Consider the following 115,343-nt stretch of genomic DNA (forward strand, 5'->3'; position numbering starts at 1 on the left):
ACAAAAGCAGTGGTTGGAAAAGGACGTAAGTATACAAAGTCAACGCATACATGTGAATCGAATAATGAGCCAACAAGTATTTTAGGGTGCTGGGTAATTAACCACTCGTACGAAGCAAGAAAGAATGGAAAGCATGTGGAAATTGAAGGTTTCTATGATGTGAACACTTGGTATTCATTTGATGGTAATACAAAGACAGAAGTTGTAACAGAACGTGTGAACTACACTGATGAAGTAAGTATTGGGTATCGTGATAAAAACTTTTCTGGTGATGATTTAGAAATTATTGCTCGTGTCATTCAGCCACCAAATTGTTTAGAAGCTCTTGTATCACCAAATGGTAATAAAATTGTTGTAACTGTAGAACGTGAATTTGTAACAGAAGTAGTTGGCGAAACAAAAATTTGTGTAAGTGTAAATCCTGAAGGTTGTGTAGAATCAGACGAAGATTTCCAAATCGATGATGATGAGTTTGAAGAGTTAGATCCGAACTTTATTGTTGATGCAGAAGAAGAGTAATAGAAAGCTAGGGAGAAGTTCTTCCTAGCTTTTTACTTTACATAAGTAGTGCTTGAATGAACATGATTCCTTATGAAATGTGCTATAATGAAGAAAGACTCCTGAAATAGGAGATATGAGTGTCCGTGAAATGTGACATATATGAATATAGATTATTATGTAAGAATTATGGAGGAAAAGTATGACGCAATATACGCCTATGATACAGCAATATTTAAAGGTTAAGGCAGACTATCAAGATGCCTTTTTATTTTTCCGCTTAGGTGATTTTTATGAAATGTTCTTTGAAGATGCGGTTAAAGCAGCTCATGAACTTGAAATTACATTAACGAGCCGAGATGGTGGTAGTAGTGATCGTATACCGATGTGCGGTGTACCACATCATGCAGCTAAAAATTATATTGAACAACTTGTTGAAAAAGGATATAAAGTAGCTGTTTGTGAGCAAGTGGAAGATCCAAAAACAGCTAAAGGTGTAGTGCGCCGTGAAGTCGTACAACTAATTACGCCAGGAACGATGATGGAAGGGCGTACGATTGATGAGAAAGAAAATAACTTCTTAGCAGCATTAACACATTTTGAAGATGGATCATATGCTTTAGCTTGTAATGATTTAACGACTGGACAAAATACAGTAACGTTGTTAACAGGTTCAGTAGAAGATATTTTATTAGAAGTGTATGCAACTGGTTCAAAAGAAATTGTTGTAGATTCTACATTTTCAAAAGATGAATTAAATAAATTAACTGAAACATTAAAAATGACGATTTCGTATGAAGATGCAACAACTATTCCGGAAGGATTAGAACATCTTGTGAAAAATGTTTCACAAGCAAAGTTAATTAAAGCAATTGGACGCTTATTTAACTATGTAATAAGAACACAAAAACGTTCGTTAGATCACTTGCAACCAGTGGAAATTTATTATACGAACCAGTTTATGAAAATTGATGTGCATTCAAAGCGAAATTTAGAACTGACAGAAACACTTCGAACAAAAGAAAAAACAGGATCATTATTATGGCTATTAGATAAAACGAAAACAGCTATGGGTGGTCGTATGTTAAAACAGTGGATGGAACGTCCACTTATTCAAAAAGAAAAAGTTGAAGAGCGTTTAGAAATGGTTGAAACGTTTGTAAATGATTACTTCTTACGTGAAGATTTAAAGGAAAAGTTAAAAGAAGTATATGATTTAGAACGTTTAGCAGGGAAAGTTGCATTTGGTAATGTGAATGCACGGGACTTATTACAGTTAAGACGATCTTTACTTCAAGTACCAGCTATTTTAGAAGCGATTAGTCTGTTAGATAATGCGTATGCAGCAAGGTTAATTCAAGGTGCAGATCCATGTGAGAGCTTAACTGAATTACTAGGAAGAAGTATTCAAGAAAACCCACCGCTTTCTATTAAAGATGGAGATATTATTAAAGACGGTTATAATGACAAGCTTGATCAATATCGTTACGTTAGTAAAAACGGGAAAACGTGGATCGCTGAGCTTGAAAAACGAGAGCGCGATATTACAGGAGTTAAATCGTTAAAAATCGGGTACAACCGTATTTTTGGCTACTACATTGAAGTGACGAAGGCGAATCTTGGAGCATTACCAGAAGGTCGCTATGAGCGTAAACAAACGCTTGCTAATGCTGAACGTTTCATTACAGATGAACTGAAAGAAAAAGAAACATTAATCTTAGAAGCAGAAGAAAAAATTGTACAACTAGAATATGATTTATTTACAGCGCTGCGTGAAGAAGTAAAAGTATTTATTCCGAAATTACAGCATTTAGCGAAAGTAATTAGTGAATTAGATGTACTGCAAAGTTTTGCGACAGTTAGTGAAGAAGAACAGTTTGTAAAACCTGTACTAACAACGAAGCGTGAAATCTTTATTAAAGATGGTCGCCATCCTGTCGTTGAAAAAGTATTGAACGGGAAATTGTATGTACCGAATGATTGTATTATGCCAGAGAAAATGGATGTCTTTTTAATTACAGGACCGAACATGTCTGGTAAAAGTACGTATATGAGACAATTAGCACTTGTAACTGTTATGTCACAGATTGGTTGTTTCGTACCAGCGGCAGAAGCGGTATTACCTGTATTTGATCAAATCTTTACGAGAATTGGTGCAGCGGATGATTTAATTTCCGGTCAAAGTACATTTATGGTCGAAATGTTAGAAGCGAAAAATGCCATTGCAAACGCATCAGAAAGAAGTTTAATTTTATTCGATGAAATTGGACGCGGTACATCTACGTATGATGGTATGGCACTTGCACAAGCAATCATTGAGCATATTCATGACCAAATTGGTGCAAAAACATTATTCTCTACGCATTATCATGAATTGACGGTGCTAGAAGAAAGTTTAGATCAACTGAAGAATGTACATGTTTCAGCTATTGAAGAGAACGGAAAAGTAGTATTCCTTCATAAAATTCAAGATGGAGCGGCTGATAAAAGTTACGGAATTCACGTTGCACAACTTGCGGAGCTTCCAGATAGTTTAATTGCTCGTGCGAAAGAAGTGTTAGCGCAACTAGAAGGACAAGAAGAAATTGTTATTCCAAAGCGTGTAGAAGTGAAAGAGCAAGAGCAAGAAGTTATTCCAGAACCTGTAGTTGTAAAAGAAGCGCCAGTAGAAATACAAGAGACGAAAGTAGAGACTGAAGAAGAATCACAACTATCATTCTTTGGTGGAGAACAGTCTTCGAAAAAACAAGACAGGCCAGTTCTAGATGCAAAAGAAACGGCAGTACTTGCGCAAATTAAAAAAATTGATTTACTTGATATGACACCTTTAGAAGCGATGAATGAATTGTATCGCTTACAGAAAAAGTTAAAGAAAGGATGAGTAAGTAGATGGGGAAAATTCGCAAACTCGATGACCAACTCTCTAACTTAATTGCGGCAGGGGAAGTAGTAGAGCGCCCTGCCTCAGTCGTAAAAGAACTTGTGGAAAATTCTATCGATGCGAATAGTACATCTATTGAAATCCACTTAGAAGAAGCTGGTTTATCAAAAATTCGCATCATTGATAATGGGGATGGCATTGCAGAAGAAGATTGTATCGTCGCTTTTGAACGACATGCGACGAGCAAAATTAAAGATGAAAACGATCTGTTTCGCATTAGAACACTCGGTTTCCGTGGTGAGGCATTGCCGAGTATTGCCTCAGTTAGTGAATTAGAATTAATCACTAGCACAGGTGATGCACCTGGTACGCACCTTATGATTAAAGGTGGAGACATTATAAAGCAAGAGAAAACAGCGAGCCGAAAAGGAACAGATATTACAGTACAAAACTTATTCTTTAATACACCAGCGCGTCTTAAATATATGAAAACCATTCATACAGAGCTTGGGAATATTACAGATATCGTGTATCGTATTGCAATGTCACATCCAGAAGTATCATTAAAGTTGTTTCATAATGAAAAGAAATTGCTTCACACATCAGGAAATGGTGATGTAAGACAAGTACTTGCATCAATTTACAGTATTCAAGTTGCGAAGAAGCTTATTCCAATTGAAGCTGAATCTTTAGATTTCACAATTAAAGGTTATGTAACATTACCAGAAGTAACGAGAGCATCTCGAAATTATATGTCAACGATCGTAAATGGTCGCTATGTTCGAAATTTCGTATTAATGAAAGCCATTCAGCAAGGATACCATACATTACTGCCAGTCGGACGATATCCAATCGGCTTCTTATCGATTGAAATGGATCCAATGCTTGTTGACGTTAACGTACATCCAGCGAAATTAGAAGTTCGTTTTAGTAAAGAACAAGAATTGCTAAAGCTTATCGAAGAAACATTGCAAGCAGCATTTAAAAAAATACAGCTCATCCCAGATGCAGGTGTAGCAACGAAGAAAAAAGAAAAAGATGAAAGTGTGCAAGAACAATTCCAGTTTGAGCATGCGAAGCCAAAAGAGTCATCTATGCCAGACATCGTTTTACCGACGGGCATGGATGAAAAACAAGAAGAACCACTGGTTGTGAAACAGCCAGCACAACTGTGGCAACCACCGAAACAAGAATGGCAACCACCACAGTCGCTCGTAAGAGAAGAGCAAAGTTGGCAGCCATCCTCTAAGCCGATAATCGAAGAACCGATTCGAGAAGAAAAATTTTGGAATAATAACGAAGAGGACTTTGAATTAGAGGAATTGGAAGAAGAAGTTCGAGAAATAAAAGAGATTGAAATGAACGGTAATGATTTACCACCGCTTTATCCAATTGGACAAATGCATGGAACATATATTTTCGCCCAAAATGATAAAGGCTTATATATGATTGATCAACATGCCGCGCAGGAACGTATTAATTATGAATACTTCCGTGATAAAGTAGGAAGAGTAGCGCAAGAAGTACAAGAGCTACTTGTACCATACCGTATTGACTTATCTCTTACTGAATTTTTACGTGTCGAAGAGCAACTAGAAGAACTGAAAAAAGTTGGACTGTTCTTAGAGCAATTCGGTCATCAATCCTTTATCGTCCGTTCACATCCAACGTGGTTCCCAAAAGGACAAGAAACAGACATTATCGACGAAATGATGGAACAAGTCGTCAAACTAAAAAAAGTTGATATTAAAAAGTTACGTGAAGAAGCAGCCATCATGATGAGCTGTAAAGCATCGATTAAAGCAAATCAATATTTAACGAACGATCAAATATTTGCTTTACTGGAAGAACTACGTACAACAACAAACCCATACACATGCCCGCACGGAAGACCGATTCTTGTACATCATTCTACTTATGAGTTGGAGAAGATGTTTAAGAGGGTTATGTAGGATTAATTTATTTCATGTGAAACATTAAAAGACACCTTTATTTTAAGGTGTCTTTTTGAGTTTTACATGAAGATTAATACCATATTATATTGTCTTTTTTCTTTTCCACCATGTCTACTATATAAGCTGCCAATTCCCGAATACCATATTCTATTTTATCTTTATTTACTTGGGAGATACTTATCCGGAGTACCTTTTGTTTGTTTCCTTCTAAATACATTCTAGATGCATTATCTACATAAATATGTTTTTCTTTTAAAGAATGAATCAACTGGTCAACGTTTATATGTGAAGGTAAGAAAATAGTAAGATACAAACCACCTTTTGGCTTAGTAAATTTTATATAGCTGGGTAAATAAGTTGAACAAGCATTTAATAAGATATTCATTTTATTAATGTACAATTTTTTTACATTGTCTATATGATAATGAAACATTCCACTTTTTAGATATATTTCTAAAGCGCCTTGTGATAGTGTTGATGTATTGAAATCAGCAATAAATTTATATTGTACAAATTGATCAACCATCGCTTCAGGGAGTATAACTGTTGCGATACGTAATCCTGGTACAAATACTTTTGAAAAACTTTTAACATAAATGACCCTTCCGTTAGGTTCGTATGCAAATAATGGATCTGCCTTGGAATCTACATCAAATTCTGCCAAATAATCATCTTCTACAATGTAAACATCATATTTTTCTGCAAGAGCAACAATTTTTTTCTTGTCTTCATTTGTATAATGATGGCCAAGTGGATTATGAAATCTTGGCATAGTATAAAAGAATTTAATATCTTCATCACGGAATAAAGCCTCTAGTTTACCAAAATCAATACCCTCCATTGTTAAATCAATTCCAAGTATTTCATTTTGATTTAGCAGTAAAGTATTTATCATACCATAATAGGTAGGTTGCTCAATTAATACTTTTTTCTTTCCGTTTAAGAATGGCATTATCGATAGTATATTTAACGCTTGTTGTGATCCAGAAGTAATAACAAGTCGCTCAGGTTTTGTAAATACTTGTGAATTTTGTAAGTAATTTACTAACTCTTTTCTTAATGAGAATAACCCCTGCGGCTCACTATAAGCAAAGATTTGTGTTTTATACTGCTCAATTGCTTTATTAATACAAAGTTGGAAATCTTCATACGGCATGGTTCGTTCATCTGGACCTACAGATAAAAAATCAATATTTTCATTTTCATCAGGTATTAAGTGTGTATTTACTACGTAATACCCACTTTTAGGTTTGGAATAAACAATATGTTGTTTTTCTAATTCTAATAATGCTTTTACCACCGTGTTTTTACTACATTGAAATTGATCAGCCAGTGTTCGGATAGAAGGTAATTTATCTCCTGCTTTAAATTGCTTATCCTCTATTTGTTGTTTTAACCATACTAAAATGCCTCTATATTTTGAAATCATATAAATTCTCCTTGCAATTTGTACCATGATAGATATGAAATTCTACTGTATAGAAAAGTTCAATAACAATTACAATCATACTTAATTAGCGTAAACAGTTTAATAATGATTATGAAGTACATTTATGTATTTGTGAAGGGGGAATTGAACAGACATTAAAATAATATGTTGCTACTTTTAAAATATCAAACCATTTAAATTAATCATTATTCTTCGTGTCAATTATTCTATATTGTAACGTTATACATTTCCTTTGCAATCTGTACCATGACAGATGTGAAATTCTATTATATAGAAAATGTTCAATTTCAATTACAATCATATTAAATTAGTTTATTCATTTTTAACTATGGCTAGAAGGTTACATTTATGTACCTTTAAAGGGAGGATAGAATGAAAAATAATGTAAGAAAAGGAATGCTCCTAGGATTTATTGGTGTCATTTGTTTTAGTCTAACACTACCTGCAACAAGAACCGCCGTACCTTACTTTGGTGCTACAATTGTTGGGTTAAGTAGAGCTGTTATAGCGGCAATAATTATTGGGGTTATTTTTATTAAAAAACAAGAAAAATTACCAACTAAAAACCAATTAAAGAGCCTATGGATTGTAGCTATTGGTGCTGTATTAGCCTTTCCGTTATTATCAACCTTTGCTATGAAATCGTTACCCGTATCACATGGAGCCATTGAAGTGGCGTTACTACCACTGGCAACAGCTGGATTTGCAATGTGGCGCGGAGGTGAGAGGCTTTCTAAGCGCTATTGGATTTCGAGTAGTATTAGTACGATAACAGTTATTCTTTATGCCTTTTACTTAGGCTTAGGCCAATTACAAATGGGTGATATAGCATTAATTGCAGCTGTACTAATCCTAGGATTAAGCTATGCAGAAGGTGGAAAACTTTCGAAGGAGCTTGGAAGTTGGAAAGTAATCGCATGGGCGAATTTAATTGGTGCCCCATTCTTTATAATTCCCGTTGAACTAAGCATGTCCAGTGATATGCTCCAAGCACCTATAGAAGCTTGGATTAGTTTATTCTACTTAGCCATCATAAGTCAATTTTTAGCTTATATTGCTTGGTACGGCGGTATGTCTTTAGGGGGCATTGCAAAAGTTGGCCAGTTACAATATTTACAGCCATTTTTAATGATTGGTTTTTCTGTTTTATTCTTAGATGAATCTATTACATGGTTAACAATTGTCTTAGCGTTTATTGTTGTCATGTGTGTAATTATTGGTAAAAGTGATCCTTTAGTTAAGACGGAAGTACAATATGAAAAGCATATACTTCATAAATAAGGTAACAATCTTTTTAAAAGCTAGTTAATAATTTCAGTGAGAAGCATCATCAAAAATTCAATTATTGAAAATGAAATTTAAATAAATTAAATATTGAATATTCACTATGTTATTAATACAGGAGTTAAATGAAAAGAAAATTGAAATTTACGGAGGATTAACAAGTAATGAGTGATGAACAACTTACAAATTTATTTAAGGCATTATCAAATACAACTCGATTGAGGATAGTACAATTACTGAAAGATCCAGAAAAAAACTTTCCTCCTCAATTTCCTAATCAAAGAGGAGGAGACTTTCAAGGAGGAGTTTGTGCAGGGGATATACAAAATAAAATAGGTTTAGTTCAATCAACGACCTCTCGTAATTTGTCATTGCTGCAAAGGTGTGGCCTCATAGAGAATAAAATTGTGGGCAAGTGGTCTTATTATCGCAGAAATGAAAAAGTAATTAAACAGTTAGATTGTTTTATTCGTAAAATCCTGTAGTACAAGAAAAAAATGTTTAAGGAAGTGAAAGCATCATGAAATCAGCATTAAATAACATACTCATCTCCTTAATTCTTGCATTAGGGGGGATAATTTTTCTTCTATTTAATTTAAAAGGAAACCAAGATTGGGTCTTAAGTTGGATAGGAGTATTACTGGCATATCTATCTTTGGCCATTTTAATAGATTTATATAATAAAAAGGTATATTACACAATGTTTCCTAAAATATTAAAAAGAACTTTGTTTATTTCCTTTAATGCTGCAGTATTAGTAATTATAGTAGGTATAACATACCAAATACTAGGTAAATGGAATCTTACTATAATGATGTTTTATTGGCTACTAATTTTGTTATTACATATAATTACAATAGTAACATTAGTAACTCTAATATTTGTAAATCTTAATGAGCAAAAATACAACTGGTTATATAAATTTATTATACTTTTAAACATTTGTCTTACTTTAGGACCAGTATTATATCCAGTGGTTTTAATTATTATTGGAAATGGTATAAACAGTAGTGCAGGGAATTAATCTTTGCCGAAATAGATTATTAAAATGATTAGCAGAAAAGAGTTTTGTTAAAGAACTCTATTATCTAATAGGGTGGTAAAAACTAAATAACATAAAGTGAATAATAGGATAGAAAGAAGAATTAAGGAATGAAAATTAAGCTTAAGAAAAAACGAATTATAAGTGTATTCCTGGCTATTATATTAGTAGCAATAGGTTATTACATGTTTCAATCTATTACGAATCCTAAGCAGGTAAATGCAGAAGAGATAAACAGTGTCCAATCAGTGAGCAGTCTACCTAAAAATGAATTGAGAAAATCGATACCTAATCGTTTTGATGGTAAAGAAAGAAAAGTTGTATACTTAACTTTTGATGATGGACCAGGAAAATATACAGCTAATCTATTAGATGTATTAAAGAGAAATAATGTGAAAGCAACATTTTTTTTAATTGGTAACAATGTGAAAAGGTTCCCGGATTTAGTGAAACGAGAGCATGTAGAGAACCATTATGTGGGCATGCATAGTATGACACATGATTTTAAAAAGTTATACACCAATCAGGAATATGTTAAGGAAATGAAAGAGGATCAATCTTTAATTAGAAATGTTATTGGAAACACACCGAAATTAACACGTCCACCATATGGATCAATGCCCGGCTTAAATGAATCACTTCGAAATGAAGTGGTTGGAAATAATTTGAAAGTCTGGGATTGGACAATTGATTCTTTAGACTGGAAATACAATAAATTACCAGTTGATGTAGCAGCCGCAAAAATTGTTCAAAATGTATTAGCAGGTGCAACATCTTCAAAGGAAGTGGTTTTAATGCATGATATTCATCCACAATCTATTGCTGCAGTTCCAGAGATTATAAGAGGATTAAAAGAAAAAGGTTATGAATTTGAAGCTTATGATGAAAATAATCATTTTTCGGTAAATTTCTGGCATGATAAGCGCATATAGGAAAGATTATGTATTGGTTGAGTGAAGAATAGTGTGAAATAAATAACTAGGTATAGATTTGTAATATTAAAAGAGCGTGTTTAGTGAATGAAAACACGCTCTTTTTGCAGTTTATTTCTAAATCAAGGTGGCTTCAATGTATCTATGTATAAAAAAGCGCCGTATATCAGCACTTTTTAAAGGTACGTAAATTGTATAATAAAGATTTCTACATTATGAAACACATAACTATGCATGGCCAAATATTGATTCTTATTTGGCTAATTGTTATAAGGATCAATATGATTATTTATTTTTATTATTATTAATTTTTTCCGTATATAGCACCTGTTCTTTATAGTGCTTCTTAATTGGGAAGTTATGTGTGCCTGAGCCGTTTTTGTATGTTTTATTGATGGGGTTCTTTAGAGGAACTGTTGTAGTTTCAGTAAATTCATATGGGTAATTTATTTTAGATTTATCTTCAAACATGAAAATGCCTCCTTCTTAGGATTTCCTGAATTCTTTACTATAACATGATATGCATATAGATTTTTTTGGGACTAGTTATTTATATAGGTTAATGGAATTTAATTACGAAACTACTGAAATATTTCAAAGGAAAATAATTTGAGAAATATATGATAAAGATTTCTTTTATTTGTTAGGGAAGAGAATTTTGCATATATATTCGTTATAAATTGTTTTTATAATATGATTTATATAGGTTTTTCTTGATAATATAATGCAGGAGATTATAGTGTTATTAGGTTATTAGGAACATTTAATGCTGTTTCATAACTGAAAGGAAATTGAAAAAAAACTGAAATTTTTCTCATAAAAATTCAATCTAACTTGAAAAATGAAAGGAAAATGAAATTTTCCAAAAGATATTCTTTGTTAAGATAAAAAGCATACATACAAAAAGTATTGACATATCTTAAAAATGTATTTTCAAGATATAGTGGGGGAAAAGATGAGAGTAGAAAAACAATTAATAAAAAAGATGTATTATGAAACATTCCTAATGGAGAATGAAACAAAACAACCTCTTGACGTACTTGGAGAAGTTTATGTAAACGAAGAAAAAAATGAGATTTCGGATGGATCTTACATTCGTTTTGCACAAGGTGAATTTTACTATCGTCATCAAGATTTTGAAGCAGCTATTTTTAAATGGGAGAAGGTTCGTAATGAATTAGAACCATGGGCACAAAAAAATATTGCGGATGCTTATTTCGAACTGAATCAATTATCAGTTGCTGAAAATGTTTATACTTCCATTACTACTGATAATAAAATATTGATGACTGAAATTGGACTGCAATTACTTTCTCTTTATATCGAGCAAAATAATTTTGACTCAGCTTTCGCTGTTATTAAAGAAGCAGTTACTTTAAATCCCGATTATCCGAATGTCACAAAAATTGCCCGTTCCTTTTATGAGGAACAACAAGATTTTGATAGTGCAGTAGAGCTTGCTGTGAATGAGTTAATTCGAACAGAATCTTATCCATGGTTTGAGGTGTTAAAAGGATATATCGATAAAGGATTTACTAAACATATTTCACCAGATTATTTTTATGATGCATTAGTTACATTAAATAATATAGATCAAGTACAATTTACACAAATGGTTTCATCACTTTGGAACAGTTACAGAAATGAACAAAATTACTTATTGTGGCTTAACACAATAAATGAATTTTTCTTACATATTGAAATACATTCGTCCGATATATGGGACAAAATTTCTTCTCTTTACGAAGAAACATACTTTGTATTAATTCAAGGGAAATATATGCTTAGACAATTACACGATATCATTCCAAATCTTTTAACAAATTGGTTAAAAGTAGTTAATCCGTCTTATGCTGTATTTCCATCAGCAGCTGTATTGGCATGGGATGAGAGTTTTCCTTCCCAAATAGATTCAGCAAATATAAAACATGCGGAAAACCTGCTGTCATATTCTATTAATCATGTGAATGGTTTAGAGTACAGTTTACATCTTTTTGAATCTATTACACAGTGGGCACAAAAGCACAATATAGAAATAGGTCACCGATTTAGATGGTTAGTTGACGAACTCGCAGATTTAAGAACAAATCGTATTTTAGTAACGGGAACTTCAGGGAACGGAAAAACTACATTTATCAACTCTATATTAGGAGAAAATATATTAGAAAAATCAATTTCAAATGTAGTAGTTTTAAAAAATGATGCTCATACAGAAATTAACGCCATAACAGACGCTGCAATTACAACAACGGAAGATATCTCTGATTACCATAATATGATGTCTCAGCACCATCAAACATATAGAGATAGAGCATGTGTTGAATTTAAATTACCATGCAGATTTTTAAGTGAAAATAAACTTACATTTGTAGTTACACCTGGCTTTAATAGGAATAACGACACTAGGGATGAGGTATTTGAATATCTGAATTCTGTGGATGAATTATTATTTGTATTGAATGCGGATTCACCTTTTACTGATAAAGAGCGTGATATTCTATTAAGCATTCAAGAACATACACCAAATTTACAAGTGCATTTCTTATTAAATAAAATCGATAACATTTATAGTGAAGCAGAAGTGAAAAGAGTATTACATGATACAGCAGCGAGAATAAACACATATTTCCCGCATGCGAGGATTTTCCCTTACTCTTCGTTATATACAAGTAGTCAACAATTGAATGAATTAACAGAGTTTGTTCACTTTAACTTTAAACATAAAAATATCGATGCAGAACGTACTGAAAAGCTATTGTTTTTCATTCGAAAAACAATTACATATCTTTTGGATAAACGCGTTGAGAAAGAAAATAATCTAGTGGATACTATGAATTGGAATGAAGATATGCTAGTGAAACTAAACGGTAGCATTAATAACCTTACTGCATTTGAGAGGGAAAAAATTCATTTCATTACACAATCATATCGTACAATGAAAACTGAAATTGCGAATGATCTTACTGAAAATATTCCGAAGATATTACAGGGTTGTTCAGATTTAATGAGTGAAGAAAGCGATTTCGGTCATATGGATATGGAACTAAATAAAGCAATGAATGAAAGAGTGCATAAATATTTAGAACAAACTGTATTACCTAATCTTGCTCTTTCTATGCAAAATTGGATTGCAACTTCTAATAATGAGCTCCTTCAAAGTCAATCGTACTTAGAAGAACTTAGTGAAGGACTTAATTCTTTATTTGGAGAAAATCGAATACAGTTAGAATGTGATTTTAAAGTGCTAGATGACTGGCGTAGAGATACTGACAGAATGACGACTAGAATACAAATGGATGAAGTAAATATTTTACGTCGATTTACGCCAGCACAATTTTTACTGAAAAGTGCCGGTAAATTATTTGGAGTTCTTCCTAAAAACAAAGCTATGCTATATAACAAATACAAACAGTATGTAGAAAATGAAGATTATACCGAGGTAACGGATTCTATTATGAAGAAATTTTTCTTGCAATTTGAGCTATTTGAAAACACACAAGAGCGAGATATTCATATATTCTTTAGGAATCCATTTAACTCCTTGAAACAAGCTGTAGAAAATACACAATTAGAAATACAAGAAAAACAAGAGATGTTACATAAAATGAAATCAAATCCTGAAGTTTATCATGATTCTATCATGCTCTTTGAATTGAGATTACGTCAATGTGAGGTGATTTTAAATACAGGTGATGATTATACTTATACAGATGTAACTTTAGAAACAAGTGTAGAATAAAAGTAAAATATATAAGATTTTTTATTTGAAATTGCATCGCATGTTATAAGAGAGTAAAAGGGAGCAACTGCAATGAGTTGCTCCCTTTTCATATTAAGATTATTTTTTAGTCTCTTTAATTTTAGTTTGTACTTCGCCAGTTTTAATTTTATTACTTTCTGAGAAACGTAATAAATCGCCTTCAATAATTTTGTCAGACATTCTTAATTCATTTTGTGCACGGTTAATGAGTGCTTGTGCTTCTTTTTTTTGTAAATCTACAATTTCACCTGTTATGCGGTCATAGAAAGTGTTGTTTTTGTAGGCATACTTGTCTGTAATAAAGCTACCATCACGTAAAACAACAAAACCGGTATATTCATCTGAAAACATATCATGGCCAAAACGGATATCGTTCGTAGTATCAATCCCTAATAAATTTAGAATAGTAGGTTTCATATCGATTTGTCCCGTAGGCTTTGAAATCGTTTGACCTTCTGTTTGTCCAGGGACATGAATATATAAAGGTGTGCGTTGTAAATTTAAAGTATCAAATTCGGTTATTTGATCTTTTTCTAAAAACTGTGCCATTGCACGATTATGTTTTTCAGAAATGCCATAATGATCACCGTATAACACAATAATAGAATCATCATACATTCCCTCGGCTTTTAAACGCTCAATAAATTTTTTAATGGATTCGTCTAAGTAACGTGCTGTTACGATATAACGATCAAATACACCATTACCAGAGTTATATGGTTCAATGAATTTTGTATCTTCATCATACGTAAATGGATAATGGTTCGTTAAAGTAAGGAAACGAGCGTAAAATGGTTGATCAACAGTTTTTAATATATCTACTGATTGATCAAAGTATTCGATATCTTTTAATCCCCAATTTAAATTTGTTTCGGGCGTAATTTTGTAATCAAGTTCATTATAGTAACGATCATAACCGAGAGCAGAGTACATGATATTACGATTCCAAAATGTGGCGTTATTCGCATGGAATACAGAAGTGAAATAACCTTGCTGACGTAAAATTTCTGGAGTCGCAGTATAATCATTGTTACCGTGTGTGAAAAATACAGCTCCTCGATTTAATGGATACAACGACGTATCGATTAGAAATTCAGAATCGGATGTTTTTCCTTGTCCAGTTTGATGGAAAAAGTTATCAAAGTAATAGCTTTCATTTATGAATTCATTCAAGAATGGCGTAACTTCTTGGCCGTTAACTGATGCGCCTATTAAAAAGGTTTGCAGGGATTCAAGAGTAACGACAATTACGTTTTTTCCTTTCGCTGCACCAAACATATTAGGGTTTGGCTCACTTTGGTTTGCCTTTACGTAGTTTTCAGTTTCTTGTAATTTACTACTATCAGCAAGTGCCTTTTGTGACCCTGCTTTTACTTGCAGTGTTAAATCATAAACTTGATGCGTGTATAGTCCTAAGTTTTTAACAAGCATGACTCGGTCGAATGATCTCGTTAATAGTTCCGGTCGCTCTTTTTCTGCAAGATGTAGATTTACAAAAAATACACCAATCGTTAAGAGAAAATATAACAAGCGTGCGGAATGAGTTACGCGTCCTGTTTGGAAGACTAATGACTGCTTCTTTAATAAAATAAAGAAGAAAATAATGTCTACGAATGCGAGAATAATTTTGTAGTTCAATATTTCTATAATACTGCCGCCTAATTGACCAAAGTTTGATGTTTGTCCAAGTACTGGTAACGTAACAAAATCACTATAAAAATCATAGAACATTACATTTCCAACGAGTACGATTGTTAATAAGAAGTTAAGACATAGCGCGATATAATTTCGCTTTTCACCGGTTGTAAATAATGCTAATCCGACAAAAGCTAATGATGCAGCGAGAGGGCTAATAAACAAAATAAGCTCTTGTGTAGAAGACTCAATTTTTAAATCAAAACTGAACCTTGTAATAAGATATGTTTTTAACCATACTGCTAAAGCAATTATTAAAACAAAGCTTATATTTTGCATTTGTAAATTGATTTTATTTTTCATTTTTACTCCTTCTTTATACAATTTATTTAACTTGTGTTATATATTATATTTTTATAACTATTAGAGTGTAATGAACCATTTAGCTAATGGTTTCTAAAGGTAATAATATAAAGTATTCATATTATTACAATAGGGAATTTTAAAGCATAAATCTGTTTTTTTAGAACAGAGCAGAAAAAGTCATAGTTGTAGTAAAAAATACTTATAGACATCCTAACATATTAAACACTATGGTGATGTTACAAAATATCGAACAAATGAAGGTGGAAATGAATAGAGGCTTTTAAAACTGTTGACATTCAATTTGTTAGAATTGAATGTCAATAGTTTTACATACACGGTTATATTAGATATGTATCTCGTAAAATCCCGATTCTTTGCGGGATAATCGTTAGCGGGGGGAGGATAAGGTACATAAATAAAGCATTATGGAAGTTAAAATATTTGATTGCTATCTTAATGAAAGAATTTAATTGTCATATAAATATTTTCCAACATACAACCCACTTGCAGCGGCTTGAGATAATGAATGAGTGACGCCTGAACAATCTCCAACTAAAAATAGTCCATGCACACTTGTTTCAAAATGGTTATTGATTTTTATCGTAGGAGCATAGAACTTTCCGTCAATTCCATATAATAAAGTATCTTTATCGATCGGTTCTTGGATCAATTGTTCTAAGCGTAATAAAAATTCTTTAAGTCCTTTAATATATAATGGAGGAATTTCTGTATTCAAATCTCCATAATCTCCTTTTAGTGTAGGCTGTATACTGTTATGTTTCATGTCGTTCGCTGTTGTAGGTTGTTTTTTTAGTAAGTCCTCTAAGCGCTGTATAACAATCCGATCTCGTCCTTGGTTAATGTTTTTTATAATTGAACTTGCGTATACATTTGCTTCTTTGAGAGTTGAAAAATAGCGCGGGATAAATAAAGTGAAATTTAAGTTAGGTGTGCCAGTTCCTTTCTCCCGAAAATTTTGACCGTCAGGCATAACTAAACCTTCTTCGTACTTTCTAATAATACGTCCTTTTGGATTCATACAGTACGTAGTTGCTGTGAAATCTTCATGCTCATAAGAAAGTTTTGTCTCAAATGTATCTTTTAATATAGAGCGTAATTGGTGTTCTTTCATCTCTACTCTAATACCTAAATCTACACGAATTTGTTCTTGAGAAATATTTAGAGAAGTGCACATTTCTTTTAACCAATCCGCTCCGGAACGTCCAGTTGCAAATACTAGTTGCTTAGATTGAACTGTTCCTTCATTTGTCTCTATTGTAAAATGATCTTTCTGTTTCATAATGTGTTGTACATCTATATGAAATTGTATATTTATTTTCGTAAGTAAAAATTCATAGAGCTGCTGAAAAATGTCACTTGAAAGTGTAGTGCCAAGGTGCCTTACTTCTGTTGTTAGCATTTGTAAACCGCACGCTTCAGCTCTCTTATTGAGAGTTGGATTTTCCGTAGAATATTTTGAAACAGAACTTCCTCCGAACTGACATAGAATTTCATCTACTTCAGCCATAAGTTGTATAAAGCCTTCTTTACCGACTTTTTGCTCAAGTTCTCCGCCAAATCCGTTTGTATAATTAAATTTCCCTTCAGATTTTCCTAAACCACCAAACCCAAAATATTTATCGCATGTAGTACAATTACACACTTTTCCTTGGTCTAAAGGACAATGGCGATCTTCTAGCGCTTTACCTTTATCAAGAATTAAAACCTTTTTGTTACTTTTAGCTAGTGAATAAGCCATAAAAATGCTACTTACTCCAGCACCGATAATTGTAACATCATACATTTTCTTTCACCTGCTAACGAATAGTTTGTTTTTTATTTTTCTAGTGTATAACAATTTTATGAAGTTAAGAAATAGCTTTTATTAATAAAGAGAGAGTTTTTGAACTTGATGCTTTTTTAATTTCTCCGATGGGTGAAGTAAATACAAATGTTTTTATTTGAAAGAAGAAATGGTTTTAAAGGATCACTATGTCATATGATTAATAAAATCTTAGATATAAAAAACAGACCTTTAAAGTGAAGAGGTCTGTTAATGATTTCAAATCTTATTTAGCGAAGACATGGTTACCGATTACTGCTACTGTTTGACGTGTCGTAATCCATTTGTCTGTTGATGTTTTTGGGTTATAGAAATAAAGCCAATCAGAATGTATTCCATTTGTGGAGATAGCCTCTTCTACTGCCATTTTTGCTTCTGGGCTCGCAGGATGATTAATTCTTCCATCTGTAACAGGAGTAAATGCATATCCGTGTTTAATAGGTTCATAAATAACGCCTGTTATTGTATTTGGAAAACCTTTTGCGTTTACACGATTTAGTATAACTTTTGCTACAGCCACTTTTCCTTTATAGGATTCGCCACCTGCTTCAGCGGTAACTAAGCGTGCCATTAAGTCTTTTTCTTTTTCTGAAATGCTTGAGTTAATTTTCAAATGTTGTCCCGTATAAAGTTTGTTTCCGACTGTATTGTTGATTTGTTTTATAGATTGAACGGTAACATTGTAACGCTTTGCTATCGTTTCTAATGAATCTCCCTGTTGTACTTGATAAATAATTTGTCCAGAAATGTTTGCAGGTTTGACGTTTTGACGAACGGTAATTTCATTTGAGTTCGTGGACCCTGGAATATTTAACTGTTCGCCAATGAAAGTTTGATCGTTTCCTTTATTATTAGCCTGTTTAATGGATTGTATTGAAACGCCGTATTGTTTACTAATGCCCCAAAGTGTATCATTCTTTTTTACTGTGTGAATGGTAGAAGCTTCAGCTGTACTTTGATTACATACGAATGTAATTGCAGCTGCAGATAAAGGGATTATATGTTTTATTTTTAATAATTTCATTGTAAATCCTCCTAGGAAAAATAAGGTGAAACAGTTAAGTAATGTAGTTCAGAATTTATATGTATAATATTTTAATATAAGTATATTAGCACGTATAAAATAAATAATCATTATAAGTTTCTTATTTAGTTAGTTTAGAGTCCGAATATGAAATATTGCATATGAAAATACATTGAAGTTCATATTGCTGATTACTATAATCTATTTAGTAGAAGGATAACTTTATATGTTATAGAAATTAAATCATTATAGATTAATATAATGATTTAATAGTTTGTCAATTGGAGGAGTGATGTAATGAATATATTTAAAAGAATATCTGTTTCAGTTGTAATCATTTCAATATGTTTAGGAATAGGAGGTATTGTCAATATTGTAAATGCTGATTCTATAGAACAGCAGGGTAAATTAGGAATAGAGCAAGAAGCAGGTAAGCAAATCATTGTAAAATTTAGAGCAGATTTGAAATTGCCATATGAAGATGGTATTGAAAAACAGATACAAGATCAAGCAAGTGACAAAGTACTAGAAGATCTTTTGGTAGAATATCCAGATGCAACATTTACTCGTTTATTTACATCTGTAAGTCCAGAAGAAATACAAGACCTTGAAGTGAAAGCACCTAATAATGTATCTACAAGTTTATTAAACTACTATATTCTTCGAAATCAAAATAGTGGGCATGAAGAAGAACTAGTAGATAAGCTAAAGGCATCTTCTTTAATAGAAGATGTGTATATGAAGAAACAAGAAAAAATAACGCCACCAGAAGTACAACCATCAAATGTATCTCTTAATCCTAATAATAATCCTAGATTTAAAAAACAAGGATATCTTGAAGCAGCCCCATACGGTATTAATGCGTCTTTCGCCTGGGGAGTTCAAGGTGGAAATGGAAATGGTATAACTTTTGTTGATATGGAATATGGTTGGTTATTAAATCATGAGGATTTAGTACATCAAAATATTGAATTAATGTCTGGAATAAATATAGATCAACATGTCGGCCATGGGACGTCTGTACTAGGAATTGTATCCTCTGAGGACAATGAAGTTGGGAATATTGGGATTGCGCCAAAAGCGAAAGCAAAGGTGATTTCTCAAATAAGAGATAACGGACAGTATAATACAGCTGATGCAATATTAAGTGCTGTAAATCATTTAGAAGCTGGGGATGTTTTATTATTAGAGGCACAAGCTTCCTTTGATGGATATGGTGATAAATATTTACCTGTTGAAGTACAACCAGATATCTTTGATGCAATTCGTGCTGGTACAGATAAAGGTGTTGTCATTATAGAGGCTGGAGCAAATGGTTGGAATGATTTAGATCAATTTAAAGATAGAAATGGTAAACAAATTTTAAATCGCAATAGTAAAGATTTTAAAGATTCAGGTGCAATTATGGTAGGAGCGGGCTCTTCATCTTTCCCTCACGAGCGCATGTGGTTTTCGAATTATGGAAGCCGTATTGATGTGTATGGCTGGGGAGAAAACGTAGATACAACTACAGCTGAGCAAAGTCGAAGTGCTGTAAATCTTTATACATCTAGCTTTAGTGGCACATCGAGTGCTTCGCCTATTATTGCCGGAGCAGCGACTTTAGTACAAAGCATTGCTAAAGAAAATTTAGGACAACCATATAGACCAAGTGAACTAAGAGCAATATTAAGCAACCACAACACAGGAACAAAATCTAAAGATCCATATTTAGATAAAATTGGTGTTTTACCAGATTTGAAGTCTATACTAGTAAACTTAGGGTATGGACAAAGAAAACCAAACGGTGGGAATGAGTTACAAGTAACAGAAAATGAACCAAATAATGAGCCTAGACAGGCAAATAAAGTTAATATTCATACACCGGTGAAAGGAACGCTACATAATAGGGATAATGTAGATGTATTTACTTTCCAAATTGACTCACCGGAAAATATTAATATTTCTCTACTAAATGAACAAAATATCGGAATGACATGGGTACTTCATCATGAATCAGATTTAAATAACTATGTAGCATATGGTGAAAATGAAGGAAATGTAGTTAAAGGAACTTATAATGCAAAGCCAGGTAAATATTATTTATACGTCTATAAGTATGAGAATAAAGATGGTTCATATGTATTGAACATAAATTAAACGAAAGGAACTTCAGCTGAAGTTCCTTTAAATTTTTCTAACTCAGGATATGTGAATGACTTTTTAACTTTACTTCTATGCAATATTTCATACTTATAAAATGTTATTTATTTTTTACTCACCAGATTATATTATATTCAATAAGTTTGATATAAAACGGAAAAGGAGGAAGAATAATGAGCAGTAAGAAATTTATTTTGAAATTATTCATATGTAGTACGATATTTATCACATTTGTATTTGCGTTACATGATAAGCAAGTAGTTGCGGCTATCTCTGTTAATGAGCTTGAAAATTGGTCAAAATGGATGCAACCTATACCTGATAATATCCCGTTAGCACGAATTTCAATTCCAGGAACACATGATAGTGGAACGTTCAAGTTGCAAAATCCGATTAAGCAAGTATGGGGAATGACGCAAGAATATGATTTTCGTTACCAAATGGATCATGGAGCTAGAATTTTTGATATAAGAGGACGTTTAACAGACGATAATACGGTAGTACTTCATCATGGGCCATTATACCTTTATGTAACAATGCATGAATTCATAAACGAAGCGAAACAATTTCTAAAAGATAACCCAAGTGAAACGATTATTATGTCTTTAAAAAAAGAGTATGAGGATATGAAAGGGGCAGAAGGTTCATTTAGTAGTACGTTTGAAAAAAAATATTTTGTTGATCCTATCTTTTTAAAAACAGACGGAAATATAAAATTGGGAGATGCTCGTGGGAAAATTGTACTACTAAAAAGATATAGTGGTAGTAATGAATCTGGAGGATATAATAATTTTTATTGGCCAGATAATGAGACGTTTACTACAACTGTAAATCAAAATGTAAATGTAACAGTACAAGATAAATATAAAGTGAGTTATGATGAGAAAGTAAAATCTATTAAAGATACGATAAATGAAACGATGAACAATAGTGAGGATCTAAATCATCTATATATTAATTTTACAAGCTTGTCTTCTGGTGGTACAGCATGGAATAGTCCATATTACTATGCCTCTTATATAAATCCTGAAATTGCGGCATATATTAAACAAGAGGATCCAAAAAGAGTTGGTTGGGTTATCCAAGATTATGTTAGTGATAAGTGGTCACCGATTCTCTATCAAGAAGTTATAAGAACTAATAAGTCGCTTTAATTTTCACCATAATTTCATAGAAACAATGTAACGCTATTAAAAGTCTTGTGGAATTCCCATAAGACTTTTTAGTATTTGATATTATGAGAATCAAAGTTCTTTGAATAGGTTTATATAATAATTTAATGCAGTGATAAGATCGATACGAAAAAATTGTCGATAAATGTCGATTATTATTGTAATATAAAACACATAAATATAATATACAGATGAGGTGGATTTGTTGTCTTTTATTAAAAATAGTAAAATTGGAACGAAATTAAATGTGTTAGTCATTATATCGAGTTTGGCTTGTATCATGTTATCTTCACTGGGGTTTTTAGGGCTTCAAAAAGGTGAAAATACATCTTCTAGTATGTATGACGAAAGGCTATTACCAATTGAATGGATAGGAATTGTAGAATCAAATTTTTACCATGTTAATATGAATTTTATGGAGATTATGATATCGAAAGATGAAAAAAGAATGAAAGAACTAATAACAGAAATGGATAAAACCAGGAAAGAAAATGATGAGTTATTAAAACAATTTGAAACTAGAATTAGTTCTCATAAAGAAAAGGACTTGTATAATGCATTCCAAAGTCAATTCAAAGATTTAAGAATACAAATGAAGAAAGCACAGGACTTGGGACTGACTAATAATGAAGAAGCGTATAGCTATTATTTAAAAGAAATTGAACCTAATATGGGAAAAACAATTCAGTCTATTCGTGAACTTATTTTATATAATAATACCGCGGCTGAACAACTACAAAAAGAGAATGTTAATAGTGTGAAAAATACAAAAATAATATTTTTAATTATTTCATTTGTTGGAATCATAATAATCATTTTTATTGGTTTTATAATAAAAAATGCTATAAAAAAACCTATTGTATTATTACAAAAAGATATGGAACGAGTATCTGCTGGAGATTTAACAATTCGAACTTCTTATAAATCCGAGAACGAATTAGGCCATATTGTACAATCCTTTAATAGTATGTTAGATAACTTGCAACAATTAGTCGGTCAGGTGAAGGTTACAGCGAAAGAAGTGATTATTTCAACTGAAAATATGCTACAAGAGACAAAAACGGCAGTACATATATCAAACGAGGTTGTTCGAACTACTTCTGAAATAAATAAAGAAATAAAGGGACAAGTGACTAGTATTCAAGAAAGTTCAACTTCGATGGAAGAAATTACAACTGGAGTTCAAACGGTAGCTGAATCTTCAGCGATGGTTGCTGAAGTTGCTGTTGCAACAATAGACCAAGCAAATTCTGGTAGTGAAGTTATAAAACAATCTATTCGTCAAATGAATAGTGTGAATGAAGTTGTCGAAGAAACTTCTAAGGTTATTGATAGACTTGTTACACGTACACAACAAATTGAAGAAGCGCTAGATATTATTACTAATATTGCGGAACAAACGAATTTACTCGCCTTAAATGCTGCAATTGAGGCAGCACGCGCCGGAGAAAATGGAAAAGGATTTGCAGTAGTTGCAGCTGAAGTAAGAGGTCTGGCTGAGAAATCTAAAACATCTGTAAATGATATAAATAATTTAATACGTTTTATACATCAAGATACACAGGATACAGTTCATGTAATGAAAAAAGGTCAAGAACAGGCTAGTGGTGGTAAAGAAGCAGCACATAAGGCAGAACTCGCATTTTCATCTATTATGCAAGATATTAATAGAATAACGTTTCAAATTCAAGAAGTGTCTGCTGCCACAGAAGAAATGTCTGCTGGGACAGAAGAAGTGAATGCCTCTTTATCAATAGTTTCTGAGACTGCAACACAAGTCGCACAAGAAACGAATCGAACGGTACAATCAATTCAAGCACAAGCCACATTGATTCAAGAAATAACGACGAAATCTAATGAAATGAAAAAGAAAGTCGAAAATTTAGAAATGCTAATTTCACAATTCATTATTGAAGAATAAGTCTGTTAACATTTATCATTAATATAAACTTTAAGATACTTAATATTGCTGCGTTGCGCAATTAAAAAAAAGGACCTTCATAGGTTCTTTTTTTTATAAATGGTGTGAATGCTATGTTTAATTATAGTGAAAAGCAGAAACTTATTATATAATAATCATTTAAATTTGTACCTATAAATTTTATATGTAATAATGAATTTGATTTATTCTAATGAAATGGAGGTATATACTATGAAGTTTCCACATGATTTTTTATTCGGAGCTGCTTCAGCTTCTTATCAAGTAGAAGGTGCATGGAATGAGGATGGAAAAGGTGTTACGAATTGGGATGAGTTTTCAAAAATTCCTGGCAAAACATACAATGGAACAAATGGTGATGTAGCGGTTGATCATTATCATCGATATAAGGAAGATGTTCGTTTAATGGCTGAGATGGGATTGGAATCGTATCGTTTTTCGATTTCTTGGGCGAGAATATTGCCGACTGGAGATGGAGAGGTAAATGAAAAAGGAATTAAATTTTATAACAATTTAATTGATGAATGTTTAAAGTACGGAATTGTACCGTTTGTCACTTTATATCATTGGGATCTACCATCACCGTTAGAGAAAGATGGTGGGTGGACGAATAAACGAACAGCAGAGGCTTTTGTAAAGTATGCAGAAATTTGCTTTAAGGCATTTGGGGATAGAGTAAAACATTGGATTACTTTTAATGAAACAGTAATGTTTTGTGGATTAGGCTATTTAAAAGGTGCACATCCACCAGGGATACAAAATGATGTTCCAAAGTATTTTCAAGCGACTCATTATGTATTTTATGCGCATGCGAAAACAGTTGCGGTGTACAAGCAGCTGAAACAGTATGGGGAAATTGGGATTACACATGTTTTCTTACCTGCTTACAGTGTGGATGATCAAAAAGAAAATATACTAGCAGCAAATCATGCGAATGAATATGAAACGTATTGGTACTATGATCCAATTTTAAAAGGCGAGTATCCGTCTTATGTTGTACAACAATTAAAGGAAAAAGGGTGGACTCCTAATTGGACGGTTGGAGAATTAGAAATCATTAAACAAAATGCCGAAAAGAATGATTTTATTGGCTTGAATTATTATCAACCAATACGAGTAGAAAGATACGATATGGATATAAAGAGCGAGGAGCATTCTCGAGAAAGCTCAACACTTGCTCCAGGTAATCCTTCTTTTGATAGTTTTTATCGAACGGTTAAAATGGATGATAAAACATATACAAAATGGGGATGGGAAATATCTCCCGAAGGTTTCTTAGATGGATTGCATATGTTGAAAGAGCGTTACGGTGACATAAAGATGTATGTAACGGAAAATGGACTTGGTGATGAAGATCCAATCATTGACGGAGAAATTGTAGATGTTCCGAGAATTAAATTTATTGAAGAGCATTTAAAAGTAATAAAACGTGCAATTGAAGAGGGAATCAATTTAAAAGGTTATTATGCATGGTCAGTGATTGACCTTTTAAGTTGGTTAAACGGATATAAAAAGCAATATGGCTTTATTTTTGTCGATCATAATGATAACTTAAAACGTAAGAAGAAACTTTCGTTTCATTGGTATAAACATGTGATCGAAACGAGAGGAGAAGAGTTATAACAGATAAAAGAGTATTTTAGGAGAAAGTGTATGAGTGCAAAGTATAAACAAATTGCAGATGTGTTAGAGCAAAACATTCGAGACGGGCTTTTTAATGAAACGAAAAAACTACCTACAGAAGAAGCGTTGATGAATCGATTTGAAGTAAGCCGTAATACGATACGTAAAGTAATTAGTCAGCTTGTGAATAGAGGTTATATTTTTCAAGTGCAGGGTAGTGGTATGTTTTTACGTGAAACTTCTGTAACAGATTACATTAATTTAGGAAGTTTACGTGGATTAACGAAAAATCTCGTTTCGCAAAATATTGAAACGAAAGTGTTAGAGCTTGAAGTAATAGATGCGGACGAAGAGATAGCAAAGCGGATGCAATGTGAAGCTGGAACTAGGATATATTTTTTGAAGCGCTTAAGAATTGTAGATGCTAAACCATTCTCTATTGAAGTAAGTTATTTCAAAAAGGATATTATTCCATATTTGAATGAAGAAATAGCATTAAGCTCTGTATACAGTTATTTCATTGAGGATTTACAATTAAATATTGGTTTTGCCGATAAAGTTATTAGTTGTGAAAAAGTAAATAAAGAAAATGCAAAGCTTTTAGAATTAAATGAAGGTGATCCGGCGCTTCTTATTGAAAATATAGTTTGTCTTGTAAACGGGACAATTTTCGAGTTATCTCAATCGATGTTTCATTATGAAAAGACTAAACTTTTAAATCGAATTAATTTCAAATGAAAATAATTTATCGTGTAAAAAAAGCAACTGCTCCTAAGTGATCAGTTGCTTTTTATTTTCAAAGTGGATGAGCAAAAAAACACGAAAGTGGTTGGTCCGTTTTTTACAAACATCTATTATGATAAGAGAAGAAAGGTAGTATGTTATCAACATTTTAAAGAGGAAGTTCTTTATTAAGATAGACTTTCCTTAGAGAGGTGAAAATACAATGAGTTTTGCAATTTCACTAGTGGTTATTATTGTAATTGTATCGCTGTTTGGGACCGTGCTAGTTGCACGAAATGTGGAGGAGAATTACGGCAAGTCTACAAAGAGAAATGTGAAAAACTTATCAACTATTTATATTATCCTTCTTTTCGTACTACTTGTTGGGGTAACGTGGTATGCGGTAGTGATTTAATAGCTTTTAAAGGACAAGGTTAATATTGTGTATGATGGAGGAGTATGATTTTGATGAAAAAGGAACGCCACGTTTTAATTGTTTTTCCACATCCAGATGATGAGTCATATTGCGTGGCAGGTACAATTTTAGCTTATGCGCAGCGAAATGTTCCTCTTACTTATGTTTGCTTAACGTTAGGTGAAATGGGGAGAGCGATGGGAAATCCTTCTTTTGCAACACGTGAATCATTATATGCTATACGAGAGAAAGAACTAAAGCGGGCTACAAATATTTTAGGGATTAAAGATTTACGCATGATGGGATATCGTGATAAAACTCTTGAATTTGAACCTCCCGGAGAGTTAAGGCGTGTAATACAAAAATGTGTAGAAGAATTGAATCCTTCATTGGTTATTTCTTTTTATCCGGGATATGCTGTTCATCCAGATCATGATGCAACAGGAGAAGCGGTAGCCGAGGCGTTAGCTAATATTCCGGAAAATAAAAGGCCAACATTTTATGCGGTAGCTTTTTCAAATAATCACGAAGCGGAAATAGGTCCTCCACATTTTAAAAATGAAGTGAAAGAATATGTTCCCAAAAAGTTAGAGGCATTGCAAGCACATGCATCACAATTTGCGACTAAAGTAACGGAACTGAAAAGAGAGTATGAAGATGGTGTGCGAGAAACAGTTGAATGGTTAGAACAAGAACCGTTCTGGATATATTCATTCAAAGATAAGAATAAGTGATGTTACAGCTGAAGGTGATGAATATGTATTTTGAATATAAGAATCGAAAAATTTCTTACAATATAGAAGGATCGGGCCCTGTTATATTGTTATTACACGGTCTTGGAGGAAACACAAACAATTGGCTATATCAAAGGCAATATTTCAAAGAGAATTGGACAGTGATTTCTCTTGATTTACCGGGGCATGGGAAATCTGAAGGGCTGGAATTTCCGTTTAAAGAATATGCAAATGTTTTGTATGAATTATGCTGTTATTTAAAGCTACAAAAAGTAGTCATTTGTGGTCTGTCAAAAGGTGCTAGAACCGGTATCGATTTTGCTATTCAATATCCAGGCTTTGTTTCTAGCTTAATTGTTGTAAATGCATTTCCTTATTTGGAGCCTGAAGATCGAAAAAAACGACTTGAAGTATATGATTTACTTAGCTTGCATGATAATGGAAAAACATGGGCGGATACATTATTGAAGGCAATGGGAGTAGCAAATAATGAAGTAATTGTCAGGGGATTTTATCAATCTTTACAGTCTATTAATCCGGTGCATATTCAAAGATTATTTGCTGAATTAGTAGATTATGATCAAAGACCATTTCTTTCAAATATTTCTTGTCCTGCTTTAATTATAAGAGGGAGAAATGATGATTTTGTGCCAGAAAAATATGTAAGAGAGTTTGAAAAACATTTAAAAAATACAACTTACATTGAGTTTAAAAATAGTGGACACTTACCTTATTTAGAACAGCCGATCAGGTTTAATATGACGGTAGAAAGATTTTTAAATCGTGGGCTTAATTAATACTATAGTTACAGTGAATACTGTTATTAGTGAGTAAAGTATAGTTCGTTTTGAGGGGAGGCAACAGGGTGAAATGGAAACCAAATCGTGCAGATAAGACACCTGTATATAAACAAATAGCGGATTATATTGAAAGGGGTATTTCTTCAGGTGAGTTTCCTTCTGACAGCAAGTTACCTTCTGAGCGTATGTTAGCAAAAGAATTACAGGTGAACAGGAGTACGATAGTAGCTGCATATGAAGAATTAAAATCACTTGGAGTAGTGGAACGGCAAAAAGGAAGCGGAACACGGGTGAATACAGACATATGGGGTGTTTCACATAAACGAATACCGAACTGGGGTAGGTACGTTGAGGATGGATCGTTCTTACCTAATGTACCACTCGTTCAACAAATTCGAACGGAAACACAAAAAGATGACTTAATTAATTTAGCGAGTGGTGAATTGTCACCAGAATTAATTCCGAGTGATAGATTCCGAACGATTTTGTCCGAGAAAACATTTATGGAAAACCTGGGCTATGACCATCCACTTGGAAATGAAATGTTGAGAAAAACAATTGCAGCACATGTTCAGCAATATAAACAAATTGAAGCAGATTCAAGCTCTATTCTTATTACGTCTGGAGCACAACAGGCGCTTAATCTTATCGTTCAATGTTTATTAAAACCTGGCGATGCGATTGCGATTGAAGATCCTTCATATTGTTTTTCGCTTCCAATGTTTAAATCGGCCGGTTTAAACATATTTCATTTACCTGTTGATGAGCATGGAATGAATCCAGATGACTTAATCGATTTGCACAAAAAGCATCGTATTCGTATGGTGTTTTTGAATCCAGATTATCAGAATCCAACGGGTACTGTGCTTTCATTAGCGAGACGTAAAAAGATTTTAGAACTGTCTTCTGAATTCGGTATACCGATTGTAGAAGATGATCCTTATAGTTTAACTTCATTTAATGGAGAAGTGAATCCAACATTAAAATCAATGGATCAAAACGGGAATGTTCTTTATATAAGTTCATTATCAAAAGTTGTTGCATCAGGATTACGTATTGGCTGGGTAATTGGCCCTACGCGTGTAATAGAGCGTTTAGCGGATGCGAAGCAGCAAGTTGATTTTGGCCATAGTGTATTTACACAGTGGGTGGCAAATCAATTTTTAGAATCAGAAGATTTTCATGCACATATTACAATGCTTCGTGGACAATTGAAAGACAGAAGAGATGCGTTAATTAGAAAGCTTGAAGAAATATTAGGGGATCAGGTTGAATTTTTTGTTCCAGAGGGTGGAATACATTTATGGTGCAAAGTGCAAGGAACGTTTGATGAATATCATTTATTAGGTGAATCGATACGAAATGGTGTAGCATTTGTCCCAGGAAGTGTTTTAGGTACTAAGAATGAATATATTCGTTTTACTTTTGGGAGAGTAAATGTCGAAAAAATTCAACTGGGAATGACGAGGTTTGCGGAAACGTTAAATGAGATTTCAAAATAGAGATGCGTAATATTGAAACGAGGGAAAGAAATGAAGTACGTCACGCTTTTACTTCAAGTAGTCGTGCTATATGTATTTAGCTTAGTTGGTACTTGGATTCAAGGAGTATTCCATCTATCAATGCCAGGAAGTTTAATAGGGATGTTAATGCTGTTTCTGCTCCTTTCTACTCGTATTTTACCATTAAAGTGGTTTGAGGAAGGTGCGGAAAAGTTAATCATATTTTTACCGTTATTTCTAATTCCTTCAACAACAGGGCTGATGGAATACGGGTCCTTTCTTTTCAGTAAGGGCAGTAGTATATTCCTTTTAGTAGTTGCAAGCACGGTAGTAACTTTGATTGTTTCAGGGTATATAAGTCAATTATTAGTAACATCAAAAAAATAAAATCGACAAGGTGCACGATGCAAATGGTCTTAATTATTATTACTGTAGTAATGTATGTATTGGCGACAAAGTTATATAAAAAATTTACGTTTCCCTTTACGTTACCGGTGTTAACAGTTACAGCAATTATGATTTGTTTATTTTTGATTTTTGGTATTTCTCATCATGAGTATAGGGAAAATGGGGGAGACGTTCTTTCAAGCTTATTGAGCCCTGCAATCGTAGCGTTAGCGATACCTTTATTTAAAGAGAGAAAAATACTTATGAAAAACTTTTTGTCGATACTTATCGGTGTAGCAGTAGGTATAGTGGCTTTAACGAGTATGAATGTAGTGATTGGTGAGATGTTAAATATAGATAAGGAACTAATATTAACAACTTTACCACAATTAGCAACGATGCCTATTGCTATTTCATTAGCGGATCAAATTGGTGGTATTCCATCTATGACTTCTAGTTTTGTAGTTGTTGCAGGAATAACAGGTGCTATTATCGGACCAACAGTACTTAAGTTTTTCCATATAACGAGTACGATTGGAAAAGGAGTAGGGATGGGCTGCGCGTCACATATTATCGGTGTGAGCCGTCTTGTGAAGGAAGGAGAGAAAGAAGCGACGATCGGTTCGGTGACGATGATTGTAACGGGAATACTCATTAGTATATTCATACCGTATGGAACGAAATTTATTTTTTAAATGTAATGGAGATGATAACAATGACAACATGGTTTATAGTTACATTATTTATTTTTGGAGCTATTAAAGTATTAGTTTCTAGTATGCCCACTTCTGTTGTAGAATCAATTATTAGTAGATTTGAATTGCATCAAAAGCTTGAGGCGGAGAATACCTCTATATCGATAGATGGAAAAAATATAGAGGGAGAAACGAAACTACAAGTTATTCATGAATTTAATGAGGCTCTATTTTTAGATAAACATTATTTTCCGCCGCACGGGGAAGGAACACCAATCGTTATTAACACGAAGAAAGGGAATAAAGAGATTAAGTTTTCTCTGTATAGCCAAGAAGAACATGTTGATGTAATAAAGCAATATAAAAAGAAAATCGTTGCTTATCGTTTACGTTCAAAAAGTCTTCAAAACCCTACATCATTAGTAATAACCGAAGAGTATGCTTAAGAAGAGATCTATAAGGATCTCTCAGATTGTAGACAAACTATTTTTGGAGAGTTCAGATGCTAAAAAATAGTTTGTCCCTTACTTTATGGAGAATTTATCCAACAACATATATACATAGTGCTTTCTATGCTAAAATTTACTATAAGTGAGGAAGGAAGGTGTCTTATGAAAATATCCGTATATGTTGCAAGTGCATTTAGCAAGGATCATAAAGGTGGAAATAAAGCAGGAGTGGTATTTATTGAGAATACATTGACCACTACTCAAAAAATGGCAATAGCCAAACAACTGGGCTATGCGGAAACCGCATTTATATCAGAATCTGAAATTGCTGATTATAGATTTGAGTATTTTACACCAAAAGAAGAAGTTGATTTATGTGGTCATGCCACAATTAGCTCTTTCGCGATATTGATGCATGTAAATAAACTTTTCAGGAATCGCTATACGATTGAAACGAACAGCGGTGTTCTTACTATTACCATAAAAGATGACATTATATTTATGGAACAAAATAAACCGATATTCTATGATGTTGTATCTTCAAACGAGTTCATCGACTGTTTTGACATGAAAGATATAGACAATAAATACCCAATTCAAATTGTCTCCACGGGCTTAAAAGATATTTTAATTCCTATAAAAAGCGAAACACAATTACATGCACTGCAACCTAATTTTGAAAAAATTAAAGAAATCAGCAAGTATTATAATGTTGTCGGAATGCATCTATATACCTTTAATGACAATCGAATTATATGCAGAAATTTTGCTCCGCTATACGACATCAATGAAGAAGCAGCGACTGGAACTTCAAACGGTGCATTAGCTTGCTACCTTTATGAACAGCACAACTTGCAAAAAGAAGTCTATGTATTTGAACAAGGTTATTCTTTACACTCGCCTTCCGAAATATTAGTTAAATTAGCAACCAATAGCAAGAATAAAATAGAAAAAGTTTATGTTGGCGGCAAAGGCTATTACTGTGAAACTAAGTGTTTAAATGTGGAAAATATTGAGTGAAAATAAAAAAACACCGAAAGAGATCTATAAGGATCTCTTTATTTTTGCATGAAATCATATACTTTCCAAATAAAAGAAAAGAAAATCATATAGCCAAATAAAGAATATGTATGATTCCAATCCAAGCTATGAATAAAGAAACCAAATCTTTCAGCAATCTGTTCAAAAATGCTAGCACAAATACCTATTAAAATAATAAAAAGAATTCTAGAAACTGCAGATAATGTTTTTGAAATTTGTATGAAAATCGTTGTTAAAATCGGTAGTACAAACAAAGTAAAGCCGATGTTAACTGAAAATATGGATGAGAATGGTCTAACCGGAAAGGAATATGTTTGTTTCGTAACAAAAAAAGCATCTAAGCAAGTTCCGATAATAGAAGAGAGTAAGATTGTAATGACTAATGCGAAAAGGTTATTCGTCTTCTCGAAGGAGAACATTTTTCTTTGCAAGAATGGCAAGTTCAATTTTTTCGAGTGTTTTACAGTAGTCTTCTGTAATTTGTCCATGTATATTTTCCTCCTTATCCACTAAATAATTTACGACTTGCCAGTCCGTAAACCAATCTTCACTGTCAACTTCTTCATGCTCTATATCTCGCCATGCATAGATGAGTGCAGGGCTGTATATACGATAAGCGCCATTACGCAACTGGCATTTCTTTATTCGGCGTTTATAAAACTCACGAGAAAAAGATTCATTCACACTTGAAAATAAATGAGGCCAGTAATCTTTCCTTGATCCTGTATGAGGATGGTGTTGGGCCCAGCTTATTACTTGAGATAAAACATGTGTATCCCGAAATAATAATGAATACAACCTTTTTCCAATTAAGATCCGTTCATGTAAGGAAGTGAAATGTTTCATTGTATCACCAAATAGTAATACTTTTTCTTTCTTATCATTTGCGTAGAATGGGAAAAGGATATGATTAAACTGAAAGAAATCAAATAGTTTAAATCCAATACTATTTAGTACAGTCTTTTTAAAGTGTACATTTTGAATCACTCTTTTTTCTAAGTAGTTTTGTTCATTAATAATAGTTGCAATCGCTAATGTTTGTTTGTTACCTGTTTTCCAAAAATTGTTCCACATCGTTTCCATAAATGTAGAAACATTTAGGTGAGGGAGAAGGTGAAATAGCTTTTGTGCTCTTTTTACACTTTGTTCATAAAGCAGAAATTGAGGATATACATCTTGGAAAATAAGCCAATTCCCTCTTTCTAAAAAAGAAAAAAATGTGATTTGATCTTTCTCTGATAAAATTTTTGTATATAAATCGCCCTTCAAATCAGTCATATTCCAACCGCCGTTACGTGATACCATATGCCCAAGTAGTGCCCAATGTATTTCTGGATATTGAACGTAAAATTGGTAGTATGCACGTGTTCTTGTGACATTATTTTTATTAAGCTGTCCTGTTTGTATTTTTATGTTGTTGATAATGAGTTGCTCTTCTTTCGTTAATTTATACATCGTGCCAGAAGGAATGAGTTTGCTTTTTTGTTTCAATTCATTTTTTACATCAAATAGGGAGAGAGGCAGTGCTTTGGAAGGTCCGTTATATGTATGATTTGAATTGCTTCGGTACATTCCGTTACCTCCCTTTTTATAAATTTAAACATGACTATTGGCTATGAATCATTCTATTTATTTTATTACGAGTATAAGAAATAAATGAGCGGTGTTTTTTACAGGGAATTTAGTTATCATGCAAACAGTATAAAAAATCTTACTGTTGTAAGGTGAAATGAAAAACCGAAACTATATTTAATAGTTTTGGTTTTTTTATTTTGTCAATTAAATGTAACAAACGACGATTATGATTTGAATCAATTGAAAATAATTCAATAAATTTTAATTGAAATGCTTGGTAGGAGGAAAAGGAATGCTAAATAAAATAATTTTAATTACTGGTGGCACAGGTTCGTGGGGACATGAACTTATAAAACAACTATTAGAAAAATCACCGAAAGAAATTAGGGTTTTTTCAAGAAATGAAACGGTTCAGTTTGAAATGCAGCAACAGTTCATAAATGATGATAGATTAAAATTTATTATTGGAGATATTCGTGACAAGGATCAATTACTCTATGCATGTCAAGGTGTACATTATGTATTCCATCTTGCAGCTTTAAAACACGTTCCAGTATGTGAGTATTATCCTTATGAAGCTATAAAAACCAATATACATGGTACGCAAAATGTAATTGAAGCATCTATACAGATGCAAGTGGAGAAAGTGATATATGTTTCAACGGATAAAGCAGCAGATCCATCAAATACGTATGGGATGACAAAAGCAATTGGTGAAAAGTTAATGGTTCATGCGAATGTGCAAACGAAGCAAACAAAATTTATTTGTGTTCGTGGTGGAAATGTTTTAGGGACAAGTGGAAGTGTGGTACCGCTTTTTAAAAAACAAATTAAAAAATCTTCACAAGTAGGGATTACCGATGCGAATATGACTAGATTTTTCTTAACAATTGAAGATGCTGTTGGATTGTTATTTAAAGCCGTATATCAAGGCAGAGGCGGGGAAATCTTTGTTATGAAAATGCCGGCATGTAAAATAACAGATTTAGCAGAAGTGTTAATTGAAGATTCGAAAAAAGAAAATGTGAAGTTAAAAGAGGTAGGGATAAGGCCGGGTGAAAAATTAAGTGAAATGCTTTTATCTGAGGTAGAGAGTAAAACGAGTATAAGTTTTGATCAAAATTATTTTGTGGTACTACCGACTATTCCTATAGAAGGGCTTCAAGAATATTATGCTAGTTATCCACTTGTGGATGTGAAGAGTTTTAGTTCTCAACAAGACTTACTTGCAAAACATGAGGTGAAAAAAATGCTATTAAAAGGAGGATTTTTACGATGAAAAAAAATGCGAGCCTTTTAATAACGGGTGCAAATGGTTTTACAGGACGCCATGCTTGCCAATATTTTTTAGAACAGGGCTTTCATGTAATTCCTATGTTTCAAAATCGTACACATAGAGAAAAAATTGAAAATGGTATTACTTGTAATTTAACAAATAAGAGCGAAGTAATGAAGGTAATGAAACAAATAAAGCCAGATTATGTATTGCATTTAGCAGGAAGGAATTCGGTCATAGAGTCTTGGACAGCTGCACTTGAATATGTAGAGATTAATGTCATAGGGACGTTATATTTATTAGAAGCAATTAAGCAAGAAGCACCACATTGTAGAACATTAGTTATAGGATCTGCTTTGCAAGCAGATCGTATGAACGAAATAAAAATTTCAAATCCATATAGTTTAAGTAAAACGATGCAAGTCATTATTGCAGAGGCTTGGGGCGGATTAATGGATTCAAATATTATCATTGCAAAGCCCTCAAACTTAATTGGTCCAGGAGTATCAAATGGCATTTGTTCGATTCTCGCAAAAAAAATGATAGATATAGAATCAGGTAGAAGTAAAGCCATTATTGAAGTAAACAGTTTGAAAGATAGTAGGGATTTTCTAGATGTACGTGATGCGGTTAAAGCGTATCATGTGTTATTACGAGATGGAATAAATGGAAAACAGTATAATATCGGATCAGGAGTGAAGCGATCTTTATTAGATGTACTAGAACAATATAAAGAATTAACTCAGCTGAATTTTTTCATAGAAGAAACAGAGAAAAGTGGGAGTGACTCAAATGAGAGTGTAGTAATAGAGGAAATAAAAAGGTTAGGTTGGATCCCAGAAATTCAATTTCATCAATCATTAAAAGATGTACTTGAGTATGCGAAGTGTAGTGACATCTGCATTCAATGAAAAACAAAAAGGGTGCAAGAAATATATGAATGGCTATGGAACAATAAATAATCAAAATATCCTATTCCTTTTAATTGTTGATACGCTGGACTGGAAAGATGAAGAAGGGCATGTTTTGCGTATCTATGAGGCGATAAATAAATGTCGAGCCTATGTGGAAGGAAAAAAGGGTGATCGGAAAAATCCAGTAATAGATACAGGAACTAGACCTGTAATCCGAGTTTTTGCTCAGTATGAATGTAGTGAGTATGGAAATGATTTTTATGACCTCATGAAAGATTTTTTGCAAGATATAGGATTTGAGTTAAAGGTTTATATAAATAATAGTAAGTTTACTTACCTTTAATAGATTAGTATAAAATAAGATTTTTAATAATAAAGGTGGATATGAATTATGAATAAAAAGATTCTCTTTACTGGGGGCGGTACAGCCGGACACGTAATGATTAATATGGTATTGATTCCTAAATTTGTGGAAAAAGGATGGGGGGTTGAGTATATTGGATCTCAAAATGGAATTGAAAAACTATTAGTTCAAAATGTTAAATACAATATTGTTTCAACAGGGAAACTTAGGAGATATTGGGATTTGGAGAACTTTAAAGATCCTTTTAAAATAATAAAAGGTTGCATACAAAGTTATAAATTAATGAAACGAATAAAACCAGATGTTATTTTTTCGGCAGGAGGATTTGTTTCCGTTCCTGTAGTAATAGGAGCGTGGATGAATAAAGTACCCGTAATAATACGTGAACCAGATAGTACGTTAGGATTAGCGAATAAAATAGCATTACCTTTTACTACAAAACTATGCACAACATTTCCTCAGACAGGAGAAAATGTAAGTAATGAGAAGAAGGTTTATATTGGACCAATTGTAAGGGAAGAAATTGAGAGAGGCAACGTATTGCGGGGAAGAAGCTATTGTAAATTTAAGCAAGATAAACCAGTATTGTTAATTATGGGGGGGAGTCAAGGTGCTCAATGGATAAATGATATGGTAAGAAAAAGTTTGGAAACATTGTTATTAAATTTTAATATTGTTCATATGTGCGGTAAAGGGAAGGTAGATTCATCTATTGGCATGGAAGGTTATATGCAATTCGAATATATAGGGGAAGAATTGCCGCATATATTAAATATGGCGAGTGTTGTAGTTTCCAGGGCGGGTTCTACTGCTATTTCTGAATTGTTATTTTTGAAGAAACCGATGTTGCTTATCCCGTTAACTAACAGTTCCAGTAGGGGAGATCAAGTTTTAAATGCCGAATATTTTTCTCGGCAAGGATATGCGGAAGTTATACTCCAAGACAGAGTAAGTACGAATACATTTATACATGCAGTAAATAAGTTGTATACAAATAAGGAGAGATATATTCAAAACATGAATGGATATAAAAAAACCAATAATGAGGGGATTCATCAATTAATAGATATAATAAATGAAGTGGTGAAGTAATAGAAATTTAAATAAAAAACAAAAGGAAAGAAGATATCTTCTTTCCTTTTTACTATAGTTGTTCAAATTCATTATTACTTATAACGATTAGCTATGTACTATGGGTGAATCCCGATTTCTAATAGTTCAGTAAATGCATGCGTATGAATAGGTTTACTATAATAGTAACCTTGAATAAACTGACATTTATTTTTTTGAAGGAAATTTACGTGCTCTTTCGTTTCTACACCTTCAGCAATGACAGACATTCCTAATGTATTTGCTAATGTGATGATTGTTTTAATAATTTCCATTCCATCGTCACATGTTTCAGACATTGTAATAAATTCTCTTGGGATTTTTAACGTATCGATTGGATATAAAGGTAAGTAAGCTAGCGAAGAATAGCCTGTACCAAAGTCGTCGATTGAAATGTGAATCCCTAAATTTTTTAGTGTACGCAATTTTATCAATGTTTCTCGCTCATCCATCATTGCAATTCGCTCTGTTAACTCAAGATCGAGAGAACTTGCGGGTAAACCTGTATTTGCTAAAGTAGAAGAAATAGACTTTACAAAATCCTCTTGTTCAAATTCTTTAGCAGATAAATTTACACCTATTTTTAAATGTGAATATCCGAGTACGTGCCAACGTTTCATTTGCTCACAAGCCTGTTGCAATGTCCATTTTCCTATTGGAATAATTTGTAGTGTTTCTTCTGCAATCGGAATAAACTCGTATGGAGAAATAACGCCTAATTCAGGATGATTCCACCTAATTAGAGCTTCTGCACCGATAATTTTATTAGAGTCACTATCAACTTGAGGTTGATACAAAAGGAACAATTCTTCATTTTGTATTGCGTTTGGTAAATCTTTTTCTAATCGTAATCGTCTTTCAATTTTTTTAGCGATTACATCGTCATAAATAGAGACAGAGTTAAGCTCTTTTGCCTTTGCATCATACATTGCAACATTAGCGTTTTTCAAAAGTGTAGCGGTATCGATTCCAGAATGTGGATAAATAGCGATGCCGATACTCAGTGATAAAGTTAAAGTATGCTCATGTATGACAAACGGCTTTTCTATGCTTTCAAATAATTGGTTACATAACTCGAATAAGGCATCTTCGTCAGTATAATTTTCAATTAAGATTGTAAACTCATCACCACCGATTCTTGACAGATGAGTATGTGATGGAAGACAGGATTGGAATCGCTTTGCAACTTCTTCTAATATGTAATCTCCTGCCGAATGTCCAAGTGTATCGTTGATTGCTTTAAAGCGATCTAAGTCTAAATATAATAATGCAAATTCGCTTTCTGTTTTTTTAGCACTGTTTATAACTTTTTTTAATTTCTTATGGAAAAAGGCACGGTTCCCAATTTTCGTTACAGTATCATGGAATGCTAAATATTTTATTTCTTCTTGCTGTTTTTTTAGTGCAGTAATATCTTTCACCATAATATAGCTTCCTGAAATTTGCCCGTCTATCATAATAGGGACGATGGTAACGTATAAAAAATAAGTAAAGCCATCTTTATATTGAGAACTAAGTTGTAAGGATGCCGATTCTTGTTGTTTCACTTTTTCTAATGCTGATGCTAGTTTATATTTATCATCATCTAAAATAATCGAAAAACAAGTTTCACCAAGTAACTCGTCAGTTGGTGCTCCAAGTAGTATACTTCCAGCTTTATTTACATTTAAGAATACTCCATGTAAATCAATTGTAAAAATAGGATCAGGGTGATATTCATATAATGATTTGAATTTTTGTTGCTTTTGAGATAGAGCCTCTGATTTATGAACTAAATCTGAAGTCCGTAAAGTAACTTTTTCTTCTAATTGGGCATTAAATGCCTGTAAACGTTTGGTTAGGGAATTGTTTTGCATACGTACAATAGAATGACGAATGAGTACGAAAATAAAAGTAATACAATTTCCTGTAATGAGAGTGGAAGATGATGTTTGTTCTTTTAACGTAAACCCGATTAGTATTGCAACGGCAAGATAGGGAAATACAACTAAAGCCTTTTTTCCTATTATAGGGTTAACAATGAAATAATTTTTATGGCTATTATGATCTTCTGAAATAGATCCAGCTATTGCAATAAATAATATAGGTATTCTATATAAAAGACGTAATAATGTTATCGTTTCAGTTGATAAATGGTTATTTAGGTAAAAATAAATATAGTTAAAAGTTGCAGAACTTATTAATACAAAAATAAAGATGTAAATTTTCCGTTTGGAATTAAAAATTGTTGGACGGAAAAAGAGACTAACACCTAGTAGAAGAAATAATAAATCTGCAATTGGATATAGAAATGAAAGGAAAACATCTCCTAGTGAAAGAGAGAATATATTTAAGTTTGGTTGATTAAATAAATACCACTCCAATGTGAATATGGAAGTAAGTACTATGCATATATCACAAATAAAGAATGCTTTTTCCCATTTATCGCATTCTTTTAAGATTTTATAGCAGAAAGCGATAAGACAGAAAAGTAGAAAAAACATGTAAAATACATCAGAAATAGTAAAACGATGTATTGGAATCTCGAAGAAGCTATCTTGATATGTATATACTATTTTTCCTAATAAAAAACTACCAATTGCTATTGTGATACATATCCAAAACGGATTTGAACTGACTTTTTTAGAATATATAGAGTAAATTAGTGATACAAATGTAATGGCTTCAACAATAAATGAAGCGAAGCGTACATCTGAATTTGAAAAATGGGTAGGGAACAGATAAAAAAACATAAAATAGATTGAATAACATATTAATGTTCCAATTAATATACATAGTTGTAAATTTTTATTTAATTTCAATAAAATCACCTTCTTTAATTATGCACTATATTCGTAATATCTATACATAATAATATTATTTAAGAATTGTATCAGATTTCCTTATAAAAATCATGCGTATAAGGAAAGTGATAAAGAGTTTAATACTTCTTAAAATTGAAAAAATATTATGTTTGATAGTATGTATTACATCAAGATTTTAAATGGAAATTGTATATTTAGTCATCCTTTGAATTTTAAAGGTTTTTTAGTGGTTCGCAAGTGAATATGCATAATTGCATAAAGATAATACATTCAATTTTTATATAAAATGTTTTTGTTATAAAGTATGTACTAAACTTTTGTATGCATCTATTCTCATACTAATGAGGGATTTCAAAAAGATGTTACGTATATACAATCATACGTAAGCATGTATGAAATTTTTAGTATAGGAGGAAGAGCATGAAGAATTGGGTGAAGTTTCGGATAGCACGTCCAACTGATCAGTTTGAAAAAGTTATAGCATTCTATGAAAAAGGGTTAGGGTTAAAACGTATAGGTGAATTTTACGATCATGAAGGCTACGATGGGGTCATGTTTGGACTCCCAGATGAAGAGTATCATTTAGAATTTACAAGACATATAGAGGGGAGTCCTTGTCCAGCTCCAACAAAAGATAATTTACTTGTATTTTATATGCGTGGCGATAGTGAAATGAGAAAAGTGACTAAAAGGCTGCATGGATTGGGATATGATGAAGTCGAACCAGAAAACCCATATTGGAAAGATAAGGGGATAACGATAGAGGATCCAGATGGCTGGAGAATCGTGTTAATGAAAATAGAAGAATAAGGGGTAACGAAACTAATAAGAACAAGGTTTTAAATTATGATAGGGTAAAAATAGATTAGCTTCCTTCTCGGAAATAAAAATAGAAGGAAGTTTTTTGTTTGTAGTCTGAAATTTTTAATTTAACAATCAATTGTAGGGGGATATAAATTGAGAACGTGTATTCTTATAAATTTGATAGTGTTGTCATTCAAAAGGAATGTATAAATAGGGGGGGACTTTTTATGTTATTTCGAATGAAAGATGCAGAAGTATACTATGAAATTATGGGAGAGGGTGGAACCAGTCATTATCATACATGGCTGTGCCCCTGACCATAGATTAATGATGAAATGTATGGAATTAGTATTTTAAAAATATGAAGGATATAAGCGAATATATATTGATTTACCTGGAATGGGGAAATCGAATGCTCCAGATTGGATAAATAGTTCAGATCGTATATTAGAACTGTTAATTGCATGTATTTGATAATCAATATGGGTTTGAATTTTTAATACATACTTCGAAGCCTGACATATATAAGTTGGAATTTAAAGATGAGCAATTCATGAATGTAGAAAGATTATGGATAGGAGAATGAAACTGCATATATGGAGTAAGTTTTAATAGTTGTATTTAAAACTTACTTTTTTTAAAAGAATCTTTATCAAATATTTTTAGAATCTTAAATCAATAAGTAATTATTCAATTTCTGAATAATATAATTGAAAGTTGGTTTAAGGAAACAATTTTAAATGTGACAAAACTCCAAACGCTGGATTTATATTCAATTGGAGAAAAAGATGTAGAATTTTGTCTTACTGTCCTCGTTTACTTTTCATTTCATTACATATAGGCTTTGTGGTGTAAGGGGGGGAAATCACCTTTACACAAAATTTATAAGGAGGACATTGTAATGAAAAAGATTAAAAAGTTTGCGGGAGTAGCTTTAGCAGGTACGATTGGATTAAGTGGACTACTGTTTTTAGAACCAAGTGTAAGCGCTGCGGAAACACAGCAGGTGAAAGAAGGAAATTTCAATGCAATTGATGTAATGATGAATCAAAGTGAATTTTATGTATTGAGTGGTAGAGGTATTGATATTCTTTCTGGAGATAAAGAAGCAATTCAGCTAAATAAATACACAATTAGTTTTAGTAAACCCGGGAAGTATGTTATTAGAGTAAATGGTTGTATTTATGATGATGTATATACTTTTATTGTGAATAAATAGTATATATTCTTAAATTGTAAGATAAAAAAAGAAACACCCTATTTGCGGTGAGAATCGTAAATAGGGTGAATGATTTGTATTGAGTTGTATTTTAAATATGTTCACTAACTTTCTCTTTGTTATGTAAAGTATGTAAGAGTGTTTGAAACATCTTAAATGATTGTTGAAAGATTGGACTTTGAATAAAGGTGTACAGAAAAGTTACGATGAAAACAGGACCTCCTAGCATAAATCCAATAACTAGTACAACACATTCTACTATGATTCTAGCACGGCTAATAGACAGTCCTGTTTTGTCGGAAATAGTAAGCATGAATCCATCGCGAGGTCCAGCACCAATCCCAGCCGCAACATACATTCCTCCCCCAATACCTGTAATGGCAATACCAGAAAATAAAATGAGTAAGTTTATCCATAAATAATCACTAGCGTTTGGAAGAATATTTGATTGTAAGAAAAAGTCCATAATGGGACCGATAAGTAGTGCATTTAAAAATGTGCCCACATTTATATATTTTCGATCTACTAATAAAGAAATGAGAACGAGACATAATCCACATATGACACTCCAAGTACCAATGGTCCATCCAAATCTTTGGTAGAGAGCCATATTTAAAACTTCCCAAGGATGTAAACCGAGAAATTTTACTTTGACTGCAAGAGCATTTCCAAGGCCAAAGAAAATTAATCCTAAGAAAAAAAGAAAATAGCGAAAAAGGGTTAGCCTCATCTTTCATACCTCCTATAGTTTATAATTATGAATGTTACATGTTAAAGTTTAAATGTACAAATATTATGACTCCTATTGATTTGTTTTAAATCTTTAAAAATGTAAATGGAATATATACTTTCACAGTCAAAAAAGTTAAAAAATTTCGTCTTAAGGATTATAATGAAGAAAGAAATATAAAAGGGAGTGAACGAGTTTGAAACAAGAGCTTATTGAAAGATTTACGAGATATGTAAAAATTGATACACAATCAAATGAAGAAAGTCATACAGTTCCAACAACACCTGGGCAAATTGAGTTTGGAAAGTTATTAGTGGAAGAGCTAAAAGAAATTGGGTTAACAGAAGTAACGATGGATGATAACGGTTATGTAATGGCAACACTTCCTGCTAATACGGATAAGGATGTTCCTGTAATCGGCTTTTTAGCACATTTAGATACGGCAACAGATTTTACAGGGAAAAACGTAAAACCACAAATTCATGAAAACTTTGACGGAAATGCGATTACGTTAAATGAAGAGCTAAATGTTGTGTTAACACCAGAACAGTTCCCAGAATTACCATCTTATAAAGGGCATACCATTATTACAACGGATGGTACGACACTTCTAGGTGCAGATGATAAGGCTGGTCTGACTGAAATTATGGTTGCAATGAACTATTTAATACATAATCCACAAATTAAGCATGGGAAAATAAGAGTTGCATTTACGCCGGATGAAGAAATTGGCCGTGGGCCAGCGCATTTTGATGTAGAAGCGTTTGGAGCATCATGTGCTTATACGATGGATGGAGGTCCATTAGGTGGTTTAGAGTATGAAAGTTTTAATGCTGCAGGTGCTAAGTTAACGTTTAATGGAACGAATACACATCCTGGAACAGCGAAAAATAAAATGCGTAACGCAACTAAACTTGCTATGGAGTTTAATGGATATTTACCAGTAGAAGATGCACCGGAATATACAGAGGGTTATGAAGGATTTTACCATCTACTTTCTTTAAATGGTGATGTAGAGCAAAGTAAAGCGTATTATATTATTCGAGATTTTGATCGTGAAAATTTTGAGTCGCGTAAACATAACGTTGAAAATATTGTGAAGCAAATGCAAGAGAAATATGGACAAGATGCAGTCGTTTTAGAAATGAATGATCAATACTATAACATGCTTGAAAAAATTGAACCAGTGAGAGAAATTGTTGATATTGCATATGAAGCGATGAAAAGTTTAAATATCGAACCAAACATTCATCCGATTCGTGGTGGAACAGACGGATCACAATTATCATATATGGGATTACCAACGCCGAATATTTTCACTGGTGGTGAAAACTATCACGGTAAATTTGAGTATGTTTCGGTAGATACGATGGAAAAAGCTGTTCAAGTTATTGTAGAAATCGCAAGACGATTCGAAGAACAAGCTTAAAAAAGAACCAAGTAGTGCAGATGTGCTACTTGGTTTTTTAGTATAGTACTCGCCACAAATAAAAAGTTGCGTAAGACTCCCAGTTAATCCAATTTGCCGCAAAATCTTTTATTTCCTGTTTAGTCGGTTTACTTTCGGAACCTGTTATACATTTAATTGCATTATGCAAACCAACATCGTCAATTGGAAAAGCGGAAGGAAATCGTAAACAGCGCATTAAAACATAGTTGGCAGTCCAAGGTCCTATACCATGTATAGCAGTTAATTGTTTTTCAGCTTGTTTCATATCTTGTATTTGCTGTAAAGATTCTTTTGATAGTTTTCCTTCTGTAATAAGCTTTGCAATACCGATTAAATATTCACACTTTCTAGTCGTCATTTTTAACTTTTTGAGATCCTCTACGTGTAAATTAGCAATCGTTTTAGGAGAAGGAAATATCCAATGTTTTCTATCGTTCCATTCTACATAATTTCCATAATGTTCGACTAACCTTCTTTTTAGCGTATAAGCATATGTGAGGTTAATTTGTTGACCGATAATTCCCCAGGAAAGTGCCTCAAATAAATCTGGAATACCTAAAGTACGAAGACCATAATATTGTTCAATCGGTCCTTGAAGGAGTACATCATGTTTAGCTAATGTATAAAAGGGAGCTAAATCAGTAGTTAAATCAAACCACTCTTTCACATAGTTAGCTACAGCTTCGTGTATCGATGTTTCAGATGTATAGGATTCTTCTAAAAAACGTATTTGAATATTACCATCCGTATTCATACTAATTTCAACTAAAGGATTTACATCGTGAACAGGGATAACTTTATAAATTTTGTTATCTTCAATGTGGAACATACATTCATTGTTAGAACGTGATAAATAGTGTAAATTTTCTTGGAAACTAAATTCTGTCGGAACTGCTAAAGTTAATGCACTAGTATATTTTGCTGTCATATGCATTTTACCTGCGACTTTTCTAATGTAAGCAATTTTTGCTTCATTTCTAATCCACCTCTAAAGCCGGTTAGTTTACCATTTTTTCCAATAACACGATGGCAAGGAATTGTAATGAGAAGAGGGTTGGCAGCAATAGCAGTAGCAACAGCACGTACAGCAGTAGGTTTTTGAATTCTTTCGGCAATTTCTGAATAAGAATATGTCTTCCCATAAGGAATTTCACGTACCGTATTCCAAACCGATAATTGAAAATCAGTTCCGTAAGCATCGATAGGACAAGTAAAAGTTTCTCGTTTATTTTCTAAATACTCGATAACTTCTTTCGCATATGTTTGTAGATAATCTGGATTACAGGTCAATATATGTTGTGGCAATTTTTTTCTAGCCCATATATTTAATTCTTCAAGGCTTTCGTCTTGTGAACCAATGAAACATAGTCCATTTTCAGTTGCAGCAATATGAAATTGCCAATTTTCATGTATAATTAGCGTCCAATATATAAATTTATTTTTGTGGGAATTCATTATTGTATCCCTCTTTCATTTCGTTCTTTTTTCGATATTCAGTAGGAGAAAATCCGGTTTTCTTTTTAAATAAAGTTGCGAAATACTCTGGGTTTGCTATCCCGACAGCAGTACTAACCTCTTTAATGGATTGATTTGTTTGTAAAAGGTGTTCTGCTGCATTAACAATCCTGAACTGCTGTATATATTCTATTGGACTTATTCCTGTCATTTTTTTGAAAGTGCGTTGTAAATGAAATGGGCTACCATGACACATTTCAGCAAGTATGTCGAGAGTTAATAATTCGTCAAAGTGCTTTTCGATATAATCTTTAATTTGTTCTACCCACTCTTCATTAGGTAAAGTGATCCCATTTGGCTTACAACGTTTGCATGGACGAAATTTTTCACTTAATGCTTGCTCTGCATGAAGAAAAATTCGTACATTGTTTTTATTCGGTATTCTTGATTTGCATGATGGCCTGCAAAAAATCCCGGTTGATTTCACAGCATAAAAGAATTTTTCATCATAGGAAGAATCATTATGAATAATTGCTTGCCAATACTCATTTGTTAACGTAAACCCTTCATTGTGCAAAGAACATCACCCCTGAAATTAGTATAACCTGAATAATGTACGTATGTATGCATTCACAAATGTAAGAGCAAGATTACAAAGGTGAAAATATGATTGTTTTTCTATTTTGTGATAGCATGAAATTTGGAAATAAACATCAAGAGGAGGGCTATAAATGAAGTTCATTTCATGGAATGTAAATGGTTTGCGTGCAGTTATCGCAAAAGGTGGATTTTTAGAATATCTCGAGGAATCCAATGCAGATATATTTTGCCTACAAGAGATTAAATTACAAGATGGGCAAATTGATTTAAATCTAGAGGGATATTATACATATTGGAATTATGCTGTGAAAAAAGGATATTCAGGGACGGCTATTTTTTCGAAAAAAGAACCGCTTTCTGTTACTTATGGTTTAGGCATTGAAGAGCATGATCAAGAAGGACGAGTTATTACTTTAGAGTTCGAAGATTTTTACATGATAACGTTATATACACCAAATTCAAAACGAGGATTAGAACGATTAGATTACAGAATGAAATGGGAAGATGATTTCCGGGCATATATTAAACGATTAGATGAGAAGAAACCAGTTATTTTTTGCGGTGATTTAAACGTTGCTCATAAAGAAATCGATTTAAAAAATCCGAAAAGTAATCGTAAAAATCCTGGGTTCTCTGATGAAGAACGAGAAAAGTTTACACGTATTTTAGAAGAAGGATTTATTGATACGTATCGTTATCTGTATCCTGATCAGGAAGGCGCATATTCGTGGTGGTCGTATCGTATGGGAGCGAGAGCAAAAAATATTGGATGGCGTTTAGATTATTTTGTTGTTTCCGAGAGAATGAAAGAACAAATAACAGAGGCGAAAATTAGTAGTGAAGTAATGGGATCAGACCATTGCCCGGTTGAATTACATATAAATTTCTAAAAAAAGAAGTATTCCCCTAACATTAGGCGGATACTTCTTTTTTAATTCAGTTTGTTAAAATTTTTCAAATCTTTCTTGAAATAATTGCATATTAAATATATACTTAGTAACGATAATCATTATCAATGAAAAGGATTATCAATGGATGAGGTGTAAAAGAATTATAGCTTAGGGGAAGTGAACGAGAATGAGTTCTGGATAGAATTATTAATCTAATGAAATATATATGTAAGACAAGTTTCATATAGTTAAATTTTATTGAGAATATAGTTTTGAAAATTCGAGAGGAGATATATAAAGATGAATAAGAAGTTATTTACATTAGGGATGGTTACAGTTTTAAGTGTAGGACTTGCAGCATGTAATAGTGCGGATAAGACTTCAGGCGAGCAGAAGCAGCAGACAAAAGCTACGGAAACGAAAAAAGACGAAAAACGAAAAATTACATATTTAGGTAAAGAATATACAGTACCAGCAAAAGTAGATAAAATTGCGACAGCTAGTTTAGAGTCAATGGAAGATGCAGCAGTACTTGGAATTAAACCAGTTGGTGCCATTACTGTTGGTGGTAAATTACCGAAGTATCTTGAGAAAGATTTAGAAGGTGCGAAATCTGTTGGTGAGAAAATGGAACCAAATTTCGAAACATTACTGCAATTAAAACCAGATGTTATTACATCAAGTACGAAATTCCCAGCAGAAACAGCTGAAAAATTTACGAAAGTAGCTCCGACATTCCCTGTATCGCACGTTTCAACAAATTGGGAAGATAACTTAAAGCTAATGGGAGAATTAACTGGTAAAAAAGATAAAGCAGAAAAAATTATTAAAGATTACAATACGGATGCTGAAAAAGCAAAAGCAAAACTAGGAGATAAGTTAAAAGACAAAAAAGTACTTGTACTCAGACTAAGAGCAAACGAATTATTCTTATATCCAGAAGGAGTATACTTCAACCCGGTAATTTATAAAGATCTTGGGCTAACTGCTCCAGAACAATTGAAAACTGTAAAAGCACAAGAGAAAATTTCATTTGAAAAACTTGCTGAACTTAACCCGGATTATATTTTCTTACAATATGAGACAACTGAAAATAAAAACCCGAAAGTGCTAGAAGAAATTGAAAAGAATCCAATTTGGCAAAGTATGAATGCTGCGAAAGAAAAGAAAGTATTTGTAAACGTTGTAGATCCAATGGCACAAGGTGGTACTGCTTGGAGTAAAACAGCATTCTTAAAAGAAGCAGTGAAAAGTTTATCTAAATAATACAATAAGTAAGGTGCGTTGAATGATATGCAGAAAACAAATGCAGTACCAGTGACTATATTATGTATAGCACCCATACTCATCTTATTTACAGTTATACTTTCTATTTTGTATGGGGCGAAAAGTATTGATGCTGAAACAGTGTGGAACGCATTATTTCATTTTGATTCAAGTGATGTAAATCATAATATTATTATTACTTCACGTTTACCAAGGGTAGTTGCAGCTCTTTTAGTCGGAGCATTTCTAGCCATATCAGGAGCACTTATGCAGGGGATGACAAGAAACTATCTTGCATCCCCTTCTATTATGGGTGTGACGGATGGGGCAGCCTTTGTTATTACACTTTGTATGATTTTCCTTCCAGGAATGTCATCTATTGGTATGGTGATATGTTCAATGATTGGTTCTGCACTAGGAGCCGGTATCGTGTTTGGTTTTGGTTCGCTCCTTCAAAATGGCTTATCACCAGTTAGGTTGGCGATTATCGGAACAGTTATTGGAACATTTTTAAGCAGTGTATCTGCTGCAATGGCTTCATATTTCCAAATTTCTCAAAATGTTAGTTTTTGGTTTAATGCAAAGTTAGACCAAGTGGATCCTAATATCATTAAAATCACGATACCGTTTGGGATAATTGGAATAATTTTAGCGTTGTTAATATCAAAATCTATTACCATTCTTTCTTTAGGAGAAGAAGTTTCTATTAATCTAGGGCAGCGTACAAAACTAGTTAAAGCGATGGCAATTTTATCAGTTATCTTTTTAACAGGAACAGCAGTTGCTTTAGTAGGGAAAGTTGGTTTTGTAGGTTTAATTATTCCGCACATTACTCGCTTTATAATTGGGGTAGATTATAAGTGGATTTTGCCATGTGCAGGCGTTATTGGCGGCGTTTTTTTAGCATTATGTGATATTTTAAGTAGATTTGTAAACTATCCATTTGAAACACCAATTGGAGTCGTCACCTCCTTAATTGGAATTCCTTTCTTCCTTTATTTAATCCGTACAAGAGGAGGAGAGAGACATGCTTAAAAGTTCAAGTCAACGTTTTGGAATGACGATGGGGATTATTATATTTTTAATACTATGTGCTATTTATATTAGTTTAACGAATGGTACGTTTGACATTACGATTACAGATGTATTTAAAACACTCTTTAGAATAGATCCAGTACCAGACCATGATTTAGTTATTTTTGAGTTTCGTCTTCCTCGTATCGTAATTGCTGGATTAGTAGGATTAGGCCTAGGCGTTGCAGGTGCTGTAATTCAAGGGATTACGAGAAATGGATTGGCAGACCCAGGTATTTTAGGAGTAAATGCCGGAGCAGGAACAGCAATCGTCATTTTTATGTTTTTCTTTCAAGGACAATTAAAGAGCACAGACTGGGTTTCTATTATGATGATGCCAATGTTTGGTTTAGTCGGTGGATTAGGTGCAGCTATCATCATTTATCTGTTTTCTTGGAAAAACGGTAAGTTAGATTCGCAGCGTCTTTTATTAACAGGGATTGCAATTGGATCAGGATTTGGAGCATTTTCTATGTATTTATCACTCAAAATGAAGTCAACTGATTTCGAGATGGCCGCAGTTTGGGTGTCAGGAAGTATATATAATGCAAACTGGAAGTATATTATTGCTATGTTGCCGTGGCTTATCATATTAATTCCGCTTATACAAAAGAAAGCTTATTTATTAGATTTATTTCAATTGGAAGAAACGAGTATTACAAGTTTAGGTGTTTCAGTAGAAAGAGAGAAATCTATTTTACTACTAAGTAGTATCGGACTTGTAAGTGCATGTGTTGCAGTTTCAGGAAGTATTGGTTTCATTGGTTTAATGGCACCGCATATAGCGAAAAGACTTGTTGGTATTCAGCATAAGCATATCATTCCTACGTGCGGAGTAATCGGAATGTTCCTTGTAATAGCTTCAGACTTTATTGCAAAAACAATTTTTACCCCTGTAGAGTTACCTGTTGGGATCGTTATTTCTATTGTCGGTGTACCGTATTTCTTATATTTACTTTATAAGGCGAAAGCGTAAGAGGAGGAATAAAAGTGAGTATTTTAAGTGCAAAAAATTTAGAAACGAGTTATGAAAAGCTTACAGTGTTTCGCGATTTAAATGTGGAAATACAAGAAGGAAAAGTAACGACAATTATAGGGCCAAACGGGTGCGGTAAATCGACACTGTTAAAAACAATGGGAAGAATTTTAAAGCAAAAGAGCGGTAAAGTATATTTGCAAGGACAGGATTTAAATACAATTCCAACGAAAGAAATTGCGAAGCAGTTAGCTTTACTCCCGCAAACTCCAATTGCACCAGGAGAACTTAAAGTGGAAGAATTAATTTCTTATGGACGCTATCCACATCGAAATAACGTAAATAAGTTAACTTCAAAAGATAAAGAGATGATTGACTGGGCATTAGATATAACGAAAACTTCTGCATTTCGAACGAGACAAATTGCAAATTTATCAGGTGGTCAAAGACAAAAGGTATGGCTAGCGATGGCTTTAGCACAAGAGACAGAAGTGTTACTACTAGATGAACCAACTACATATCTCGATATGTCTCATCAATTAGATGTATTACAAATTGTGGAGAAGTTAAATAAAGAACATAATTGTACGGTTGTTATGGTACTGCATGATATTAACCATGCAGCAAGGTTTTCAGATGAAATTATTGCAATGAAGGAAGGGGAAATCGTTACAACTGGTAGCCCAGAAGAAATCATTACAAATGAAGTGTTAAAAGAAGTATTTCATATTGATGCGCGCGTCATGGTTGATCCGTATAATGGGTCTCCTGTTTGTTTTGGATACGATAGCGTTGTATCTCAAGAAGAGAAAGTAGAAATATATGTAACGAGTTAAGAAGGGGGGATATAAGATGAATACTACTATTGAAAAACAGCAGATTATAACATCTAATACAGAGCAGTGGAAAATGTATTCAAAACTAGAAGGCAAGGAATATCAAATTCATATTTCAAAGCCAAGGCAGCCAGCACCAGAGTCAGGATATCCTGTTATATACGTATTAGATGGCAATGCCTTTTTTCAAACATTCCATGAAGCGGTTAAAATACAATCAGTTAGAGCAGAAAAAACAGGTGTTTCACCAGCTATTATAGTAGGTATTGGTTATCCAATTGAAGGGGCATTTTCAGGTGAAGAAAGATGCTATGATTTTACGCCTAGCATAATTTCAAAAGATGCGCCTTTAAAACCAGATGGCAAACCGTGGCCTAAAACAGGGGGAGCGCATAACTTCTTTACTTTTATAGAAGAAGAACTGAAGCCTCAAATCGAAAATGATTTTGAGATTGATAAAGGAAAACAAACGTTATTTGGGCATTCGCTAGGTGGTTTATTTGCTTTACATATACTATTTACAAACGTAAATGCCTTTCAAAATTATTTTATTAGTAGTCCATCTATTTGGTGGAATAACCAATCTGTACTTGAAAAAGAAGAGAATCTTATAAATGAATTAAACAGTGCCAAGTTTGAAACGGGAGTATTTCTTACAGTTGGGTCACTAGAACGAGAGCATATGGTTGTAGGGGCAAACGAATTGTCAGAGCGCCTTCTCCAAGTAAAACACGATCAGTTTAGATTTACGTTTTATGAGGCTGAAGGGGAGAACCATGCATCTGTTGTGCCGACTTCTTTAAGTAAAGGGTTAAGGTTTATTAGTCACGTATAGAAGAGGGAAAAGGTAAGCAATTGCTTACCTTTTTTTCTTATTGTTTAAAAGCAACGTATCCATCAATTAAAAAACTAGTGAAAAAGCGAGTGATTTGAGTAAAGCCACATTCCTCCATAATAGTTAGTAGATTTGTTTCGGAAATAGGAAATATTTCTGTTTCAAAAGAATTTTCAAATCGGTCCCAATCTTTTAATGGGATTTGATTTTGCATCATATGGTTGCGCCAAGCATTTAATTGTGCAGAAAACATACTTGTATGGGGTATACTATTTATTGAAGAGAGAAAGAATGGAGCACCGGGCTTTAAGCGACTACTAATTTCATTAAGTAACTCTTGTTTCTCTTTCAAAGTTGGGATGAAGTGAAGAACAAGCATACAAGTAGCAGCGTCAAATAATGGATTGGTTAATAATGAATGAACAGTTCCATGTACAAAGTGAATTTGATTTTGTATGCTTTCGTTTTCAATTCTTTTTTTAGCTAACTGTAGCATGCTTTCAGATGGATCAACACCTGTAAAAGATAAGTTGCTATTTTGTTTCCCTATTGAGAGAATTTCTTGTCCACCACCAGCACCTATTACTAGTAAATTTGGATTCATATTTTCTTTAGGGAATGTAGTAAGTAGAAAATGATTCATCATGTCATAAAGGGTAAAATATCCAGGGATTTTCAACGGAATTGTTCGTTCATACGTATGTACAGTACAATCATTCCAGCTCATTTTTTAGCCTCCTCTTTTACAATAAAGTTTCACTTTATTATGAAATGGAATGGTTAGAGGAAACAATCCCATAAATCTGGGGGGAATAAAGATGATTTATGAACAAGCAACGAAAGAAATAACAGTGTTAATGAAAAGCGAGAGTTCAACTAGACAATTGGTTTACTAGCAAATTTAATTAGTGCATGGGCACTTATGAGACAAGGTGATGTAAAAAATAACGTGAATTTACGTAGCGCGTATTTACATGTTCTTGGAGATGCTTTAGGATCAGTGGGAGCATTAGTTGCGGGTGCACTTATGTCATTATTCTCATGGTATATTGCAGATCCAATTATTTCAGTAGTTGTAGCTTTATTAATTTTAAAGAGCGCGTGGGGAGTAACAAAACATTCCATTCATATACTTATGGAGGGTACACCAGTTGCAATTGAACTAGAGAAAGTGAAGCAAGCGATTAAAGGAGTAGAAGGTGTACGTGATTTACATGACCTTCATATTTGGACAATTACATCTGGATTAGATGCATTAAGTGTCCATGTAATGATTGATAAAAAACAGGATGATCAAGAAGTACTTCAACATATTATTGATATGCTAAAAAAAGAGTTCCATATTGAACATGCTACAATTCAAATTGAAACACTGAACATTAAACATAATGAAATGATTGTCTAATAAAATGTAAACAAAAGGCTATGGGGAAATTCTCCATAGCCTTTTGTTTGTGCAAGTAGAATTGTCCTTTTTGAAAGTTTTGTTTCAACTTTTCGTCTAAAGAGACAAAAAGTTGTCACAATTCGGTCACAATTAGCATAAACATAAAATAGACGAAATGAACTTATTTCCAAAAAGGCTTGATTCATTCCGGTCATGATTAGGAGAGCTGAAAAAGCACGGATTAAAAGTTCACTATATTCTCAAGGAGGTAGATCGTATGAAAACTATTCTTGCTATCGCTGGGCTTATTTGGGTTTTATCACATGGCATTCCAATTTATGAAGGAGAACAAATTCGCAGTGCTTTGAATAAAAATTTTGATGAATATCATGTTATTGATCGGCAAGATAATGTTGTGACAGTTCGTGTAAATGACTGTTTTCATACGGTAACCGTTGAAGGAACTTCAGTAGTGAATGATACAAAAGTGTGTGATCAGCAATAATTATATATAAGAAGAAAGAAGCCTCAATTTACACGTGTGAAAATTGAGGCTTTTATATTTGTGGATGAATAATAAGTGGGGATGGACAATCCCCGCTTATTATTGTTTTTTGAAAAAAGGAAAGGGTATCATGATAATTGAGACTGAGAAGCTAATAAGTTGTTAAGAATAAGCATAAAGCGTAAATATACTCTTATGGGGTATCATACGTAGATATTTAATGCTATAATTGGTATACTCGTAAAAGCAATTGTTTTATTGGATGAAGAGAAACTTTAAGAAGGTGATAATATGGATCATAAAGAGCATGAAGCAGTAACACATAGATCAGAAAAAGAAAAAGAACAAATTATAAATAGATTAAAGAGAATTGAAGGGCAAGTCCGCGGTATTCAAAATATGATTGAAAATGATCGTTATTGCGTGGATATTTTAGTGCAAATTTCAGCGATTAATGCAGCGATGAAAAAAGTAGGAATGGGTGTATTAAAAAACCATACAAGTCATTGTGTTTCAGGTGCCATTAAAAATGGTAATGGTGACGAAGCAATTGAAGAATTAATGACAGTATTTGAACGTTTTTCAAAAGCGTAAAAACAAGCTAGTATGTAACTGGCTTGTTTTTTTGTTTACCTTTATACAGGATTTCGGGGTATTGGTGCGAAAAAGTGTATGCAAAATAAACTTTTGAAAAATAATTGAAAAATCATGATATAAAACCATTGATTACCTTAGGGGGGTATGGTAAGATGTAATTGTGATTAACAAACAATGAAGAAACAAGAGGAGGATTTTAAATGGAACAGTTAACATTACAAGTTGAAGGTATGTCTTGTGGACATTGTGTAAATTCTATTGAAAGCAGTGTAAAAGAACTAAACGGTGTTGAACAAGTGAAAGTTCAATTAGCAGAAGGAACTGTTGAAGTTACTATTGACTCATCAGTTGTAACGTTAAAAGATATCATTGCTGTAATTGAAGATCAAGGATACGATGTTCAATAATTATTTTTAGATATGGAAATAAATCGTACTTTATAGGAAGTACGATTTATTTTGCTAATAATTATACCTTATGAGGGTATATAGAGGTGAGAGATATGAATGAACAAAAAGAGGCTAATCTTCAAATATCAGGAATGACATGTGCGGCATGTGCGAATAGAATTGAAAAAGGCTTGAAAAAAGTAGAAGGTGTTCATGATGCAAATGTAAATTTTGCACTTGAAAAAACAAAAATAATGTATGATCCCCAAAAAACAAATCCACAACAATTTAAGGAAAAAGTTGAATCGTTAGGATATGGAATTGTAAGTGATAAAGCTGAGTTTACTGTTTCTGGGATGACATGCGCAGCATGTGCGAATAGAGTAGAAAAGCGTTTAAATAAGTTAGAAGGCGTGAACGGAGCGACAGTAAATTTCGCTTTGGAATCGGCTACAGTAGATTTTAATCCTGATGAAATTCATGTAAATGAAATGAAGAGTGCAATTACGAAATTAGGATATAAATTGGAAGTGAAATCAGATAAGCAAGATGGATCAACTGATCATCGCTTACAAGAAATTGAGCGACAAAAGAAGAAATTTATCATTTCTTTTATTTTATCATTCCCGTTACTGTGGGCAATGGTAAGTCACTTCTCATTTACATCGTTTATTTATTTACCTGATATGCTTATGAACCCTTGGGTGCAGCTAGCTCTTGCAACTCCAGTTCAGTTTATCATTGGTGGGCAGTTTTATGTTGGAGCTTATAAAGCGTTACGTAATAAAAGCGCCAATATGGATGTTCTCGTTGCACTTGGAACGTCTGCAGCGTATTTCTACAGTGTGTATTTAAGTATTCAATCAATTGGTTCTTCAGAACATATGACAGACTTGTATTTTGAAACGAGCGCAGTACTGATTACATTAATTATTTTAGGTAAATTATTTGAGGCGAAAGCAAAAGGACGCTCATCAGAGGCAATTAAAAAATTAATGGGATTACAGGCGAAAACTGCTACTGTTGTACGAGATGGAACAGAAATAAAAATTTTAATTGAAGAAGTGGTAGCTGGTGATATCGTTTATGTAAAACCTGGCGAAAAAATCCCGGTAGATGGGGAAATTGTAGAAGGAAAGTCAGCAATAGATGAATCGATGTTGACAGGTGAAAGTATTCCAGTTGATAAAACAATTGGGGATGTAGTAATAGGTTCTACAATAAATAAAAATGGGTTTTTAAAAGTGAAAGCAACTAAGGTAGGAAGAGATACTGCATTAGCTCAAATTATTAAAGTAGTAGAAGAGGCTCAAGGCTCAAAAGCGCCTATTCAAAGGGTAGCAGATCAAATTTCAGGTATTTTCGTACCGGTTGTAGTTGTGATTGCAATTATCACATTTGCAGTGTGGATGCTATTTGTTACACCTGGTGATTTTGGCGGAGCACTTGAGAAAATGATAGCCGTACTTGTTATCGCTTGTCCATGTGCATTAGGTCTTGCAACGCCTACATCTATTATGGCGGGATCAGGAAGATCGGCTGAGTATGGTATTTTATTTAAGGGCGGGGAGCATTTAGAAGCAACGCATCGATTAGACACAGTTATTTTAGATAAAACAGGCACTGTGACAAATGGGAAGCCGGTGTTAACAGATGTAATCGTAGCAGATGGATTCCATGAAGAGGAAATACTACGTTTAGTAGGTGCGGCAGAAAAAAACTCTGAACACCCACTTGCAGAAGCGATTGTAGAAGGAATTAAAGAAAAGAAAATTGATATGCCAAGTTCAGAAACGTTTGAAGCGATTCCGGGATTCGGTATCGAATCAGTTGTAGAAGGGAAACAATTATTAATTGGTACACGTCGACTAATGAAGAAATTCGATATTGATATTGAAGAAGTTTCTAAATCAATGGAAGAGCTAGAACGAGAAGGAAAAACAGCAATGCTTATTGCAATCAATAAAGAATATGCTGGTATAGTGGCTGTTGCAGATACTGTAAAAGATACTTCAAAAGCAGCTATCGCAAGACTTAAGAAAATGGGTCTAGACGTTGTTATGATTACAGGAGATAACAGACAAACTGCTCAGGCCATCGCTAAGCAAGTTGGTATTGATCACGTAATTGCAGAAGTATTACCAGAAGGAAAAGCAGAAGAAGTGAAAAAACTCCAAGCGCAAGGTAAGAAAGTAGCAATGGTTGGAGATGGAATAAATGATGCTCCTGCTCTTGCAACGGCGGATATCGGTATGGCAATTGGAACAGGAACAGATGTAGCGATGGAAGCGGCAGATATTACGTTAATCCGTGGTGATTTAAATAGTATTGCTGATGCAATCTTTATGAGTAAGATGACGATAAGAAATATTAAGCAAAATTTATTCTGGGCACTAGCTTATAACGGCTTAGGAATCCCGATTGCAGCGTTCGGTTTCTTAGCACCTTGGGTTGCAGGAGCGGCGATGGCATTTAGTTCTGTATCGGTCGTATTAAATGCATTACGATTGCAAAGAGTGAAATTAAAATAATAAGACTTTAAATCTATAGAGTAATTGAATATGCTTTTATCCAAAAAACAATACTTTGAAATAAGTATTGTTTTTTGTTCATATAGAAAGAAAAAAGATATAATAAAGCAGAAATATTGAATACTAGATGGTAGAAAAGTTAAATGATAGTTTAGTAAGGAGGTTCATAAATGTTAAAAGGTACGATCATTAGAACATTCCATAAAGAGGATTTAGAACAAGTATTACATGTATTCTATGAAACAGTTCATACAATTAATGCAAAAGATTATAACGTATTACAGTTACAGGCATGGGCACCAGATCGACTAGATAGAGAAAGTTGGTTAAAGTCTTTAGAAAAGAATATTAGTTATGTAGCGGATCATAATGGTGTGATAGTGGGATTTGGGGATTATAATGATGAACATTACGTAGATCGTTTATTTACGCATAAAGATTATCAAGGGAAAAGGATAGCCTCATACATACTACAGAAGTTAGAAAAAGAAGCAGTGATCTTGGGGCATAGGGAGATCTATACAGAGGCGAGTATTACAGCAAAACCTTTCTTTGAAAGTAAAGGTTTTATTTGCATAAAGGAACAAAAGAAACAGCATAATGGTCAGATTTTTATTAATTATGTAATGAAAAAAATAGCCCTCTCGTAAACGAGAAGGCTATTTTTCATTATTTTACAGCTTCTTTTAGTTCTTTACCAGCTTTGAAAGCAGGTACTTTAGAAGCTGCGATTTGCATTTCTTCACCAGTTTGTGGGTTACGGCCTGTACGAGCAGCTCTTTCGCGAACTTCGAATGTACCGAATCCGATAAGTTGTACTTTTTCACCAGCAGCTAAAGTGTTAGTGATTGATTCTACTACAGTTTGTACAACTACAGTAGCTTCTTTTTGAGAAATCTCAGCATTTTGTGCTACGTTTTTAATTAATTCTGTTTTGTTCATGTTTTTCACCTCATATGTAAATAATGCTATTTAAGTTGTTATTATAACGTATAAAACATTCGAGAACAAGTGTACGCACATATATTCGTAAAAAAAATGAAATTTGTAATATTTTTTGAGAGCCACTGTATAGACAGTTAATTTAAGCGGATACAGATTTTTTCTTTAATGCAGTTTGCTCTTTATTGGAAGGGAGTTTCTTATTATAGGATATGAAATAAGGTAATGCTACAAACAACATGCCTCCTACTAAGTTTCCAAAGAAAACAAAAATGAAGTTTGGAAAGTATTCACTCCAAGTTAACCGACCGGCAAAAATTACAGCTGGGATAACAAACATATTGGCTACAACGTGTTGAAATCCAATCGCAACAAAAGTCATAACTGGGAACCAAATGCCGATAATCTTTCCGATAAATTCTTTACTTCCCATACTGAGCCAAACAGCCAAACAAACGAGCCAATTACATCCGATTGCAGAAATGAAGGCTTGCAGTGGTGTATCTTGTAGTTTAGCTTGCGCAATAGAAACTGTTTTCGCTAAAAAAGCGCCCTCTGTTAATCCAACGATATGACCGAAAAAATAAGCAATGAATATAGCACCTATGAAGTTGCTAAACGTAACCATAACTAAATTTCGTATGAAGTGAAATAAGTCAATTTTTTTGTGGAGCCACGCCATTGAAACGGTCATCATATTGCCAGTTACTAACTCACCACCTGCAAGAATAACGAGTATAAGACCGATTGGGAATACAGCGGCGCCTAGAAAACTAGTAAATGATCCCCAAGACTTTGGCATTGTTCCAATAACATGAATATCGAGTAAATACCCTAATGCTATGAAAGCACCACCAAAAAAACCGAGAATTAACATAGGGAGTAATGATAAATGAGCTTTTTTTCTTCCGGAATTAGCAGCAAGTTCCGTAATTTCTTCTGGTGTAAATACAGACATGAATAATCTCTCCTTAATAAGATGATGAAATGAATAGATGTAATATTTCTAAGAATCTACGTATTATAAAAATATGTTATGACTTCTGTATAAATTTGTCAAAGTGAATGGAGATAGAATTGGATATAACTAACAATGTTCGTGTTGTCACATTAATGTAACAATAAGGCTTTAAAGTACTTCTAGAGGTGAGAACATGCATACGCATCATGTGAAAAAAGAACAAAAAAAATCAATCGTCAAGATATTTATAATCAGTTTCATAAGCATAGTAATGATTTCAATAAGTTTGTATTTCTATGCGACAGAAATAGAACGGAAACTAGTAACAGTTACGTGGAATGAAATAGAAGCTTCTACAATTCCTAAAGAGTTTAATAATAAGAAAATATTACAATTCTCGGATGTACATTTAGGGCCAGAATTTACACTGAAACAACTAGAAAATTTGGTGGAGAAGATGAATGCGTTACATCCAGATGTAGTAGTTTTTACAGGGGATTTAATAGATAAGTTTGGATCGTATAAAGCCGAAAGAGAAGAGGCGAAAGGTATTTTACAGAAAATACATGCGCCCTTAGGGAAATATGCTGTGTTTGGGAATCATGATAGGGGCGGGGGAGGTAGTTTATTTTATAAAAAGTATATGGAGGAAGCTGGTTTTTCTGTGTTAGTAAATGAAGTGCAGAAAATTAAAGTGGAAAACGGCAAATATATTACAATATCAGGTTTGGATGATTTTCTATTAGGGAAGCCGCAAATAGATTCAACTTTAAAAAACTTGAAACAAAATGATTTCAACATGTTATTAGTACATGAGCCGGATGTTGTAACCAAAATCAATCGTTACCCAGTTAATCTTCAACTGTCAGGACATAGTCACGGAGGACAAGTCCAAATTCCTTTTGTAGGTCCGTTAATTACTACCAAACTAGCTGAGAACTATGTTGAAGGTATGTATGAAGTAGAGGGGAAGAGTAAGCCGTTATATTTATATGTAAATCGTGGCATTGGGACTACTAGGATGCCTGTTAGATTTTGGAGTGTACCTGAACTTTCAGTTTTTGTATTGAAGCAAAATAGTGACTAGAATGGTAGCGGGACTTTCAGAGAAAGTTCTTTTTTTATTGATTAAACACAGAATATTATGTAATTTTTATTTAAAGTGTTAAAAAAGAAAGGGGCATTTCTATGATAGAAACATGGCATAAAGAATTGGAAAGTTTATATAACCAAATGGTTTTGTGGCGAAGAGATTTTCATCAATACCCAGAGCTATCGTTTCAAGAAATAGAAACATCGAAAAAAATAGCTGAAATCTTAAAAAGCTTTCATATTAATGTGACAACAGATGTTGGAGGAAGAGGGATAATCGGCGTAATTGAAGGTGGAAAACCTGGGAAGACGATAGCGTTACGTGCTGATTTTGATGCGCTACCTATTCAAGATGAAAAGCAAGTTTCATATAAATCAAAGGTTCCTGGCGTAATGCATGCTTGTGGGCATGATGGACATACAGCAACACTTTTAGGAGTTGCAAAAATATTAAGTGACCATAGAGATCAGCTTTCTGGAAAAATAGTTCTTATACATCAACATGCAGAAGAGAAAGAGCCTGGCGGAGCAATTGCTATGATTGAGGATGGGTGTTTAGAAGGTGTAGATGTTGTGTTTGGAACACATTTATCTTCTCAAATGCCTTTAGGAATGGTTGGAGCGAAAGCTGGAGCAATGATGGCAGCAGCTGATTCTTTTGAAGTGAAGGTTCAAGGGCGAGGTGGTCATGGAGGTATGCCGCATCATACTGTAGATGCTATTATCGTTGCAACGCAAGTTATTAATCAATTACAACTTTTAGTGAGTAGAAAAGTAGATCCGCTTCAATCTGCAGTATTAACAGTAGGCACATTTCATGCTGGTCAAGCAGATAATATTATTGCAGATACTGCTACATTTACAGGGACCATTCGAACGCTAGATCCTGAAGTGAGAGAATATATGGAGAAGGAATTTAAACGAGTTGTTGAAGGGATTTGTCAGTCTCTTCATGCTGAAGTTACTATTCAATATAAACGAGGCTATCCAATATTAATAAATCATGTAGATGAAACACGTCATTTTATGACGGTTGCGGAACATAATCTTGGCAGAGAAAGGGTCATGGAAGTACCACCTATTATGGGGGGAGAAGATTTTGCATACTACTTAGAACATGTTCCTGGAGCATTTTTCTTCACAGGTGCGGGTAATGAAGAAATAGGAGCGACATATCCACATCATCATCCTCAATTTGATTTTGATGAACGAGCGATGTTAATTGGTGGTAAATTACTTTTAAGTCTTGTGAATAGTTATGTAAGAGATGAAAAAGAATCTTTTCATCATGTAGAAGTGAAAAAGTAATTTACATAAATAAAAAACAACAATAGGCCCTATAACCTATTGTTGTTTTTTATTATTTTTGCAAGGGAAGACCATCAAAATATGTTCTGTAATTATTAGAGAATTCAAAGTTGTTTTTTGCATCCCAATTAATAGACCAAGACATTAAACCGCGAAATGCAGGATAGCCACTCTGGTTAGAAATTTTATACTTTCCTCCGAACGGAACCCCTTTAATAATATAATTTAAAGCTTTTTTCATTTCAGTCGGAGAAATATATCCGCCACTTGGAGCTGCCGCTGGTGCTGCAGGAAGTCCAATCATTACCTGATCTGAACGAAGAGCTGGGAAAATGTTATTTGCATTACCACCTACAGGAAAACCATGTAAGAGCATGTCTGCCATAGCGACCTCGTAGTCTGCAGTACCTTGATTGTAATTATTACCGTCCATTCCAATCCCGCTACCAGCGTTGTAGTGTTGAACGTGAATGTATGTTAGTTTGTCTTTCACTCCGTAAATAATCGGTAAATATGCTCCCCAGATGCTTCCGTATGCGCTATAACCACCTTGAACATAAGCTGTTTCAGGAGCCATGCTTAATAGAAAATCTGGACCATAATGATCTGAGATTGTCCGAATAGCTGAAATAAGATTTACGATTTGAGGAGTAGTTGGGTTTTTGAAATTAGTGTCATTTCCGTTTAAGTAAATTCCTGACTCAAGGTCAATATCTATTCCATCAAAACCGTATTTATCGATCAGAGATTGTATGGAATTAATAAAACGTAGCTTAGCGGCATTGTCAGGAAGTAAAACGATCCCATTTTGTCCACCTATGGAAAGAACTACTTTTTTTCCTTTGCTTTTTAAATAAGAAATATCTGATTTGAACTCTGCATCCGTACCATACACAGGAGAAAATTCAACAGTGGAACGATCACTCCCAGTTTCACCGAAAGATACATTGATTACATCCCATTTTGGTGAAACGTCTCTTAATTTAATAATGCCAGTACCGTTATCAAAGTTATGCCAGTATCCAACGAGTAATTTTGATCCTAAATTGTTTGCTGCTTGTGCTTGAAAGGGAGCTAGCGGTAGCAGTAAGAAAATTACTAAAGTACAACAAATGAATTTGAACTTGTTTAACATATCAACACTCCTATACAAAAAGTTGTCTAGATGTATAATCTTGTTTATTTGATAATATCTGAAAATTCATTCTTTTGTAAGGTGACTATAATTTTCTCAACAATTGTATATGGAAAATTATTAAACCTAATGTAATAATTTCTGAAGGAGGTCGAATTGCGATTGTTAAATTCAGAATATTTTGATATATTTTAAAGTATAGGACAAGATTTTTCGCATAATACTCTTACATAAAGTGAAACTTTAATCAGTGGGGGTTTTGTTCATCCCCCGCTGATTATCAGCCCTCACCAATCGGGATTTTACGGGCAGTAGATCCCCACCTAACTTCATTGCTTCCGCTGAATTTTGAGATGGGGGTCTTACTGCCTGTTAATGCGGGATAAATTTCAAAATTAAGTTTGGAAGGGGATGTATAAGAGTTGGATAAAAATCTTAAGAAAGACCTTAAAATACGCCACATTACAATGATCTCAATCGGTGGCGTAATAGGAGCCGGTTTGTTTGTTGGAAGTGGGGCGGTTGTGCATTCAGCAGGGCCAGGTTCTATCGTTTCATATGCATTAGCAGGACTTCTAGTTATTTTCGTTATGAGAATGCTTGGGGAAATGGCAGCTATTAACCCGACAAGTGGGTCATTTGCAACATATGCAAGAGAAGCAATTGGTCCATGGGCAGGTTATACAATTGGGTGGCTATATTGGTTTTTCTGGGTAATTGTTATTGCAATAGAAGCTACAGCAGGTGCTGGTATTATTCAATACTGGATTCCAGAAATTCCACTTTGGTTATTAAGCCTAATATTAACGATTTTATTAACGTTGACAAATGTTTTTTCGGTGAAATCATTTGGAGAGTTTGAATATTGGTTTTCTTTTATTAAAGTAATAAGTATTGTTTTGTTCCTTTGTCTTGGACTAGCTGTTATTTTAGGGTTTGTACCAGGAACGGAAGCACCTGGCACCTCGAATTTAGTAGGGCAAGGAGGATTTATGCCAAATGGTATAAGTTCGGTGCTACTTGGAATTACCGTCGTTATATTTTCATTTATGGGATCTGAGATTGTTGCGGTAGCAGCCGGAGAGTCTGCTGAACCTGTAAAAGCAGTCAAAACAGCAACAAATAGTGTGATTTGGCGTATTCTCGTATTTTTTATTGGTTCTATTGCTGTAGTCGTTACACTCCTCCCATGGAATTCAGCAAACATACTAAAAAGTCCATTCGTAGCGGTACTGGAACATATAGGAATACCTGCGGCAGCGCAAATTATGAATTTTATTGTTCTAACAGCCGTACTTTCTTGTTTAAATTCGGGTTTATATACAAACTCAAGAATGCTTTTTTCGATGGCAGAAAGAGGAGATGCTCCAAAGGTATTTTTGAAATTGAACAGTAGTGGTGTTCCAGTTCGAGCGGTTTTATTTGGAACTTTCTTTGCTTACATTGGAGTTGTTTTTAGTTACATATCTCCAGATAAAGTATTTTTATTTTTAGTGAATGCATCTGGCGGGATTGCGTTACTCGTTTATCTCGTTATAGCAATTTCACATTTAAAGATACGTAAAAAAATGGGACAAGCGGAACAACAAAATTTGAAAGTGAAAATGTGGCTTTTTCCGTGTGTAACGTATGTTACAATTGCCGTTATTATAGCAGTTTTAGTTGCAATGCTTGCAATTGAATCTTTACGTTCACAAGCACTATTAACGATGCTTGTTACTATTCTTATAATAATTTCTTATTTTATTTTTAATAGAAATAAAAATAGTACAGTGTTGTATCCAAAAAGTAGGGATGAAGAATCCGTTCGCTTCTAATTTCTTGTTTTTGAAGAAAAGGTACATCCAATCATTGCTAGAAAAGATTCATATATAAGTAAAGAAAAGAGTAATTACTATTGTCATAGTGAATATAAACTTTTTTCTTGACTTTTTATACGAAGGCGAGCAGAATGGTAAAAAAGGAAGGGGGGATGATGATGGAAGAGTACGTATTAGAGCTGTATAACCTGTTATATACGACAGAATGGCAAGATATTGTTTCGTTTCTAGGAATAGTATTTTGTATGAAAATTGTAATTGTATATATGGAAGAGCAAGGTATGTTCTATTCCTTCTCATCTCCGTTCGATGTGCAACGCGAGCCGTTGCTGAACTATGCCAAGGTAAATTACGAACAATTTCCTTTTGTAATTTTCTTTATGATTCGATTTATAACAGCAATTGTAAAGAAAAAGGAAAGTGACGATGAAGAGTACCACTCAACTTGTAATATAGCGACTGCTTTATAAGCTAAATACAAGGAGGAGATTTATATGTGGTTTCGATTTCTTATGATTGGTTTCTTTTCATTAACAGCAATTTCTTTAATGGGATATCAAGTGTCTGAAATTTATCAAGCATATAGCAATACGTTTTTTAACAAAAACTAATTACATTGCTATTTAAATAATAAAGCGATAAAATCCTTCTTAAGAAGTTTTGTTAAGAAGGATTTTTTCTTTGCTCTGTCTTACTGTGTCAAACTATTGTCACATTTACACTGTGAATAGTATGTTAAAATAGTGAGGTTACGTATACATATTTGAAGGAAGAGGGAGTGACCATTTTGGTGGATCAATCAACAAATCAGAAAAGCTATGCTCCTATTGTGATAACGCTTTCTGTAATTGTAAATGCGATTATTTTATTTTTGTTCTTTGGACCTGTTGGCTATGAAGGAGAAGTACATTTTGATGTAACAATTTTACCAATGTTAAATGCAATTTTTAATAGCTTTACGTTCGTATTCTTATTAGCAGCGTTATACTCTATTATTAAAAAGAATGTGAAAATGCACCGTGGTTTCATCCTGGCAGCATTTACAACGACGTTGCTATTTTGTGTTTCTTATTTATCGTATCATTACTTGGCGCCAGCAACACATTTTGGTGGGGAAGGATTCATTAAATATGTGTACTTCATTATTTTAATTACACATATTATCCTTGCAGCAATCATTGTACCACTTGCATTATTTGCGCTTGTATTTGGTTTTACAAATCAATTAACACGTCATCGTAAAATTGTACGTTGGACGATGCCGATTTGGTTATATGTAAGTTTATCTGGTGTTATTGTTTACTTAATGATCTCACCTTATTATCAATAAAAAATCTCAGCCTGTAGGCTGGGGTTTTTTATTAGGCAAATATTTTTGTGAAATGAAAAAAATATGTTATACAAAAGTATAGTTGCTTTTCATATAGAAGGGATGGTAAAGGAATATGCAAAATTTTGTATTTCGTAATCCAACGAAACTTATTTTCGGTAAAGGTCAATTAGAACAGTTGAAAACTGAAATTCCACAGTTTGGTAAAAAAGTTCTTCTCGTATACGGGGGAGGCAGCATTAAAAGAAATGGTATTTATGATAATGTAATTTCTATTTTAAAAGATATAAATGCGGAAGTATTTGAATTGACAGGTGTTGAACCAAATCCGCGTGTATCAACTGCAAAGAAAGGGATTCAAATTTGTAAAGATAATGGTGTTGAATTTATTTTAGCGGTTGGCGGAGGAAGTGTAATCGACTGTACGAAGGCAATTGCAGCTGGTAGTAAGTACGATGGAGATGTATGGGATATTGTAACGAAAAAAGCATTTGCTAGTGAGGCGTTACCATTTGGTACGGTACTTACTCTTGCGGCAACAGGATCTGAAATGAATGCTGGTTCTGTAATCACAAACTGGGAAACGAATGAAAAATATGGCTGGGGTAGCCCAGTTACTTTCCCGCAATTTTCGATTTTAGATCCAGTTCATACTGCGTCTGTACCGAGGGATCAAACAATTTACGGTATGGTAGATATTATGTCACATGTATTAGAGCAATATTTCCATCATGGAACAAATACAGAATTACAAGATCGTTATTGTGAATCTGTTTTAAAAACAGTAATTGAAACTGCTCCTAAGCTTTTAAGTGATTTAGAAAATTATGAGCATAGAGAAACCATTTTATATTGCGGAACGATGGCGTTAAACGGCATTTTAGCGATGGGAGTAAAAGGAGACTGGGCAACTCATAATATTGAGCACGCAGTTTCTGCGGTTCATGATATACCACACGGGGGTGGCCTTGCAATTCTATTCCCGAACTGGATGAAGCATGTTCTAGATAAAAATGTAAGTCGTTTTAAACAGTTCGCTATTCGCGTATTCGATGTAAAAACAGATGGAAAGATTGATCGAGAAATTGCGTTAGAAGGAATTGAGGCGTTACGTCAATTTTGGACTTCAATTGAGGCGCCAGTAACGTTAGCTGATTACGGTATTGGGGAAAATGAAATTGATTTAATGGCGGATAAAGCGATGGCTTATGGTGAATTTGGTAACTTTAAAAAATTAAATAAAGATGATGTTTTAAGTATATATAAAGCTTCTTTATAGGTGAATCGAGAAAAGAAACCCATTTGATTGTTATATCAAATGGGTTTCTTTTTGTTGCTTATAACCGTTTGTGACTGGTTTTGATTATTTATGAATGTTTGTGGTTGATTTTTGTGATCGTTTTCATTATACTGTAATCAAAGAAGAGGTGAATAAAATGTTAACTCCTGAACGTCATCAAATGATATTGCAACTTGTAAAAGAGCAGAAGGTTGTTAAATTACAGCAATTAGTGGAAAGAACAGAAAGCTCTGAATCAACAATTCGTCGTGATTTAGCACAATTGGAAAAGCAAAGGTTATTAAAAAGAGTTCATGGTGGTGCTGCTGTTTTAACAGGAAAAGGACAAGAGCCGACGATGGTTGAAAAATCATCCAAAAACATTCAAATAAAACAACAAATTGCTAAGTATGCAGCTAGCATTGTTGAACAAGGTGATTGCATTTATTTAGATGCAGGAAGTACAACATTTGAAATGATTCCATTTTTAATAAATAAAGATGTTACTGTCGTTACGAATGGACTTATGCATATTGAAGCTTTAGTTGACAATAATATTCGTGCGTATTTACTAGGCGGGATGATGAAGAGTAGGACGAAAGCTTTAATTGGTGCAATGGCGCAAGAAAGTATGCAGAAGTACCGTTTTGATAAATGTTTTTTAGGAGCGAATGGTGTACATGAACAGCTTGGTTTTACAACACCGGATCCAGAAGAGGCACTTTTAAAACAAATGGCATTAACATTAGCGAACGAAGGATATTTTTTAATTGATGAAAGTAAGTTTTCGGAAGTTGCGTTTGCGAAAAGTGCCAATGTGGAAGAGGCAAATATTATTACAAACCATTTAGAAATTGATTTAGAAAAATATAAAAGACAAACCAATGTAATTGAGGCTGATAAACAATGATCTATACAGTTACTTTAAACCCATCTATTGATTATGTAGTACAAGTTAGTTCCTTCGATTTTGGCGCAGTAAATCGAGCAGAGAAAGATATGAAGTTTCCTGGAGGAAAAGGGATTAATGTTTCTCGTGTTCTCCATCGTTTAGGTGTTGAAAATATAGCGCTTGGATTTACTGGTGGATTTACCGGTCAATTTATTAAAGATGTATTACAGACGGAAGGTGTAACAACAAATTTCGTCCAAGTAGATGGAGATTCCCGAATTAATGTGAAAATAAAAGGGCAAGAAGAGACAGAATTAAATGGACAAGGTCCTAATGTGACAAATGAACAATTTGAACAATTAATGAAACAAATCGAAAGTATGAAGCAGGGAGATTGTGTGGTACTAGCTGGAAGTGTACCGGCATCTATCCCCACTACTTTTTATGAATCAATCGCAGCATTTGGAGCTGAAAAAGGTATTCGTGTAGTAGTAGATGCGAGCGGAAGTGCACTTCAGCATGTAATTAAAAATAAGCCATTTTTAATAAAGCCTAATCATCATGAACTTGGTGAGTTATTCGGAGTAGAGATTTCAACAGTAGAAGATATTTTACCGTATGGAAGAAAATTAATCGAACAAGGTGTAGAGCACGTTATCGTATCAATGGCCGGAGATGGAGCTTTATTATTTACGGCAGAAGGTATATATGAAGCAACTGTTCCAAAAGGTGTTGTAATTAATTCGGTTGGTTCTGGAGATTCTCTCGTTGCAGGATTTGTAGGTAAATATGAACAGACAAAAGACATTGAAAAGGCATTTCAATATGGCGTTGCAACGGGGAGTGCAACAGCATTTTCAGCTGATTTATGTGAAAAGGAAAAAGTAGAAGAATTATTGTCGCAAGTAATTGTAGCTAAGCGATAGGGGGAAGCAACATATGAAAATTACAGAACTATTAAAAAAGGATACAGTTATTATGAATTTGACAGCTTCAAATAAAGAAGCTGTCATAGATGAATTAGTGGAGAAATTAGCCAGCGCAAATCGTTTAAATAGTAAAGCAGAATTTAAAGAAGCTATTTTTAAGCGGGAGTCACAAAGTACGACTGGAATAGGGGAAGGGATTGCAATACCTCATGCGAAAACAAAAGCTGTTAAGCAACCAGCGATTTGTTTTGGTAGAAGTGTAAGCGGTATCAACTATGAATCACTTGACGGACAGCCAGCGCATTTATTCTTTATGATTGCTGCAAGCGAAGGGGCGAATAATACTCATTTAGAAACGTTGTCGCGCCTATCTACATTATTAATGGATGAAGGTTTTCGCAGACAATTATTAGAAGCAAAGGATGGAGAGGAACTTCTTCGCTTATTTGATGAAAAAGAGAATGAAAAAGAAGAAGAAGAGGTTGAGGTTGCAAAACCAGAAGGAAATGAACCGTACGTATTAGCAGTTACCGCTTGCCCAACTGGAATCGCTCACACGTATATGGCTGCGGATAGCTTGAAAGCAAAAGCAGCAGAGCTAGGAATAGCGATTAAAGTTGAAACGAATGGATCAACAGGTATAAAGAACGGTTTAACGAAAGAGGATATTGAAAGAGCAACAACTATTATCGTTGCGGCAGATAAACAAGTAGAAATGAACCGTTTTGCTGGGAAGCATGTCATTCAAGTACCAGTCGCTGATGGAATTAGAAAAACAGAAGTACTTCTTAATCGCGCTGTAAAACAAGATGCACCAATCTTTAAAGGGATAAAAGAAGATGGGAAGGCAGAAAGTACAGAGAAAGAAAAAGGATTAGGAATTTATAAGCATTTAATGAGCGGTGTAAGTAATATGCTTCCATTCGTTGTTGGTGGCGGAATTTTAATCGCATTAGCATTTATGTTCGGTGGAATTAAGGCGGAAGGTCCTATTGCTGAAATATTAATGACTATTGGTGGTGGAGAAAAAGGAGCCTTTTTATTCCTTGTACCAATTTTAGCTGGATTTATTGCAAGTTCTATTGCTGATCGACCTGGTTTTATGCCTGGTGTTGTCGGAGGATTTTTGGCGGCACAAGCAAATGCTGGCTTTTTAGGTGGATTAATTGCCGGTTTCTTAGCGGGGTATATTGTTTTAGGATTGAAAAGATTGTTTTCAGGATTACCAGTACAGTTAGAAGGAATTAAACCTGTTTTGTTATATCCGGTCTTTGGATTGTTAATTACAGGGGTTGTTATGCAAAAAGTAGTAAACCCACCTGTAGTAGCATTAAATGAAATGTTAACAGGATGGTTGAATGGTTTGAGTGGAACGAATGCTATATTATTAGGTCTTATTCTAGGTGGCATGATGGCGATTGATATGGGTGGTCCAATTAATAAAGCCGCATTTACATTTGGTATCGCTGCAATAGAAGCAAAGAACTTTGGAGTACACTCTGCTGTTATGGCTGGTGGTATGGTACCGCCATTAGCGATTGCATTCGCAACTACCTTCTTTAAATCAAAGTTTACTGAAGCAGAACGTAAATCGGGTTTAACAAATTATATTATGGGAGCATCGTTTATTACTGAAGGTGCGATTCCGTTTGCAGCTGCAGATCCGGTTCGAGTAATAGTAAGTTGTGTTGTTGGTTCAAGTATTGCGGGTGCATTATCTATGTTATTCCAAATTACATTACCAGCACCGCATGGTGGATTGTTTGTTATCGCATTAGTAAATAAACCGGTGTTATATATTTTCTCGATATTCATAGGGACAGTTGTTTCTGCTCTTATGATGGGAATTTGGAAAAAGAAAGTCAAATAACACATGTAAAGGGAGCAGCTTTTATGAGCTGCTCTCTTTTATTACAAAAAAGGAGGTTAATAATTGGAAAATGATGATTTTTGGTAAAAGATGTAATGAAATATGATTTTTTTGTAACAAAAAAGTAATACTGTAATTTTTTTTGGAAAAAAATTCTGGTGCTTGTATGTGGAAAATATATGAAAACTATTGAGAATTCTATTGGAAATGGAATTCATTAATATGGAAATTTATGTTACAACTCATTAATCGTGTATTACGAATGGTTTGTAATTGTGTGATTTCTAAAAATCCTAAAAATCTGTTGCTATAATGAAAATACGAAAACAAAGCAAATGGAGGCTATTCATGAAAAAATTATTAGGTATAGCAACGGCGGCAGTTTTTGGTCTTGGGATTTTTGCGGGTTCTGCGAAAGCAGAAACAATTGTAACAACAGACGTATTAAATGTTAGAGAAAACCCAACTGCAGAGTCAAAACTTGTAGGTAAAATGTTAAGTGGGAATAAATTAGATGTTATAAATACAGAAAACGGATGGGCAAAAATTAAATTAAATGGTAAAGAAGCGTTTGTAAGTGCTGAATTTACAAAAAGTACATATTATGTAACGGCGGGCGTGTTAAATGTTCGTGCTGGAGCGAATACTGACTCTGAAATTCTTGGTAAACTGAATAAAGATGATGTAATTGAAACGACAAATCAAGTTCAAAATGAATGGTTACAATTTGATTATAATGGAAAAACAGGATATGTTCACGTGCCATTTCTAACAGCGACGGCACCTGTGATTGAAAAGAAAGAAGTTGTAACGCAAGAAGAAGCACCGGTAAGAGTAAATACGCCGGTTAAAAATAATAAAGTAGTTAAGAGCACAGAGTCTGTTAAGAATGTAGAAACAAGTAAACCTGTGGCAAAAGAGAAGTCAACTGCGAAACAAGTTGCTAAATCTACTGAAACAAGTGCACCTGCTGGTGGACGTGAAATAACAGTAGAAGCGACAGCGTATACAGCAGATCCAAGTGAGAATGGTACGCATGGTGGTCGTGTATTAACTGCAATGGGGCATGATTTAACAGCGAATCCGAATATGAAAGTAATTGCTGTTGATCCTAAAGTAATTCCACTTGGATCAAAAGTATGGGTAGAAGGATATGGAGAAGCGATTGCTGGAGATACTGGTGGTGCGATTAAAGGAAATCGTATTGATGTTTTAGTCGGTTCAGATGGTAGTGCTAATAGCTGGGGGCGTAAATCTGTAAAAGTGAAAGTTATCAAGTAGTATATGTATTAATATAAAAGGCGGTTGCTTGAAAGTATGTAAGCAACCGCCTTTTATGGATTATTGAAAAGGATAAATCGTTTTACCTGTAATAATTTTATATGCACTGCAAAATTGATTTTGAATATAATCTGTATTTTTATTTTCTGGATGTAATGTTGTTTCTTGGAGAGTAGAATGAAAAGAACGTAGCAAACAATTTAAGGCGAAATATAATTCTTCTTGTGAGCAATTTTGTTCCTTTGTAGCAGTAGCTAAAATGAGGTCTTTTGTCAAAGATGAAAAATTGATAGTGGATTGTTCCATAGTTAACTCATCCTCTCGAAGGTATTTTTAATCATGTATATGACGAATTGGACAAACTATGTTCTTTTTTATTTATAATTTCATGTACCGAAATGAAAGAACTTGCAATCATGCCGTTAAAATTGGTAAGATTGGATATAATCAATAGATGGAGTACATTACATAAAGAGAGTTGAATGATATGGGAGAAGTGCAACGTGAAAAAGTTGCTGTCATCATTGGACCAACTGCTGTTGGAAAGACGAAGTTAAGTATTGATCTTGCCAAAGCGTTGAATGGTGAAATTATAAGTGGAGATTCCATGCAGATTTATCGTACGATGGATATTGGAACTGCAAAGGTGACGAAAGAAGAGATGGACGGAATTCCACATTATATGGTCGATATAAAAAATCCGGAAGAATCATTTTCTGTTGCCGAATTTCAAGAACGTGTTCGTAAGCATATTCGAGAGATTACAGAGCGTGGTAAATTGCCGATTATCGTAGGTGGAACTGGTCTGTACATACAATCTGTTTTATTCGATTATCAGTTTACGGATGATGCTGGTGATACGATATACCGAGAACAAATGGAAAAGTTAGCATTAGAACGTGGTGTGGAATATGTACATAAAAAATTACAAGAAGTAGACCCAGAAAGCGCGGAGCGTATTCATGCAAATAATGTACGCCGTGTCATTAGAGCGCTAGAAATTTTCCACACGACGGGTGAAAAAATGAGTGATCAACTTGAAAAACAAGAAAACGAGTTATTATACGATGTTTCCTTGATTGGCTTGACAATGGATCGAGAAATACTATACGATCGCATTAACTTACGAGTTGATATAATGATGGACCAAGGTTTATTAAAAGAAGTAGAAGGATTGTATAATAGAGGGATACGAGATTGTCAATCTATTCAAGCGATTGGGTATAAAGAGATATATGATTATTTTGAGGATCGTGTCTCTTTAGAAGAAGCGGTATCACAATTAAAGACGAATTCACGTCGTTATGCAAAGCGTCAATTAACGTGGTTCCGTAATAAGATGGATGTCACATGGTTTGATGTTACAGACGGTGAAAAAACGTCAGAAATTTTACGATACATAGAAGGAAAGTTACAACTAAAGTCGAATAATAGTAAGTAGAGAAAAAGAGGAGGATTCGACATGAAGCAATCAATCAATATTCAAGATCAGTTTTTAAATCAACTCCGTAAAGAAAATACGTTTGTTACGCTGTACTTATTAAATGGTTTCCAGCTTCGTGGATTAATTAAAGGATTTGATAATTTTACAGTCCTACTGGAAACAGAAGGTAAGCAGCAGCTTATTTATAAACATGCAATTTCTACATTTGTACCACAAAAAAATGTTTCCATTGAATTAGAGTAGTAATGAATTATTGTACATAACAAAAAAAGAGCGAGTTTTTCGCTCTTTTTTTATTTGTCATAAACAATAAATAGTGAAATTTAAGCAATTCTAAATACAGTTAGACGAATGTTAGTGTTTCCTGTTGCAGGGATCGTAATCTCGTTAAGAGTAGATTGGACAGAAATGTTTGCGTTATCTGTTAACGTTTCGATTGTAGTGAATGAAAGTGAGTCGCCTATTAGATTTGAAGAGAAGTTGTCAGTTGCGACTGCTCCATTAATTGAAATGCCTACTCCAAGAGGAGCGCATCCTGGCGCAGTTGTAGAAATAGATACGCTAATGACATAAATACCACCGTTGATAACTGTAACTGTATCTGTGCCATTAAAGATAATATTATTTACGTTAATTGCAGTACTGAAAATAAAGTTATTAAATTGTAGTACTGTTTGTTGAATGTTGTTTGTTACAACAATTGTTGCTACAGGGAAGCTAGGTCCAGTAGGCCCAGTAGGTCCGGTAACTCCTATACCAGTAGCGCCGGTAGCACCCGTGTTACCTTGAACGCCTTGAGGTCCAGTGGCACCAGTAGCACCCGTGTTACCTTGAATACCTTGAGGTCCAGTGGCACCAGTAGCACCTGCTGGTCCTTGAACACCTTGAGGTCCAGTAGCACCTGTGTTACCTTGAGGCCCCTGAGGTCCAGTAGGTCCGGTAACTCCTATACCAGTGGCACCAGTGGCACCCGTGTTACCTTGAACGCCTTGAGGTCCGGTAGCGCCAGTAGCACCCGTGTTACCTTGAACGCCTTGAGGTCCAGTGGCACCAGTAGCACCCGTGTTACCTTGAACACCTTGAGGTCCAGTGGCACCGGTAGCACCTGTGTTACCTTGAACGCCTTGAGGTCCAGTGGCACCAGTAGCACCTGTGTTACCTTGAACGCCTTGAGGTCCAGTGGCACCAGTAGCACCTGCTGGTCCTTGAACACCTTGAGGTCCAGTGGCACCAGTAGCACCTGCTGGTCCTTGAACACCTTGAGGTCCAGTGGCACCAGTAGCACCCGTGTTACCTTGAACACCTTGAGGTCCAGTGGCACCAGTAGCACCCGTGTTACCTTGAACACCTTGAGGTCCAGTAGCACCTGTGTTACCTTGAGGCCCCTGAGGTCCAGTAGGTCCAGTAGGCCCGCCAGAAGGTCCGGTAGGTCCGGTAACTCCTATACCAGTGGCACCAGTAGCACCCGTGTTACCTTGAACGCCTTGAGGTCCGGTAGCGCCAGTAGCACCCGTGTTACCTTGAACGCCTTGAGGTCCGGTAGCGCCAGTAGCACCCGTGTTACCTTGAACGCCTTGAGGTCCGGTAGCGCCAGTAGCACCCGTGTTACCTTGAACGCCTTGAGGTCCGGTAGCGCCAGTAGCACCCGTGTTACCTTGAACGCCTTGAGGTCCGGTAGCGCCAGTAGCACCCGTGTTACCTTGAACGCCTTGAGGTCCGGTAGCGCCAGTAGCACCCGTGTTACCTTGAACGCCTTGAGGTCCGGTAGCGCCAGTAGCACCCGTGTTACCTTGAACGCCTTGAGGTCCGGTAGCGCCAGTAGCACCCGTGTTACCTTGAACGCCTTGAGGTCCGGTAGCGCCAGTAGCACCCGTGTTACCTTGAACGCCTTGAGGTCCAGTGGCACCAGTAGCACCTGCTGGTCCTTGAACACCTTGAGGTCCAGTGGCACCGGTAGCACCTGTGTTACCTTGAACACCTTGAGGTCCAGTGGCACCAGTAGCACCCGTGTTACCTTGAACACCTTGAGGTCCAGTGGCACCGGTAGCACCTGTGTTACCTTGAACACCTTGAGGTCCAGTGGCACCAGTAGCACCCGTGTTACCTTGAACACCTTGAGGTCCAGTGGCACCAGTAGCACCCGTGTTACCTTGAACACCTTGAGGTCCAGTGGCACCAGTAGCACCTGTGTTACCTTGAACACCTTGAGGTCCAGTGGCACCGGTAGCACCCGTGTTACCTTGAACACCTTGAGGTCCAGTGGCACCAGTAGCACCCGTGTTACCTTGAACACCTTGAGGTCCAGTGGCACCAGTAGCACCCGTGTTACCTTGAACACCTTGAGGTCCAGTGGCACCAGTAGCACCTGTGTTACCTTGAACACCTTGAGGTCCAGTGGCACCGGTAGCACCCGTGTTACCTTGAACACCTTGAGGTCCAGTGGCACCAGTAGCACCCGTGTTACCTTGAACACCTTGAGGTCCAGTGGCACCAGTAGCACCCGTGTTACCTTGAACACCTTGAGGTCCAGTGGCACCAGTAGCACCCGTGTTACCTTGAACACCTTGAGGTCCAGTGGCACCAGTAGCACCCGTGTTACCTTGAACGCCTTGAGGTCCAGTGGCACCAGTAGCACCTGCTGGTCCTTGAACACCTTGAGGTCCAGTGGCACCAGTAGCACCTGTGTTACCCTGAGGTCCGGTAGCGCCCGTGTTACCTCGAGGCCCAGTGGCACCGGTAGCGCCCGTGTTACCTTGAACACCTTGAGGTCCGGTAGCGCCCGTGTTACCTCGAGGCCCAGTGGCACCGGTAGCGCCTGTGTTACCTTGAGGTCCGGTAGCGCCAGTAGCGCCCGTGTTACCTCGAGGCCCAGTGGCACCGGTAGCGCCTGTGTTACCTCGAGGCCCAGTGGCACCGGTAGCGCCTGTGTTACCTTGAGGTCCGGTAGCGCCAGTAGCGCCCGTGTTACCTCGAGGCCCAGTGGCACCGGTAGCGCCTGTGTTACCTCGAGGCCCAGTGGCACCGGTAGCGCCTGTGTTACCTTGAGGTCCGGTAGCGCCAGTAGCGCCCGTGTTACCTCGAGGCCCAGTGGCACCGGTAGCGCCTGTGTTACCTTGAGGTCCGGTAGCGCCAGTAGCGCCCGTGTTACCTCGAGGTCCAGTAGGCCCGGTAGGCCCTCTGCCGAACGAAGCTGAATTAACTAGAGTAGTTTGTAACTCTGCAATTAATTTAAGGAGTTCTTGGAGTGTACAATGATCGATTCGGAATAACTTTGTGATGTAAAGTAAATAATTAATTAAAATTTGGAGTTCAACAAATACAGCACTTGCTATGAAGGTTGGGTTTCTTAATATAGTTATTAAGTTTTTTATAATAGCTAATCCTTGCGCTTTTAGGGAGGAAGTAGCGTCTAGTGAACAAATAAATTTACTTAGTAGGTTCAATGTATCAATTAGATCTTCAATATTTTGGGGAGATGGATTTGCAAAAAGTTTTGGGATTATTTTTGTTAAATCGATAATGATTGCGCGAAATGTTCTAAGTTGTGCCTTAGTAATTGGGATTGATGGGGTATTTGGGATTCGTCCAGCGCTACTTGGAAAGCATGGTTTGGAGAATTTGTTTTGACTGTCGTCATAACGAGACATTAAATCTCTCCTTTCTAATGAGAATGTGAATGAAACTCATCATAGTAGATGCAAAAATTGGTTAAATGGTCATAGTAAAATCGTTTGTTTGAAGAAAAAATAGAAAAAACGCCTTATCATAAGGCGTTTTTTCTATTTTCTGCGTATTGATAATATCGTTTTAGTGAAATTTTTGATTTGAACCCAGCTAGTTTTATAATTTCTGACTCCGGAGTTTCTTTTTTTATTAAGTTTAAAATATAGGTGTTACGAAAATGTTGTCCTGAGATTCCTTTGCGTAAATTAGCTCTAGATACTTCAAGGCGAATCATTTTTTGGATAGCGATTTCTGTTAATCCTTTTGGTGCATCATTTTCGTATACCCATCTGTATGTTCCGCGATTAAAATCGAATGCGATAAATAATGGATCATTACTATGGTATTTTGGACGAACGGGTTCAGGGATGCTTTTGTAATAAGTATATAGTTGTTTTTTGTCTTCGCTGGTTAATGTAATTGTTCTTTCTACTCCTGCGGTTGCTGGTATAGATAATGTGCTAGTTTCAAAGTGGACGTGATGCATAGTTAATGCTGTAAGTTCCTGTAAGGATAATCCATAGTCGATTAATAAGTTTAAAATAGCGATATTACGATCCATCAATAAGGGGCGCACAGGACGTTGTTTTTCTGAAAGTCCTTCCAATGAAGTGACTATATGTTTTAACCTTTTTTCTTCATCAGATGAAATGAAATCTTCATTGCGAAGCGTGCGGTCTGGTTGGATAGAAATTTCCATATTCTTTAATGGATTAGGGATGTTTAGAAAGTGATGCATTCTATTTAATACAATAAATACACGGTGCATCGTTTTCTCTGAGTAATGTCGATTCTTTTTTAAGTCGAAAAAATAATCTTCATAGTCTTTTGTACAAAGTGTAGCCCATATATTACTGGAAGGGAGCTTTTTGTTTTTTTCTAACCAATGTCCGAAATCTTTAATGTCATAAACATAACGTTTAATGGTTGAAGGTTTTCGGCCTTTATTCAATAAAAAAATAGAAAAGGCTTGTATTGTATCATGGAATTCCGTTGTCTCCATAGTCCCACCACCTTCATTATTTCTTATATTATAGCAAACTTTTCTGAAAATAGTCATTTGCAAGGGAGACAGGAATAATAATATTTGGTGGGTGGATAAAGTGAAACTTTAATCAGTGGGGATTTTGTTAATCCCTCGATGATTATCAGCCTACACCAATCGGGCATTTGCAGGCAATTATCTGCCGCCTAACTTCCTAACATTTGCTGAATTTTGAGGTGGGAGTCTTACTGCTCGCAAATAGCGGGATAAAATGAGGTGATTGTATGGAACAATCGATGCGAAAGAAAAATAATAATCAAATTAACATTGTGTTAAATCATCGAAAGAAAATTTCTTTACCGGTCGCAGAAAATAAAACAGTAATTTCAAATGAAACTACTACGAAACATGAGATGCTGCAAAGAATTGAAGAAGAGATGGGGAAGCTTGTTGGGATGGATGATATAAAAAAGATAATAAAAGAAATATATGCTTGGATTTATGTGAATAAAAAAAGACAAGAAATAGGATTGAAATCTGAGAAGCAAGTACTCCATATGTTGTTTAAAGGGAATCCAGGTACAGGGAAGACAACTGTTGCTAGAATGATAGGAAAATTGTTGTTTGAGATGAATATTTTATCAAAAGGGCACTTAGTTGAAGCTGAACGTGCAGATCTTGTAGGAGAGTACATCGGACATACAGCTCAAAAAACAAGAGATTTAATAAAAAAGGCAATGGGAGGTATTTTGTTTATAGATGAGGCGTATTCATTGGCTCGAGGAGGAGAAAAAGATTTTGGGAAAGAAGCAATTGATACGCTTGTAAAACATATGGAAGATAAACAGCACGGTTTTGTATTGATTTTAGCTGGATATTCAAGAGAGATGAATCATTTTCTTTCATTAAACCCAGGACTGCAATCACGTTTTCCGTTTATAATTGAATTTGCGGATTACTCAGTAAATCAACTGTTGGAAATTGGAAAGAGGATGTATGAAGAGCGTGAATACCAGTTATCGAAAGAGGCTGAATGGAAATTTAGAGATCATTTACATGCTGTAAAGTACTCGTCGCAAATTACATCGTTTAGTAATGGACGATATGTACGGAATATTGTTGAAAAATCGATCCGTACACAGGCTATGCGGTTGCTGCAAGAGGATACGTATGATAAATATGATTTAATTGGGCTATCAAGTAGTGATTTGATGTTTGAAGAGGAGACGCACAGTACGTAAACTGTGCGTCTGTTTTTTTTGTATAAGTGCTTTTACTCTTTTTTTGCTTTTTCTTGATAAGATTTATGGAAGCGTTCCATTTTAGCGCTTTTTTCGTGTGCAGAATTAGGATCGTGTCCAATTTGACCTACTGAGCTTTTTTGAGCACCTTTATTCACATGGTTTGTCATTTGTATTCACCTCGCTTTGAGGATTAGTATAAACATTATGTAAAGAAAAACTCATTGGAAAAGAAAAACCTCTTTACGATCTGTAAAGAGGTTAGATTGCTATTTATGCATGGAACGTTCTTTTGTATCGATGCGTCTATGCGGTAAATGCCATTTGTAATGAATAGAAACCATGCGGAAGCAAACAATTAAAATGAATAAGGTATATAGAGCCCAATCGCTAACAATAATTTGAGCACCGATTAAGAAACCTGCTAAAATCGTCCAAAAGGCATATACTTCAGCTCGAAGGACGAGAGGCTTTCTTCGGGCTAAAAGATCGCGGATGATACCACCGCCAATACCAGTTAAAACAGCTGCTACGATTGTAGCGCTAATTGGTAAATTTAATTTTTGAGCATATAATGCTCCTTGTACGGCGAATGCTGATAAGCCGATAGCATCAGTGATATTTTCCCACTTTTTCCAATGTCTAATTAATTTATTAGGAAAAAGAAAAATAATCGTCATTGATAGTAGTGCGATTTGGAATAACATGTCTTGTTGCCAAAACGCGACAATCGGATAACCGATTAATAAATTACGAAGGGCACCTCCCCCAAATGCGGTTGCCATTCCTAAAATATACACCCCGAAAATATCATAATCCTCTTCCATTGCAACAATGGCTCCACTTAGTGCGAAAGCGATTGTGCCTATGATGCTAAAAATCTCCCATGCCATGAATTTTCTCCCCCGCTAACTAGATGAAATGTGCTTCCTCTGCTATTATATTAGAAGGTTTAAATTTCGAAAAGGATGAGTGAACATATTTGATGGAAGAAAAAGAAAAAGTCATATTAGTAGGCTGTCAATTGCCACAAGATGATGATGAAAAGTTTATGCATTCCATGAAAGAGCTTGCATCGCTAGCGAAGACTGCACGAGCAGAATTATTAGTGTCTACAACGCAAAAACGACTGAAGTTTCATCCGGCGACTTATATAGGTAAAGGTAAATTAGAAGAGCTTACAATGTTAACGGAAGAATTAGAACCGGATGTTATCGTATTTAATAACGAATTAACGCCGAGTCAAATTCGGAATTTATCCTCAGTATTAGATGCGAGGGTAATTGATCGAACGCAACTAATATTAGATATTTTTGCGCAACGTGCGAAGTCGAGGGAAGGTAAGCTTCAGGTAGAATTAGCTCAGTTGCAATATACAATGCCACGTCTTATGGGGCAAGGATTGTCTTTATCACGTCTTGGTGGTGGTATTGGAACGAGAGGGCCAGGTGAGACGAAACTTGAGACGGATCGTCGTCATATTCGATCACGCGTTGATGAAATAAAGAAACAACTTGCGATTGTTGTGGAACATCGAAAAAGATATCGTGAGAGAAGAAAAGATAATAAAGTATTTCAAGTTTCATTAATAGGATATACGAATGCGGGAAAATCTACACTGTTTAATAGGTTGACGGAAGCAGATACGTTTGAAGAAAACTTGTTGTTTGCAACGCTAGACCCAACGACAAGGAAGATGCCGTTACCCTCAGGTTATACAGTATTACTAACTGATACGGTTGGTTTTATACAAGATTTACCTACGTCATTAATTGCTGCTTTTCGTTCGACATTAGAAGAAGCTGGTGAAGCGGATGTTATTTTACATGTTGTTGATTCTGCAGATCCTAATTATATAGGGCATGAGAAAACAGTAAAACAATTATTGTCAGAACTTGAAATCAATCATATTCCTATTATTACGTTATATAATAAAAAAGATGAGTTACATCAAAATTTTATTCCGTTTCCGAAAAATGACTTCTTAATGACTAGTGCTTTTGAAGAAAGTGATTTATTACATATAAAAGAAGCGATAGAAACGAAAATGAAGGAAGAAATGAATCGTTATCAAGTGGAAATTCCTCCGAGTGAAGGTAAGTTGTTAACGTTATTAAAGACAGAGACACTATTAACAAAGATGGAGTTTATGGAAGATAAATTTGTGTATAATTGTGCAGGGTATATTTTTGCTCATTCATCGCTTAATGTGCAATTAAAGAGATTTTTAGTGGAAGAAGGAGAAAATAAAAATGTTTGATCGTTTGAAAAATGGAGAAAAAATTGCTCCAATCGTAAAAGAAGTAGAGAGCCAGATTACAGAAGTTCATAAACGCGCGGATGAAGTAATTGAAAGTAATCAGTTTCGTGTATTAGAAAGTTTTCGTAAACATAAAATTAGCGATTCACATTTTATTCCTACGACAGGTTACGGTTATGATGATATTGGCCGTGATACGTTAGAAAAAGTGTATGCGGATGTATTTGGAGCGGAAGCTGGTCTTGTTCGCCCGCAAATTATTTCGGGAACACACGCGATTTCTACAGCGTTATTCGGTATTTTACGTCCAGGAGATGAGTTGTTGTACATCACTGGTAAGCCATATGATACGTTAGAAGAAATTGTTGGCGTACGCGGAAAAGGTGTAGGCTCATTTAAAGAATATAATATTGGTTATAATGCAGTTCCGCTTACTGAAGAGGGGCTTGTTGATTTTGGAGCTGTTGCGGCTGCAATTCATAGTAATACGAAGATGATTGGTATTCAGCGTTCAAAAGGTTATGCTACTCGTCCGTCGTTTACTATTTCTCAAATTAAAGAGATGATAGCGTTTGTTAAAGAAATTAAACCTGATGTTGTTGTGTTTGTAGATAACTGTTATGGGGAGTTTATTGAAGAGCAAGAGCCGTGTCATGTTGGTGCAGATTTAATGGCAGGTTCGCTTATTAAGAACCCTGGCGGTGGAATTGTGAAAACTGGTGGTTACATTGTTGGTAAAGAGCAGTATGTTGAAGCTTGTGCATATCGTTTAACATCTCCAGGAATCGGTGCGGAAGCAGGGGCATCTTTATATAGTTTGCAAGAAATGTATCAAGGTTTCTTCTTAGCGCCACATGTAGCGGGACAAGCGCTAAAAGGTGCGATTTTTACAGCTGCATTTTTAGAGAAGTTAGGAATGAATACATCACCGGCATGGAATGTACCAAGAACCGATTTAATTCAGTCTGTTCAATTTGATGATAAAGATCGTATGATTGCATTCTGCCAAGCGATTCAATATGCATCTCCGATTAATTCTCACTTCACTCCATATGCGAACTACATGCCAGGGTATGAAGATGATGTAATTATGGCTGCGGGAACGTTTATTCAAGGTGCAAGTATTGAATTGTCAGCTGATGGTCCGATTCGTCCGCCTTATGTTGCTTACGTGCAAGGTGGGTTAACTTATTCACATGTAAAGATTGCGATTTGTTCTGCAATTGATGCATTAATTGAAAAGGAATTATTAACAATTTCTTAACGGGAAGCTGTCGATTTCGACAGCTTTTTTCTAATGAAAGTAATGATTTATTTCATTAGAAAAAAGAATGAAAAAATTTATAAAAAAATCATGTAAGAAAAGCTAACATCTATTGACACTAAACATAACATGGTATAAAATGAGAAGCAGTTAAGGCGAAGGAGGAACTGAAACAATGAAAGAAGATAGACGTTCTGCCCCGCTGTTTCCTATTGGTATTGTTATGGATTTAACACAATTATCTGCACGTCAAATTCGCTACTATGAAGAGCATAATCTTATTTCTCCAACCCGTACAAAGGGGAATCGTAGATTATTTTCATTTAACGATGTAGATAAGTTGTTAGAGATTAAAGATTTATTAGATCAAGGCTTGAATATGGCTGGTATTAAACAAGTGTTACTAATGAAAGAAAATCAAACAGAAGCAGTGAAAGTAAAAGAAGAAACGAAAGAAATTTCAAAAACTGAGCTTCGCAAAATACTTCGAGACGAACTACAACATACAGGTAGATTTAATCGAACTTCATTGCGACAAGGTGACATTTCAAGGTTTTTTCACTAAAGATAACTGATTCTGAAGGTGTTTAGAGGGACTAAGGAGGAATTTATAATGGCTAGGTACACAAGAGAAGATATTTTCCGTTTGGCGAAAGAAGAGAATGTAAAGTATATCCGCTTACAATTTACGGACCTTTTAGGAGTAATTAAAAACGTAGAAATTCCAGTGAGCCAATTAACAAAAGCTCTTGATAACAAAATGATGTTTGATGGATCTTCTATTGAAGGTTTCGTACGTATTGAAGAATCGGATATGTATTTATATCCGGATTTGGATACTTGGGTAATTTTCCCTTGGACAGCTGAAAAAGGGAAAGTAGCTCGATTAATCTGTGATATTTACAATGCAGATGGCACTCCATTTGATGGTGATCCACGTAACAACTTAAAGCGTGTATTAAAAGAAATGGAAGCATTAGGATTCTCAGATTTCAATCTTGGACCAGAGCCAGAATTCTTCCTATTTAAGGTAGATGAAAAAGGAAATCCAACATTAGAATTAAACGATAACGGTGGATACTTCGACCTTGCGCCGATGGATCTAGGGGAAAACTGTCGTCGTGATATCGTTCTTGAACTTGAAGAAATGGGCTTTGAAATTGAAGCGTCTCACCATGAGGTTGCTCCAGGGCAACACGAAATTGATTTTAAATATGCAAATGCAATTCGCTCATGTGATGACATTCAAACATTCAAACTTGTTGTAAAAACAATTGCTCGTAAACATGGTTTACACGCAACATTTATGCCAAAACCATTATACGGTGTGAACGGTTCAGGTATGCACTGTAACTTATCACTATTCAAAAATGGTGAGAATGTATTCTTCGATCAAAACGGTGAATTACAATTAAGTGATGATGCTCGTCACTTCATCGCAGGTATTTTAAAACATGCACCAGCATTTACAGCGGTAGCAAACCCGACTGTAAACTCTTACAAGCGTTTAGTACCTGGATATGAAGCTCCTTGTTACGTAGCATGGTCTGCACAAAACCGTAGCCCATTAGTACGTATCCCTGCATCTCGTGGTATTAGTACACGCGTAGAAGTACGTAGTGTTGACCCAGCTGCAAACCCATATTTAGTAATGGCTACATTATTAGCAGCAGGTCTTGATGGAATTAAAAACAAATTAACTCCACCAGCTGCAGTAGACCGTAACATCTATGTAATGACAAAAGAAGAGCGCGAAGAAGCAGGTATCGTTGACTTACCAGCAACATTAGCGCAAGCATTAGTTACATTACAATCTAATGAAGTAGTATGCGGTGCACTAGGAGAGCATTTACTTGAGCACTTCATCGAAGCGAAAGAGATTGAGTGGGATATTTTCCGCACGCAAGTACACCAATGGGAACGCGATCAATATATGTCTCTATACTAAGAGGCTTAAACCCTTGACACACAACGTGTTGAGGGTTTTTTTATTTTGTGGGTAAAACACTTTTATTTGAAAGGAGAGTAATTCACCCACAAAACACCCACAAAAAAATCAAACTTACCCCAATACGTTATTCATATAAGCTTCAAACCCTGAAATAGAATCCTTATTAATTTTGTCGCTAATATGAGAGTAAACGTTAGCAGTGATTTCTATACTCTTATGTCCTAGTCGATCTTGAATGTATTTCATACTTGCACCAGACTCTAATAAAAGAACCGCGTGGGTGTGTCGTAATGAGTGTATTTCTAGTCTAGGTAAATTTGCTTTCTTAAGTATGCGTGAGAATGCATTGAACAATGTTGACTTCGGCAAGAAATTTCCATCTACTCTTGAAAAAACTAAATCTAATTCATGTTCATATGCATCTTGTAAAACAAGCTTATTAGCATTTTGCCATTTTTTATGTGCCAGCAATTCATCGACTAATGTTTTAGGAATCATGATAGTACGTTTAGAAGTAAATGTTTTTGTATCTCCAAATAATTCTTCTTTTGTTTTAGCTGTAAAATCCAATGTTTTAGAAATAGTAATAGTATGTTCTTTTAAATTTATGTCTTTCCATTGTAAAGTAGCAGCTTCACCTTTACGCATACCAGTATTCAGAAGTGCTTTGAAAAAGATGTAATAAATATAGTTGTATTGATAAGAAGTTTTTAAGAAAAGGGGAATGTCTTCACTTCGCATGTATTTTAGCCATTCTCTTTCTTTATTGTTCTTATTTGAAATAACTACTTCTTCACAAGGAGTGTTTTCGATTTTTTTTAAGCTAACAGCCGTTTTCATAGCATTGTTCATTGTAGCGTGGATAATTTGAACAGTTCGCTTACTGTATTCCTGATCAGTTAGCAAAGGAAGAACATACTATATTACTGTAAATGAAACCTACGTATATGTGAAGTAATAGGAAAAGCCGGTTCCTATTAAAGGAATCGGCTTATATATTTGTTCATTTCATTATGCTTCATATGCCATGCTGTCAGGAAAGTCTTCGTTTCTTTTTAGACATCGAACAATCCTAGTACATGCACAATTAAAATAATGTTCTCTCATTGTTTCTGAATCTACTAGAGCTTGCTCTAAGTCATAAAACATTCGTTCTTTTTTATTATAATACATTTTTCCTATTTTATCGGGTGATTCAGAAGGATAGTATTGATAAACAACAATCTCTTCATCTTCAAATTCTTTAGTCATTAATAAACATATTGCCATAAATAAAGCCCCTTTTATTTATACTGAATTTTATGTTTGGAGTTGTCTGAGAAAAATGATCTCCTGATTTCTAGTTTGAAATTATTGAGGATGACTAGTCTTCTTTTAAAAATTCAATATTAATTCTATCAACTTCAATTTCAACGAACGTATTAAAGTATTCGCTATGTTCTGGAAAACTTTCATCTTCGTCTTTAATAATGATCCCTGCATCAATAAATTCACGATTTAATATCCCGCTAATACGATATTTAAAAGAATCATCAATTCTTTTTAAACTTTTAACTCCAGCTATGCCCTCATTTATTTCAAAATCATCAAAAATCGTAATATTGAGAATAACAGGATAACTTTTCCCTTCTTCAATTATATACGGACAAACAGTGGAGAATCCTGTAAATACTACACCGTTAATATTTATTGTAACTTCCTCTTCGATTAGTTTATTGTTTTTTTCTACATATGCCATATATTTCATGTTTTTTTCTCCTATTATTAAGCGTGTTGTTACTAAGGTTAATAATCTATGTTTCAATTATACCCCTTTTAGGTAGGGGATAGATGTTACTGTAAATGAAGTCTATGTATACGTCTATTAACCTAGTAGTAGTATGAAAAAGAAATCGGCTCTTTATTTGAGCCGTTTTTTTATATCCTTGTTTGTTGTGTTATACTCCGTATGTCATTTCTTCCAAAAATTCTCCACCACTCTTGATACATTGCATTATTCTGCTACATGCACAATAAAAGTAATGTTCACTTGTTGCAGTTGATTTTACCGGAACTGGATCTATTTCATGAAACATTCGATCTTTTTTATGAAAATACATTTTTCCAACTTTATCTGGATATTCTGAGGGATAAAATTGATATACAACTATTTCCTTGTCTTCAAATTCTTTATTCATTGTAATATGAATTGCCATAATTTATCTCCTTTATTGTTTTATTCTCTATCAATTTCAGGTATTTCCCAAGGGCGACCTGATTTTACAGTTGCTGCATGTGCTGTTTTGTAATCTGTTTTGAAAATCCCTTCAAATCGAGATTCAAAAATTTCATGGTGTAATAAATCTATATCACTTGGAAGGTGCTTACCTGATTCTAATCGTTTCTACGCTAATGACATTGGATAATCGGGATCAAAGTAACCTTTACTACCATCTTTTAGTACATGTTCTTTAAAAAACACATAATCTTTTGCTCTTTGAATACGGTGCTCATTAAAACCTGTATTCTCTGCTATCGCTCTTACATCAGAGGTACTTTTCTTCTTGTAAATAAAGAGTTCATCAGGAGAAACCTTACCATATCTTCCTACTGATTGAATGGTTATCTTTGAAGTGTGTGTTGCTTTTTTACCTGTATTTACAGCTTTAGTCTTAGCACCTTTAGCAAAAGTGAAATAAAAAAAGTGCCGACTCTTAATCGGGTCGGCTACATAATAAAGGTAATATAATTAATAGTACCTTTGCATTTTTAGACATATATATTGTCCTCCTATTTATTTGGAATTTCCCTAACTTCTTTGATCCATTCGGATGGATATCCAAATGGTAATAGTATTTGGTCTTCATCACCTTTAAATATCGTTCCAGACCTAGTGGTTTGTTTTTCAGCTCGTCCTATCTGTAATATTGTACCTGATTAACATATGGAACCATAACAAAAATTATATAAATAAGATATGTGAATTTTTCGTCCTTAAGAGAAGTTTTGAGTAGGAATATTTTTGATGAATTAAGGTGTAAATTTCCTAATTTATATCTTGCTAGGAATTAAGTGTTAAGATACGGTAATAAATGAAAGAAATAAATAGTAAGGAAGATAATGATTAAATTACAATAATTCGCATAAGGAAGCGATCAAAAATGAAGAAAAAAATATCAGTCGTTGGTGCAGTTATATTAAATAATGATAATCACGTACTTTGTGCATTACGTTCCCCAAAGATGTCACTTCCAAATTATTGGGAGTTTCCAGGTGGTAAGATAAATAAAGGGGAACATCCGCGAGATGCTTTAGTACGTGAGATTAAAGAAGAATTGGATTGTTTTATTACTGTAGAGGAACAATTAAAAGCAGTTGAACATGAATACGAGAATATAATTGTTCACTTAGTTACTTATAAAGCGCGTATAAAGTCAGGAATACCTAAGGCCCTTGAACATTCAGAATTGAGATGGATTAGTATTGGTCGTTTAAAGAAATTGAAATGGGCACCAGCTGACATTCCGACAGTAGAGGTATTGTAGTTATAAATATAAGATACAGCAAAATAGATGCATCGTATTTTTAAAATGTAATAGGCGGGGAAACTTGAAAACTAAAAGGGGGTTTTAATAATGGATAAAAAAACAATTGAAAATGGACGTTTTAAAGCTACATATCATAATGAAAAGACGGCTTATTTGGACGGTATAAAAATCTTTCGCCACAGAGACGGAATTGCATTCGAATTTAATGGACAATTAACTTCGATCAATGATAGGGGCAAAAATTCCGTTCGGGGTGCGAATGACCTTTACAATAAATTAAATGCTATACTTCTTGAACTTGGAGTTGAGGAAGGGGAATATGAAAAGAAGAAAAAGGTCGTGACCGACAAGGAAGAAATAAATGAATGACCGTTTGTTTTTGTGGGTGAATCAAAATAATTTATAATTCACCCACGAACCCACCCACAATTCACCCACAAAAAATAAAAAAAGTGATGAATCGCTATGAAACATCACTTTTATAAAATCTTGATAAGTCAACGTTTTTGGCAAGCTTGAAAACTTGATGAATTCAGAGGATATATTCTGCACGCAAGTACACCAATGGGAACGCGATCAATATATGTCTCTATACTAAGAGGCTTAAACCCTTGATACAACTGGTATCAAGGTTTTTTTATTTCTCTTTTGTTATAACGTCATGTGGTTGCAAAATGAAAAACAGCCACAAGAAAATTTATTCTAAAACATTGTTCATGTACTTTTCAAATCCGGAAATATAACGTGTTGAGGTTTTTGAATTTATCGGGCATTTTCCTAGTAGGAATATAAAGGTGCTAACAAATTCACAAACGGATTTACTAATACCTATGAGAAATGAGCATCATTTGAAAAACCAATGCATTTAATATATACGATCTATTTCGATGGGGAAAAATACTTTGCTGAAATACGATTCAATACAAAGAAAAACAGCCCTGATACTACGGTATCAGGGCGTTTTCGTCATTTATCTACAGTAAATTATGAAGGATATTGTCGTAATTTTTGAGTTGAAATTAAGAAGTGATTAAACAAAAATAAATTATATTGACTCGTTCTATATAAAGAACTAAAATGACAGTAATTAGTAATGTTTATATATTAAAAATAAAAAACATGTGTTTTATTTATGGTTTTTATGGGAGTTTTAACTGAAATCTCATTGGTATTAAATGAGGGGGAGAAGTAATGAATAAGGAAATAAATTTAAAAAATCTATTTAATGTAATATGGAAAAGGGTGTGGATACTATTATTATTTACGACTCTTACAACGGTAGGAGGAGCCCTGTATAGTATGTATATGAAAACACCTTTGTATGCCTCCTCAGCAAGGGTTATTGTTCAAGCAAATGCTGAAACGATGAATACATTAAAAGCGATGGTAAATGAGCCTGTAATATTAGAAAAAGTGGCTGCTGAATTGAATATTAATAGATCTGCAGGTGCATTAAGTGGACAAATAAGTACAGAAAGTGTACAAGGGTCTCAGATTATGAGAATAAATGTAGTGGATATAGATCCTGTTCTTGCTCATAAAATTGCAAATACTACAGCCACTGTTTATAAGAAAGAAGTAGCGAATATACTGAATTTCAATAATGTGAGTATATTACCAGAAGACTCATTTCAAAAAAATTATATGCCTATAAATGTGAATCACTCTAAGACGATCTTAATTGCATTTTCTATAGGTATGGTATTCAGTATTGGCTTCATTTTTTTATTGGATTCACTTGATGAGAGAATTCAATCGGAACGGCGAATAGAGCAATTGTTAGATGTCCCTGTTTTGGGCGGAATATCTAAAATGAATAGAAAAAATGTGAAAGACAAATTCATTGAAAAAAATAAAGCATTATTGGGGGAGGGAACAGAGTGGCTTACAAAAATAGACGAAAAACAAATAAAGTTAAAGGAGAAAGTATAGTTGCTTATACCGCTCCAAGATCGAAAATTTCGGAGCAGTATCGTTCGCTTCGAACAAACCTTCAATTGTCTTCGTCTATTCATAAAAGTAGAACTATAGTTATTACTTCTCCAAGATATGGTGAAGGAAAATCAACGATTACAGTTAATTTAGCAGTCTCGATAGCACAAAAGGGTGAAAAGATATTGGTAATAGATGCAAATTTACGAACGCCAACGATTCATGAAATGTTTGGAATAGAAAATGCAATTGGATTAACTGATATATTGAACGGAAAAACAACTTTAGAAGGTGCTGTGAAAAAAACAGAGGTGGAAAATCTTGATGTATTAACTAGCGGGCCGATACCATTCAATCCATCTGAAGTACTTAGTTCAGATGGATTGGATATGTTAATTCAAAAGGCGATGGGACGGTACGACATCGTATTATTTGATTCTTCTCCTGTATTAGAAGTGACAGATACGAGTGTATTAGCTGATAAGTGTGAAGGAGTATTATTGGTGATTCGCTATAATCGTACTGTGAATGAAGATGCGCTTGAAACGAAAAGAGCGTTAAGTTTTACGAAAAGTAGAATATTGGGTGCAATTTTGAATGGGAAAGTATGAATAAAATAAATAAGTTTTAAAAAAAAATAAGATTCATATATATAGGTGTTCTTTATAAAGGATGAAGATTGGGTGATGTCTCCTTACCACTATCAATGGAGGCACTCGATTATGCTGTGGGTTGTGAAAACAGCCTTAGATGCGAGTCATCAAGAGTGTAATGTGAGGGAGGGTTAGATGCCCATTGTTTTATTAAAGTTTCTAACTATATGCTTTTAATAAAGAGAATATAGTTAGAAACTTTAAATTTGAAAGAGTTATGTATGGAATTGATTAAAGGAGGAAGTTATATGACGTATCGACGGAGGATATCGTTATTGCTTTTAATGGATTCACTGATTGTATTAAGTGCTATTTTTTTTAGTTATTTTTTTGTAAATGCTAGCTTCAGTGTTATCACCTTATCATCAGTTATTAGCTCTATCACTTTATTAGTTAGTCATCATTTGTTTGCTTTTATTTATAAGTTGTATAAAAAAGCTTTGGAATATGCAAGTATAGGAGAATTGCTAATTATATGCAAGGTTGTTACATTTTCTATACTTACTACAGCGGCTGTGCAGCAACTAGTCATGGGGAAAATGTATTTTCGATTGTTAGTTGTAACTTGGATGATTCACATTTTATTAATTGGTGGTTCTCGCTTTATTTGGAGAATGTACAGAGATATTTATTATGTGAAAAAGGGAGATAAAAAAAGAACATTAATTGTTGGGGCAGGATCTGCTGGGACAATGGTTGCAAGACAATTGTTGAAAAATAATGCTACTGAATTAATGCCAGTCGCGTTTATTGATGATAATGTCAAAAAACATAATCTTGATATTTGGGGAATTCCAGTAATTGGTGGTATGAATCAAATCGAGTACGTCGCTAAAAAACTGAATATTGAAATAATAATTTTAGCAATTCCTTCTTTAAACAAGCGAAATCGAAATGCTATTTTAAAAGAATGTTTAAAAACTCAAGTAAAAACACAAATTCTTCCAATGTTAGAAGACTTAGTAACAGGTAAAGTGTCAGTGAATGAATTCAGGGATGTTCAAGTAGAAGATTTATTAGGACGAGACCCTGTAGAGTTAGATGTGAATATCATTTCAGATTATATAACGGATAAAGTCATTTTAGTTACTGGTGCAGGTGGATCCATTGGTTCGGAAATTTGTAGACAAGTTGCGAAATTTAAGCCGAAAAAATTGATTTTATTAGGGCATGGAGAAAACAGTATATATTCAATAGAAATGGAGTTACATGAAAAATACAATGATAAAAAAGTCATGTTTATTCCAGAAATTGCAGATATTCAAGATGAAAAGAAGATGCATGTAATAATGAATAAACATCTTCCTGATGTTGTATATCATGCTGCTGCACATAAACATGTACCATTAATGGAAAACAATCCTGAAGAGGCTGTTAAAAATAATTTGATTGGGACTATGAATGTAGCAGAGGCGGCGAGAACACATGGAGTAGGAACGTTTGTTATGATTTCGTCTGATAAAGCAGTGAACCCAACGAGTGTTATGGGAGCGACAAAGAAATTAGCTGAGATGGTAATACAACATAAAGATAAAATGAGTCATACAAAGTTTGTTACTGTACGATTTGGAAATGTGTTAGGGAGTAGAGGGAGTGTAATCCCTTTATTTAAGAAGCAAATCCAAAAGGGTGGACCAGTTACAGTTACGCATCCAGATATGATTCGTTATTTTATGACTATTCCGGAGGCATCTAGACTTGTAGTACAAGCTGGTGCGTTAGCCAAAGGTGGAGAAATTTTTGTGCTAGATATGGGAGAACCAGTAAAAATAGTTGATCTTGCTAAAAACCTCATTCGATTATCAGGGAACTCCGTGGATGAAATAGGAATAGAATTTACTGGTATACGTCCTGGAGAGAAACTTTTTGAAGAATTACTAAAAGAAGATGAAATGAATGAGAAGCAAGTCCACCCGAGAATTTATGTAGGGAAAGAAATGAATGTTCGTATAGAAGAAATAGAAAAGATAATTTCTGAATATACAGATTTAAATGAATTTGAACTAAGAAAGCGATTGTTAAATTTAGTGAATCAGCGTAAAACTTTAAAGCTACTAATACCAGTATCAGGTTAACGGCAAAAATTTATAATAAGACGGGTGCGTGGGATGGTGTCTAAAAAAGTTCTGTTTTGTGCAACTGTGGATTATCATTTTAAAGCTTTTCATTTACCGTATTTGAAATGGTTTGCAGACCAAGGATGGGAAGTACATGTTGCAGCGAATGGGAATATACATCTTCCGTACGTTACTCAAAAATATAATATTCCTATTCAAAGATCACCTCTTAGCATACAAAACCTTCACGCATATAAAAAACTAAAATCAATTATTCATCAAAATAAATATAAAATCATTCATTGTCATACGCCTATGGGAGGGGCGATTGCTCGTCTAGCTGCTCGGAAGGAACGGAGGGAAGGAACGAAGGTCATATATACGGCGCATGGATTCCACTTTTGTAAAGGAGCATCATTCATAAATTGGCTTCTATATTATCCAATTGAAAGAAGTTTAGCGATCAATACAGATTGTCTTATAACAATTAACCAAGAAGATTACAATTTAGCAGTTAAACATCGCTTTCAAGCGAAAGATATTAAATTCGTTCACGGTGTAGGGGTAGATATAGAAAGATTTACCCCAGTAACTGAAACGGAAAAACAAGCATTAAAGCTAAAATTTAACTATAATCCACAAGATTTTTTAATGTTTTATGCTGCTGAATTTAATAAGAATAAAAACCAAAGTTTTTTAATTCGTGTATTAGCACAATTGAAAAATGAAATTCCGTATGCGAAGCTTTTACTTGCTGGTGAAGGGCCGTTAATGAAAGAATGCAAAAAACTAGCTACTCAACTTGGGGTGAGTAATAAGGTGCACTTTCTTGGTTATAGAAATGATATAGCCTCTTTACTACAAATATGTGATCTTGCAGTTGCATCGAGTTACCGAGAAGGTTTACCCGTTAATATTATGGAAGCGATGGCTTGTGGACTTCCGGTTGTAGCTACTGATAACCGTGGGCATAGGGAGTTAATTATTAATAATAAAAATGGTTGGATTATAGATCACGATGATATACAGGCGATGTCTGAAAGAATAGAGACTATTTCTAAAAATACTAAATTACAAGCAAAGTTTGGACAGTATGGACGTACTAGTATTACGAATGAATATTCAGTTAATGAAGTGTTGAAAGAGAAAAAAGAAATTTATACAAGTTATATGGATGAAATGGAGGATTTAAATTGGGTACTCCATTAAGAGTATTACATGTAGTCGTAAATATGAATAGGGGCGGAGCCGAAACTTTAATTATGAATTTGTATCGTAATATAGACCGCTCAAAAGTACAATTTGATTTTTTAACTTGTAAAGAGGGGGTATTTGATGAAGAGGTAGTAACATTAGGCGGAAAAGTTCATCGAATTCCATACGTTACAGATGTTGGTCATAGAGGCTATATAAAAGCGCTAGATACTTTCTTTAACGCTCATCCACAATATAAAATCGTTCATTCACATATGGATAAAATGAGCGGTTTTGTACTTCGTTCAGCTAAAAAAGCGAAGGTGCCAGTTAGGATTGCGCATAGTCATAGTACAAGCAGTGAGGGTGGGGCTATAGCCAAATTATATAAATGGTATGCAGGAGCATTTATTATGTCGTGTGCTACACATTTTTTAGCGTGTTCAGTATCTGCAGCGCAATGGTTGTTTGCCGATAGAGAAAGTACAACAAAAATACTGAAAAATGGAATTGAATGTGATGAATTTACATTTAATCCAGACGTTAGAGAGCGCGTAAGAAAAGAACTGAAACTTCATGGGGATGTTTTTGTTATTGGACATGTGGGAAGATTCGCACATCCAAAAAATCATACTTTTTTAATTGATATTTTTGCTCAATTAATAGAATATAGGCCGAACTCTATTCTTCTATTAGTTGGAGATGGGCCGCTTCGATTAGAAATGGAGAAAAAAGTAGAGAAACTGAACTTAACAGAAAAAGTTAAATTTTTAGGAATACGCAGTGATATTAATCGCTTATTACAAGCATTTGATACATTTGTATTTCCGTCTATTTATGAAGGATTACCAGTCACTCTCATTGAAGCACAAGGGGCGGGTTTGCCATGTATTATATCAGATACTATTACACAAGATGTGGATTTAGGGTTGAATTTAGTTGAACAGTGTTCTTTGTTAGATGTAAGAAAATGGGTAGAGGAATTGCGAAGTATAGCGAATAAGCAAGTATCGCGAAGTGTGGAACAAAATGTATTAGCTGAAAAAGGATACGATATAAAAAATATTACAGGGTTTACACAAAAATTTTATGTAGCAGTATCGAGGTGAGCATATTGAAAAAGCTAACAATTTTTACCCCTACATATAATAGAGCATATTGTCTTGAGGGGTGTTATGAAAGTTTGAAGCAGCAAACATGTAAAGATTTTATATGGTTAATTATAGATGATGGGTCTGATGATTATACAAAGGAGTTAGTGCAATCTTGGATTTCTGAAGATTGCATAAGCATACGGTATTACTGGCAAGAGAATCAAGGGATGCATGGTGCTCATAATGCAGCTTACGAGATGATTGATACAGAACTTAATGTATGCATTGATTCAGATGACTCAATGCCTAGTGACGCCGTAGAGAAAATTATTTCATTTTGGGATGAAAATGGAAATGACCAAGTAAGTGGAATTATTGCTCTTGATTTATATAAAGATGGGACAGTAATTGGTTCAAAGCTACCAGTCAATCTTGACCGTTCTACACTTTTTAATCTTTACAATAAACATGGTGTAACTGGAGATAAGAAATTAGTATATCGCACAGAACTAACTAGGAAGTATCCTTATCCGGTTTTTAAAAATGAAAAGTATGTAGGTTTGGCATATAAATACTATATGTTGGATCAGAAACATGAGATGTTACTCATGAACGAAGCACTTTGTTATGTTGAATATATGCCTGATGGTTCTTCGATGAATATGCTAAGTCAGTATTGTAAAAATCCAAAAGGTTTTGCTTTTTATCGTAAGGAACTGATGAAGCTACCATTTGCAAATAGATTATTTAAATATAGACAAGCTGTACATTATGTATCAAGTAGCATTATTGCGAAGAATAAAAAATTTATAAAAGAGTCACCATGCAAAGTGCTTACCCTTTGTGCAGTTCCATTTGGAATTATTCTATATAGTTACATTACATTAAAAACAAGAATGAAAGTAAATATATAGGAATTTACTTAGGATTGATAAGAGGGAAGAATAATGACTATACTTTGGATGAATTTCTTTATAGTGTTCATACTAGCGTTTTTCGCACGGTATTTTGCTATGCCAGTAACTTCAGAAATCGTAGTGTTAAAGCCGAATCGATTATTGATTTTAATGGCGACTATTTCTCTTGTAGTAGTATCTGGTTTTAGAAATAATATTGGAGACACGTATTTTTATATGCACGCTTTTAAAGTTTCTGATTTTAATTGGGGGAATGTTCAGGATAGCCAGAATATCGGATTTAGTACTTTGCAAATGATTTTAAAAATGTATACGAATGATCCTCAAGTTCTAATTTTAATAACAGCGTTAATAACAAATATATTAATAGTAGCGGTTTTATATAAATATTCAAGAATGATTGAGTTAAGTTTATATGTATATATAGCATCGGGTATGTACTTAGTTTCAATGAATGGGGTGAGACAGTATTTAACAGCAGCTATTATTTTTGCAGCCACAAAATATATTTTAGATGGGAATTGGAAAAAATATTTTTTAATAGTTTTGTTTGCATCTACTTTTCATCAAAGCGCCCTTGTGTTGATTCCGATTTATTTTGTAATTCGAAGAAAAGCTTGGTCGGCCATAACATTTATACTTCTCTTTTTTGCAGTGCTTATTGTAATCGGGTTTAATCAATTTGCAGAAGTGCTCTTTGCAGCGATAGGGGATACACAATATGGTCACTATAAGGATTTTCAAGAAGGCGGAGCTAATATTCTTCGAGTTGCTGTGGAAGCAACTCCGCTTATCCTTGCTTATATTGGAAGACATAAATTAAGAGAGATTTTTCCGAAAAGTGATTATATCGTAAACATGGCATTATTAGGTTTAGTCTTTATGATTATTTCAACTCAAAATTGGATTTTTGCAAGGTTTTCGATTTATTTTGGATTATATCAATTAATATTAATTTCCTGGGTTGTAAAGTTATTTACTGATAAAGATCAAAAGCTTATTTATTATGCAGTTTTAGTATTTTATTTTATTTATTTTGTATATGAACATGTAATTACTTTGGGGATTATCTATAAGAGCAATTTGCTTGGATAATAAAGAATTAAATATAGGGAATTGATTGTAAGATTGGGGTAGATTTCAATGGTTAAGACTGAAAAAAACAAAAGAGTCTTGCACATTGTCAGTGCTATGAATCGGGGTGGTGCCGAAACTTTATTGATGAGTATATACAGAAAAATAGATAAACAGAAACTCCAATTTGATTTTGTATCCCATGGAAGCGGGAAGTGTGATTATGAAGATGAAATAGCAGCGTTAGGTGGGAGTGTATATAGAATACCGAGTCTAGGAAAAGTAGGGCCTCTGGTATATATTAAAGAACTTATAAAGATAATGTCTAATGGTCAATATGTGGCTGTACATGCACATACGGATTATCAAGGTGGTTTTGTAGCTGTGGCTGCAAAGATGGCTGGTATAAATAGGAGAATTTGTCATTCTCATAGTAATAATTGGCCGCAAGGATTTGGAGTCGCAGCAAGAGTTACCTTAAAAGTTCTGCAATCTATTATTAAATATGCTGGAACAGATTATTGTGCGTGTAGTATTGAAGCGGCCCGTTTTTTATTTGGTGAAAGGATGCTTAACGATAATAGGGTGCAGTTGATTAAAAACGGACTAGATATTAATCAATTTATTGATGTGGATATAGGGGATATTGACGGTGTAAGAAAAGAACTTTGTATACCGGATGCTGCGAAATTAATTGGGCATATAGGTCGTTTTTCAGAATCGAAAAACCATATTTTTATCCTACAAGTATTAAAGGAGATTTTAAAGAGGGATACGAATTTTATCGCTATTTTAGCAGGGGATGGTCCGTTAAAAGCTTCTATTGAATTGAAAGCAAAAGAACTAGGTATTTATGAAAATATTAGATTTTTAGGAGTGAGATCGGACGTTCCGGTAATTATGAATGTTTTAGATGTTTTTATCTTTCCTTCTTTATTCGAGGGGTTTGGTATTGTGACATTGGAAGCACAGTGTGCAGGCGTACCTTGTGTTGTGGCGGATACAATACCTAAAAATACTGATATGGGGTTAGGTATAATGTCGTTTGTTGGCTTAGATGAAAAAATTGAAATATGGTCTACAGAAATTTATAAAGCGCTACTAAAAGAAAGACCTGAAAAGGGAGTTATAATTAATAACATTTCAAAATTAGGTTTTGATATTAATAATAATATTCTTGATTGGTTAACTTTGTACGGAATAGAGGATAAGGAAGTTATAAGGTAATCTGGTTTATTGCTAATTTATACACTGGATTCATATGGTGATTTGTTGGCCGGAGATAGCAAAAAAAGTCATATGAAATAATAGAAATCCACAATAGATTTTGTGAGGTATTCGAGGATGAAAAAGAAAAAAATATTGATTACATCTTTTGATTTGGCAATTGGTGGGGTAGAAAGAAGTTTGATTGGTTTACTAAATACAATTGATTACAGTAGATATGATGTAGATTTAATGTTATTAAAACATGAAGGAGAATTTTTCACTTTACTACCGAAAGAACCAAATTTATTACAGGAATTACAAAAATACACTACTTTTAGAAAATCAATTAAACAGATAGTAAAAGAGGGGCATATCTCTATTGGGATAACAAGGTTGATAGGGAAAGTTATGGGTACTGTGCATGGCAGATATGTGAAAAGTGAAGAACCAGGGTACTTTGTCATTCAATATGGATGGAGAATGTCTCTTCCATTTCTTCCGAAATTGGAAGAAGAGTATGATGTTGCGATTAGTTTTTTGTGGCCACATTATTTCATAGGTAATAAAGTTCGAGCAAAAAGAAAAATTGGATGGATTCATACTGATTATTCGAATATACAGCTAAATAAAGGTATGGAATATAAAATGTGGAAAGAAATAGATGATATTGTGGCTGTCTCTGAAAGTTGTAGAGATACATTTCTTAGTAACGTTCCTTATATTAATAAAAAGGTAGAGGTTATTGAAAATATAATATCTCCCGAGTTTATATGTGAGCAATCTAATCAAGATGTTAATCATGAAATACCAGTTGGCCTTGAACGGATCAAACTTGTTACTGTTGGTAGACTTTCATATGCTAAGGGAATCGATGATGCTATATATGCCTTTCGGAAATTATTGGATCAAGGGTACGATATTGAGTGGTACATTGTTGGATATGGACCTCAAGAGACTGAACTTGAAAAAATGATAGATAAACTAGAGCTTCAAGGTAGATTCTTTCTACTAGGCAAGAAGACTAATCCATATCCGTACATAAAGGCATGTGATATATATGTACAACCATCCAGATATGAAGGGAAGGCTGTGACAGTACGTGAGGCACAGATCCTTAATAAACCAGTACTTATAACTAATTTTCCAACTGCAAAAAGCCAGTTAGAGAATGGTGTAGATGGATATATTTGTCCAATGGGTGTAGATGGGATTGTAGAGGGAATAAAAAAGCTGGTTGATGATGTCGAATTCAGAACTGAAATTGTGAATAATGTTAGTCAACGAAATTATGGTAATGAAAGAGAAGTGGAAAAGATATATAGATTAATTGAGTGATAATTGATTAATTTATAAAACTAAAAAATCTTTTATTATATGTATAAAAGATATTTGGAGGAAGTGTTTTCATGGATAATGTTTTAGTGTTAGATACGTCGGTAGGTTCTCTTAATAAGGGCGATGACATAATAATGAAGTGTGTAAAGTACCAGCTATCTGATATAACTAAAAATGCATATGTTTTAACATTACCCACCCATGTTTCACCGTTTCATTGGTATCAAGTAGCAAGAAAATCACATCGAGTACAGATTTATAGTAGTGCTAAATATAAGTTTGTAGGCGGTTCAAACTTGTTAGTGATGGATATGCTTACTCACTTTCCTCAATGGAATATTAATATGTTTAATTGTGGTCCTTTAAAAGGGAGTATTCTAGTTGGTGTTGGTGCAGGGAAAGGAAATAAGATAAATAAATATACCAAGTTGTTATATAAGAAAGTGCTATCACATGAATATATACATAGTGTTAGGGACGAAAGAACGAAAAGGTTTTTAGAAGAAATGGGGTTTAAAGCTTTAAATACAGGCTGTGCAACATTATGGTCCCTTACACCTGAGTTTTGCAAGGAAATCCCAACAAAAAAATCAGACTCAGTAGTTTTTACACTTACTCATCATTCTAAGGATTTTGTAAAGGATCAATTATTGATAGATGTACTTAATAGAAATTATAAAAACGTTTATTTTTGGATACAAGATGCGGGTGATTTTGAATATTTTAAAAAATTAAAAGATATACAAGGAATAAAAATTGTGCCACCTACTATAGAAGAATACGAAAAAATACTTAATACAGAGGTGGATTATATCGGAACGCGTTTACATGGCGGTATATTTGCAATGCGACATAAAAAACGTACAATAATTATTTCAATAGATGAAAGAGCCCAGGGGATGGGCGAGACATACAATTTAAATTTAATCGATAGAGCTGACTTTATTAATCTTGAAAAAATGATTAATTCAGAAATAATAACAGATGTTAAGGTAGATTTTGATGTGGTAAATCTATGGTTAAAACAATTCTCCAATCAACCAAAATTCTATGGTAAATGAGGCGATTTATAAGGAGGAAAAAATGAATAGTATAATTCTTGATAAAATTATCGTAAAACATAGCAGAGTTGATTACTTTTTTAGTATCAAGGGGAATTTACAAAAGTATTTTAAGACAAGTAATCATATGTTTCTTGAATACAACTATGATTTATCTGATATTCCAAATAGCATTTTAGCTATTCCATTTGTTGCAAATGTAGTCCCTCTTATATGGATTACTGATTCAACGATAGTGATAAAAGAATTAGATCAATCCTTTTATGTCTGTCTAAATAATATAAAGAATGCATATCAAAACATGTTTCCTAATGTCAAATTTATGGGTTCTATTGTTGTAGATAAAATTGTTGAAAATACTTATATTCCTAGACTAGAGGCAGCATCTTTATTTAGTGGAGGCCTTGATGCACTTACTACTTTTATAAGAATAAAGGATAAAAAGCCGTTATTGGTTACTGAATATGGATGGCATGAAGATGGTATAGAGAGCAGTAATGTGTGGGATGCAGATAAAGAGAATGTTATAAATTTTGCAAAAGATAATGGATTAGAAAACATTCTTATACAATCTAATTATGGTACTTTTATAATTGCGGGGAATGTTGATCATGACTTTAGAAATAAATTAGAAGATACATGGTGGCATGGATTACACCATGGATTAGCAATAATATCTGCAGCTATTCCTATAGCTTTCAAACTTAAGATAAAATGCATATATATTGCAAGTTCTAATTCCCCTTTATATCAAGTTACTTGTGCATCTGATCCAACAGTGGACAACGAAATAAAATATGCATCGGGTGAGGTTTTTCACGATGGATACGAACTTACTAGGCAGGATAAGGTTAAAGTAGTTGTTGATCATTATTCAACTAATAAGGAGTCGGTTAATATCAGGGTATGTTTTAAAAATGAAGAAAATTGTTGTAAATGTGAAAAATGTTTAAGAACTATTATGGGAATTATTGCTGAAGGAAAAGATCCGCGTGAATATGGATTCAATATCCCAAATAATCTTTTTCAGTACGTCAAAACATCTTTAAATAATGAGGTGAAGTTTTTTACAAATACGTTTATTGTTATGTATTGGAATCTAATTCAAGTTCGGATGAAGCAAAACTACACTTATATATTAGATAAAGATTTACTAGATTGGTTTTTAGATTATGATTTTAAAGCGCAGCGAAGAAAAGCATTACTAAAATATAGAGTAACAAAATTTTTTCCTATTTTAAAAAGAAAGATTCGTATTAAAGTAAATGCAATACTTAAACAAAACAATTAAAAATAGAAGGTATTATTATGAGGATACAAAATTCCCTAAAAAATATATTATTCGGTTTGTCTGGACAAATAATTAGTACTGGTATGGGGGTTATTGTTAGAACTGTTTTTATTTATATACTTGGCATAGAATATTTAGGTGTGGATGGACTTTTTACAAGTATATTAATTATGTTTTCGCTAGCTAATTTGGGTTTTGATACTGCTATAATTTATAGTTTATACAGGCCTTTAGCTGAAAAGGATATTTATAAAATACAGGCATTAATGAACTTATACCAAAAAGCATACAGATTAATAGGATTAATAGTTTTATTGATAGGATTAGCACTATTACCATTTCTTCCTTATATAACGAATGCTCATACTACAATTGAAAATATTAACATTATCTATCTCTTATTTTTAGTAAGTTCAGTTTCATCATATTATTTTGTGTATAAGCAATCAATTATTATCGCTGATCAACGTAATCATATTATATCTAAAATACACAGTATATTCATAATTATATCTCACTCTTTACAAGTTTTTTTATTGGTAGCTACAGGTAATTATATTATGGTGCTAATAGTTCAATTAGCATTAAGAGTAATTGAAAATATATATATTGCAAATACGGCAAATAAATTATATCCATATTTAAAAGAGAAAAATAATGCAAAACTATCCAAAGAGGATAGAAAGATATTTTTTGAAAATTTATATGCGTTATTATTATACAAAATTAGTGGTGTAGTAATTAACGGAACTGATAATATTGTTATCTCTAAATTCGTTGGAATTATTTGGGTTGGTATGTATTCGAACTATTTGTTGATTTTAAACACATTAAATACCTTGTTAGGGTATCTTTTTTATTCTATTACTGCCAGTGTCGGAAATTTAAATGTTAAAGAAGATGCAGAAAAAAAATATTTTATTTTTCGTGTGATTAATTTCGCTAATTTTTGGATATATGGATTTTGTACGGTTTGTCTTTGGAATTTAATGAATCCATTTATAACTTTATGGTTAGGTGAAAATTATGTGTTTGATAAATATATAGTTTTTGCCATAATACTAAATTTTTTTACTGCTGGAATGCAAAATGCGGCCACGACTTTTAGAGAAACCACTGGTTTATTTAAAAAAGGAAAATATAGACCTATTATAGCGGCTGTTATAAATATTATAGTTTCTATAATTCTCGCGAAACACATAGGAATTGCAGGTGTGTTTTTTGGAACCATCATCAGTAGATTGTGTACTTACTTCTGGTACGATCCTTATATTATATATAACTTAGTTTTCAAAAAATCAGTGAAATTATATTTTGCCAGATATGGTTTGTTTATAGTACTGGTGTTAGTTGCTGTTATAATAACGGATATTTTGGGCAATATCTTTAATAATTCTATGGTCATTAATATAGTAATACGTAGCGTTTTATGTTTAGTTATTCCAAATGCAATTTTCTTATTGGTTTTCAGAAAAACTAAAGAGTTTGAATATTTAATCGATATATTCAAAACACTTACCATTAAAATAATATCTAGACGATTAGCACATAAAAATTCAAGTAAGACCTATTTATGAATAAGTTTTTGAATCTCACCACTTGAAATGTTAGATAATGGAGAGAAAATAGTGAAGATGATATCTACAAAGGGAGGTGAAGTTTATGAGTCAGGTAAGTATAGTAAGACCTATTTATAATGCAGAGAAAAAACTTGATAAATGTATAAATTCTATTCTTAATCAGACATTTGAGGATTTGGAATTGATTTTGGTGAATGATGGATCCTCAGATAGTAGTTTGAATATATGTAGGAAATATGAAAGACAAGATAAAAGAATCATTGTAATGAATAAAAAAATGAGGGGAGTATTACAACTCGAAAAAAAGGCATAGAAGCTTCGAGTTCTGATTATGTCATGTTTGTAGATGCAGATGACTGGATTGACAAAAGAATGGTTGAAATATTATATAAACAATCTGTTGAAAGTTCTGCAGATATTAAAGTTTGTAATACGTATAAAGTTTTAGGTAACGGTGTGTTGATTAAGAAAAAAAATAAAAGTGAATACTTCGATAATAATAGAATTTATGATAAGGAGGAGATAAGGAAAGAATTGGTAGTGGCATACTTTTGGGGACACCCATTCCCACCTTCGTTATATGCAAAGCTATATAAAAGGGAGATACTCGAAAGTTGTGGGGAGTATTTGAATAAAATACATTTTCTGGGTGGCGATCTCTTTTATAATTTGGAAATGTTTATAAAATCAAATAGGATAACAATTATTGATCAGGCTTTATATTATTATAGGATGGGTGGACTAACAAGTAAATATATGCCGTATTTATTTGAGGATATGGTCAATGGCTATCAAATACAAAAAGAAGTTATTAATAAATATTATTTAGATACTCAACAAAAGCAATACAATGGAATTAGTATAATGTTTCTAAATACATTTAAAACATGTCTATATAATTTATTTAATAGCAACCTTGGTGAAATGCACATTAGAGAATTAATAGAAAAGTATGTTTCGAATGAAAAGGTAATAGAATGTTTGCATAACGAGGGTTCTAGGGACTACTTTTCAAAGGAATATTTAGATGCTATCGAATATAAAAATATAGTTTATTTATACGTACTAGATGAAAAAATGTATAGAAAGGGGAAAATCAAAAGGGGTATTAAAAATATTATTGCTAAGATTCCTGTAATCTAACTAATTGTGATTCGTTATGAAAATAGAAAATATTCTCCGATTTTTGGTAAGTATACTGAAAATAATGAGTTGGAGAAAATCTTTTAGGAAAGAAGAAAGGGATTATAAAAGGTCTTTCTGAATAGTGAATTTCTGTATTGATATTTATAAAGTGCAATTAATTCTACTATATCCAATCAATTTACCTTACTGAACATAATATATAGAAAAGTGAAAAAGAGGTGAAAATTGATGTGGATCAGAAAGGCGAATCTTGGAAGTTTGAGTGATTTGAATTTTGTAACCAAACCGCCTTCTAATGAAGATATTTTGACTTATGATAGTAATCAGTCAAAATGGATACCAAAATCGTTAGGGATTCTAAATTCTTCAAGTATATATACATTAGAATTAGATAGGTGGAATGTTAAGAATGATGGAACTGATGCCGTTAATACTTCTCAAGGGATTAATAATGCTTTAGTTTGGGCGTCGCAACAAGGATATACAGAAGTTGTATTACCAAAAGGTATATATTTAATTGATAAACAAAATCCTATTGAACCTCAAAGCTACCTTACACTGAATTTAAATGGTTCAATCTTAAAAATGGAAACAAATAAATTGACAGGTTATGCAATTATCAGTTTCCGTAAAAATCAGATTTATTCTAGGGTTACAAATGGTGTTATCCAAGGAGATAGAGATACGCATGATTATTCAAGTGGAGGAACACATGAGGGAGGGTATGGAATTGAAGTAGGGAGTTTTACTCCGCCTGCCGATGGGGGGAACAATATAAGGTTTCTATCTTTAGATAATCTAGATATTTTAGATTGTACAGGAGATGCCATTACACTGAACAGTACTTTTGGGCAGATTTCACCTTTTCCTACATCATTAGCAAGTTCATTTGAACAGGGAGCAATTAATGCAACAGATGGTTCATTAATAAGTAGTACAACAAAGATACGTTCCAAGTTGAAAATTAATATGACCCAAGTGGCTATTGTAAAGTATGGTTACTTCGGTTTATATGGAAATGGATTTGGAGCATTGGGCTCTGATATAAAATGCGATTATTATGATGTGATTTTTTATACTCTAAGTAATGTATTTATATCTTCAAAAATTAATGTGCAATTTTTTGATGAAGTAGAGGTTCCTAAAGGAGCAAGTTATGCTAAAATCGTTCTGCATCAAGGTAATGTGCCTGTTCCTACAAATTGCTTAATAAATGTTCGAGTGCCTTCGTTCCCTCAATATACGTATATTGAGAAATGTGATTTACATGATTGTCGTAGACAAGGAATCAGTGTATGTGGTGCAAAGAATGTATACATTCGAGATAATAATATTCATCATATTGCAGGTACTAATCCACAAAGTGGAATTGATATTGAAGATGGATATGATTTAAACCAATATATCTATATTGAAAGAAATAATTTTCATGATAATAAAAATTATAATATTATTGTTGTAAATGGGAAATTTATTTATGTATTAGATAATTCTATTATGAATACAGTATCAAATGCTTATGTTGGGGTAGCTATTAATGGTGGTGCGGATAGGGTAATAGTGGCAGGAAATAATATTCGACTAACAAAGATTGCTTTGTCAGGAGATGTTATTTTCTCTAATAATTACGTTTATGGCACACAAATAAACACGCAGGGTGCATATGCGAATAGGTCTATTAACATACTAAGTAATGTTTTTTGCAATAGTAAGATGATTATTGATACACCTTTTCCATATGTGGTTAAAGTTGATTCATGTCGTTTTTTTAACGATGCTGATAAACTAACTTCTTTGTCATCATTGTATCAATGGACTTTAGAGGTGAAAAATGAGCCACAAATAATTTCAAACTGCGTGTTTGAAGGACAAGATGTGTTGTATTTAAATTATGTAACAGCAGGAACATTTAAATCAGGATGGATATTTGAAAATACACTATTTAATAATGTTAAAAACCCAACCTTATTTGCAGGAACATACACAAATTGTTTTTTTAAGGAAATTGATTTGTTGGGTATCACAAGTAATACAAACTTTTTAGAATTAAGAGATTGTAAGTTCATTAGTAAGGATAAAAACAATACGTTTCTTACATTAAATAACCTCAAATCGTTCAAGATGATTAATTGTCATATTGAAAAACCGAATGGAACAGTCTTAAATGTTCAAAATGTATCTGATGATATAGTGCTAAGTGGAAATGTTATAAAAATTACAAATGATACTCTTCAAAGAACGATTGTTATTTTAGATGGGGAATTTGCAGGTAAGCAGGCAGTAATCCAAAATAATAATATAACTGCAATAAATTTAACGCAAGTTGGAATAGACAATAGGACAGCGAGTAATACACTTCAAGTTGTAATGCAGAATAACATGTTAAATAATGCAACAATGATGATTACAGGAAAAGAATTTTTACAAGGAAATATTGTGAACGGTGTGCTAGATCCATACTATCGAATATCAACTATCCCAACAACAGGGTATTACAGATTAGGACAAGAAGTGAGAAATTCAAATCCAATTGCAGGAGGATATATTGGTTGGATTTGTTCTAAAGCTGGATATGCAAATAATCAAACGTGGACAGCATCTAAAAGTTATGTGAAAGGAAGTAGAATTAGTTTTGGTAACCATGTATATGAAGCTTTAAATAATGGTACGTCACATACAATCTCACCCACGTTTTCTACAATTTCCAGTGGTACTATTACTGATAACGATATTGTATGGAAGGAAATTGGTCCATTGGCGGTGTTTGTAACGTTTGGTCAAATGAATGTGTGATGTGTTTAATTAATTAATATTAAAAGAGAAAGGCTACCATGTTTTCATAGGCATAGTGGCTTTTTATTTATGCTGAGTTTTTAGAACTTTAGGAAGAAGTGCCATATAACGATAGCTAAAATTAAATATATACGATTTAAATAAAATAACTGATATGGAATACATAACAAGAAACCAGCAGATATGAAAGGAGGAGATTTGATTGTATGGAAATTTCAAAAAGTGATACAAAAATGTTAAAAGGAGCAGCTATATTACTCATGTTGTTACTTCACTTGTTTGCTAGGAAAGAAGTTAACGGGATGTATGAAAACTTTTTAACAATCAACGGAACACCGCTAGTTTACTACTTAGCATTATTTGGAGATGCATGTGTACCTATATATTGTTTTATAAGTGGTTATGGTTTATATGTAATTTTTTATAAAGAGCAAAGATTAAATGTAAGTAGAAACCGTATACGTATTCTAAAATTATTAATGAACTATTGGATAGTGCTTGTTCTATTTGTTGTTGTTGGATTTTTTGCAGGTAAATCAGAGGTTTTCTCAGGTGGTATAATAAAGTTCTTTCTCAACGTCTTTGTACTGTCATCTTCATATAATGGTGCATGGTGGTTTTTACAGACATATATTATTCTTGTCTTTTTAGCGCCACTATTGACTAAATTGGTGAGGAGATATAATTCATTAAGTTTGTTACTGGTTTTTGGGATCATATATTTAGTGAGCTATATTCAACGTATAAAAAATGTTTTGGATGTTGGGCATCATACAATTTTAGGCATGTCAGTAAATGCCGTGGTATTGGTTGGTACATCTTTACTTCCATTTATTGTGGGTACTATTTTTGCGAAAGAAAAAATTTATTCAAAACTATATAATAAATTTTATTACATGCCTTATAAGAATATACTTTGTACTATAGGGATTATTATGTTAATAGTTTTACATGCTTTTTATGAATCTATGATTATCGCTCCTTTTATCGCTATTGCATTTATTAGTTTCTTTATTCTTATGAATAAGAGTAGTGTTATACAACATATATTAGCCCTTTTGGGGGAGCATTCGACAAACATATGGTTGACTCATATGTTTTTTTATATGTCAATTTTTCCAGGGCTTATATTTGCGCCTAGATATCCAATCATAATTTTTATTTGGTTGATAACGTTATGTATTGCCTCATCGTATGTAATAAATTTTATATATAAACCTATAGAGCGAATGATTGATAACAGGAGTTTTATTGCACGTAATAATCAAAGAGCGATTGGATAGCTTTTTTCATTGAAATAAATGGGACAATTGTCTATTTAATAGAAGTAGTTGTTTTATATGAAATAATAAGTGAATGGAATAAGTTAATAATTAAAAAATTACAATAAATTAAAGGGGAGCTAAATGTATAAATAAAAAAGGGAACTGAAAAATACAAGGCTTACATTTTTTTCTAAGATGTATAGTGAAATGAGATAAGTTTGTAACAAATGTCTTTTGGTTTATATATTTATCTTTGAAAACGGCATTCGTAAAAATATTAGCAAGGAGTATGATTATTAATGAAAAGACTCTTTGATATACTTATTTCTTTATTATTATTATTGTGTTTCTTTCATGTCATTCTTTTAGTAGCGGTCCTAGTTAAGTTCAAAATAGGCTCACCTATCCTATTTAAACAACAACGTCCAGGTATACATGGACATCCTTTTTATCTTTATAAGTTTCGCACGATGACTGATGCTAGAGATAGTAATGGGGAGCTGCTATCTGATCACGTTAGATTAACTAAATTTGGAAAATCCCTTAGAAAATATAGTTTAGATGAATTACCACAATTAATAAATGTACTAAAAGGTCAATTGAGTTTGGTGGGCCCTCGGCCATTATTAATGGAATATTTGCCTTTATATTCGCAAGAGCAAGCTAAAAGGCATAATGTTAGACCGGGAATCACTGGATGGGCTCAAATTAATGGAAGAAATAGTATCTCATGGGATGAGAAATTTAAATTAGATGTATGGTATGTTGAGAATCAAAATTTTCTTTTAGATTTGAAAATTTTATATCTAACTTTTAGTAAGGTTTTAAAATCGGAAGGAATAACAAATAATAAGCATGTTACTATGCCAGCTTTTAAGGGGGAAATCGAGCATGGGGGGGAATAAAATGAACATTTTGTTTACTAGTTCTGGTAGGAGGGTCACTTTAATTAAAAAATTTAAGGAGGTATTTGAACAAGTAGGAATCAAAGGGAAAATCTTTACTGCAGACTTAAAAGAAACTGCTCCTACCATTTACTTTAGCGATAAGCATTTTATTGTTCCGCGTGTAAATGAAGAAGGATATATAAATGAATTGTTAAAAATATGTAGATCTGAAATGATAAATCTAATAATTCCGTTAATTGATACAGAATTAATCCTTATGGCTAATAATTCGGAGGTTTTTGAAGGTATTGGTGTAAAAGTACTAGTTTCTAGTATGGAATTAAATAAAATTGCTAATAACAAAAAATACACATATAACTTTTTTGTCTCTAATAATATACCAACTCCTAGAGTGTATAGTGATGAAGAGATTGGAAGAAAAGAATATCAATTTCCGCTATTAATTAAACCTTATGATGGCAGTTCTAGTAAAGGTGTAACAAAAATAATGAATGAAAAGGAATTGGAATTTTTTAAGGAGTATATACCTAACGCTATGATACAAGAGTACGTTTCAGGAGAGGAATACACTATAGATGTCATGGTAGATTTCTATGGGAATATAAAAACGATCGTTCCTAGATTGCGTATAGAGACACGAGCAGGTGAGGTAAGTAAAGGTGTGACCAAGAAAGATTTTGAAATCATCCAAGCAGCAGAAACTGTAATAAAAGCTCTTCCTAATCCTATTGGGTGTATTACTTTACAATGTTTTAAAAAGGAGGATGGGCAAATTACGTTTATTGAAATAAACCCTCGTTTTGGAGGAGGAATACCACTATCAATAGAAGCAGGAGCGAATTTTCCACTTTGGACAATTAAAATGTGTCAGGGGGAAGTCTTTATAGATAAAGACTTTAATTGGAGAGGAAATTTAACAATGCTTAGATACGATGAAGCGGTTTTTATGGAGATTGTTTAATATGGTGATTCAAGCAATTATTTTTGATATGGATGATACTTTATATAAAGAGAAAGATTATGTCGTAAGTGGCTTTAAGGCAGTGGATGATTGGATTAAAGATAACTATGGAAAAATTGGTTTTTATAATATCGCAATTCAATTATTCAATTTAGGTGAAAGAAAGCTTGTGTTTAATAAAACACTTGAAAAGTTAGACATATATTATGATGAAAAATTGATTAGTAATTTGATAGAACAGTATAGGTTCCATAAACCAGATATTCAATTGTTGGATGAAGCGGATTGGGTACTAAATAATTTAGTTAATACCGTTAAAATAGGACTTATTTCGGATGGGTATTTAGTTGCTCAAGAAAGAAAAATAAATGCATTAAAGTTAAAAGAGAGGGTTCATTCAATAGTTCTCACTGATAAGCTAGGAAAAGAATGTTGGAAACCAAGCAAAATTCCTTATGAAAAAATAAGTAAGGAATTACAGGTTCCTCATGAGCAATGTGTCTATATAGGAGATAATTTAAGTAAGGATTTTATAACGGCCAAGAAATTGAAATGGTTAACGATTCATATTAATAGAGAAGATGGAATTTACCATAATCTTATAGCTGAGCAAGCTTATAAAGCACATTATACAATTGATAATTTAAGGAGATTATCTGATATATCTGTATTAAAGCATATGTTTTTAGATACATAGTATTTAAATATGTATAAAGGATGTGTTTACATGCACACAGTTCAGCATAAAAAGCGAATTTACCTATCCTCTCCGCACATGAGTGGGAATGAACAAAAATATGTCCAAAATGCATTTGATACAAACTGGGTTGCTCCTCTTGGACCAAATGTCGATGAGTTTGAACGGGAATTTGCATCTTTTGTAGGAGTTAGGGGAGGTACTGCAGTTAGTTCAGGTACTGCTGCTATTCATTTAGCTTTGCGGTTATTAGGTATTCAAAAAGGAGATACAGTATTTTGTTCTAGTTTTACTTTTGTAGCGAGTGCAAATCCGATTGTTTATTTGGGAGCTGAACCGGTATTTATTGACTCAGAACCGGAAACCTGGAATATGTCACCGAGTGCATTGTCACATGCATTATATGAAGCTAATAAAATGGGAAATTTACCTAAGGCTATCATTCTTGTTCATTTATATGGTCAGAGTGCTAAACTAGATGAAATTCTCTTACTTTGTCATCAATATAATGTTCCTATAGTTGAGGATGCAGCAGAATCTCTTGGATCTACATATAAAGGAAAAGCAAGTGGTACATTTGGAAAATTTGGTGTTTATTCATTTAATGGAAATAAAATTATTACAACTTCAGGTGGTGGAATGCTAGTTTCTAATGATGTAGAAGCATTGGAAAGAGCGAGATTTTTAGCGACACAAGCAAAGGATCCAGCTCCACATTATGAGCATAGTGAGATAGGGTATAATTATCGACTGAGTAATATTTTAGCTGGTATTGGTAGAGGACAATTAGAAGTATTAGAAGATAGGGTGAGAGCTAGAAGATTTATATATAAACGTTATTACGAAGCGCTATCTCACATGCCAGGGTTTTATTTTATGCCTGAATTAGAAAATACTCGCTCTAATCGTTGGCTTACTACATTGACAATTGATGAAAAGGAATCCGGGATCTCTATTGGGAAATTGTTGAGAATTTTAGCAGAAGAGAATATTGAAGCGCGTCCTATGTGGAAGCCACTTCATATGCAGTCGCTCTTTAAAGAGAAGCAGTATTATCCGCATAGCAAAAATGAAGATGTGTCGCAGTACCTATTTCAAAGTGGAATTTGTTTGCCTTCAGGATCTAATATGTTAGCAGAAGATCAACAAAGGGTAATTCAAAGTATTGTAAAAGCTGTAGAATGGAAGAATTAAATGAAAAGTAAGTGTTGTATACGTAACACTAATTGTTCTTTATAATGAATTTTTTTGGCGTTCAGTTTCAATTTATATAAAAAAAAAGAGGATTATAAATTTGAAAATATCTATAATATATAAGTTTGAAAGTAAATTAAAGCATGTAATTGAGAAAGTAATAAAAACAAATAATTTCGTTCTTTAAAAAGAATGATAAAGGGCTATGTTTAACGAATTTAATATGTAAATAGTATTTGTAGTAACTTTTCATATATTAGGAGGAAGAAATGAGCGCTATAACTGGTATTATTCACTTTAATAATGAACCTGTATCAATTGAACATGGCACACGATTAATGAGTGATTTACAAAGGTACCCTGCTGATGATATTCAAATATGGCACAAAGAAAATGCTTTTCTAGGATGTCACGCACAATGGATTACGCCAGAGTCAGTTGGTGAACAATTGCCCTTCTATAATTATGAAAAGCAACTGGCAATTACAGCAGATGCTATTATCGATAATCGTGATGAGTTATTTGAAAAATTGCAAGTGGATTATTCGGATAGAAAAAACATGACAGATAGCGAGTTAATTTTACTCTCTTATCAGAAATGGGAGGAAGCGGCTCCTAAATATTTGGTAGGCGATTTTGCTTTTATGATTTGGGATGAGAAAAAACAAATTCTTTTTGGGGCTAGAGATTTTTCTGGAAGCCGGACACTCTATATTTATCGTGACGAGGAAAAATTTTCTTTTTGCACCCTAATAAAACCGTTATTTACTCTACCATATGTTGATAAAAAATTGAATGAGCAGTGGCTTGCTGAATTTCTAGCTATACCTGTAAATTTTGAATCAGTAGATCCACAATTAACAGTCTATAAATATATAGAACAGGTGCCTCCATCACACACTATTTTGGTAAAGGATGGCAAAGTCAAGATTTCGCGATACTATACACCAACTGCTGGGAAAATGCTTAATTTAAAATCAAATGAAGAGTATGAAGAGGCGTTTCGAGAGGTGTATCAAAGGGCAGTGAAGGTACGTTTACGAACACATCACCAAGTAGGTGCTCATTTGAGCGGAGGGCTAGACTCAGGGTCTGTCGTTAGCTTTGCTGCAAAAGATTTACGTGCTGAAAATAAAAAATTACATACGTTTAGTTATGTCCCGGCAGAAGGATTTAAAGATTGGACACACAAAGGTAGGATAGCTGACGAAAGACCATTTATTCAATCGACTGTACAATATGTAGGGAATATACAGGATTATTATTTAGAATTACCGGAAAGAAGCCCATTATCGGAAATTGATGATTGGTTGGAAACAATGGAGATGCCGTATAAATTTTTTGAGAATACCTTTTGGTTGAGGGGAGTTTATGAAAAAGCATCTCAGCGTGACATAGGAGTACTCCTTAGTGGTCAAAGAGGTAATTGGACAGTATCATGGGGACCTATTTTTGATTACCAGGCAATGTTATTGAAAAAGCTACATTGGATTCGGTTTTATCGTGAACTATATTTATATAGTAGAAATATAGGAGTGAAAAAAGCACGTGTTTTTGAAGTGGTAAGAAGAAAGGCATTTCCGTTTTTGCATCAGTTACTTTCTTCAGAGGAACAAGATGCTTTTCCTATAATAATCAATCCGGAATTTGCAAAAAAAATGAATGTTTTTGATAGGCTCAAAGAACAGGATGTTGATATAACAGGTACCTTTATATCAAATGCATATGATATGAAAAGAGAACAATTTGAAAAACCATATTATTGGAGCATAAATGGAACGTATGAAACGAAATTATCGTTACGTTATGCTTTATGGGATCGTGATCCTACAAATGACTTACGGATTATTCAATTTTGTTTGTCAGTCC

101 protein-coding genes and 5 pseudogenes (2 of these 106 cut by a window edge) are annotated in these 115,343 nt (G+C 33.9%); 81 read left to right on the top strand and 25 right to left on the bottom strand.

From position 1 onward, the window contains the following. The 3 genes from cotE to mutL all read left to right on the top strand — a co-directional run. On the top strand, positions 1-519 hold the 3' portion of the coding sequence (cotE, locus tag ACUN28_RS10410; protein ID WP_001288800.1) for an outer spore coat protein CotE. 24 nt of this gene lie to the left of the window's left edge; the window shows 519 of its 543 coding nt (coding positions 25-543); the start codon falls outside the window, past its left edge; the stop codon is at positions 517-519. 181 nt (positions 520-700) lie between these two features. Beyond that, positions 701-3,379: a DNA mismatch repair protein MutS gene (gene mutS / locus ACUN28_RS10415; RefSeq protein ID WP_016086648.1), complete on the top strand. Its 2,679-nt coding sequence runs from the start codon at positions 701-703 to the stop codon at positions 3,377-3,379. Positions 3,380-3,387: 8 nt separating this feature from the next. Next, complete coding sequence (gene mutL / locus ACUN28_RS10420) at positions 3,388-5,331, top strand: DNA mismatch repair endonuclease MutL (RefSeq protein ID WP_016136804.1); 1,944 nt, start codon at positions 3,388-3,390, stop codon at positions 5,329-5,331. A 73-nt stretch (positions 5,332-5,404) separates the two neighbouring features. On the opposite strand, the gene ACUN28_RS10425 is transcribed toward mutL, so the two are convergent. Further along, positions 5,405-6,763 (bottom strand): aminotransferase-like domain-containing protein, encoded by a 1,359-nt coding sequence (locus tag ACUN28_RS10425; RefSeq protein WP_016136803.1) that lies wholly within the window; start codon positions 6,761-6,763, stop codon positions 5,405-5,407. A gap of 393 nt (positions 6,764-7,156) precedes the next feature. On the opposite strand from ACUN28_RS10425, the gene ACUN28_RS10430 reads away from it, so the two are divergent. The 4 genes from ACUN28_RS10430 to ACUN28_RS10445 all read left to right on the top strand — a co-directional run bounded on the left by ACUN28_RS10430 (position 7,157) and on the right by ACUN28_RS10445 (position 10,042). Beyond that, the gene (locus tag ACUN28_RS10430) at positions 7,157-8,065 is read left to right on the top strand and encodes a DMT family transporter (protein WP_016086651.1); all 909 of its coding nucleotides are present in this window, start codon (positions 7,157-7,159) and stop codon (positions 8,063-8,065) included. A gap of 167 nt (positions 8,066-8,232) precedes the next feature. After that, a complete protein-coding gene (locus ACUN28_RS10435; RefSeq protein WP_016086652.1) occupies positions 8,233-8,553 on the top strand; it encodes an ArsR/SmtB family transcription factor in 321 nt (106 codons plus the stop codon). A gap of 35 nt (positions 8,554-8,588) precedes the next feature. Beyond that, positions 8,589-9,092, top strand: a complete 504-nt coding sequence (locus ACUN28_RS10440; RefSeq protein ID WP_016086653.1) for a DUF3902 family protein — start codon at positions 8,589-8,591, stop codon at positions 9,090-9,092. Positions 9,093-9,220: 128 nt separating this feature from the next. Next, complete coding sequence (locus tag ACUN28_RS10445; protein WP_016086654.1) at positions 9,221-10,042, top strand: peptidoglycan-N-acetylglucosamine deacetylase; 822 nt, start codon at positions 9,221-9,223, stop codon at positions 10,040-10,042. 285 nt (positions 10,043-10,327) lie between these two features. Here ACUN28_RS10445 and ACUN28_RS10450 read toward each other — a convergent pair whose 3' ends face one another. Further along, positions 10,328-10,513, bottom strand: coding sequence for a hypothetical protein (locus ACUN28_RS10450; RefSeq protein ID WP_016086655.1), 186 nt, complete (start codon positions 10,511-10,513; stop codon positions 10,328-10,330). A gap of 454 nt (positions 10,514-10,967) precedes the next feature. Here ACUN28_RS10450 and ACUN28_RS10455 point away from each other — a divergent pair, with 454 nt between their 5' ends. Next, complete coding sequence (locus ACUN28_RS10455) at positions 10,968-13,781, top strand: dynamin family protein (RefSeq protein WP_116329155.1); 2,814 nt, start codon at positions 10,968-10,970, stop codon at positions 13,779-13,781. A gap of 99 nt (positions 13,782-13,880) precedes the next feature. On the opposite strand, the gene ACUN28_RS10460 is transcribed toward ACUN28_RS10455, so the two are convergent. The 3 genes from ACUN28_RS10460 to ACUN28_RS10470 form a co-directional block, all read right to left on the bottom strand. Beyond that, positions 13,881-15,800 (bottom strand): LTA synthase family protein, encoded by a 1,920-nt coding sequence (locus ACUN28_RS10460; protein WP_016086657.1) that lies wholly within the window; start codon positions 15,798-15,800, stop codon positions 13,881-13,883. 469 nt (positions 15,801-16,269) lie between these two features. Beyond that, positions 16,270-17,607: an NAD(P)/FAD-dependent oxidoreductase gene (locus tag ACUN28_RS10465; RefSeq protein ID WP_016086658.1), complete on the bottom strand. Its 1,338-nt coding sequence runs from the start codon at positions 17,605-17,607 to the stop codon at positions 16,270-16,272. 265 nt (positions 17,608-17,872) lie between these two features. Then, entirely contained in the window at positions 17,873-18,670 is a 798-nt protein-coding gene (locus tag ACUN28_RS10470; RefSeq protein WP_016086659.1) for a cell wall hydrolase, read from the bottom strand. A 297-nt stretch (positions 18,671-18,967) separates the two neighbouring features. On the opposite strand from ACUN28_RS10470, the gene ACUN28_RS10475 reads away from it, so the two are divergent. The 13 genes from ACUN28_RS10475 to ACUN28_RS10535 all read left to right on the top strand — a co-directional run bounded on the left by ACUN28_RS10475 (position 18,968) and on the right by ACUN28_RS10535 (position 32,271). Beyond that, entirely contained in the window at positions 18,968-20,809 is a 1,842-nt protein-coding gene (locus ACUN28_RS10475) for a S8 family peptidase (RefSeq protein ID WP_016086660.1), read from the top strand. 176 nt (positions 20,810-20,985) lie between these two features. Next, complete coding sequence (locus tag ACUN28_RS10480; RefSeq protein WP_016086661.1) at positions 20,986-21,966, top strand: phosphatidylinositol-specific phospholipase C; 981 nt, start codon at positions 20,986-20,988, stop codon at positions 21,964-21,966. Positions 21,967-22,189: 223 nt separating this feature from the next. Further along, positions 22,190-23,905, top strand: coding sequence for a methyl-accepting chemotaxis protein (locus ACUN28_RS10485; protein ID WP_016086662.1), 1,716 nt, complete (start codon positions 22,190-22,192; stop codon positions 23,903-23,905). Between the two features lie 231 nt (positions 23,906-24,136). Next, positions 24,137-25,546 (top strand): GH1 family beta-glucosidase, encoded by a 1,410-nt coding sequence (locus ACUN28_RS10490; protein WP_016086663.1) that lies wholly within the window; start codon positions 24,137-24,139, stop codon positions 25,544-25,546. 30 nt (positions 25,547-25,576) lie between these two features. Further along, positions 25,577-26,284, top strand: a complete 708-nt coding sequence (locus ACUN28_RS10495; RefSeq protein WP_016086664.1) for a GntR family transcriptional regulator — start codon at positions 25,577-25,579, stop codon at positions 26,282-26,284. Between the two features lie 208 nt (positions 26,285-26,492). After that, positions 26,493-26,684, top strand: coding sequence for a hypothetical protein (locus ACUN28_RS10500; RefSeq protein ID WP_000006467.1), 192 nt, complete (start codon positions 26,493-26,495; stop codon positions 26,682-26,684). Positions 26,685-26,737: 53 nt separating this feature from the next. After that, on the top strand, positions 26,738-27,418 hold the full coding sequence (bshB2, locus tag ACUN28_RS10505) for a bacillithiol biosynthesis deacetylase BshB2 (protein ID WP_016086665.1): 681 nt from the start codon (positions 26,738-26,740) through the stop codon (positions 27,416-27,418). Between the two features lie 23 nt (positions 27,419-27,441). Continuing rightward, positions 27,442-28,215, top strand: coding sequence for an alpha/beta fold hydrolase (locus tag ACUN28_RS10510; RefSeq protein ID WP_033660112.1), 774 nt, complete (start codon positions 27,442-27,444; stop codon positions 28,213-28,215). A gap of 68 nt (positions 28,216-28,283) precedes the next feature. Next, complete coding sequence (gene pdxR, locus ACUN28_RS10515) at positions 28,284-29,720, top strand: MocR-like pyridoxine biosynthesis transcription factor PdxR (RefSeq protein ID WP_016086667.1); 1,437 nt, start codon at positions 28,284-28,286, stop codon at positions 29,718-29,720. Between the two features lie 30 nt (positions 29,721-29,750). Then, a complete protein-coding gene (locus ACUN28_RS10520) occupies positions 29,751-30,107 on the top strand; it encodes a CidA/LrgA family holin-like protein (protein WP_016086668.1) in 357 nt (118 codons plus the stop codon). A gap of 23 nt (positions 30,108-30,130) precedes the next feature. Further along, positions 30,131-30,802 carry an LrgB family protein gene (locus ACUN28_RS10525; RefSeq protein WP_033660111.1) on the top strand — a complete coding sequence of 224 codons (672 nt, stop codon included), beginning with the start codon at positions 30,131-30,133 and terminating at the stop codon, positions 30,800-30,802. A 20-nt stretch (positions 30,803-30,822) separates the two neighbouring features. Continuing rightward, positions 30,823-31,248 carry a YfmQ family protein gene (locus tag ACUN28_RS10530; RefSeq protein ID WP_016086670.1) on the top strand — a complete coding sequence of 142 codons (426 nt, stop codon included), beginning with the start codon at positions 30,823-30,825 and terminating at the stop codon, positions 31,246-31,248. Between the two features lie 165 nt (positions 31,249-31,413). Next, a complete protein-coding gene (locus tag ACUN28_RS10535) occupies positions 31,414-32,271 on the top strand; it encodes a PhzF family phenazine biosynthesis protein (protein ID WP_016136802.1) in 858 nt (285 codons plus the stop codon). A 38-nt stretch (positions 32,272-32,309) separates the two neighbouring features. On the opposite strand, the gene ACUN28_RS10540 is transcribed toward ACUN28_RS10535, so the two are convergent. Next, the gene (locus ACUN28_RS10540; RefSeq protein WP_033660110.1) at positions 32,310-32,711 is read right to left on the bottom strand and encodes a CBO0543 family protein; all 402 of its coding nucleotides are present in this window, start codon (positions 32,709-32,711) and stop codon (positions 32,310-32,312) included. Next, positions 32,686-33,864, bottom strand: coding sequence for a DUF2515 domain-containing protein (locus ACUN28_RS10545; protein WP_016086672.1), 1,179 nt, complete (start codon positions 33,862-33,864; stop codon positions 32,686-32,688). The genes ACUN28_RS10540 and ACUN28_RS10545 overlap by 26 nt, the downstream gene beginning before the upstream one ends. 295 nt (positions 33,865-34,159) lie before the next feature. Here ACUN28_RS10545 and ACUN28_RS10550 point away from each other — a divergent pair, with 295 nt between their 5' ends. From ACUN28_RS10550 to ACUN28_RS10565, 4 genes are read left to right on the top strand one after another with little or no spacing between them, the layout of a single operon-like run. Beyond that, positions 34,160-35,146: a UDP-N-acetylglucosamine 4,6-dehydratase family protein gene (locus ACUN28_RS10550; protein WP_016086673.1), complete on the top strand. Its 987-nt coding sequence runs from the start codon at positions 34,160-34,162 to the stop codon at positions 35,144-35,146. Continuing rightward, positions 35,143-36,054 (top strand): NAD-dependent epimerase/dehydratase family protein, encoded by a 912-nt coding sequence (locus ACUN28_RS10555; RefSeq protein WP_016086674.1) that lies wholly within the window; start codon positions 35,143-35,145, stop codon positions 36,052-36,054. Before ACUN28_RS10550 ends, ACUN28_RS10555 begins: the two co-directional genes overlap by 4 nt. Before the next feature lie 25 nt (positions 36,055-36,079). Next, a complete protein-coding gene (locus ACUN28_RS10560) occupies positions 36,080-36,400 on the top strand; it encodes a DUF6572 domain-containing protein (protein ID WP_016086675.1) in 321 nt (106 codons plus the stop codon). 48 nt (positions 36,401-36,448) lie between these two features. Then, positions 36,449-37,513 carry an undecaprenyldiphospho-muramoylpentapeptide beta-N-acetylglucosaminyltransferase gene (locus tag ACUN28_RS10565; RefSeq protein WP_016086676.1) on the top strand — a complete coding sequence of 355 codons (1,065 nt, stop codon included), beginning with the start codon at positions 36,449-36,451 and terminating at the stop codon, positions 37,511-37,513. 98 nt (positions 37,514-37,611) lie between these two features. Here ACUN28_RS10565 and ACUN28_RS10570 read toward each other — a convergent pair whose 3' ends face one another. After that, positions 37,612-40,332, bottom strand: coding sequence for a sensor domain-containing phosphodiesterase (locus ACUN28_RS10570; protein ID WP_016086677.1), 2,721 nt, complete (start codon positions 40,330-40,332; stop codon positions 37,612-37,614). Positions 40,333-40,755: 423 nt separating this feature from the next. Here ACUN28_RS10570 and ACUN28_RS10575 point away from each other — a divergent pair, with 423 nt between their 5' ends. The 4 genes and pseudogenes from ACUN28_RS10575 to ACUN28_RS10590 all read left to right on the top strand — a co-directional run bounded on the left by ACUN28_RS10575 (position 40,756) and on the right by ACUN28_RS10590 (position 42,358). Further along, a complete protein-coding gene (locus tag ACUN28_RS10575; RefSeq protein ID WP_016086678.1) occupies positions 40,756-41,145 on the top strand; it encodes a VOC family protein in 390 nt (129 codons plus the stop codon). A 221-nt stretch (positions 41,146-41,366) separates the two neighbouring features. Further along, positions 41,367-41,610, top strand: a pseudogene (locus ACUN28_RS10580) (alpha/beta fold hydrolase); the annotation flags it as partial. Beyond that, a pseudogene (locus ACUN28_RS10585) lies at positions 41,600-41,725 on the top strand (histidine phosphatase family protein); the annotation flags it as partial. The pseudogenes ACUN28_RS10580 and ACUN28_RS10585, both read left to right, overlap by 11 nt. A 315-nt stretch (positions 41,726-42,040) precedes the next feature. Next, positions 42,041-42,358 (top strand): hypothetical protein, encoded by a 318-nt coding sequence (locus ACUN28_RS10590; RefSeq protein ID WP_016136800.1) that lies wholly within the window; start codon positions 42,041-42,043, stop codon positions 42,356-42,358. A gap of 91 nt (positions 42,359-42,449) precedes the next feature. Here ACUN28_RS10590 and ACUN28_RS10595 read toward each other — a convergent pair whose 3' ends face one another. After that, positions 42,450-43,088 (bottom strand): YczE/YyaS/YitT family protein, encoded by a 639-nt coding sequence (locus ACUN28_RS10595; RefSeq protein WP_016086680.1) that lies wholly within the window; start codon positions 43,086-43,088, stop codon positions 42,450-42,452. A gap of 196 nt (positions 43,089-43,284) precedes the next feature. On the opposite strand from ACUN28_RS10595, the gene pepT reads away from it, so the two are divergent. Continuing rightward, entirely contained in the window at positions 43,285-44,517 is a 1,233-nt protein-coding gene (pepT, locus tag ACUN28_RS10600) for a peptidase T (protein ID WP_016086681.1), read from the top strand. Between the two features lie 37 nt (positions 44,518-44,554). Here pepT and ACUN28_RS10605 read toward each other — a convergent pair whose 3' ends face one another. From ACUN28_RS10605 to ACUN28_RS10615, 3 genes are read right to left on the bottom strand one after another with little or no spacing between them, the layout of a single operon-like run. Further along, a complete protein-coding gene (locus tag ACUN28_RS10605; RefSeq protein ID WP_016086682.1) occupies positions 44,555-45,466 on the bottom strand; it encodes a DNA-3-methyladenine glycosylase family protein in 912 nt (303 codons plus the stop codon). Beyond that, on the bottom strand, positions 45,463-45,993 hold the full coding sequence (locus ACUN28_RS10610) for a methylated-DNA--[protein]-cysteine S-methyltransferase (protein ID WP_016136799.1): 531 nt from the start codon (positions 45,991-45,993) through the stop codon (positions 45,463-45,465). Before ACUN28_RS10610 ends, ACUN28_RS10605 begins: the two co-directional genes overlap by 4 nt. Next, a complete protein-coding gene (locus ACUN28_RS10615) occupies positions 45,974-46,570 on the bottom strand; it encodes a bifunctional transcriptional activator/DNA repair enzyme AdaA (protein WP_016086684.1) in 597 nt (198 codons plus the stop codon). Before ACUN28_RS10615 ends, ACUN28_RS10610 begins: the two co-directional genes overlap by 20 nt. Positions 46,571-46,724: 154 nt before the next feature. Here ACUN28_RS10615 and ACUN28_RS10620 point away from each other — a divergent pair, with 154 nt between their 5' ends. The 6 genes from ACUN28_RS10620 to ACUN28_RS10645 all read left to right on the top strand — a co-directional run bounded on the left by ACUN28_RS10620 (position 46,725) and on the right by ACUN28_RS10645 (position 52,470). Further along, the gene (locus ACUN28_RS10620) at positions 46,725-47,483 is read left to right on the top strand and encodes an exodeoxyribonuclease III (RefSeq protein ID WP_016086685.1); all 759 of its coding nucleotides are present in this window, start codon (positions 46,725-46,727) and stop codon (positions 47,481-47,483) included. 300 nt (positions 47,484-47,783) lie between these two features. Further along, positions 47,784-48,749 carry an iron-hydroxamate ABC transporter substrate-binding protein gene (locus ACUN28_RS10625; protein WP_016086686.1) on the top strand — a complete coding sequence of 322 codons (966 nt, stop codon included), beginning with the start codon at positions 47,784-47,786 and terminating at the stop codon, positions 48,747-48,749. Positions 48,750-48,776: 27 nt separating this feature from the next. Beyond that, positions 48,777-49,784: a FecCD family ABC transporter permease gene (locus ACUN28_RS10630; RefSeq protein WP_016086687.1), complete on the top strand. Its 1,008-nt coding sequence runs from the start codon at positions 48,777-48,779 to the stop codon at positions 49,782-49,784. Next, the gene (locus ACUN28_RS10635) at positions 49,777-50,799 is read left to right on the top strand and encodes a FecCD family ABC transporter permease (protein ID WP_016086688.1); all 1,023 of its coding nucleotides are present in this window, start codon (positions 49,777-49,779) and stop codon (positions 50,797-50,799) included. Before ACUN28_RS10630 ends, ACUN28_RS10635 begins: the two co-directional genes overlap by 8 nt. Before the next feature lie 14 nt (positions 50,800-50,813). Beyond that, positions 50,814-51,635, top strand: a complete 822-nt coding sequence (locus ACUN28_RS10640) for an ABC transporter ATP-binding protein (RefSeq protein ID WP_016086689.1) — start codon at positions 50,814-50,816, stop codon at positions 51,633-51,635. Between the two features lie 16 nt (positions 51,636-51,651). Beyond that, complete coding sequence (locus ACUN28_RS10645) at positions 51,652-52,470, top strand: alpha/beta hydrolase (RefSeq protein WP_016086690.1); 819 nt, start codon at positions 51,652-51,654, stop codon at positions 52,468-52,470. Positions 52,471-52,507: 37 nt separating this feature from the next. On the opposite strand, the gene ACUN28_RS10650 is transcribed toward ACUN28_RS10645, so the two are convergent. Beyond that, positions 52,508-53,197 (bottom strand): class I SAM-dependent methyltransferase, encoded by a 690-nt coding sequence (locus tag ACUN28_RS10650; RefSeq protein WP_016086691.1) that lies wholly within the window; start codon positions 53,195-53,197, stop codon positions 52,508-52,510. Positions 53,198-53,350: 153 nt separating this feature from the next. Here ACUN28_RS10650 and ACUN28_RS10655 point away from each other — a divergent pair. The 6 genes and pseudogenes from ACUN28_RS10655 to ACUN28_RS10680 all read left to right on the top strand — a co-directional run. Beyond that, positions 53,351-53,875, top strand: a pseudogene (locus tag ACUN28_RS10655) (cation diffusion facilitator family transporter); the annotation flags it as partial. 259 nt (positions 53,876-54,134) lie between these two features. Then, positions 54,135-54,362 carry a hypothetical protein gene (locus ACUN28_RS10660; protein WP_016086693.1) on the top strand — a complete coding sequence of 76 codons (228 nt, stop codon included), beginning with the start codon at positions 54,135-54,137 and terminating at the stop codon, positions 54,360-54,362. 291 nt (positions 54,363-54,653) lie between these two features. Continuing rightward, a complete protein-coding gene (locus tag ACUN28_RS10665; protein WP_000349637.1) occupies positions 54,654-54,956 on the top strand; it encodes a metal-sensing transcriptional repressor in 303 nt (100 codons plus the stop codon). Positions 54,957-55,159: 203 nt separating this feature from the next. Next, on the top strand, positions 55,160-55,366 hold the full coding sequence (copZ, locus tag ACUN28_RS10670) for a copper chaperone CopZ (protein WP_016086694.1): 207 nt from the start codon (positions 55,160-55,162) through the stop codon (positions 55,364-55,366). A gap of 95 nt (positions 55,367-55,461) precedes the next feature. Further along, complete coding sequence (locus tag ACUN28_RS10675; RefSeq protein WP_016086695.1) at positions 55,462-57,879, top strand: heavy metal translocating P-type ATPase; 2,418 nt, start codon at positions 55,462-55,464, stop codon at positions 57,877-57,879. A 170-nt stretch (positions 57,880-58,049) separates the two neighbouring features. Beyond that, positions 58,050-58,529 carry a GNAT family N-acetyltransferase gene (locus ACUN28_RS10680; RefSeq protein ID WP_016086696.1) on the top strand — a complete coding sequence of 160 codons (480 nt, stop codon included), beginning with the start codon at positions 58,050-58,052 and terminating at the stop codon, positions 58,527-58,529. Positions 58,530-58,548: 19 nt separating this feature from the next. Here the strand turns inward: ACUN28_RS10680 and ACUN28_RS10685 are convergent, their stop codons facing one another. Further along, positions 58,549-58,821, bottom strand: coding sequence for an HU family DNA-binding protein (locus tag ACUN28_RS10685; protein ID WP_001043904.1), 273 nt, complete (start codon positions 58,819-58,821; stop codon positions 58,549-58,551). A gap of 142 nt (positions 58,822-58,963) precedes the next feature. After that, the gene (locus ACUN28_RS10690) at positions 58,964-59,779 is read right to left on the bottom strand and encodes a formate/nitrite transporter family protein (protein ID WP_016086697.1); all 816 of its coding nucleotides are present in this window, start codon (positions 59,777-59,779) and stop codon (positions 58,964-58,966) included. Between the two features lie 196 nt (positions 59,780-59,975). Here ACUN28_RS10690 and ACUN28_RS10695 point away from each other — a divergent pair, with 196 nt between their 5' ends. Together ACUN28_RS10695 and ACUN28_RS10700 are read left to right on the top strand one after the other, a co-directional pair. Next, a complete protein-coding gene (locus ACUN28_RS10695; RefSeq protein WP_016086698.1) occupies positions 59,976-60,869 on the top strand; it encodes a metallophosphoesterase in 894 nt (297 codons plus the stop codon). 101 nt (positions 60,870-60,970) lie between these two features. Further along, positions 60,971-62,182 carry a M20 metallopeptidase family protein gene (locus ACUN28_RS10700; protein ID WP_016136798.1) on the top strand — a complete coding sequence of 404 codons (1,212 nt, stop codon included), beginning with the start codon at positions 60,971-60,973 and terminating at the stop codon, positions 62,180-62,182. A 52-nt stretch (positions 62,183-62,234) separates the two neighbouring features. Here ACUN28_RS10700 and ACUN28_RS10705 read toward each other — a convergent pair whose 3' ends face one another. After that, positions 62,235-63,317 (bottom strand): chitinase, encoded by a 1,083-nt coding sequence (locus ACUN28_RS10705; protein WP_016086700.1) that lies wholly within the window; start codon positions 63,315-63,317, stop codon positions 62,235-62,237. A gap of 422 nt (positions 63,318-63,739) precedes the next feature. Between ACUN28_RS10705 and gabP the strand changes: the two genes are divergently transcribed. The 8 genes from gabP to entD all read left to right on the top strand — a co-directional run bounded on the left by gabP (position 63,740) and on the right by entD (position 72,718). Then, positions 63,740-65,134, top strand: a complete 1,395-nt coding sequence (gene gabP / locus ACUN28_RS10710; RefSeq protein WP_016086701.1) for a GABA permease — start codon at positions 63,740-63,742, stop codon at positions 65,132-65,134. Positions 65,135-65,268: 134 nt separating this feature from the next. Beyond that, positions 65,269-65,607 carry a hypothetical protein gene (locus ACUN28_RS10715; protein WP_116329153.1) on the top strand — a complete coding sequence of 113 codons (339 nt, stop codon included), beginning with the start codon at positions 65,269-65,271 and terminating at the stop codon, positions 65,605-65,607. 317 nt (positions 65,608-65,924) lie between these two features. After that, complete coding sequence (locus ACUN28_RS10720) at positions 65,925-66,467, top strand: DUF420 domain-containing protein (RefSeq protein WP_000228316.1); 543 nt, start codon at positions 65,925-65,927, stop codon at positions 66,465-66,467. A gap of 115 nt (positions 66,468-66,582) precedes the next feature. Beyond that, a complete protein-coding gene (locus ACUN28_RS10725; RefSeq protein WP_016086703.1) occupies positions 66,583-67,746 on the top strand; it encodes an iron-containing alcohol dehydrogenase in 1,164 nt (387 codons plus the stop codon). A gap of 157 nt (positions 67,747-67,903) precedes the next feature. Beyond that, positions 67,904-68,656, top strand: a complete 753-nt coding sequence (locus tag ACUN28_RS10730; RefSeq protein ID WP_016086704.1) for a DeoR/GlpR family DNA-binding transcription regulator — start codon at positions 67,904-67,906, stop codon at positions 68,654-68,656. After that, positions 68,653-69,564 (top strand): 1-phosphofructokinase, encoded by a 912-nt coding sequence (gene pfkB / locus ACUN28_RS10735; RefSeq protein WP_016086705.1) that lies wholly within the window; start codon positions 68,653-68,655, stop codon positions 69,562-69,564. The genes ACUN28_RS10730 and pfkB overlap by 4 nt, the downstream gene beginning before the upstream one ends. Positions 69,565-69,577: 13 nt before the next feature. Then, positions 69,578-71,437, top strand: a complete 1,860-nt coding sequence (locus ACUN28_RS10740; RefSeq protein ID WP_016086706.1) for a PTS fructose transporter subunit IIABC — start codon at positions 69,578-69,580, stop codon at positions 71,435-71,437. Between the two features lie 348 nt (positions 71,438-71,785). Beyond that, on the top strand, positions 71,786-72,718 hold the full coding sequence (gene entD, locus ACUN28_RS10745) for a cell wall-binding protein EntD (RefSeq protein ID WP_016086707.1): 933 nt from the start codon (positions 71,786-71,788) through the stop codon (positions 72,716-72,718). A 60-nt stretch (positions 72,719-72,778) separates the two neighbouring features. On the opposite strand, the gene ACUN28_RS10750 is transcribed toward entD, so the two are convergent. Next, positions 72,779-73,024, bottom strand: coding sequence for a hypothetical protein (locus ACUN28_RS10750; RefSeq protein WP_016086708.1), 246 nt, complete (start codon positions 73,022-73,024; stop codon positions 72,779-72,781). Between the two features lie 181 nt (positions 73,025-73,205). Here ACUN28_RS10750 and miaA point away from each other — a divergent pair, with 181 nt between their 5' ends. Next, positions 73,206-74,159, top strand: coding sequence for a tRNA (adenosine(37)-N6)-dimethylallyltransferase MiaA (gene miaA / locus ACUN28_RS10755; protein ID WP_016086709.1), 954 nt, complete (start codon positions 73,206-73,208; stop codon positions 74,157-74,159). Positions 74,160-74,180: 21 nt separating this feature from the next. After that, a complete protein-coding gene (gene hfq, locus ACUN28_RS10760; RefSeq protein WP_000813896.1) occupies positions 74,181-74,405 on the top strand; it encodes an RNA chaperone Hfq in 225 nt (74 codons plus the stop codon). A gap of 80 nt (positions 74,406-74,485) precedes the next feature. Here the strand turns inward: hfq and ACUN28_RS10765 are convergent, their stop codons facing one another. Then, entirely contained in the window at positions 74,486-77,809 is a 3,324-nt protein-coding gene (locus ACUN28_RS10765) for a Gly-Xaa-Xaa repeat protein (RefSeq protein WP_445423375.1), read from the bottom strand. A 116-nt stretch (positions 77,810-77,925) separates the two neighbouring features. Further along, positions 77,926-78,888, bottom strand: a complete 963-nt coding sequence (locus tag ACUN28_RS10770; RefSeq protein ID WP_016086712.1) for a tyrosine-type recombinase/integrase — start codon at positions 78,886-78,888, stop codon at positions 77,926-77,928. Between the two features lie 266 nt (positions 78,889-79,154). On the opposite strand from ACUN28_RS10770, the gene spoVK reads away from it, so the two are divergent. Next, on the top strand, positions 79,155-80,111 hold the full coding sequence (gene spoVK, locus ACUN28_RS10775) for a stage V sporulation protein K (protein WP_016086713.1): 957 nt from the start codon (positions 79,155-79,157) through the stop codon (positions 80,109-80,111). Positions 80,112-80,143: 32 nt separating this feature from the next. Here spoVK and ACUN28_RS10780 read toward each other — a convergent pair whose 3' ends face one another. Beyond that, on the bottom strand, positions 80,144-80,281 hold the full coding sequence (locus ACUN28_RS10780; protein WP_016086714.1) for a hypothetical protein: 138 nt from the start codon (positions 80,279-80,281) through the stop codon (positions 80,144-80,146). 99 nt (positions 80,282-80,380) lie between these two features. Further along, a complete protein-coding gene (locus ACUN28_RS10785; RefSeq protein ID WP_000312270.1) occupies positions 80,381-81,004 on the bottom strand; it encodes a trimeric intracellular cation channel family protein in 624 nt (207 codons plus the stop codon). A 92-nt stretch (positions 81,005-81,096) separates the two neighbouring features. On the opposite strand from ACUN28_RS10785, the gene hflX reads away from it, so the two are divergent. The 4 genes from hflX to glnA all read left to right on the top strand — a co-directional run bounded on the left by hflX (position 81,097) and on the right by glnA (position 85,583). Then, on the top strand, positions 81,097-82,371 hold the full coding sequence (gene hflX, locus ACUN28_RS10790) for a GTPase HflX (protein WP_016086715.1): 1,275 nt from the start codon (positions 81,097-81,099) through the stop codon (positions 82,369-82,371). Next, positions 82,364-83,635, top strand: a complete 1,272-nt coding sequence (locus ACUN28_RS10795; protein WP_016086716.1) for a methionine gamma-lyase family protein — start codon at positions 82,364-82,366, stop codon at positions 83,633-83,635. Before hflX ends, ACUN28_RS10795 begins: the two co-directional genes overlap by 8 nt. 175 nt (positions 83,636-83,810) lie before the next feature. Beyond that, positions 83,811-84,200, top strand: a complete 390-nt coding sequence (glnR, locus tag ACUN28_RS10800; protein WP_000656779.1) for a transcriptional repressor GlnR — start codon at positions 83,811-83,813, stop codon at positions 84,198-84,200. A 48-nt stretch (positions 84,201-84,248) separates the two neighbouring features. Then, entirely contained in the window at positions 84,249-85,583 is a 1,335-nt protein-coding gene (gene glnA, locus ACUN28_RS10805; RefSeq protein WP_000135339.1) for a type I glutamate--ammonia ligase, read from the top strand. Positions 85,584-85,697: 114 nt separating this feature from the next. Here glnA and ACUN28_RS10810 read toward each other — a convergent pair. From ACUN28_RS10810 to ACUN28_RS10825, 4 genes and pseudogenes are all read right to left on the bottom strand, one after another. Next, positions 85,698-86,489 (bottom strand): annotated as a pseudogene (locus ACUN28_RS10810) (site-specific integrase); the annotation flags it as partial. A 108-nt stretch (positions 86,490-86,597) separates the two neighbouring features. Next, positions 86,598-86,855 carry a hypothetical protein gene (locus ACUN28_RS10815; protein WP_016086718.1) on the bottom strand — a complete coding sequence of 86 codons (258 nt, stop codon included), beginning with the start codon at positions 86,853-86,855 and terminating at the stop codon, positions 86,598-86,600. 94 nt (positions 86,856-86,949) lie between these two features. Next, positions 86,950-87,333, bottom strand: coding sequence for a hypothetical protein (locus ACUN28_RS10820; RefSeq protein WP_016086719.1), 384 nt, complete (start codon positions 87,331-87,333; stop codon positions 86,950-86,952). Positions 87,334-87,523: 190 nt separating this feature from the next. Beyond that, the gene (locus ACUN28_RS10825; RefSeq protein WP_016086720.1) at positions 87,524-87,781 is read right to left on the bottom strand and encodes a hypothetical protein; all 258 of its coding nucleotides are present in this window, start codon (positions 87,779-87,781) and stop codon (positions 87,524-87,526) included. Positions 87,782-88,726: 945 nt separating this feature from the next. On the opposite strand from ACUN28_RS10825, the gene ACUN28_RS10830 reads away from it, so the two are divergent. The 22 genes and pseudogenes from ACUN28_RS10830 to ACUN28_RS10935 form a co-directional block, all read left to right on the top strand. After that, entirely contained in the window at positions 88,727-89,110 is a 384-nt protein-coding gene (locus ACUN28_RS10830) for a (deoxy)nucleoside triphosphate pyrophosphohydrolase (protein WP_016086721.1), read from the top strand. A 90-nt stretch (positions 89,111-89,200) separates the two neighbouring features. Then, positions 89,201-89,482, top strand: a complete 282-nt coding sequence (locus ACUN28_RS10835; protein WP_016086722.1) for a hypothetical protein — start codon at positions 89,201-89,203, stop codon at positions 89,480-89,482. An 822-nt stretch (positions 89,483-90,304) separates the two neighbouring features. Beyond that, positions 90,305-91,045 carry a YveK family protein gene (locus tag ACUN28_RS10840; protein ID WP_016086723.1) on the top strand — a complete coding sequence of 247 codons (741 nt, stop codon included), beginning with the start codon at positions 90,305-90,307 and terminating at the stop codon, positions 91,043-91,045. Continuing rightward, on the top strand, positions 90,994-91,656 hold the full coding sequence (locus ACUN28_RS10845) for a CpsD/CapB family tyrosine-protein kinase (RefSeq protein WP_016086724.1): 663 nt from the start codon (positions 90,994-90,996) through the stop codon (positions 91,654-91,656). The genes ACUN28_RS10840 and ACUN28_RS10845 overlap by 52 nt, the downstream gene beginning before the upstream one ends. A gap of 290 nt (positions 91,657-91,946) precedes the next feature. After that, on the top strand, positions 91,947-93,773 hold the full coding sequence (locus ACUN28_RS10850; RefSeq protein WP_016135177.1) for a polysaccharide biosynthesis protein: 1,827 nt from the start codon (positions 91,947-91,949) through the stop codon (positions 93,771-93,773). Between the two features lie 33 nt (positions 93,774-93,806). Beyond that, positions 93,807-94,964 carry a glycosyltransferase family 4 protein gene (locus ACUN28_RS10855; RefSeq protein ID WP_016086726.1) on the top strand — a complete coding sequence of 386 codons (1,158 nt, stop codon included), beginning with the start codon at positions 93,807-93,809 and terminating at the stop codon, positions 94,962-94,964. Continuing rightward, a complete protein-coding gene (locus ACUN28_RS10860) occupies positions 94,949-96,058 on the top strand; it encodes a glycosyltransferase family 1 protein (RefSeq protein WP_016086727.1) in 1,110 nt (369 codons plus the stop codon). The genes ACUN28_RS10855 and ACUN28_RS10860 overlap by 16 nt, the downstream gene beginning before the upstream one ends. Before the next feature lie 5 nt (positions 96,059-96,063). Beyond that, a complete protein-coding gene (locus ACUN28_RS10865) occupies positions 96,064-96,957 on the top strand; it encodes a glycosyltransferase family 2 protein (RefSeq protein ID WP_016086728.1) in 894 nt (297 codons plus the stop codon). 33 nt (positions 96,958-96,990) lie between these two features. After that, positions 96,991-98,055, top strand: a complete 1,065-nt coding sequence (locus ACUN28_RS10870) for an EpsG family protein (protein WP_016086729.1) — start codon at positions 96,991-96,993, stop codon at positions 98,053-98,055. A gap of 48 nt (positions 98,056-98,103) precedes the next feature. After that, positions 98,104-99,261 (top strand): glycosyltransferase family 1 protein, encoded by a 1,158-nt coding sequence (locus ACUN28_RS10875; RefSeq protein WP_016086730.1) that lies wholly within the window; start codon positions 98,104-98,106, stop codon positions 99,259-99,261. A 117-nt stretch (positions 99,262-99,378) separates the two neighbouring features. Next, positions 99,379-100,578: a glycosyltransferase gene (locus tag ACUN28_RS10880; protein ID WP_016086731.1), complete on the top strand. Its 1,200-nt coding sequence runs from the start codon at positions 99,379-99,381 to the stop codon at positions 100,576-100,578. Positions 100,579-100,649: 71 nt separating this feature from the next. After that, positions 100,650-101,639, top strand: a complete 990-nt coding sequence (locus tag ACUN28_RS10885; protein ID WP_016086732.1) for a polysaccharide pyruvyl transferase family protein — start codon at positions 100,650-100,652, stop codon at positions 101,637-101,639. A gap of 22 nt (positions 101,640-101,661) precedes the next feature. Beyond that, positions 101,662-102,930, top strand: coding sequence for a hypothetical protein (locus ACUN28_RS10890; protein WP_016135176.1), 1,269 nt, complete (start codon positions 101,662-101,664; stop codon positions 102,928-102,930). A gap of 17 nt (positions 102,931-102,947) precedes the next feature. Next, positions 102,948-104,507, top strand: coding sequence for a lipopolysaccharide biosynthesis protein (locus ACUN28_RS10895; RefSeq protein WP_016086734.1), 1,560 nt, complete (start codon positions 102,948-102,950; stop codon positions 104,505-104,507). Between the two features lie 85 nt (positions 104,508-104,592). Continuing rightward, a pseudogene (locus ACUN28_RS10900) lies at positions 104,593-105,653 on the top strand (glycosyltransferase family 2 protein). Between the two features lie 231 nt (positions 105,654-105,884). Beyond that, positions 105,885-108,449 (top strand): right-handed parallel beta-helix repeat-containing protein, encoded by a 2,565-nt coding sequence (locus tag ACUN28_RS10905; protein ID WP_016086737.1) that lies wholly within the window; start codon positions 105,885-105,887, stop codon positions 108,447-108,449. 206 nt (positions 108,450-108,655) lie between these two features. After that, a complete protein-coding gene (locus ACUN28_RS10910) occupies positions 108,656-109,732 on the top strand; it encodes an acyltransferase family protein (RefSeq protein WP_016086738.1) in 1,077 nt (358 codons plus the stop codon). A 281-nt stretch (positions 109,733-110,013) separates the two neighbouring features. Beyond that, the gene (locus tag ACUN28_RS10915; RefSeq protein ID WP_016086739.1) at positions 110,014-110,619 is read left to right on the top strand and encodes a sugar transferase; all 606 of its coding nucleotides are present in this window, start codon (positions 110,014-110,016) and stop codon (positions 110,617-110,619) included. After that, complete coding sequence (locus tag ACUN28_RS10920) at positions 110,606-111,583, top strand: ATP-grasp domain-containing protein (protein WP_016086740.1); 978 nt, start codon at positions 110,606-110,608, stop codon at positions 111,581-111,583. The genes ACUN28_RS10915 and ACUN28_RS10920 overlap by 14 nt, the downstream gene beginning before the upstream one ends. Position 111,584: 1 nt before the next feature. Next, positions 111,585-112,280, top strand: a complete 696-nt coding sequence (locus ACUN28_RS10925) for an HAD family hydrolase (RefSeq protein WP_016086741.1) — start codon at positions 111,585-111,587, stop codon at positions 112,278-112,280. Positions 112,281-112,310: 30 nt separating this feature from the next. Next, a complete protein-coding gene (locus tag ACUN28_RS10930) occupies positions 112,311-113,474 on the top strand; it encodes an aminotransferase class I/II-fold pyridoxal phosphate-dependent enzyme (protein WP_016086742.1) in 1,164 nt (387 codons plus the stop codon). A gap of 269 nt (positions 113,475-113,743) precedes the next feature. Next, positions 113,744-115,343, top strand: partial view of a lasso peptide isopeptide bond-forming cyclase gene (locus ACUN28_RS10935; protein WP_016086743.1) — the 5' portion only. Its footprint extends 338 nt past the window's final position; only the first 1,600 of its 1,938 coding nucleotides appear in the window; the start codon lies at positions 113,744-113,746; its stop codon lies beyond the right edge, outside the window.

The organism is Bacillus sp. WC2507 (assembly GCF_052656125.1).

Bases quoted from the DNA above. Each gene is read 5' to 3' on its own strand.
- ACUN28_RS10565 (WP_016086676.1), top strand. From the start codon at position 36,449: ATGAATAAAAAGATTCTCTTTACTGGGGGCGGTACAGCCGGACACGTA.
- ACUN28_RS10705 (WP_016086700.1), bottom strand. From the start codon at position 63,317: ATGTTAAACAAGTTCAAATTCATTTGTTGTACTTTAGTAATTTTCTTA.
- ACUN28_RS10680 (WP_016086696.1), top strand. From the start codon at position 58,050: ATGTTAAAAGGTACGATCATTAGAACATTCCATAAAGAGGATTTAGAA.
- ACUN28_RS10730 (WP_016086704.1), top strand. From the start codon at position 67,904: ATGTTAACTCCTGAACGTCATCAAATGATATTGCAACTTGTAAAAGAG.
- ACUN28_RS10480 (WP_016086661.1), top strand. From the start codon at position 20,986: ATGAGCAGTAAGAAATTTATTTTGAAATTATTCATATGTAGTACGATA.
- ACUN28_RS10645 (WP_016086690.1), top strand. From the start codon at position 51,652: ATGAATACTACTATTGAAAAACAGCAGATTATAACATCTAATACAGAG.
- ACUN28_RS10520 (WP_016086668.1), top strand. From the start codon at position 29,751: ATGAAGTACGTCACGCTTTTACTTCAAGTAGTCGTGCTATATGTATTT.
- spoVK (WP_016086713.1), top strand. From the start codon at position 79,155: ATGGAACAATCGATGCGAAAGAAAAATAATAATCAAATTAACATTGTG.
- ACUN28_RS10780 (WP_016086714.1), bottom strand. From the start codon at position 80,281: ATGACAAACCATGTGAATAAAGGTGCTCAAAAAAGCTCAGTAGGTCAA.
- ACUN28_RS10595 (WP_016086680.1), bottom strand. From the start codon at position 43,088: ATGAGGCTAACCCTTTTTCGCTATTTTCTTTTTTTCTTAGGATTAATT.
- ACUN28_RS10695 (WP_016086698.1), top strand. From the start codon at position 59,976: ATGCATACGCATCATGTGAAAAAAGAACAAAAAAAATCAATCGTCAAG.
- copZ (WP_016086694.1), top strand. From the start codon at position 55,160: ATGGAACAGTTAACATTACAAGTTGAAGGTATGTCTTGTGGACATTGT.
- ACUN28_RS10885 (WP_016086732.1), top strand. From the start codon at position 100,650: ATGGATAATGTTTTAGTGTTAGATACGTCGGTAGGTTCTCTTAATAAG.
- ACUN28_RS10625 (WP_016086686.1), top strand. From the start codon at position 47,784: ATGAATAAGAAGTTATTTACATTAGGGATGGTTACAGTTTTAAGTGTA.
- ACUN28_RS10450 (WP_016086655.1), bottom strand. From the start codon at position 10,513: ATGTTTGAAGATAAATCTAAAATAAATTACCCATATGAATTTACTGAA.
- ACUN28_RS10475 (WP_016086660.1), top strand. From the start codon at position 18,968: ATGAATATATTTAAAAGAATATCTGTTTCAGTTGTAATCATTTCAATA.
- ACUN28_RS10820 (WP_016086719.1), bottom strand. From the start codon at position 87,333: ATGAAATATATGGCATATGTAGAAAAAAACAATAAACTAATCGAAGAG.
- entD (WP_016086707.1), top strand. From the start codon at position 71,786: ATGAAAAAATTATTAGGTATAGCAACGGCGGCAGTTTTTGGTCTTGGG.
- ACUN28_RS10880 (WP_016086731.1), top strand. From the start codon at position 99,379: ATGAAAAAGAAAAAAATATTGATTACATCTTTTGATTTGGCAATTGGT.
- ACUN28_RS10840 (WP_016086723.1), top strand. From the start codon at position 90,305: ATGAATAAGGAAATAAATTTAAAAAATCTATTTAATGTAATATGGAAA.
- ACUN28_RS10495 (WP_016086664.1), top strand. From the start codon at position 25,577: ATGAGTGCAAAGTATAAACAAATTGCAGATGTGTTAGAGCAAAACATT.
- ACUN28_RS10700 (WP_016136798.1), top strand. From the start codon at position 60,971: ATGATAGAAACATGGCATAAAGAATTGGAAAGTTTATATAACCAAATG.
- ACUN28_RS10500 (WP_000006467.1), top strand. From the start codon at position 26,493: ATGAGTTTTGCAATTTCACTAGTGGTTATTATTGTAATTGTATCGCTG.
- ACUN28_RS10675 (WP_016086695.1), top strand. From the start codon at position 55,462: ATGAATGAACAAAAAGAGGCTAATCTTCAAATATCAGGAATGACATGT.
- ACUN28_RS10455 (WP_116329155.1), top strand. From the start codon at position 10,968: ATGTATTTTCAAGATATAGTGGGGGAAAAGATGAGAGTAGAAAAACAA.
- ACUN28_RS10535 (WP_016136802.1), top strand. From the start codon at position 31,414: ATGAAAATATCCGTATATGTTGCAAGTGCATTTAGCAAGGATCATAAA.
- ACUN28_RS10875 (WP_016086730.1), top strand. From the start codon at position 98,104: ATGGTTAAGACTGAAAAAAACAAAAGAGTCTTGCACATTGTCAGTGCT.
- ACUN28_RS10905 (WP_016086737.1), top strand. From the start codon at position 105,885: ATGTGGATCAGAAAGGCGAATCTTGGAAGTTTGAGTGATTTGAATTTT.
- ACUN28_RS10785 (WP_000312270.1), bottom strand. From the start codon at position 81,004: ATGGCATGGGAGATTTTTAGCATCATAGGCACAATCGCTTTCGCACTA.
- ACUN28_RS10765 (WP_445423375.1), bottom strand. From the start codon at position 77,809: ATGTCTCGTTATGACGACAGTCAAAACAAATTCTCCAAACCATGCTTT.
- ACUN28_RS10925 (WP_016086741.1), top strand. From the start codon at position 111,585: ATGGTGATTCAAGCAATTATTTTTGATATGGATGATACTTTATATAAA.
- ACUN28_RS10915 (WP_016086739.1), top strand. From the start codon at position 110,014: ATGAAAAGACTCTTTGATATACTTATTTCTTTATTATTATTATTGTGT.
- ACUN28_RS10555 (WP_016086674.1), top strand. From the start codon at position 35,143: ATGAAAAAAAATGCGAGCCTTTTAATAACGGGTGCAAATGGTTTTACA.
- ACUN28_RS10470 (WP_016086659.1), bottom strand. From the start codon at position 18,670: ATGAAATTATTAAAAATAAAACATATAATCCCTTTATCTGCAGCTGCA.
- ACUN28_RS10910 (WP_016086738.1), top strand. From the start codon at position 108,656: ATGGAAATTTCAAAAAGTGATACAAAAATGTTAAAAGGAGCAGCTATA.
- ACUN28_RS10620 (WP_016086685.1), top strand. From the start codon at position 46,725: ATGAAGTTCATTTCATGGAATGTAAATGGTTTGCGTGCAGTTATCGCA.
- ACUN28_RS10440 (WP_016086653.1), top strand. From the start codon at position 8,589: ATGAAATCAGCATTAAATAACATACTCATCTCCTTAATTCTTGCATTA.
- ACUN28_RS10825 (WP_016086720.1), bottom strand. From the start codon at position 87,781: ATGGCAATTCATATTACAATGAATAAAGAATTTGAAGACAAGGAAATA.
- ACUN28_RS10465 (WP_016086658.1), bottom strand. From the start codon at position 17,607: ATGTATGATGTTACAATTATCGGTGCTGGAGTAAGTAGCATTTTTATG.
- ACUN28_RS10660 (WP_016086693.1), top strand. From the start codon at position 54,135: ATGAAAACTATTCTTGCTATCGCTGGGCTTATTTGGGTTTTATCACAT.
- ACUN28_RS10635 (WP_016086688.1), top strand. From the start codon at position 49,777: ATGCTTAAAAGTTCAAGTCAACGTTTTGGAATGACGATGGGGATTATT.
- ACUN28_RS10530 (WP_016086670.1), top strand. From the start codon at position 30,823: ATGACAACATGGTTTATAGTTACATTATTTATTTTTGGAGCTATTAAA.
- hflX (WP_016086715.1), top strand. From the start codon at position 81,097: ATGGAAGAAAAAGAAAAAGTCATATTAGTAGGCTGTCAATTGCCACAA.
- hfq (WP_000813896.1), top strand. From the start codon at position 74,181: ATGAAGCAATCAATCAATATTCAAGATCAGTTTTTAAATCAACTCCGT.
- glnA (WP_000135339.1), top strand. From the start codon at position 84,249: ATGGCTAGGTACACAAGAGAAGATATTTTCCGTTTGGCGAAAGAAGAG.
- ACUN28_RS10850 (WP_016135177.1), top strand. From the start codon at position 91,947: ATGACGTATCGACGGAGGATATCGTTATTGCTTTTAATGGATTCACTG.
- pfkB (WP_016086705.1), top strand. From the start codon at position 68,653: ATGATCTATACAGTTACTTTAAACCCATCTATTGATTATGTAGTACAA.
- ACUN28_RS10545 (WP_016086672.1), bottom strand. From the start codon at position 33,864: ATGTACCGAAGCAATTCAAATCATACATATAACGGACCTTCCAAAGCA.
- ACUN28_RS10920 (WP_016086740.1), top strand. From the start codon at position 110,606: ATGGGGGGGAATAAAATGAACATTTTGTTTACTAGTTCTGGTAGGAGG.
- ACUN28_RS10430 (WP_016086651.1), top strand. From the start codon at position 7,157: ATGAAAAATAATGTAAGAAAAGGAATGCTCCTAGGATTTATTGGTGTC.
- ACUN28_RS10650 (WP_016086691.1), bottom strand. From the start codon at position 53,197: ATGAGCTGGAATGATTGTACTGTACATACGTATGAACGAACAATTCCG.
- ACUN28_RS10715 (WP_116329153.1), top strand. From the start codon at position 65,269: ATGGTAAAAAAGGAAGGGGGGATGATGATGGAAGAGTACGTATTAGAG.
- mutL (WP_016136804.1), top strand. From the start codon at position 3,388: ATGGGGAAAATTCGCAAACTCGATGACCAACTCTCTAACTTAATTGCG.
- bshB2 (WP_016086665.1), top strand. From the start codon at position 26,738: ATGAAAAAGGAACGCCACGTTTTAATTGTTTTTCCACATCCAGATGAT.
- ACUN28_RS10425 (WP_016136803.1), bottom strand. From the start codon at position 6,763: ATGATTTCAAAATATAGAGGCATTTTAGTATGGTTAAAACAACAAATA.
- ACUN28_RS10685 (WP_001043904.1), bottom strand. From the start codon at position 58,821: ATGAACAAAACAGAATTAATTAAAAACGTAGCACAAAATGCTGAGATT.
- ACUN28_RS10770 (WP_016086712.1), bottom strand. From the start codon at position 78,888: ATGGAGACAACGGAATTCCATGATACAATACAAGCCTTTTCTATTTTT.
- ACUN28_RS10435 (WP_016086652.1), top strand. From the start codon at position 8,233: ATGAGTGATGAACAACTTACAAATTTATTTAAGGCATTATCAAATACA.
- ACUN28_RS10750 (WP_016086708.1), bottom strand. From the start codon at position 73,024: ATGGAACAATCCACTATCAATTTTTCATCTTTGACAAAAGACCTCATT.
- ACUN28_RS10930 (WP_016086742.1), top strand. From the start codon at position 112,311: ATGCACACAGTTCAGCATAAAAAGCGAATTTACCTATCCTCTCCGCAC.
- ACUN28_RS10550 (WP_016086673.1), top strand. From the start codon at position 34,160: ATGCTAAATAAAATAATTTTAATTACTGGTGGCACAGGTTCGTGGGGA.
- ACUN28_RS10525 (WP_033660111.1), top strand. From the start codon at position 30,131: ATGGTCTTAATTATTATTACTGTAGTAATGTATGTATTGGCGACAAAG.
- ACUN28_RS10560 (WP_016086675.1), top strand. From the start codon at position 36,080: ATGAATGGCTATGGAACAATAAATAATCAAAATATCCTATTCCTTTTA.
- ACUN28_RS10895 (WP_016086734.1), top strand. From the start codon at position 102,948: ATGAGGATACAAAATTCCCTAAAAAATATATTATTCGGTTTGTCTGGA.
- ACUN28_RS10630 (WP_016086687.1), top strand. From the start codon at position 48,777: ATGCAGAAAACAAATGCAGTACCAGTGACTATATTATGTATAGCACCC.
- ACUN28_RS10795 (WP_016086716.1), top strand. From the start codon at position 82,364: ATGTTTGATCGTTTGAAAAATGGAGAAAAAATTGCTCCAATCGTAAAA.
- ACUN28_RS10445 (WP_016086654.1), top strand. From the start codon at position 9,221: ATGAAAATTAAGCTTAAGAAAAAACGAATTATAAGTGTATTCCTGGCT.
- ACUN28_RS10575 (WP_016086678.1), top strand. From the start codon at position 40,756: ATGAAGAATTGGGTGAAGTTTCGGATAGCACGTCCAACTGATCAGTTT.
- ACUN28_RS10460 (WP_016086657.1), bottom strand. From the start codon at position 15,800: ATGAAAAATAAAATCAATTTACAAATGCAAAATATAAGCTTTGTTTTA.
- ACUN28_RS10890 (WP_016135176.1), top strand. From the start codon at position 101,662: ATGAATAGTATAATTCTTGATAAAATTATCGTAAAACATAGCAGAGTT.
- ACUN28_RS10740 (WP_016086706.1), top strand. From the start codon at position 69,578: ATGAAAATTACAGAACTATTAAAAAAGGATACAGTTATTATGAATTTG.
- ACUN28_RS10490 (WP_016086663.1), top strand. From the start codon at position 24,137: ATGAAGTTTCCACATGATTTTTTATTCGGAGCTGCTTCAGCTTCTTAT.
- ACUN28_RS10590 (WP_016136800.1), top strand. From the start codon at position 42,041: ATGAAAAAGATTAAAAAGTTTGCGGGAGTAGCTTTAGCAGGTACGATT.
- ACUN28_RS10605 (WP_016086682.1), bottom strand. From the start codon at position 45,466: ATGACAGCAAAATATACTAGTGCATTAACTTTAGCAGTTCCGACAGAA.
- ACUN28_RS10725 (WP_016086703.1), top strand. From the start codon at position 66,583: ATGCAAAATTTTGTATTTCGTAATCCAACGAAACTTATTTTCGGTAAA.
- ACUN28_RS10855 (WP_016086726.1), top strand. From the start codon at position 93,807: ATGGTGTCTAAAAAAGTTCTGTTTTGTGCAACTGTGGATTATCATTTT.
- ACUN28_RS10540 (WP_033660110.1), bottom strand. From the start codon at position 32,711: ATGTTCTCCTTCGAGAAGACGAATAACCTTTTCGCATTAGTCATTACA.
- mutS (WP_016086648.1), top strand. From the start codon at position 701: ATGACGCAATATACGCCTATGATACAGCAATATTTAAAGGTTAAGGCA.
- ACUN28_RS10870 (WP_016086729.1), top strand. From the start codon at position 96,991: ATGACTATACTTTGGATGAATTTCTTTATAGTGTTCATACTAGCGTTT.
- ACUN28_RS10690 (WP_016086697.1), bottom strand. From the start codon at position 59,779: ATGTCTGTATTTACACCAGAAGAAATTACGGAACTTGCTGCTAATTCC.
- ACUN28_RS10835 (WP_016086722.1), top strand. From the start codon at position 89,201: ATGGATAAAAAAACAATTGAAAATGGACGTTTTAAAGCTACATATCAT.
- glnR (WP_000656779.1), top strand. From the start codon at position 83,811: ATGAAAGAAGATAGACGTTCTGCCCCGCTGTTTCCTATTGGTATTGTT.
- ACUN28_RS10830 (WP_016086721.1), top strand. From the start codon at position 88,727: ATGAAGAAAAAAATATCAGTCGTTGGTGCAGTTATATTAAATAATGAT.
- ACUN28_RS10510 (WP_033660112.1), top strand. From the start codon at position 27,442: ATGTATTTTGAATATAAGAATCGAAAAATTTCTTACAATATAGAAGGA.
- miaA (WP_016086709.1), top strand. From the start codon at position 73,206: ATGGGAGAAGTGCAACGTGAAAAAGTTGCTGTCATCATTGGACCAACT.
- ACUN28_RS10610 (WP_016136799.1), bottom strand. From the start codon at position 45,993: ATGAATTCCCACAAAAATAAATTTATATATTGGACGCTAATTATACAT.
- ACUN28_RS10665 (WP_000349637.1), top strand. From the start codon at position 54,654: ATGGATCATAAAGAGCATGAAGCAGTAACACATAGATCAGAAAAAGAA.
- ACUN28_RS10815 (WP_016086718.1), bottom strand. From the start codon at position 86,855: ATGGCAATATGTTTATTAATGACTAAAGAATTTGAAGATGAAGAGATT.